Raw genomic sequence first — 113,105 nt, forward strand, 5'->3', positions numbered from 1 at the left:
CCGGGTGCACACCGAGATCGGCCACAACTGCCGCGGTGCCAAGATCAACGGCCGCATCGTGCCGCTGAACTACCAGCTGCAGACCGGCGAGCAGGTGGAAATCATCACCGGCAAGCAGGGCTCGCCCAGCCGCGACTGGCTCAATCCCAACCTCGGCTACGTCAACACCTCGCGGGCCCGGGCCAAGATCGTCCACTGGTTCAAGTTCCAGGCGCGTGACCAGAACGTTGCCGCCGGCAAGGCCATGGTCGAGCGCGAGTTGTCGCGCCTGGCGCTGCCGCCGGTGGACTTCAATACGCTGGCCGAGAAGGTCAACTACAAGGGTGCCGAGGACATGCTGGCGGCCCTGGGCGCCGGTGACCTGCGCCTGGCCCATGTGATGCACGCCGCCCAGCAGCTGGTGGAGCCGGACAAGGGCGTCGATACCCTCGATCTCCTGCCGCGCAAGCCGACCAACAAGCCGGGCAAGCGTGGCGATGTGCAGATCCAGGGCGTGGGCAACCTGCTCACCCAGATCGCCGGTTGCTGCCAGCCGGTGCCGGGCGATGCCATCGTCGGCTACATCACCCTGGGGCGCGGCGTGACCATCCACCGGCAGGACTGCGCCAACGCCCTGCAGCTGGCCAGTCGCGAGCCGGAGCGGACCATCCAGGTGAGCTGGGGCCCGGTGCCGGTGCAGACCTATCCGGTCGATATCGTCATCAAGGCCTTCGACCGCTCCGGTCTGTTGCGCGATGTGTCGCAGATCCTGCTCAACGAGCGGATCAACGTGCTGGCGGTGAACACCCGCTCCAATCGCGAGGAAAACACCGCCAACATGCTGCTGACCATCGAGATCCCCGGCCTGGACGCCCTCGGTCGTCTGCTCGGACGGATCTCCCAGCTGCCCAACATCATCGAAGCCCGGCGCAATCGCGCCGCCTGAGCCGGTGACGATGCCCCCACGAGGCGCCTCCTGGCGCCTCGTTCTTTTTCCAGTGACAGGATTCACCCAATGTACAAGCTCGACGACCTGCTGCACCTCATGGCCCGGTTGCGCGACCCCCAACACGGCTGCCCCTGGGACCTGCGCCAGGATTACGCCAGCATCGTGCCCCACACCCTGGAAGAGGCCTACGAGGTCGCCGACGCCATCGCCCGGCGGGATTTTCCGCAGCTGCGCGACGAGCTGGGCGATCTGCTGTTCCAGGTCGTCTACTACAGCCAGCTGGGGCGCGAGGATGGCCATTTCGACTTTGCCCAGGTGGTGGATGGCATCACCCGCAAGCTGGTGCGACGCCATCCCCATGTCTTTCCCGATGGCGACCTGCATGGCCCGCTGGACCTGCCGCGGCTGGACGAGCCGACCATCAAGCGCCGCTGGGAAGAGATCAAGGCCGAGGAGCGAGCGGAAAAGGCGGCGGCGCCCGAGCAGCTGTCGCTGCTGGACGACGTGCCAGCCGCGCTGCCGGCCCTGAGTCGCGCGGCCAAGCTGCAGAAGCGTGCGGCCAATGTCGGCTTCGACTGGGCGGATGCCACGCCGGTGGTGGCCAAGATCCAGGAGGAACTGGACGAGGTGCGCGAGGCCATGGCCAACGGCCAGGCGGCCCAGGTGGCGGAAGAGATCGGCGATCTACTGTTCGTGATGGTCAACCTGGCGCGGCACCTGCAGGTCGACGCCGAAGATGCCCTGCGCCAGGCCAACGCCAAGTTCGAGCGGCGCTTCCGCTTCATCGAAGAGGCGCTGAAAGCCCAGGACCGCTCGCCCCAGGAGGCCAGTCTGGAGGAGATGGATGCCCTGTGGGATGCCGCCAAGGTGGAAGAGAAGGGCGCCGTTGGGCATTCGTTGCGGCGGGGGTAGGGTAGGTTTTTGCGGGTTTTATCGCGGCCATGCCGGTGCGCCGTAGCGACCGGCCTGACTGGACTATCGCAGCCATGGGCCGCTCCTATAAAAGCATCACTCCCTGTAGGAGCGGCCCATGGCCGCGATAAGAGAATTGAGCTGGATATCTACGGCATCCGCTCCCAACCGTACGACAGATCCGGTTGGTCGGCCAAATGCGCCGGGCACTTGCCCTTGAGGTGCCAGGCGAAGGCGATGATCTCGGCCAGGGTGCGATAGAGCGCCTCGGGGATTTCCGCGCCCAGCTCCAGGCGCGCCAGGATGCGCACCAGGTCGGCGTTCTCATAGATGGGCACCTCGTGCTCCCGGGCGGTGGCCAGGATGAGTTCCGCCAGTTCGGCGTCGCCCTTGGCGGAGAGGATGGGGGCGCTGCTGCCGTCATAGGACAGTGCGATGGCCTGGCGGGCGGCGGTCGTGCTCATGCGGTGTCGTCGATCCAGCGTTGTTCGAGGGAGGTGCGCGGATGGCGTGCGGGACGGCCCTGGCGGCTGCTGAGGTCGCCGACCACGAAGCCGGCGGCCAGCAGGCGCTCGCGCAGATGGGGCAATTCGGTATCGATCAGGGTGGCGGTGGCGCCTTTTTCCGCCCAGAACTCGCTCGACAGCCGGCCACTGGCCAGTTGCGCGCGTACCTGCAGCGGGCCGAGCGGCGCCAGATCGAAGGCCAGTTCCACCTTCCACAGGCTGTCGCGGGCTTCACCGCGGCTGTCCGGCGGCGGTCGTTCCTCCTGGAAGCGCACCTGCACCGCGCCAAGGCGCTCGCCATCGCGCCAGGGGATCTCGGTCTGCCAGGTGGAGAGGTAATAGCCGTCGGGCAAGACCTGGGTCTGCGCCAGGCTGGCGAGCTGGTGGGTCTGCAGCCGGGCGATAACGCCAGTGGCCAGTTGCAGCAATTCGTCGAGTTCGGCGTTGGCGGCACTGAGGCCGCGACCGTCGCGCTCACCCAGGGGAAAGTCCAGGGCGGTGGGCTGGCGACTGGCGGTGGCGGCGTCGCCCAGCGCCCGGCGCAAGGCATCGGGCAGATTCTGCTGGGCGGTTTGGATCGCGACCTGGGGATTGCGCAGGGTCTCGCCCGGTACGCTGGCCAGCAGCCGATCCACCAGGCGCAGCAGGTTGGCCTTGAAGTCTTCCTGGAGCTCGGGACCGCCGCGATCCAGCAGTTGCTGCTCCAGTTGCAGACCGCTGCGCGCCAGGGCGCGCGCCCAGCCCTGCGGGGTGGTCAGGGCCTCGGTGTGTTCCAGATTGGCCAGCAGGGACTTGAGTGCCGCACCCACCGACGGTGGCAGGTCCGCCTCGGGGACGTCCTCCAGCCATTGCAGCAGAGCATTCATCGACAGTTGGCGCTGTCCCTGGCCCTGCAGCTGGCGGTCGATGTCGAGCTGGTCGAGGCGCTGCGCCATGGGCAGCACCGTGACCTCCTGGCTGTCCTTGATCACCACGGTCAGCAGGCTGCCCACCGGCACCGGGCGGGGCGATTCCAGCTTGAGCTGGCGACCTTCGAGGCTGGAGCTCAGGGCCTTGGCGATCACCTCGTAGGTAGGCGCCGCGCCGGGTGGCTGTTGCAGCAGGCTGCTCAGCACCCGCAATTGCAGGGTGGTGCCCACCGGCAACTGGCGCAGATCCAGTTGCTGCAGCGGCGGCGGTGGCGCGTCGCCTTCCAGGCTCTGCAGCAGTACGGCCAGCTGGGTGGAGCCGAGGGTGCTCACCAGCAGCTGGCTGCCCACCGGCAGGTTGTTGGTCGGACTCTGGGTGGTGAGCAGGACGCTGCCGCCCTCGGCCAGCTGCAGTTGCAGCAGGAACTGGAAGCTCTGGCCGGCCGGACGGGTGGCCAGCACCTCGGCGGTGGCCGTGCTGCCGGGCGGAATCAGGTCGTCGAGGGATTGCAGGGCCTGCAGGATCTGCGCCCCCGCGTCCGACGCCTGCGCCGCCGCGGCCCGCACGGGCAGGGCGGGCGAGACGCCAGCGCTGGGTTGGATCGCGGAGATGGAGGTCATCGGGCAGGTCCGGTGGAATCGCCTGTGTATAATGGCGCGCCTTCAAGGGCGTGTGCCGGGTTAACGGCCAGCGCCCGACCGACTTTAGTGCCGTGAGAACCCCTGTCTTGAATCAGCCCCTGCTCGACGCCGTCGCGCTCCGTTGCGAACGGGGCGGTCGCCTGCTGTTCGACGACCTGAGTCTGAGCGTGGCGGCGGGCGAATCGCTGCAGATCGGGGGCGTCAACGGCAGTGGCAAGACCAGCCTGCTGCGCATCCTGGCGGGACTGCTGCCGGCGGATGCCGGTACGGTACGCCGGCCCGCCGCCGCCGAACTGCTCTGGCTGGGGCATGCGCCCGGCATCGCCGAGGGGCTGACCGCGGCGGAAAATCTCCATAGCCTGGCCAATCTGTGGCGCCCGACGACGCGGCAGGCCTGCCGGACCGCCCTGGCGGCCGAGGGGCTGGCCGACTGGACGGACGAGCCCTGCCGGCAGCTCTCGGCCGGTCAGCGTCGCCGCGTCGCCCTGGCCCGTCTCCAGCTGCCCGCGCCGCCGCGGCTCTGGTTGCTGGACGAACCTTTCACCGCCCTCGACGCCAGCACCTGCGCGCGGCTGGAAGCGCGCCTGCAGGCGCATTGCGCCGCGGGTGGCGCCCTGGTGCTGACCAGTCACCGCGAGCTGGAAGCCGCCCCGGCCGCCCATCGCCTGCTCTGGCTGGACGCTGGTCGATGAGCGGCGCCTGGCTGGCCATCCTCGGGCGCGAAGGGCGCCTGGCCTGGCGCCGACCGGCGCTGTGGCTCACGCCCCTGGCTTTCCATGCCCTGGTGGTGACCCTGTTTCCCCTGGCCCTGGGGCCCGATAGCCAGCAGCTGGCCGCCCTGGCGCCGGGCTTGTTGTGGATCGCGCTGTTGCTGGCCCTACTGCTCGGTCAGGAAGCTCTGTTTCGCAGCGAGTGGCAGGACGGCTCCCTGGAACTCTGGCTGCTGGCGCCCCAGCCCTTGCCGCTGCTGGTCCTGCTCAAGCTGCTGGTGCACTGGTGCTTCGCCGGCCTCGGCCTGGTGGCCCTGACGCCGGTACTGGCGCTGATGCTGGGGCTGCCCGCCGCGGCCCTGCCGGCGACCCTGGCGGCCCTGACCCTGGGCAGTCTGGCCCTGACCCTGATCGGCGCCATCGGCGCGGCCCTCACCGTGGGCCTGGCCCGTGGCGGGCTGCTGCTGGCCCTGCTCAATCTGCCGCTGCAGATCCCGGTGCTGATTCTTGGCGCCAGCACCCTGGACGCGGCGCGGCTGGGCCTGCCGGTAGCGGGGCTGCTGCTCTGGCTGGGCTGCCTGACCCTGCTGGCCCTGACCCTGGCCCCCCTGGCGATCGCCGCCGGCCTGCGCATCGGCGCGGCCCAATGACGAGGACGACATGAACTGGACCTGGCTGCATCGCCTGGGCTCTCCCGCCATCTTCTATCGCCTGGCCGGCCGGCTGCAGGGGCCCTGCCTGGCGCTGGCCGGACTGCTGCTGGCCGTGGGTCTGGTGTGGGGCCTCTTTCTGGCGCCGCCGGACTATCAGCAGGGCGACAGCTTTCGCATCATCTATGTGCATGTGCCGGCGGCCTTTCTGGCGCAATCCTGCTATCTGCTGCTGGCGGTCGCCGGGGCCATCGGCCTGGTCTGGCGCCTCAAGCTGGCCGATGTGGCCCTGCGCGCGGCCGCGCCGATCGGCGCCTGGATGACCGTGATCGCCCTGGCCACGGGGTCACTGTGGGGCATTCCCACCTGGGGCACCTGGTGGATCTGGGACGCCCGGCTCACCTCGATGCTGGTGCTGCTGTTTCTCTATCTGGGCGTGATCGCCCTGGGGCAGGCCATCGACCATCGCGAGAGCGCCGCCCGGGCCTGCGCCATCCTGGCGCTGGTGGGCTCGGTCAATCTGCCGATCATCAAGTATTCGGTGGAGTGGTGGAGCACCCTGCACCAGCCGGCCACCTTCAGCCTGGTGGAGCGTCCCCCGATGCCGGCGGCCATGTGGCTGCCGCTGCTGGTGATGGTGCTGGCGTTCTACCTGTTCTTTGCCGGCGTGCTGCTGCAGCGCATGCGTCTGGAAGTGCTCAGGCGCGAATGGCGCAGTCGCTGGGTACGCCTGGAACTGGGCGAGGAGGGCGCGTGAGCGGCGTGGACTGGGCGCAAGCCCTTGGCATGGGGCGTCATGGCCTCTATGTCTGGCCGGCCTTCGGCCTGACCCTGATCGTCCTCGGCGGCCTGCTGCTGCACGGCTGGCAGGCGCGTCGCCGGCTGCAGCGGGAGTTGCGCCAGCGCTGGCGACGGGAGCGGCGGCCATGAATCCAGTTCGTCGTCGTCGGCTGCTGTGGATCCTGCTGCTGTTGCTGGGCGTGGGCGGCGCAGCGGCGCTGGCCCTCAGCGCCCTGCAGCAGAACATCAACCTCTTCTATACCCCGAGCCAGATCGCCCGAGGCGAGGCGCCGCGCGATACCCGCATCCGCGCCGGCGGCATGGTGGAGAAGGGCAGCCTGGTGCGCGCCGCGGACTCCCTGGCGGTGAGTTTCGTCATCACCGATTTCCAGCGGGAGGTGTGGGTGAGCTATGCCGGCATCCTGCCGGATCTGTTCCGCGAGGGGCAGGGCGTGGTGGCCCTGGGTCGACTCGACGACCAGGGGCGCCTGGTGGCCGATCAGATCCTCGCCAAGCACGACGAGAAGTACATGCCCCCCGAAGTGAGCCAGGCGCTGCGCCAGGCCGGACGGCCGCTCGACGGCGCGAGGCCGGCGCCATGATCCCGGAACTCGGACAACTCTGCCTGCTGCTGGGGCTGGCCATGGCTCTGGTGCAGGGCACCCTGCCGCTGCTGGGCGCCTGGCGCGGTCAGGCCGACTGGATGCGTCTGGCGCGCCCGGCCGCCTTCGGTCAGTGGCTGTTCCTGGCGCTGGCCTTTGCCGCCCTGACCTGGGCCTTTCTGCAGGACGACTTCTCGGTGGCCTATGTGGCGGCCAACTCCAACAGTCGCCTGCCCTGGTACTACAAGGTCAGCGCCACCTGGGGCGCCCACGAGGGCTCCCTGCTGCTCTGGGCGCTGATCCTGGCGGGCTGGAGTCTGGCGGTGGCGTGCTGTTCGCGGGCCTTGCCCCAGGCGTTACTGGCGCGGGTGCTGGGCATCCTCGGGCTGGTGGCCACGGGATTCCTGGCCTTTCTGGTCGCCACCTCCAATCCCTTCGCCCGCCTGCTGCCGCAATTTCCGCGGGAGGGCAACGACCTCAATCCGCTGCTGCAGGACCCCGGGCTGATCCTGCATCCGCCCATGCTCTACATGGGCTACGTCGGCTTTTCGGTGGCCTTCGCCTTCGCCCTGGGGGCGCTGCTGGAAGGCCGGCTGGACGCTGCCTGGGCGCGCTGGGCCCGGCCCTGGACCCTGCTCGCCTGGGCCTTTCTCGGCTGCGGCATCGTGCTCGGCTCCTGGTGGGCCTACTACGAACTGGGCTGGGGTGGCTGGTGGTTCTGGGATCCGGTGGAAAACGCATCCTTCATGCCCTGGCTGGTGGGCACGGCGCTCCTGCACTCCCTGGCGGTGACCGAGAAACGCGGCCTGTTCAAGGGCTGGACGGTGCTGCTGGCCATCGCCGCCTTTTCCCTCAGCCTGCTGGGGACCTTTCTGGTGCGCTCGGGGGTGCTGACCTCGGTGCATGCCTTCGCCAGCGATCCCACCCGCGGGGTCTTCATCCTGGCCTTTCTGCTGCTGGTGGTCGGCGGCTCCCTGGCGCTGTTCGCCTGGCGTGCGCCGGCGCTCAGCGGCTCGGTGTCCTTTGGCCTGGCGTCGCGCGAGGCGCTGCTGCTGATCAACAACCTGATCCTGGTGACCGCCGCCGCCACGGTCTTGCTCGGCACCCTCTATCCGCTGGTGATCGACAGCCTGACCGGCGCCAAGCTGTCGGTGGGCCCGCCGTATTTCGACCTGCTGTTCGTGCCGCTGATGGCGCTGCTGATGCTGGCCCTGGGCGTCGGGGTGCTGGTGCGCTGGAAAAGCAGCCCGGGTCGCTGGCTGGCGCGCCTGCTGGCACCCATCCTGCTGGGCTGCGCGGCCTTGGCCGGTCTGCTTGGCTGGTGGCTGGATCAGCCCAGGGCGGCGATCCTGGCGGTGCTCGCGTTGGCGGCCTGGATCCTGTTGACCGCGCTGCGCGACGCGCTGGGCAAGGTGGCGGCGCTGGGCTGGCGCCGCGGCCTGCGCAGTCAGCCCCGCAGCTACTGGGGCATGCACCTGGCCCACCTGGGGCTGGCGGTGCTGGCCCTGGGCGTGGTGCTGGCCAGCCAGCTGGATGTGCAGCGCGATCTGCGCCTGGCGCCGGGCGAGCACGTCGAACTCCAGGGCTATCGCTTCGGCTTCGCCGGTACCCAGCACTACGAAGGGCCCAACTTCACCGCCGAGCGCGCCCTGCTGCAGGTCGAGCGCGAGGGCCGGGTGGTCGCCCTGCTGACCCCGGAAAAACGCCGCTATCTGGCCAGTGGCGCGGTGATGACCGAAGCCGCCATCGACGCCGGCCTGACCCGCGATCTCTATGTGGCCCTCGGCGAGCCGCTGGGGCAGGGCGCCTGGGCCGTGCGCCTGCAGATCAAGCCCTTCGTCCGGCTGATCTGGCTTGGTGGCCTGCTCACCGCCCTGGGCGGCCTGCTGGCCCTGGCCGATCCGCGCTATCGCCGCCGCCGGTCGTCTTCCCCTGCCTCTGCCGCGGAGTCCCGCTGATGCGCCGTCGCCTGTTGCTCTGCCTGCCACTGCTGGCCTTTCTGGTGCTGGCCGGCTTTCTCTTTCGCGGGCTCTATCGCGATCCCCAGGCCCTGCCGTCGGCGCTGGTCGGCCAACCCTTTCCGGCGTTTTCGCTGCCAGGCGTGCAGGACGACCGCCTGTTCACCCGGCAGGACCTGCTCGGCCGCCCGGCGCTGGTCAATGTCTGGGGCACCTGGTGCGTGGCCTGCCGGGACGAGCACCCGCTGCTCACTCGACTCAAGGCCGAGGGCGTGGTGATCCACGGCATCAACTACAAGGATGACAACGCCAGCGCCCGCCGCTGGCTGGCGGAGTTCCACGATCCCTACCAGCTCGATATTCGCGACGACGAAGGCCGGCTGGGGCTGGACCTGGGCGTCTATGGCGCGCCGGAGACCTTTCTCGTCGATGCCCGGGGCGTGGTGCGCTATCGCCATGTCGGGGTGATCGATCAGCGCGTCTGGGACGCAGACCTCGGGCCGCGCTATCGCGCCCTGGTAGCGACGCCATGAGGGCCGGCTGGCTGCTGCTGTTGCTGCTCTGGTCGATCCTGAGCCAGGCGGCCATCGACCCCTATGGCTTTCGCGACGACGCTGAGCGTGCGCGCTTCCAGGCGCTGACCCGCGAACTGCGCTGCCCCAAGTGCCAGAACCAGGACCTGGCCGATTCCAATGCGCCCATCGCCGGCGATCTGCGCCGCGAGATCCAGCGCCTGATGGCGGCCGGGCAGAGCGATGCCGAGATCATCGCCCACCTGGAGCAGCGCTACGGTGAATTCATCCGCTATCGACCGCCTTTCGAGGGGCGCACCCTGCTGCTGTGGCTGCTGCCGGGCCTGGGCCTGCTGGGCGGTGCCGGCCTGCTGCTGGTCCTGACGCGGCGGCGCCGGCCGGAGCAGGCCTTGAGCGAGGCCGAACGCCAGCGCCTGGCCGCGCTGCAGGCGGAGGAGGAGCCATGATGCCGACCTTCTGGGGATTGGCGGGGCTGCTGCTGATCCTGGCGCTGCTGATCCTGCTGGTACCGCTCCTACGCGGCGGACCCGCCACGGCGGACCAGCGCGCGGTGCTCAATCGCACCCTCTATCAGGAGCGCCTGGCCGAAGCCCGGGCGCGGGCGGCCCGGGGCGAGCTGGACGACCAGGCCCTGGCGCTGGCCGAAGCCGAGGCCGGCCGCAGCCTGCTCGCCGACAGTCCTGCCGAGGAGGCTTCGCCCCAGCGCCGCGGCCGTCGCCTGGGGGTCGCGGTCGCCCTGGGCGGCCCGGCCCTGGCCCTGGGGCTCTACCTGCTGCTGGGCGGCTGGCCGGCCTGGCAACTGAGTCAGCGTCTCGCCGCGCCGCCGGCCTCGCCCCAGGCGCTGCTGGCCGATCTGGAGGCAGCGACGCGACTGCAACCCCAGGCGGCCGACAACTGGTACCTGTTGGCACGCGCCTATGCCGGCCTGGGTCGCTACCGGGATGCCGTGGCCGCCTTCGAACAGGTCATTCCTCGTGATGGCCGGCGCGCGGAGGTCCTTGGGCAACTGGCCCAGGCCCGCTTCTTCGCCGCCGGGCGCCAGCTGGATGCCGAGACCCGGGCGCTGGCCGACGAAGCCCTGGCCGCCAATCCCGGGGAGCCCACCACCCTGGGGCTGCTGGGCATGGCTGCCTACGAACGGGGGGGCTACGCCGAGGCGGCAGGCTACTGGCAGCGGCTGGTCGCCGTGCTGCCAGCGGGCGATCCCCTGCGCGCCACCCTTGCCCAGGGAATCGCCCGGGCGGAGACGGCGGCGCGGGCGGCCGGTCAGGCGCTGGCCACGCCGGGGCTCGAGGTGGAGGTCCGCCTGGCGCCCGCGGTGGCGCAGCGGGTACGGCCCGAGGACAGCGTCTTCGTGCTGGCTCTGGCGCTGGATCAGCCCGGTCCACCGCTGGCGGTACGGCGATTGCGGGTTGCCGATCTGCCCCGGCGGGTACGCCTGGATGACCGCGACGCCATGCTGCCCCAGCGCAAGCTGTCCGACCACCGGCGGGTAAGACCCGTGGTGGTGATCGCCCGGGGCGGCGATCCGCTCAAGGGCGACTGGCGGCATGAGGGACAGCCACTGGAGCTCCCTTCTAGTGCGTTCAGCCTATTGCGCGTGGAGGTCGGTGATGCCATTGCGCCATGATCGGCCAGGATTCCAACACGCAGGGCAGGGAAGGCATGTACACCTATGAAGACGCCGTCGCGGCGACCCGCGAACTCTGTCGCCAGATCGAGAACGTGCCTGTCCGGCGGCGGGCGGTCCGCGAGGACTTCTACAGGAGCTTTGGCGACGCCGACAACGATGGCCTGAGCTATGGCGATTCGGAGCTGGCCTTTCTCGACTGGGAAATCCAGGCCGGTGTCCTGGATCCCGTGACCGGCAGCGCCTGGTGGCGCAACGTCAATCTGCACTTCATCTATCTGTCCGAGCTGGCCGGTTGCCTGGCGCAGCATGGCCTGGCCGGTGACCAGGCGCCCTATCCGACGCGCTGCTGGCTGACCTTCATCGCCGATCCCACCCCGCGTCACTGGTACCGGGCGCACAACGCCTCCATCCTCGCCGGCTTCGCCCTGCATCAGGAAGAGGCTCGCGCGGAGAACACGGTAGGCCAGCTGTTCCTCAACATCACCCTCTATCGTCTGATGTTCGCCCAGGCGCTGGTGGAGGAGGCGACGCTGTTCGCCGAGCTGGGGGCACTGCTGGCCGATCCGCGCGGCTTCTCGGTCAAGCTGCTGGTCAGCCTCGCCGAGTTCTATCCCCCGCACTATCCCCTCACCGAGGCGGATCGCGAGGTGATCGAAGGACACGGGCTGGGTATCGAGGAACTGGGCGTGCGCCTCATGGACGGCTGGATCCGCTTCGAATTACACAAGCTCTACAGCGAGGCCGCCGTCTGGAACCAGGCGCCCGAGTTGCTGGCTTATCTGGACGGCGCCGAGCCGTGCTATCCCCCAGCCGTGGACCACCGCGCCGAGCGCGCAGCGGCCCAGACGGTGGCGCTACTGGAAGGCGTCCTCGCCGGGCAGGACCTCGTCATGGCCGAGCAGGGCGCGAGCGGTCTGCAGGCCGGATAGGGTCGCCGACTCCACGCAGCCCATGTTGAAGCCGTTGTCGATCCAGTCGCCGGTCAGGTAGAGGTTGCGGCAGACGCTGCCGTCGGTGGTCAGCCGATGGCGGCTGCTGCCGGCCACGCTCTGCACATAGCGCTCGCTGGGATCGACGTTGGCGCGCCAATATTGATAGTCGAAGCGCGCCTGGCCCTGGACCTCGGCAGGTGCCAGCAGGAAGTCCCAGCGATAGCCCGCCGGGGTCACGGCTTCCGGCCAATAGGCACCCAAGTTGCCGTTCATGAGGTCGAGGAAGGCTTGCTTCACCTTGGCGGCTTCCTGCTGCGGGTAGTCATCCTTTTTGCCGATGGGCGGAGCGGCCGCGGCGGCGAGCACCCCGCAGAAATAGCTGATGTCCGCCGGCGGCGTGCCGCTCGACCAGTCCTCCCGCTCCACCAGGTAGCTGACATCGGCCCAGGAGTCCATCGCCTGGGCGGCGAAGCCCAGCAACTCGGGGGCCTGGCCGCCCTCGGGCGAGCCGCTCCAGCCCAGTTGCCAGGCGTCGCGGTTCTGCCAGAGTTGCACGGCCTGGGTGGCGACCGTAGCCACCTGCCGGGTCATGCGCGCGAATGCCGGGTCCAGGGCGCACAGGCTGGGGGCCAGGTCGGCCAGGCCGGCCACGGAGATCCCCAGCACCACCTCGTCGAAGTCGCGGTCGACCTGCAGTTCCAGCCGCTCGACGCCCTGCCAGCCGCTCCAGTTGGATTCCAGGTTGATCTGGCCCTTCTGCAGGTCCCGGGCGATCTGGTCGTCGATTTGCTCGTACAGCGGGGCCGAGGGCCAGCAGAGCAGGCCCTTGACGTCCACCAGCGGCTGGTAGGCGGCGCCCTTGAGCCTGACCTGGCGCTGGATCTGGAGGCGCGTCACCCGCGGCCCCTGGCCGTCGTCGGCGGCTTCGATGGCGGTCACCTGGTGGAAGAAGCGGAAGTCCACCCCGCGGCGCGCGAGCACCTCGTAGTAGGGCGCGAAGACCACGTCGCCCATGCCGGCCTGCATGCGCCAGATAAAGGAGCCCTTGGCCGTGGTCAGGGCCAGCAGGGCGGCGCGCAACACGGTGCCGGCCTCGACGTCGGGCTGGGCGAGATCGCCGTCGCGATAGGCGAAGATGCCGCCGTGCAGGGACTTGAGCACCGCGCCGTCCAGGGTCGCGGCGCTGGCGCCATGACGGCTCAGCCAGGCCTGGAAGGTTTCTGCGTTGAGCGCCGCGAAGCCTTTGGCATAGACCTCGTCGGCGAGCATGCCGATCAGCACGGTCAGGCCGAAGTCCATCAGCAGCCACAGCCGGTGGGCCTTGACGTGGGTCTGACTGCGGTCGTGCAGGATGTCGCCGAGCAGGCCGCGGAGCTTGCGCAGCAGCGCCAGCAGCACGGGATGGTCGACGCCGTCGGACAGCGCCGTGCGGGCCTGCTGCAGCTGGCGCTCCGCCTCGTTCAGGAGTCGCTCTTGCAGCTCCTCGCGGCAATGTGCGCGCAGCCGGGCGAACAGGCCACCTGGCGCAGCGGCGGTCGGGGTCTCGTCCACCTCGCCCAGCCGCAGCAGCCACTCCAGCAGATCGCCGAGGGCGGCCATGAAGGGCTTGGGATTCCAGCCCTCGCCGGGCTTGCCGGGCAACGCCAGGGTGTCGATGGGCCAGGTGGTCCACTGCGCCTGGAAGTCGTCGGCGAAGGCGGTGTGGGAATGTGGGAAGAAGGCCTCGTCGAGGGTCGCCAGCGGCGCGCCAGCGGGCCGGTCCAGTTCCTCGTAGCACTGCCTCAGGTTATGGAAGGCATTGTAGTAGAAGCCGAACCAGACATGGATGCCGTGTTCCTCGATGCGCTGGTGGTCGGCGGCATTGCGTCCGCTGGCCCCCTTGCCGCCGAGACGCCAGCCCTGCTGGTACAGGGTGATCTGGTAACGCTCCTGCCAGTTGGGCTCACTAGTAAGACGAAAGGCGGTGGTGACGGCGGACACGCCGCCGCCCAAGATGGCGATCTTGCGGACAGAAGGTACAGCGTCCATGCCTATTGCTCCGAAGTGTGCAAATTGTTGCACCAGTGGACGAATGCCAGATGATGGCTAGGGTAATATCACTTTATCGAAAAGTTCCCTTGAGACTTTAGCAAGGCAACGGAAATAGTTGAGGCGCTGGCCCGGCGTAGACCGGTCGGCCGAGGATCGAGGCGAACGCGGTGTTGAGGATTCCAGGCTACAGCTGCAAGACGCGGGTGAGCGAAAGCCGCCATGCCCTGATCTACCGCGGCACGCGCCTGGTCGATGGCCAGCCGGTGATCCTCAAGCAGCTGGCCGCCGACTATCCCACGCCCCAGGCCCAGGCCGGGCTGCGCCATGAATTCGAGCTGACCCGCCGCGCCAGTGCCAGCGGGGCGGTGAGCGCCGCCCTGGAACTGCTGGAATACCAGGGTCGCCAGGTGCTGGTGCTCGAAGACATCGGCGGTAGCGACCTGGCCGAGTTGCTCGCCGCCGGGCCGCTGGCGCTGGACGACTTCTTCGACTGGGCACTGGCCATCGTCCGCGCCCTGGCGCGGCTGCACCGGCTGCGCATCGCCCACAACGACCTCAATCCACGCAACATCGTCTGCAACTGCACCACCGGCAGCCTGCGACTGACCGATCTGGGCATCGCCACGGCCTTTGGCGCCGTCCAGGGCAGCGACAGCCGCCTGGAGGGCTCGCTGACCTATCTCGCCCCGGAACAGAGCGGACGGACCGGGCGGCACCAGGACTATCGCAGCGACTTCTATGCGCTGGGCGTGACCTTCTACGAGATGCTCGCGGGCGAGCCGCCGTTCCGCGCCCAGGATCCGCTGGAGCTGGTGCATGCGCACCTGGCGATGCGCGCACCCTCGCTGGTCGAGCGGGTGCCGACGGTACCACCGATGCTGGCGGCGCTGGTGGACAAGCTCATGGCCAAGGCCGCCGAAGAGCGCTACCAGGGCTGCTTCGGCATCCTGCGCGACCTGCAGCGCTGCCAGGCGGCCCATCAGGCCGGTGAGCGGACGCCCTTCGCCCTCGGCGAGCAGGATCCGCCCGCGCGACTGGTGCCGGTGCGTACCCTGCAGGGGCGCGGCGCGCCGCTGCGCTTGCTGGAAGAGGCACTGGCCCGGGCGACCCTGGGTCGGAGCGAAGCCGTCTTTGTCAGCGGCCAGTCCGGGGTGGGTAAATCAGCGCTGGTGCAGGCCTTCGTCCGCCGCCAGGGCGATCGGGTGCTGCTCGCCCACGGCAAGTTCGAGACCCTTGGCAATGGCGTGCCCTATGGCGCGCTGCGCCAGGCCGTGCGCGAGCTGGTGGAGATCGGCCAGACCCTGGACGAGGCCTTTGCCGACCGCCTGGTCGAGGCCCTCGGCGGTAACGCCGGGGTGCTGACCGAAGTCTCGCCCGAGCTGGCCAGCTGGCTCGGGCCCCAGGCGCCGGTGGCCGAGTTGCCGCCGCTGCAGGCCGAGCAACGTTTCGACGAAGCCGTGATCGCGCTGCTGCTGGCCTTTGCCGCGGACTCCCGGCCGCTGCTGCTGTGGCTGGACGATCTGCAGTGGGCCGACAGCCCGTCGCTGCGGCTGATCGAGCGCCTGCTGGCCCGCGGCGATCAGGGGCCGCTGCTGCTGGTGGCGACCCATCGTGAAGAGCAGCTGGCAGGCAGTGCCCTGGAACGGTTGCTGGGTGCGGCGCTGATCCGCAATGTGTCGCTGGGACCGCTGTCGCGGGTGGAAATCGAGCGACTGATCGCCGAGCTGCTGCCGGCACCGGCGGAAGACCAGGCGGCCCTGGCCAGCCTCTGCCTGGACAAGACCCTTGGCAATCCCTTCTTCATCGAGCAGTTGCTGCGCAGCCTGCAGCAGGAAGGCCTGCTGGAATTCGACGGCGAGACCGGCCAGTGGCACTGGGAACTGGCCCGGCTCCAGGCGCTGGACGTCTACGACAACGTCGTCGACTTCATGGTGGGCAAGCTCAAGGACCTGCCGGCCGCCACCTCGCAGCTGCTGCAATGGGCAGCCTGCCTGGGCACCCATTTCTCCAGCGACCGCCTGGCCGCGCTGATGGCGGAATCGCCCGCGGACATCCGCCGGCGCTGCCAGTCGCTGGTGCAGGAAGGCCTGCTCACCGAGCCCGAGGGTGGCCAGGCGGGTGAGCAGACGCCCACCCACTACAGCTTCCTGCACGATCAGGTGCGCCATGCCGCCCATTCGCTGCTGGCGCCCGCCGAGCGCGAACGGGTCCATCTGCGCGCCGGGCAGCTGTATCTGGCCGAAGGCAGCGCCACGCGACTGGACGCGGTCAGTCACCTCAACCTGGCCGTCGCCCTGATCGAGACGCCCGCCGAGCGGCTGCAGCTGCTGGAGCTCAATCTGGACGCCGCCCGCAAGGCGCGCCAGGCCAATGCCTATCCGGCCGCCCAGGATTTCCTGCGCACGGCCGTCGCGCTGATTGACGCCGCCGCCTGGGAGAGCCGCCACGCGCTGCTGTTCCAGCTGCATCGGGAATGGGCCGAGGTCGCGCACCTCTGTGGCGATGCCAACGAGGCCCTGCGCATCTGCGAACTGCTGTTGCCGCGCGCGCGCAGCACCTTCGAGGAAGCCGGGGTGCGAGCCCTGCAGATCGATCTCTACAGCGGCCTCGGGCGCTTCACCGAAGCCCTGACCGTGGCCAAGGCCGGTATCCAGGCACTGGACGAGCCCTGGCCGGAGGCACCGGACGCCATCAATCAGGCCATTGGCGCCGACAGCGCCGAGGTCGAGGCCTGGCTGGCCACGCGCAACCCGGCGGCGCTGCTCGACCTGCCGCGCATGGAAGACCCGCGCGCCCAGTTGCTGATCCGCCTGCTGGGCCTGCTCTGGGGGCCGGCGATCAACGTCGACCTGCCAATGAGCCTGCTGGCGGTCATGCGCATCGTCAAGCTGTCGATCCAGTACGGCAACGGCGATCTCTCGCCCTTCGGCTATGCCAACTACGGCTCGCTGCTGTCGGCCTTCCACGGTCGCTACGAGCTGGGTTATCAGGTCGGGCGGCTGGCCGTCGACCTGGTCGACCGCACCGGCAATCTGCCGCTCAAGTGCAAGGTCTACACCATGTTCGCGGTGACCAACAGCCCCTGGTCGAGCCCCATAGCGGACAACGTCGCCCTGCTGCGCGAGGCCCTGGCGGCCGGTCAGCGCACCGGTGAGATCATCTTCACCGCCTACAGCGCCTTCCACATCCTCAAGCACCTGCAGCACGCCGGCGCGCCGCTGGACGACATCCTCGGCGAGACGGCGGAGATCGAGCGGATCCTGCTGGGGATCGGCGATCCCAACACCCTGGAGATCTTCACCATCCTGCGCCAGTCGCTGCGCCTGCTGCAGGGCCTCACCCCAAGTCAGGAGACCTGGGACGAGGAGGGCCAGGACGAAGCGGCGCTGGTGCGGCAGATGCAGGACAGCGGGCATGTCCTCTGCCTGAACTACTACGACTTCAACAAGATGCAGGCGGCGCTGCTGTTCCGCCGACTGCCCCAGGCCCGGCAGCACGCCGAAGCCATGGAGGCCTCGCTGGCGGCCAGCTTCGGCTGGTTCAGCATCGCCGAGCACGCCTTCTATCAGGCGCTGATCCTGCTCGCCGAGGGCGAACTGGCAGGCGAGACCCTGGCCAAGATCGAGACCGCCCAGGAGCGGTTGAGTGGTTGGGCGGCGCACTGCCCGGAAAACTTCGCCCACAAGCGCGACCTGGTGGCCGCTGAACGGGCGCGCCGCGAGGGCCGCGCCGACGCCGCCATGGACCTCTATGAGCAGGCCCTGGAATCCGCGCGGCTGCATGGCTTCCGCCAGGGTGCGGCGCTGGCCGAGGAACTCTATGGGCGTTTCTGGCTGGAACAGCAGCGTCCGCGCATCGCCCGGGCCTACCTGCAGGACGCCCAGCGCAGCTATCTGCACTGGGGCGCCGCAGCCAAGGCCCAGGCGCTGGAAAACGAATTTCCCCACTGGTTGCGCGTGGCCGAGGCCACTGCCCTGACGGTGCAGCGCACCCAGGCCCAGTCCACCAGCGACATCATGCGCCTGGACTGGCTGTCGGTGCTCAAGTCGCTGCAGACCATCTCCAACGAACTGGCGCTGGATCAGCTGCTGGCGCGGATGATGCGTATCATCCTGGAGGAGGGCGGCGCTCAGCATGGCTTGCTGCTGTTGCCCGAGGGCGGGCGCTGGCTGGTGCAGGCCTCGGTCTGCAGTGGCGCCGCCGAGCCCAAGGTGCTGCAGGGACTGCCGCTGGCGCTGAACGAGCAGGATGCCGGCGAGGGTCTGGTGCCCCTGACCCTGGTGTCCCATGTGATCCGCCATCGCGAGCCGGTGATTCTCGACGACGCCGCCCGTGCCGGTCGGTTCGTCCGCGACGCCTACATGCGCGCGCGCCGTCCGCGGTCGGTCTGCTGCCTGCCGGTGCTGCGCCAGAATCGCCTGATCGGCATCCTCTATCTGGAAAACAACCTGCTGGCCCAGGCCTTCACCCCGGGGCGGTTGCAGGTGCTGAGCATCCTGGCCACCCAGGCGGCGATCTCCCTGGAACACGCGCAGATCTACGAGACCCTGGAGCAGCGCGTCGGCGAGCGCACCCTCGAACTGGACCAGGCGCGCATTCGCGCCGAAGAGGCGGCCGCGGCCAAGTCGCTGTTCCTGGCGACCATGAGCCACGAGATCCGCACCCCGCTCAATGCGGTGATCGGCCTCAGCCGCCTGACCCTGGGTACCCGGCTGTCCGGCGAACAGCGCGGCCATGTCGGCAAGATCCTCGATTCCGGCGAGACCCTGCTGAGCGTGATCAACGACGTGCTCGACTATTCGCGCAACGAAGCCGGCGGTACCCAGCTGGAACAACTGGGCTTCAACCTGGCCAAGGTGCTCGAACGCACCCTCAATCTCTGCGCCCTCAAGGCCCATGAGAAGGGTGTCGAACTGGTGCTGGATTGCGGTCCGGATATTCCCCTGGCGCTGGAAGGCGATCCGCTGCGCCTGCAGCAGGTGCTGGTCAATCTGCTGAGCAATGCGGTCAAGTTCACCGAGCGGGGCCATGTGCTGATCCGGGTCGGCGCCGTCTGCGACGCCGGTCATGCCCATTTCAGCCTGGCGGTGGAAGACACCGGCATCGGCCTGACCGAGGCCCAGCAGGCACAACTCTTCCAGCCCTTCACCCAGGCGGACGGCTCCATCAGCCGCCGCTATGGCGGGACTGGCCTGGGCCTGGCGATCTCCCGCCAGCTCACCGAACTCATGGGCGGCACCCTCGACGTCCACAGCGAAGCCGGGCGCGGCTCCTGCTTTACCCTGCGGCTGACCCTGCCGGTGGTGGGCGAGCCCGAACGGCTGCCCAGCCAGACCCCGCGCCAGGTCCTGCTGGTGGACGACCACGGTCTGGCCCGGCGCACCCTGGGGCAACGGCTACGCGAACTGGGCATGCAGGTGGTGGAAGCCGAATCCACCGAGCAGGCCCTGGCGGCCATGGCCACGTCGGTCTTCGAATTGGCCATCGTCGACTGGCGCCTGGGCGGCGAAGACGGCCTGGCCCTGGCGCGCCAGCTGCGCGCCCGGCAGCCGGAGTTGGCAGTGACCCTGCTGGCCTCGCCCTACGAGGCGGAAGAGGTGCGCAGCCTGGGCGAGGATCTGCCGGGTCTGGAGCTTCTCGACAAACCGGTTACCGGTCCCGCCGTGCAGCGACTGCTGTCCGGACTGGGCCTGGCGCCGGTCGCCGCGCCGACGGTGGGCCAGAGCGTGGTGGATCTGCAGGGCATCCGCCTGCTGCTGGTGGACGACAACGCCATCAACCGCCAGGTGGTCATCGGCTTCCTGCAGGGCAGCGGCATCCTGATCGACGTGGCCGAAGACGGCCAGGCCGCGCTGGACCAGCTGGAACAGCAGCGCTACGACCTGGTGCTGATGGACGTCCATATGCCACGCCTGGACGGCCTGTCGGCCACCCGCGAATTGCGTACCCGACCGGCGCTGGCCGGGTTGCCGGTCATCGCCATGACCGCCAACGGCCTGCCGGGCGATCGCGAGCGCTGCCTGGATGCCGGCATGAACGATCATCTGGTCAAGCCGCTCGATCCCGCCGAACTGTTCCGCATCATCGCCGCCTGGGCCAATCTCGAGCAGCTGCAACGGGCCGAGCGCAAGGCGGTGGAAGAGGTCGTGGAGGTCAAGGAGATCGGCGTGCTGGCGCGGGCGCGTGCCAGTGCGGTGCTCGAACCCGAGTCGGCGCTGCGCCTGCTGCGCGGCAGCGCCGAACTCTATGAACAGCTGATCCGCGATTTCCGCGTGCAACAGGCCGAATTGCCGGGGCGGATCTCCGCCTGGCGTGCGGCGGACGATGTCACCGCGCTGTTCGAGTGCGCCCACGGCCTGCAGGCCACCGCCGCCTATGTCGGCGCCATCGACCTGCAGGAAGCGGCGCAACGCCTGACCAACAGGATCCGCCTGGCCCAGCCCATCGGCGAGGACGTGCGCCGCCTGCACGCCGAGGCTGAGCGCTGCCTGGCGTCTCTCGACGAGATCCTGGTCGAGGTGGCCGGTGGCGAGGAGGGCACGGTCGAGGAGCTGGAGGCCCTGCTCGAACGCCTGATCGCCCTGCTGCAAACGTCGGATTTCGCTGCCGAGGAGGTCCTCGACACCCTGCTGCGCGCCTGCGTGAGCACGCCCCACAGCGCCGACGTGGTACGCATTCGCGAATGGGTGAACGAGGTGGAGTTCGAGCATGCCGCCGATGCCACCGCGGATCTGCTGCGACGGGTGCGGCAGGCCGGACAGCGGTCGAGCTAGGTGCCCATGGAGGGGCGCCGTCCGGACCTGCCGTTGATCCTCATCGTCGACGATCAGAAGAGCAATCTGCGCGTCCTCGGCGACCTGCTGCGCGACGAGGCGCGCATCATGCTGGCCAAGAGCGGGGTGCAGGCCCTGACCAAGGCCGCCCGCGAGCACCCCGACCTGATCCTGCTGGACGTGGTGATGCCCGGCATCGACGGCCTGCAACTGATCCAGCTGTTCAAGCGCCGCGCCGAGACCAGTGCAATCCCGGTGATCTTCATCACCGCGGCCAATGACCTGCACCGCGAGGTGGAGTGTTTCGAACTGGGCGCCAGCGACTTCATCCAGAAGCCCTTCAATCCTCTGGCCGTGCTGGCGCGGGTGCGGCTGCACCTGCAACTGGCCCGCCAGCGGCGGCTGCTCGAAGAGCTGGCGCACATGGATCCGCTGACCGCAGTGGGCAATCGCCGCCGCTTCGACGAGCAGCTGGCGATCGAGTGGCAGCTGGCGGTCAGCCGGCGGGGCTCGCTGGCCATCGCCATGCTCGATATCGACTATTTCAAGCAGTACAACGATACCCATGGCCATGGCGCCGGGGATCAGGCGCTGGCACGGGTCGCCCAGGTGCTGGAGCAGCGCATCCGCGAGCGGGACTGCCTGGCGCGTTATGGTGGGGAGGAGTTCGTGCTGCTGCTACCGGGCGCTTCGCGCACGGCCGCCGAAGCGGTGCTGGAACGCTGTAGGCAGGGCATCGCCGAATTGCGCATCGCTCATCCGCTGGCCGAGGACCGGCTCTGGCTGACCATGAGCATGGGCCTGGCCTGCTGCAATCCGACCCCCGAGCAGACCCCGGAGGGCCTGCTCAAGGCCGCCGACAACCTGCTCTACCAGGCCAAGGCCGAAGGGCGTAATCGCCTGGTCAGTCGCAGCTTCTAGGTCGCAGCCGCCGCGTCCCTAGGCCGGGAGGTCCTTGCCGCTGCCCTTGACCAGGTGCACCCGGTTGCGGCCTTCGGCCTTGGCCTGGTACAGCGCCTGGTCGGTGCGCTCGATGAAGGCTTCGTGGTCGTCACCGCTCTGCGGCTGGATGCTGCCGACGCCGATGGAGATGGTGACGAAGCCCAGGTCGCTGCCGGAGTGGGCCACCTGCAACCGCTCGACACCGGCCCGGCAGGCCTCGGCGACCTTGAGCGCGCCCTCGGCGTCGGTCTCCGGCAGCACCATGGCGAATTCCTCGCCCCCGTAGCGGGCCACCAGGTCGGCCGGTCGCTTGAGTTGCTCGGTGAGCACCGCCGCCACCTTCTTCAGGCAGAGATCGCCGCTGAGGTGGCCATAGGTGTCGTTGTAGCGCTTGAAGTGGTCGACGTCGCACAGCAGCAGGGCCAGCGGCTGGCGATTGCGCCGGGCGCGCAGCCATTCGCCTTCGTAGGTCTGGTCGAAATGGCGGCGGTTGTTGATGCCGGTGAGGCTGTCGATGGCCACCAGCTTCTGCAGCTGGATATTGGCCTCGGCGAGCTGGCGCTGGCTTTCGCGCAGGAAGCGAAAGGCCTCGTCGCGCTGGGCGCGCAGCACATGGGCCTCGGAGTGGTAGCGCACCCGCGCCAGCAGTTCCAGCTTGTCGGGCAACTTGACCAGATAGTCGTTGGCGCCGGTGGCGAAGCTCTGCGCCTTGACCTGGGGGTCCTCCTTGGAGGAGAGCACCACGATGGGCACGTCGCGCAGCGCTGGTTCGGCACGGAAACGCTTGACCGTTTCCAGGCCGTCGATCTCCGGCATGATCAGGTCCTGCAGGACCACCGTGGGCTTGAGTTGCAGGGCCATGCTGACCGCCTGGTGGGCGTCCAGGCAGTAATGCAGCTCGATGTCGGGCTGATCGGCGATCATCCGCCGCAGGGCTTCGATGATAATCAGCTGATCGTCCACCAGCAGCAGGCGCACCTTGGGTGCGGTCAGGCTGTCCAGGGTATTACCCTCGTGCGTGGCCATTACTGCGAGTCCTTGTGCGGGCGGGGTCAAACGTCCCGCGTCTCTTCTTGGCCAGTCCCTGCCACTGCGTCGTCCAGCGCTCCTGTTGGCGACCTGTCATATGCTGTTCCGCGAGCCGTTGCCGAAGCGTCGTTGCAGCCAGGCACCGATCTGCGTGGGGCTGAGTACGCGCTCCGCGGCGCCCATTCTAACCGCAGCCGCGGGCATGCCGTATACGGCACAACTGGCCTCATCCTGGGCCAGGGTCGGACAACCGCTCTGGCGCAGGGCATAGAGGCCGCTGGCGCCATCACGGCCCATGCCGGTCAGCAGGATCCCCAGGGCCTTGGCGGCCCGCAGCGGGTGGCTGGCGAGGTTGTCGAAGAACACATCCACCGAGGGACGATAGGGGTAATCCACCGGTTCGGCGGTGTAGGCGAAGCGACCGCGCTCGTCCAGCAGCAGATGGTCGTCACCCAGGGCGACGGACACCTGACCGGGGGCGGGCAGGGCGCCGGGCAGGGCGGCGGTGACCGGCCAGGCGATCTGGGTGCCGAGCCAACCGATGAAGCTGGGGGCGAAGCGCCGATCGATGTGCTGTACCAGCACCACGCTGGCCTGGGGCGTGGGCGCCCAGGCCTCGAACAGACTGACCAGGGCTGCAGGGCCACCGGTGGAGGCGCCGATGGCCACCAGGGTGTCCGGCGTCGCCTGAGCACGATCGGCGGGAGCGGCAGCGCTGACCGGTTGCGGGCGGGCGGCGCGTTCCGGCAGGCGCACCAGGGGTTCGATACGGGCGATCTTGCGCAGCAGGGCGCCGCCGTCGGCGCCGCCGCTCAGGGCCGGGGTAGCGGTCACGTCGAGGGCGCCGGCGCCCATGGCGCGAAACACGCCTTCGCAGTCGTCGGGGGTGGCGGTGACCATGAGGATGGCGCAGGGCGACTGGGCCATGATCCGGCGGGTGGCCTCGATGCCGTCCAGACGGGGCATCTGCAGATCCATGAGGATCAGATCCGGGCGGTCCTCGGCGCAGCGCGCCACCGCTTCCTCGCCATCGTGGGCGATCCAGGCGACCGTATGGCGACCGTCGCCCGTCAGCAGGCGGCGCAGGGCTTCGGTGGCCAGCAGCAGATCGTTGACGATGGCGATTCTCATGGCGCTCCGATGAGGTCCTGCACGGCGGTGATCAGGGCATCGTCGTGGAAGCTGCCCTTGGTCAGGTAGTAGTCGGCACCGGCCTGCATGCCCTTGAGCCGGTCTTCCGGGCGATCCTTGTAGGACACGATCATCACCGGCAGCGCATGCAGACGCGGATCGCGGCGCACCAGTTCCACCAGTTCGATACCGTTCATGCGGGGCATGTCGATGTCCGACAGCAGCATGTCGAATTCGCCGGCGCGGACGGCGTTCCAGCCATCCATGCCATCCACCGCGACCTCCACCTGGTAGCCCTGGCCTTCCAGCAGCTTGCGCTCCATCTCGCGCACCGTGAGGGAGTCGTCCACCACCAGAATACGCTTGACCCGCCGGCTGTCCAGGACGGCGCCGCTCTGCACCTGGCGCAGGCGGCCTTCGCCGAGCAGGCGCTCGATGCCGGTGAGCAGATCGGCGACGTCCAGCAGGAGCACCGGACTGCCGTCGTCGAGCAGCGCCCCGGCGGTGACCGAGCGCAACTTGCCAAAGATCTCGTCCAGCGGCTTGAGCGCCAGGCCCTGCTCGCCCCGCAGGCGATCCACCACCAGCCCGTAGCGCCGGTCGCCGCTGCCGATCACCAGCACGGCGAGATCGCCGCTGGGTGGCGCGCCGTCCAGCTCCAGCAGCTGATGGGCGGCGACCAGGCCCAGGCGATCTTCGCCGAGCAGGAAGAAGGCCTTGCCCTCCAGCGAGTGCACCGCGGCCGGATCCAGGCGCAGCACCCGTTCGATCCGGTTGACCGGCAGGGCATAGGCCTCGCCGGCGATGTCGACGATGAGGGCGCGGACGATGGAGCGGCTGACCGGAACCAGCAGGTGGGTGCTGAAGCCCAGCCCCGGGCGGGTTTCCAGGCGGACCTCGCCATCCAGGGCGCGAATGGCGTCAGCCACCACGTCCAGGCCCACGCCGCGCCCGGACAGCTCGGTCACCGTCTCCTTGAGACTGAAGCCGGGCAGCAGCAGGAATTCCAGTAACTCCGCCGGGCTCAGCTCGGCGGCCACTGGCGGCGGACTGAGGCGGCGGGCGATCACCGCGGCGCGGATGCGCTCCAAGTCCAGGCCACGACCGTCGTCATGCAGACTGACCTGCAGGCGGCCGGCGACATGCCGCGCCTCGAGGCGAATCTGGCCGCACTCGGGCTTGCCCAGAGCGCGGCGTTCGGCCGGGGTTTCCAGGCCGTGGTCAACGGCGTTGCGCAGGAGGTGATTGAGCGGGCTTTCCAGCCGCGCCAGCACCTCGCGATCGATCAGGGTGTCGGCGCCGTCCACCTGCAGCACGGCGTCCTTGTCCAGCCCCCGGGCCAGGTCGCGCACCAGTCGCGGAAAGCCCTGGACGGCATCGCGCAGCGGGCGCATGCGCACCCCCAGCACCTCGTCCAGCAGTCCCTGGCAGACCCCAAGCAGGCGCCGCTCATAGGCTTCCAGAGCCTGCAGCTGCTGCTGATAGCGATCGAGCAGGCCTTCCTGGCGCTGACGCAACTCGCTGCTGACCGCCTGGGCCTGGCCGAACAGTCCCTGCAATTCGGCGCGATAGCCCTGGAAGCCCTGGACCAGGCCATGCAGGCCGAGGCCCATGACCCGCGCCTCGCTGGTGAGGGCGAGAATCTGGTTGAAGCGACCACTGTCCACCCGCAGCGGATCCCGACTGCGCTCGGCGTCAGGTGCCGGTTCGTCCTGGACCGCCGGGGCAGGCATCGGCTCCTGGGGGGCGGCCACGACAGGCGGGGGCGCTTCGCTGTCAGTGGCGCTGAGCGCCTGCGCCAGTGCCCGCTGGGCATCACGCTGCTCGCGCTGCCAGCGCTGGCTGGCGGCTTCGTCCAGGCGACTGACCTCGCCGAGGACGTCGACGCAGCGAAACAGCTGGTCGATATCCGCCGGTCCGAGCGTGCGGCGCCCGGCCTGGACGGCGACCAGGCAGTCCTCCATGGCATGGGCCAACTCCACCAGGCCGTCGAGATCGACGATGCGCGCCGCACCCTTGATGGAATGGGCCGCGCGCATCATCGGCTCGATCACCCCCGTGTCTGAGGGATCGCGCTCCAGACGCAGCAGGCCGGCATCCAGCGGCTGCAGATGACTCTGCACTTCGCTGGCGAAGAGATCATAGAGGGACATCTCGCGCACATCGCGCGGTGGCTGGCTCATCGCAGCGCCTCCTCCAGGGCCCGCTCCAGCCGTGGCAGATCGAGCAGGCCGACCTGGTACTCGCCTTCGCGATAGACACCGCCCAGATAGCTGAGCAAGTCGCCGCCCAGGGTCGCGGGAGGCGGCTGCACCTCGCCGGGGGCATAGCGCTGCAGCCCCAGCACCTCGTCCACCTGCACGGCCCAGTCGCGGCGGCCGACATGCAACAGCAGCAGGCGCGGAAAGCCGCGAGTCTGGTCGCCCGGTGCCACCGCCAGCAGCAGCTCCAGGGCAATGCAGGGCTGCAGCTGGCCGCGTACCGGGACGATGCCGCGCAGCAGCGGCGAACGCCGGTGAGGAACGCGGTGCACGGCGGTGGGTTCGGTGGCGGTCACCAGGCAACTGCCCGGCAGCCCCAGCCATTCGGCGCCCAGACGAAAGACCAGGGCGCTGGCCGAGCGCGCCTGGCGGTCGTCCAGGGGTTCGGCATAGTGCTCGGCCCAGGCGGCGCGCTCCAGAGCGCTGAGTTCACGATTCAGGCTCATGCGTCGTCACCGGCGCGGGTCTGGATGCGCGCGGCGCGCTCGCGCAGGCGTCCGGCTTCGTCGAGGCGGCCGGCTCTTTCGCAGATCAGCGCCAGGCGACAGAGGGCGGGATAGTGCCCCGGCTCCAGATAGAGGGCCTGGCGCAGCGCCCGCTCGGCTTCGGCGGCGCGGTCGTCGGGCAGGATCAGCGCCAGCAGGAAGTGGGCACCGGCCTGGCTGCGATCCGCCTCGAGCAGGTTGCGCAGCAGCGCCTCGGCTTCGGCGCCACGCCCGGCGTCGGCCAGGCGCTGAGCTTCCTCGAGCGGCTGAGCGCTGTTGGCGACCGGTGTTATCGGAGTAGGTGCGGGTGTGCTTCTGGCGCGCAGGCGGGCGGGCAGCGGCGGCGCCGGGGGCGGCGGTCGCACCGCGGCCTTGCGCCGTGGCGACGCCGGCTGCGGGTGCGGACGCGCGGGTTCGGCGCCCGCGGCCTGGCGTTTGACCAGTGCCGAGGCGTGGGCCACGCCCAGGCTGGCGAAGCCATGCCGCATGGCGCTGACCATTTCCGAACTGCCGACGCAGAGCAGGCCGTCGTCGTGCATCAGGGCGGCCAGGTGGCTGAGAGCACGGCCCTGGGTCTGGTCGTCGAAATAGATCAGCAGATTGCGGCAGAGCACCACGTCGAAGGGCGCGCCGTCGCGCAGGCTGCCCAGCTGCAGGATGTTGCCCTGGCGAAAGCGCACCTGGTTGCGCACCCGTTCGGCCAGGCGCTGGCGATCGCCCTCGGCGTCGAAATAGCGATCGCGAAAGCCGAGGTCGCGGGCGCGAAAGGAATTGCGCCCATAGAGGCCGCGGCGGGCGCGCTCCAGGGACGGCTCGTTGATGTCCACCGCGGTGACCTGGAAGGCCTGTGCGGGCAGGCCGGTATCGAACAGCGCCATGGCCAGGGTATAGGGCTCTTCGCCGGTGGAGCAGGGCAGACTGAGCAGCCGCACCGGCGCGCCGCTGCGGGCGTGGCGCTCCTGGGCGAAGCGGGCGGCGTGGGCGATCGCCTGCGGATCGCGAAAGAACCAGGTCTCGGGGATGACCAGCAGGTCCAGCAGATCGGCGAATTCGCCTTCGTCGTCAAGGATGCGCGCCATATAGGCCTCCGCATCGCCCTCCTGGCGCTCGCGCAGGCGCTGGCGAATGGCGCGGCCGAGCATGTCGTCGGCGATGGCCAGGCCAGTGCGCGCCCGCACCAGGGGCGCCAGCCGGGGATCGAGCTTCACGCGGCCTCCTGGAACAGCAAGGCGGCCAGGGTCGGCGAGAGCAAGCGATCCGGTTCCAGCCACAGCCAGAGGCCCTCGGGCGTCTCCAGCACCTCGCCGAGCCAGGGGTAGTCGGGCAGGCGGACGCCGGCCGGTCGTGGCGCGCGGGCGGTGACCCGGCGCACGCCGGCGACGCCTTCCACCACCAGGCCGAGCGGACGGCTACCGCCCTCGGGCAGGGTGAAGTCCACCAGCAGGATGCGGGTGTCCTGGCGCGCCCGGGCCGCCGGGCCGCCGCTCATGGCGGTGACGTCGACCACCGGGATCGCCGCGCCGTGCAGATTCATCAGGCCGGCGACGCCCGCGGGCGCCGCAGGAAAGCGGGTGAGCTGCAGCAGGGGCAGCACCTGGCGGATCGCCGTCGTCGGCAGGGCCGCCGCGGCCTCGGCCAGCTGGAAGACCAGGATCTGCATGCTCAACGGGTGACCGAGAAGGTGGCGACGCTGCTCTGCAGGTCCTGGGCTGCCTGCTGCAGGTACTGGACCGCCTCGCTGGTGGCCTTGAGCGCCTCGGTGGTCTGCTGGGTGCTGTCGTTGAGCTGGGTGATGGTCTCGGCGATCTGGCCGGCGCCCACGGCCTGAGACTGCATGCCCTCCAGGACGATATCGAAGCGCGCCGGCAGCTTCTGCACGTCCTCGATCACCTCGGCCAACTGATCGCTGACGCTGGCCACCTCCTGCACGCTGCGGCGGATTTCCTCGGAAAACTTGTCCATGCCCATGACGCTGGCGGAGACCGCGGAATTCATGTCCTTGAGCATCTGCTCGATGTCGTCGGTGGCGGCGGTGGTCTGGTCGGACAGCCGGCGGATCTCGGTGGCCACCACCGAAAAACCCCGCCCGGCCTCGCCGGCCTTTTCCGCCTCGATGGCGGCGTTGAGCGACAGCAGGTTGGTCTGATCGGCGACCTTGGTGATGGTGGTCAGCACCTTGTTGATGTGGCTGGACTTCTCCGACAGGGCGGCGAGCTTGGCGTTGATGGAATCGGTGGCGGCCACCATGCGCTGCATGGTGCCGTCCATGCTCGCCAGGCTGCTGCGCGCCTGCTCCGCGCCCTGGGTGGTCTCGTCCGTTACCTGCACGGCTTCTTCCATGGTGCGCACCAGGGCATTGGCGTTGGCGGCGATCTCCCGCGTGGTGCTCAGCACTTCCACGCTGGTCTGCGCCTGCTCGATGCTGGTGGCCTCCTGCTGGCGGGAGGAGGCGGCGATCTCGGTGGTGGAAGAGGTCACCTGGATACCGGCGCGCTGCACCTTGGCGATCATGCCGCGCAGGTCCTCGATCATCTTGCTCAGGCCGCGAGCCAGCTGGCCGATGGCGTCGTCGCCGGTGACGCTGGTGCGCCCGGTGAGGTCGCCCGCGGCAGCCCGGTTGACCACCCCGAGCAGGTCGTCCACATCGGCGCGCAGGCGGTGCATCAGCGCCTGTTCGCGGGCGTGGTCGTCCTGGATCTGCTGCGCCATCTGATTGAAGGCCAGGCCCACCTGGGCGAGTTCGTCACGGCCTAGCACCTGCACCCGAGCGCCGCTGTCACCGGCGGAGATGCGCGCCACGGTGTCGGTCAGGCGCCGAATCGAGCGCAACAGGTGATGGGACAGCAACCAGGCGATGAGGGCGGCCAGCAGGACGCAGAAGGCGCCGCCGGCCACCAGGGTCCAGGTCAGCTGGTCACGCACTTCCTCGGTATGGCCCGCCCGTTGCGCGGACAGCCGGCGCTCTTCGTCGCCTATGCCCTGGATCTGCTGGCGCAGGTTGGTGACCTGGGTGGACAGGGCGGTGACCAGCGGTTCGTTGGCCAGTTGAGCCGGACTGAGGTTGCCCGTCTCGCGCAGGCGCAGGAGGGGCTCGAAGGTGTTCTGCCGCCAGTTGTCGAGATCGGCGCTCAGGCGCGCGAAGCGCTGCTGCTGGCTGGCGTTGTCCTGGGTCAGTTGCTGGGGCACACGGACGGCCGCGGTCAGGGACGTCAGCGCCTGGCGCGCGGTATCGGCATCGGCGCTAGCGCCTGAGTACCAGAAGGTGCGCAATCTGGCGCGGGTTTCCAGCAGGTTGTTGTCCAGCGCCGTAACCGACAGCAGCACCTCGGCGGTGTGCCTGTCCCAGCGGTTGGCGTCGACCAGGCTCTGCAAGGCGGCATAGGTCAGCCAGAGCAGCAGGACCACCAGGGCGATGATGGCGGCGAAGCCGGCGAAGAGTTTGTTCTGGATGCGAATGTTGTTGAGCATGGGCACCGGCGCAGACGGACAGAAGCAGGGAGAGCGAGCCCTGGGGACCACTCGGGTTGTCCGATAAAAGTAGCACGGTCATGCATTTGTGTGAGTTGGAACTCACTGGAGGAGCAGGATAGGCGGCGGGCGGCGGGGCAGGAGGGTAAGCGAGAAGCAAAGGTAGCAGCCGGCCCGGAGTCTCTGATCCGAGGCGGCTGCCATGGGGGCAGAATGCCTCAGGTCGCCGCGGCGTCGTTCGCGGCCTCGGGACGGCGGGTGCCATGGCTGTTCTGGCCACCCTTGCGCCCGGCTTCGGACGCCCGGGCCGGGTTGTTGGCGAAGTTGCCGCCGCTCGCCCGTCCGCCCTTGCGACCCGCCTCGGCGGCGCGCTCGCGATTGTTGGCGAAGTTACCTGGATTGCTACTTTTGTTGGCCATAAGAACTTCTCCCACTTTCAATTATTGAACAGTTGAATGCGTGCCCCCAAAGGCTAAGCGATTCGGATATTGAGAGTAGGGGTTCATAAAGCGAGTTCGAGCGGGCTGATGGAGGGATATATTGTTATACGAGGTGCAACTTCGATACAGACTTAAACTTGAACTTTGTCCTGCTAGAGCCGTTTCCGGAAAAGTTGTACAGGAGCTGTAAAAGAATTCGGCCAAGGTCGGAATAACTTTCCGGTTGGAACCCCTGTCTGGCGCTGAAAATTCTTGAAACATCTTGCTGCAGGGAGCGTTTTCGCTGGGGTTTGATGCGCTCAGGCATTCAGACGCCTTTATCGAAGTCGCGTTCTGGAGTCGCCTGAAAATTATCATCTTCGTCGCGCGTACCTGCTTGTTCGATGTTACAGAGTAGCGCTCTTTCGATTCCGGTGGAAGAATGCGGACGGCTTGGCTAGAGCCTCTCGTTGCTGAATGGTCCGGAAAGGCATCTGGATATAACGACGTGCCCGGTAAAGAGTTTCTCCGGTAAGGTTTAACGCGATATCAACTTTGGCAGCGGCCTGATGCGACAGGGGTAGCACAGCAGTAACCTTGCGCTTTTCTCTCTTATGTGAGAAAAATTCCCTGAATCGGGAGGTGGTCATGCTGGATCAACAACTGGCGGTAAGGCTCAAGGCGCTGCGCCTGGAGCGTGAATGGTCCCTGGAGCAATTGGCGTCCTTGAGTGGGGTCAGTCGCGCGACGCTGTCTCGCCTGGAGAACGCCGAGGTCAGCCCGACCACGGCGGTGCTCGGACAACTCTGTTCAGCCTACGGCCTGACCCTGACGCGCCTGCTGCACAGCGTGGAAAGCCGCTATCCGGCCCAGGTCCAGCGCCAGGCGCAGCAGATCTGGAGCGATCCCGCGCAGGCGTTCACCCGCCGTTCGGTGTCGCCGCCGGCCCAGGCCCTGGCGGGTGAGGTCATCGAAAGCGCGCTTGGGCCGGGCGTGGACATCCGCTACGAGGCATCGCCCCGCCCAGGCCTCGAACACCATCTGCTGCTGCTCGAAGGCGAGTTGCAGCTGTGGATCGAAGACCAGTCCTACCGCCTGGGCGTCGGCGATTGCCTGCGCTATCGCCTCTGGGGCAGCAGCCGCTTCCTCAGTGGTCCGGCGGGCGCCCGTTATCTCCTGTTCATGATCTGAGGTGTGTCCATGAGTGCGTCCCTGCGTATCGAGCAGCTCGAGGCTGCCGCCTTCACCCGTCACCTGGATGACTTTCAACGCCTGCTGGCCGCCTGTGTCGAGCAGGGCGCCAGCATCGGCTTCATCCTGCCGCTCGCCGACAGCGTGAATCGGCGTTTCTGGACCGAAGCCGTGGCGCCGGGCCTGGCCCGGGGCACCCGGCTGCTGTTTGCCGCGCTGCAGGACGACCGGGTGGTCGGCAGCGTGCAGCTGGTGCTGGATACCCCGGCCAACCAGCCGCACCGCGCGGACGTGGTCAAGTTGCTGGTGCATCCGGACTACCGGCGCCAGGGACTGGCGCGCCGGCTGATGCAGGCGGTGGAAGCGGCCGCGCGGGCCGAAGGACGGGAATTGCTGACCCTGGACACCCGCAGCGACGACCATGCCGAGCCGCTCTATCTGTCCCTTGGCTATCAGGTGGTCGGCAGGATTCCCGGCTATTCCCTGGATGCCCGCCAACCGGAACGCCGCGACAGCACCACCCTGATGTACAAGACGCTGAACGCCGTGCCCGTTAAGCTGGGCGCCTTCAGTTAAGAACGCCTATCCGCCATGCCGCCTCGCTCCGCTCCCGAACTCTGGCAACTCCTGCGCGCCCAGGCCGAGGCCGGGCGTCGCGATGCCCCGGCCCTGGCCGCGGGGCTGACGCGCGCGCTGCTGCAGCCGGTGGATCTGACAGCAGCCCTGGTCCGGCGCTGCGCCGAGGCCCTGGCGGAGGATCCAGGGCAGGCCGAGGCCCTCGCCGAGCGCTTCGCCGCCCTGCATGCCGAGTGGCCAGAATTGACCGCGGCGGCCTGCGCGGACCTGGAAGCGGTGCTGGCGCGGGATCCGGCCTATGCCAGCCTGCTGGAGATCTTCCTGTTCTCCAAGGGCTTCCTGGCGCTGCAGACCCAGCGCCTGAGCCATGCCCTCTGGTGCAACGACGAGCGGTTGCTGGCCCTGCACCTGCAGGCGCGTTGCAATCGGCTGCTGGCCATCGACATCCACCCTGCCGCCCGGCTGGGGCGCGGCATCATGCTCGACCACGGCACCGGTATCGTCATCGGCGAAACCGCGGTGGTGGAAGACGACGTCTCCATCCTGCAGCAGGTGACCCTGGGCGGCACCGGCAAGGAGCAGGGCGATCGGCATCCCAAGGTGCGTCGCGGGGTGATGATCGGTGCCGGGGTCAAGATCCTCGGCAATCTGGAGATCGGCGAAGGCGCCAAGATCGGCGCCAACAGCGTGGTCCTGCACCCGGTGGCGCCCCACACCACGGTGGTGGGCATTCCCGCCCGTCCGGTGGGGCGTCCGCGCGACGCTCATCCGGCCGAGAGCATGGATCAGTCCTTCGACGGCTGAGCGAGAAAGACCTCGGCCTTGGGATAGCGCTCGCTGTTCAGCGCACTCGTCTGCAGGCCCTCGGCCTGCGCCAGGCTGCGCACCAGCTCGCGATTGAAGGCGCTGTTGCCCGGATCCGCCAGGTACTCGGGCAGCGCCAGCCAGCGGGCGTCTTCGATCTCCGCCGGATCCTGGATGGCGATCTCGGCACTCAGCGGATCGAGGCGGCAGACCACATAGAGATTGGACTTGCCGAAACGGTAGGGATGGGTGGTCACCAGGCCGACCACGCTGCGAAAGGCACTGCGGATGCCGGTTTCCTCCCAGACTTCGCGGACCACCGCCGGCGCCAGGTCTTCGCCCAGTTCGACATGGCCGCCCGGCAGCTTGTAACCCTGGCTGCCGCGCTCGCGGATCGCCAGCAATTCGCCGCGGTCGTTGAGTACCAGGCCGCCCACACCCAGGCTGTGGGTCGGCACGAAGGGCGCGAAGGCCGTGGGTGTGCCGCGCCAGACCAGGGTCAGCTCCTGCTCCAGGCAGTTGTGAAAGACGAAGCCGGCACCGGTGGCGACCCCCACCAGATCGCCGAGGGCCAGGGGCAGGGTCAGCCAGATCAGGTTGCGTCCCTCGCGCCGAGCGCTGGTGAGCAACTCTGCTAGCGCCGGGGCAAAGGCCTCGCGGTCGGTGGGCAGCGAGGCGGCATCGATGATCAGGCCGTTGAAGGCGTCTTGGCGGTACTGCACGGGGTTTACTCCGCAGGGCGTGACGGGATGGGCGTGGAGGGTACGATACCGGCTTCGCTGGGCAGCAGCAGACTGGCGCGCGGATTGGCGATCTCGATGCCGCGCTCGCGGAAGCGTTCGAGGATGCGGCGATTGAGTTCGCGCTGCACGCCCCAGCGGCCCTTGTCGAGGCATCTCATCTGGCCGGCGATGGTCACCATGGAGCCGTCGACGGCGTCCACGCCCCAGATCTCCAGATCGGCGAGGATCAGCTCCTTGAAGGCATCGTCGGCGCGCATGCCGGCGCCGATGTCCTTGAGTTCGGCGATGACGCGCTCGATGTCTTCCTCGTAGCCCACGCTGATGCGCAGGGCCGCGTTGCCCAGACCGCGGTTGATGTTGTTGACCGCCGACACCGAGCTGAAGGGCACGATGTGCAGGGAGCCGTCGCCGGCGCGCAGGCGCACGGTGCGGATCGACAGGTATTCCACGGTGCCCGAGACCCCGGCCACGGTGACCCAGTCGCCCACCTGCATGGCGTTTTCCAGCAGCAGGAAGATGCCGGTGATGAAATCCTGCACCAGCTTCTGCGAGCCGAAGCCCAGCGCCACCCCGATGATGCTGGCGCTGGCCAGCAGCGGCGTGGTGTTGATGCCCAGCTCGCTCAGGGCGGTGAGGCCGACGATCAGCGCGACCAGGATGAACAGGCCGGTGCGCAGCATGGGCAGCAGGGTGCGCAGCCGGGCGGCGCGCACCGTATCGCCGCGTTCGCTCCAGCTGCTCAGTCGCCGGTTCACCGCGGCGTTGGCGCCTTCCCAGATCGCCACGGCGATGATGGCGGCGATGAGGATGGTGAGGAAGGCGGACAGCAGGTTGCGACCGATGCTGCCCTCGCCGAACCAGTCCAGCACGCTCCAGCCCCAGGACTGGAACAGCGCCAGGGCGGTGATCAGGGTGACGATCACCCCCACCAGCCAGCGCGCCAGCGGATAGTAGCGCTGCAGGTGCAGATCGCTGCCGCTGGCGCCTTCGCTCGCCGCCGGCTGGAACAGCCGACCCAGCAGGCCGAGCAGGAACACCGCCGCCAGCCGCCCGAGGATGACGATGCCGGCGGACAGCGCGACGAAGTTCATCAGCCGCGGCAGACCGTTCTCGATGTCCAGCGCCCACATGGTCCAGCCGCCCATGACGAACACCGCGGCGAACACCGCCCAGACCTGGCCCAGCCAGGCGCGCAGCACGGCCAGGGCACCACTGCCGTCCTGGCGCCCGGCGATGCGCGCGGCCACCGGCCGGCGCACGTGGAAGATCAGCCCCACCACCAGCAGGTGGGCCAGCAGCGAGACCAGCTTGACGATGGCCTCGCGGCCTTCTTCGTTGGCGCCGAGGATGTCCGCGGCCTGGGCCAGCGCCAGGCCGAAGGTGATCAGGGCGACGAAGGCGTGCAGCCAGCGCAGCAGGGTGCAGGCGAGGGGCGCCTTGACCTTGAGCAAACGGATGCCGTGGGCGGCGGGGTCGATCAGGAGGCGAATGACGATCAGCGCCAGGCGGGTGGTGAGGTAGGCGCCGAGGAAGCCGCCGACCAGCTCGCGCAGGTTGGCATCCGAGCCCACCAGATAGTGGATGAGCAGCGCCGCCATGGCCCAGAAGGCCAGCAGCGGCAGCACTTCCAGCACCAGCAGCCCGAGCGCGAAGGGCAGATGCCGCAGGGTGGTCCAGTGCTCTTCGCCGCTGCGTCGAGCGGGGCTGGCGGGAGCGGGGTCGGCCGGGATGGAGCTGGGCGCGGGCTCATCCGGCACCGGTGCGGCGCTATCGGACGGGGCGATGGGCACCTCTTCGAGCTGATCCACGCCGTCGCGCTGGGTCATGACCAGGGCCACCGCGGGTTCGGCCGGGCGGGTAGCGGCCTCTTCGGCCGCGGGTGCCGCGGCCGCAGGCGGTGACGGCTGGGCCGCCTGCTGCTGGGCTTGGCGGCGGGCGCGGCTGTCGGCGTGATCGGCCTGGCGCTGCAGCCGTTGCCGAGGGCGCTGGAGTGCGCGACGGATCAGCCACTCGACGAGCAGGCCGGCGGCGAAGAGGGTGGCCAGGGTCAGCAGGGCCTGCAACAGGGCCCGGCGACCCGCTTCGGAGGTGAAGCTGGCGCGCGACCAGTCCGGCAGGCTGCGTACCGCCCGCTGTACCTGATTCAGTTCGCTGCCCAGGTTGTCGGCCCAGCGCCCGACGCGACTGAGCGTCTGGGCGATCAGGCCATTGGCTTCCAGGGGCACCAGCGTCTTTTCTTCGCCTGTAGCCGGGGTGGCGGCCGTGGCCGGCGCAGCGGCGGTTGTTGTGCTCGCCGGCGCCGGGTTGGTCGCGGCCGCGCTGGCCGGCTGACTGGCAATGGCCTGCAGGGTTAGGATCAGCTCCTGGCGCCGCTGCGGATCCTGCAGCAGGGCCGCGACCTGGCGCGCCTGCTGGGGATCGAGGCCGGTCGCGGCCTGGGCGGGGGTTTCGGCGGCGCGCAGCGGCAGCGCCAGGCACAGCAGTAGCAGGGCAAACAGGAAATTGGGCATGGGGCGAGCACAGTCCTGGTGAAGGATCAGGCAGTTAGGACCCACGATCGGCGCCTATGCTCCCTTCAGCCGGCCACGCCCTGCCGCTGCAGGCGCCGCCAGTCGCCGGGGGTCTGGTCGGTCCAGCGCTTGAAGGCGCGCTGGAAGGCGGCGGGGGAGGCGAAACCGAGCAGGTAGGCGATCTCGCCGAAACTGGCCTCGGTGTCACGGATATAGGCCAGGGCCAGGTCGCGGCGGGTCAGGTTGAGCAGAGCGCGGTACTGGGTGCCTTCCTCGGCCAGCTTGCGCCTGAGCGTCCAGGAGGGCAGGCGCAGCCGGCTGGCGATCTGTTCCAGTGTCGGCTCGCCATGCCGCAACAGCGGCCCCATGACCTCGACCACCCGCTCGGTGAGTCCGCGGGTGCGGGTCAGCCGGCCGTGCTCGGCGTCGCTCAGTGCCAGCAACTGGCGCCAGGTGGCGGGGCAGTGTTCGGGACCGGGCCGGCTCAGGGTCGCGGCATCGAGCAACAGGGCATTCTCCGCGGCGCCGAATTCCACCGGGCAACCAAAGGCGGTCGCGTAGGGCGCGAGGTCCGCCGGGGCAGGGTATTCGATGAGCACGCGGCGCGGTTGCAGCGCCTGGCCGGCCACCGTGCCCAGCAATGCCAGCCAGGCGCTCAGCACCGCGTCCACCACGAAGCGGTTGTAGGCGTTGTAGGGGCTGATGCTATAGAAGTGCAGCCAGGCGTCGCGACCCTGGGCGGCATAGCGCGACCGACCCCGGTAGTTGCGGCCATAGAGCGGCTCCAGACTGAGCAGCGTCTCGGCGGCGTGGCGCACGTCCGGCGCCTGGCCCACGGTTACGCCGGCGAGACCGAGAAAGGCCGGGCGCATCGCCCGACCCATGGCCAGGCCCAGTGCCGGATCGCCGGTCAGCTCCAGGGCGGCGTGGCCCAGGCGCATGTAATGGGGAATCGACAGCCGTCCGCCGGGTTCGGCCAGCCGCGCCGCGCTCAGGCCGAAGCGCGCCAGCAGGCCGGCGGCATCGGCGCCCCGCTGGTCGACGGCCGCCGCCAGCGCCAGCACGAAGCCGGTGGAGAGATCGCCCAGGCGCAGCGCCGGCGCGCTCATAGCCGCAGGTTGATCAGCTTGCTGCCGGCCCGGGCAGGATCGGTGGCGGCTTCGGCGTCTGGGGTGAAGGCCCGGCTGCCGCCGCCGGCCTGCCATTCCCAGAGCCGTCCGCGCAACTGCACCTCCAGCGCGGCGCGAATGCCGGCGGCGCGCAGACGCTGCACATCGAAGGGCGCCGGTGCCGGGGTGGCGCCCGAGGCGAGGGCGGGGATCGCCAGCAGTTCCACCCGGGGATCGTCGAGCACCCTGGCGCGGCCGGTGTCGCTGCCCTGGATGACGCCCAGACGGCCCAGCGGCGTCTCCAATCGCAGCAGGGGTGGACTGAGATCGTCGCCGCGTTCCCGGGCTGTCAGGGGCCGCACCAGCGGCTGGCCGAGCACCTTGCCATCGGGTCCGAAGACCAGGGTGACATTGCGCAGCGGTCCCGTGCCCACCTGCAATTCGCCGTCGACCAGGGTCGGACCGGGCAGCACGATGGAGCCAGCCACCAGGGTGACACCGTACTGGCGGGCGAGTCCGCCGAAGAGTTGCTGATAGGCGCTGGCCATGTCCCAGGCCTTCATGCGCAACAGGCTGTCGGCCAGGCGCCGGTCACCCTCGGCCTGGAACCAGGCGCGGGCCACGCGCAGCGGATTGCCCAGCAGCAGCCACTGGATGGCGTCTTCGCTGCGGGCGGCGGCATAGACCTCGGGTTTCTCGCCCATCAGCGCCAGCGGAGTGCCCAGGTGTTCGGGCAGCACCACGATGGTCTGGGCGCCGATCAGACCCAGGCGCCGCGCATTGGCCAGATAGGCATCGAGCTTGAGGCGCAGTCGCTCGGGATTGCCGTAGTCCAGGGCGATCAGCTCGGGCTCGATCCCCAGCAGGTTGCCGGTGGTGGCGGCCGCCGGCGTGGTGGTCAGGTCCACCGCCAGGCTGCTGCGCAGATCCGACAGGTAATGGAAGGCTGGCCGCTGGGCCACCCAGCCCGCCAGTACGGCGAACAGGGCGATCAGCACCAGGAACACGAGCTTGCGCATCGGCACTCCAGAGCGGTCCGGCCTCCTGGGCCGGGCGGGATAAAGGTGCTCAGGGTAGGAGACCAGACCGCCGCTGCCAAGGGGCGGCTGTGCATTTGGGTAAAGAGGTTGTCATTTCCGGTGATTGAGACGGGGGCGCGCTCCTCCTATCGTGGCGCCAGGCTTTCCCAGAAAGGCCAACCACCGGAGACCGCCATGATCGAGCTTGCCGCCCGTAATACCACCCCTATGGATAACTATCCGCATCTGCTCGAACCTCTGCCCGTGGGGTCGATCACGTTGCGCAATCGCGTGGTGATGGGGTCCATGCACACGGGGCTGGAAGAGCGGCCCGGCGGTTTCGCGCGGATGGCGGCCTTTTTCGCCGAGCGGGCGCGGGGCGGGGTGGGGCTGATCGTCACCGGCGGCATCGCGCCGAACGAAGAGGGTGCCGTGGCCAAGGGCGCGGCCAAGCTGACCACCCCCGAGGAAGCCGAGCATCATCGGCCGGTAACGGACGCGGTGCACGCCGCCGGCGGCCGTATCTGCCTGCAGATCCTGCACGCCGGGCGCTATGCCTATAACCCCCAGCTGGTGGCGCCCTCGGCGCTGCAGGCACCGATCAATCCCTTCACCCCGCGCGAACTGGACGAGGCCGAGGTGGAGGGGCAGATCGCCGCCTTCATCCGCTGCGCCACCCTGGCGCAACAGGCCGGTTACGACGGCGTCGAGGTGATGGGTTCCGAAGGCTACTTCATCAACCAGTTCATCGCCGCGCGGACGAATCACCGCACGGATCGCTGGGGCGGCGACTTCGCCCAGCGCTGCCGCTTGCCGCTGGCCATCGTCGAAGGCATCCGCGCGGCGACCGGTCCGGATTTCCTGATTATCTTCCGTCTCTCGCTGCTGGACCTGGTGGAGCAGGGCAGCACCCCCGAGGAATGCCTGCAGCTGGCGCTCTGGCTGGAAGCCGCCGGGGTCAGCCTGGTCAACACCGGCATCGGCTGGCACGAGGCGCGCATCCCCACCATCGCCACCCTGGTGCCACGCGGCGCCTTTGCCGCCGTCACCGCCCAGCTCAAGGGCCGGGTGCGGGTGCCGCTGATCGCCACCAACCGCATCAACACCCCCGAGGTGGCCGAGGCCATCCTCGCTGCTGGCCAGGCCGACCTGGTGTCCATGGCCCGCCCGCTGCTGGCCGATCCGGATTTCGTCGCCAAGGCCGCCGCCGGCCGCGCCGACGAGATCAACACCTGCATCGCCTGCAACCAGGCCTGCCTGGACCATACCTTCGCCGGCAAGCTGACCAGCTGCCTGGTCAATCCGCGCGCCTGCCACGAGACCGAGTTGCGGATCCTGCCTGTCGCCGAGGTCCGCACCTTCGCCGTGGTCGGCGCCGGACCGGCGGGCCTGGCCGCCGCCTGCACCCTGGCCGAGCGCGGCCATAAGGTAGTGCTGTTCGAAGCCAGCGAGCGCATCGGTGGCCAGTTCAATGTCGCCCGGCGCATTCCGGGCAAGGAAGAATTCGGCGAGACCCTGAGGTATTTCCAGCGGCGCCTGGAGCGACTGGGGGTGGATGTCCGCCTCAACCATCGTGTCAGCGCCGGCGAGTTGCAGGCCGAGGGCTTCGCCGCGGTGATCCTGGCCACCGGGGTGACGCCGCGGGTGCCGCCCATTCCGGGAGTCGACCATCCCAAGGTGCTGGATTATCTGGACGTCCTGCTGGAGCGCAAGCCGGTAGGCCGACGGGTCGCCCTGATCGGCGCCGGTGGCATCGGCTTCGACGTGGCGGATTTCCTCACCCATGGCCACCAGGAGGTGGAGCCCATCACCGCCTTCTACCGAGAGTGGGGCATAGACCCCAGCTTCAGCAGCCGTGGCGGCCTGGCCCCGGCCGCGCCGCCGGCGGTGCCGCGCGAGGTCTGGCTACTGCAGCGCAAGCCGGGCAAGCCCGGCAAGGGCCTGGGCAAGACCACCGGCTGGATCCACCGCGCGCGCCTGCAGCAGCGCGGCGTCAAGGCCATTGGCGGGGTGGAATACCTGGGCATCGACGATGCCGGTCTGCACCTGCGCCTGCCCGATGGCGGCGAGCAGGTGCTGGACGTCGACAACGTCGTGCTCTGCGCCGGCCAGGAGTCCCTGCGCGAGCTGGAAGACGAACTGCTCGGCGCCGGCATGGCGGTGCATCGGGTCGGGGGCGCGGATGTCGCCGCCGAACTCGATGCCAAGCGCGCCATCGATCAGGCCACTCGCCTTGCCGCCGAGCTGTAACTCTTCGTTGCAATCAGGGATGATTTCTGTGATCCACTCCGCATAACATCGGTTCCGGACCGACCCTCGTCCCAATGTCTGGCCTCTCTTCCATCCCGCCGACCAGGATTGGCTAAGCTGCCGTCCTGATGCGTCGGGTGGGGGCCCGGCGCGTTGGAGCAGTCGGGCGGCGACGCGGATCAAGCGCGTCGCCGCCAGAGGTCGGCGCGCGGATGCAGGTCCGGTCGCCAATTGGCGAGATGCCGGCCTCGGTATTCATGTGGGATCGACAGAGCACGCGGCGAGAGATGGCAGAGACGTTGAACGAAGAGGCGGTACTGACCCCGGTGGTGCTGGGGTTCGGCGACCAGGGTGTGAATCGCGCCTTGCTGTTTCCCGATTTCCAGGCGCTCTGGCAGGGCGACCAGACGCTGCTCGACTGCGCCGGACGGCGCCATCGCTTCGTCTATCTGCTGCTGGACGACCACCGCCGGGTCAAGGCCGCGGTGTTTTTCCTGCTGGCCTTCGATGCCCAGGGCAGTCCGCTGCCGGAGTGGGACCTGCCGCTTACGGAGCTGGCCGAGCGCGGCGATGTCGGTCCCGACCTGGGCGCCGGGCCGATCCGCCTGGCCAGTCGCAGCCACTGCCCGATTTCCTGGCACCAGGGCGATCTCTGGGATCCGCGCAGCGAGGCCGAGCATGACGACTGGCAGGCGATCCGCGACTGCCTGGGTCTGGTCGCGCCGCGCGATGGCGAGGTGGAACTGGCCGGGGAATACCACCCCAGTGCCGCCGACGGCATCGATGTCGAGGCCCGTCTCGAACGGGTCCGCCGTATCCTCGCCCAGGAACACCAAGAGGCGCTGGACAAGCTGATCGCCGGCCAGCGCACCCGTCTGCTGACCCTGACCCGCCAGCACCAGGAAGACCTGGCCCGCCTGCAGCGCGATGCCGACGAGGCGCGCGCCGCCAAGGCCGAGCTGGAGGTGCGCTACGCCGCCCTGGCCCAGCACCTGGAGCAACAGCACGACCTGGCCCGCCAGGAGCGCGAGGAACTCAACGAACAGATGCGCACCCTGGAGCGCAATGCCCTCTACAAGATCGAGGCGCTGCGCATCCAGTCCGAAGCCGAAAGCGAAGCCCGGGTGGCCGCCGCGGTGGGCGAGCTGAAGAATCAGCTGACCATCCGCGAGGTGGAACTCAAGTACCGCGACGAGCTGGACGGCCAGTTGCAGGAAGACATCCGCCAGCTGCGCGAGCGCTGCGCCCAGCTGATCGGCGACAGCAACGAAGGCCAGCTGGAGCGCCTGGCGCGCCAGGGCATCCTGTTCGTCACCTTCCAGCCGGGGGCGGGTCATCTGATCCTCAGCCGCCAGGACGTGCCGCGGTTCAGCGCCGATCCCCTGGGCTATGTCGCCGAGCACTGCAAGGTCAGCCGCGAGCAATACCAGCGCTGGCTGGAGCATCACCAGCAGCCGGTGTGCCAGGCCGAGGTGGAGGGCGAGCGCTGCGGGCGGCCGGTGGTGCGGGTCGAGCATCCCGCCCAGTTCGATCCGCTGCGCTCGACGCTGTGCGCCGAGCACCGCGGCGATGACAGCGATGGCGACGTCGCCAATCTCTGAATCCCCGGCGGATGACATCTCTCCCACCCGCCGCGCTGCAGGAGGTGCAGCTCGCTGCCCTGGCGCCGCGCGACCTGCGCCTGGCGGTGCTGCGCCTGGATCAGCGCCCGGCCGCGCATAACGGCAACAAGGGCTACAAGCTGCGGCCCTGGCGCGAACGCCTGGCCCGGGGCGAGGGCCGTGGGCTCATCAGTCTCGGCGGTGCCCACTCCAATCATCTGCATGCGCTGGCCGCCCTGGGTCGGGAAGACGGCTTCGCCACTGTCGGCCTGCTGCGCGGCGAGCCCTGCCTGACGCCCACCGTCCAGGATCTGCAGGCCCAGGGCATGACCCTGCACTGGCTCGGCTATGGCGGCTATCGCCGTCGCCATGACGCCGACTTCTGGCAGCCCTGGCAGGCGCGCTATCCCGGGTTGCTGCCCATTCCCGAGGGGGGCTGCGACGAGCAGGCCGCCGCGGCCTGCGCGGCCATCGTCACGGAGTTGCGCCAGGGCCTCGCCGCCCTGGACTGGCCCGATTGCCAGCAAGTCTGGCTGGCCGCCGGCACCGGCACCACCCTGGCCGGGGTGATCCGCGCCGCCGATCCCGCCTGGCAGGTGGTGGGCGGCCTGGCGGTGCCATCCGGGCACGGCGTCGAAGCCAACCTCGACCGGTTACTCGCTCAGCACATGGCCCCGAACTGGCGCCTGCTGGACGCCAGCCGCGGTGGCTTCGGCCGCCTCGATGCCGAAGTGGCCCGGGCCATGGCGGAGTTCGAGGCGCAGACCGGGATTGCCCTAGAGCCGCTCTATACCGGCAAGCTCTGGCTGGCCCTGCGCCAGGCAATCGAGGGCGGCGCGCTGGCCCCGGGCAGTCGCCTGGTGCTGATCCACAGCGGGGGCCTCCAGGGCCGCCGCGCGCTGGAGCCTCAGCTGGCGAAGTGGGTCGGCGGCTGAAGCGGCCAACCCCCAGGCACCAGGAACAGCCGGGCATCCTCGTCGCCGCGTGCATCGCGCCGCACCAGCAATTGCGGCCAGATCGGCTCGCCGTCCGGCAGCGGCAGGCAGGGCGTGTCGGCCACTGCGGGTGCCAGCCAGTGGCCCTTGGGCAGCACCTCCCAGGGGCCCTCCGGCAGTTGCCCGCGCGCGCACCACAGCTGGGGTTGTCGGGATGGCAGGGCGTCCGCCGGCCAGGGCAGGGGGCGATCGAGCGGCTGGAACAGATAGCCGCCCAGCCACAGCGCCGCCCGCGGCGGGGCGATGTCCAGCGCCGCCAGGCTGGCCCGGGCCAGGGGCGTGGCCGACAGCGGCAACTGGCGCTGGCGCAGATGGGCGAGCTTGCGCGCCAGCTGGTCTTCGCCGCCGGGGCCCAGCCAGCGGGGCGCGTCCGCCGGGCCTTCGCCCAGGTAGAACTTCACCGCCAGTTCCAGGTGATGGACCCCCTCGGCGTCTTCCACCAGCAGGTCCAGTTCACCCAGGGTACGGTCACCGTCGCGCAGGGGCAGGTTGGCCGCGCGCAACCTCAGCCCCGGCGCGCGCTCCAGGGCGAATTGCCAGAGTCTTTCGTACTGGCGCCCCAGGCGGCGGTCGCTGCCCTGGGCGAGCCAGGTCGCCAGGGCCGCGGGGGCCGCGTCCTGTTGCCGCAGCCAGTCGGCCAGACGTTCGGGGTGGGTCGCCCAGTCGCTGGCGGCCAGCGGATGACGGGTGTCGGCGGCCTCCAGCAAGGGCGGCGCGACCAGAGTCCAGGCGAGATCGCGCACCTGGGGCTGGCTCAGGCGGCGGGGCAGGGCGTGCAGCTCGGCGAAGGGCGTCATGGTGCCAGCATAGGCCAAGCCGGGCCGCTGCGGATCACCGGCGGCGACCCGTGGTCGGATGAGGGCGGTTTGCCGCTGCCACGGGCTTTCGCCCATACTTTCCGCACTTTCCAGCCAACGGGGCCGCCGGCGCGTCATGGACTCCTTTCGTAACATCGGCATCATCGGTCGACTCGGCAGCACCCAGGTGCTGGACACCATCCGCCGGCTCAAGACCTTTCTGCTGCAACGCGGGCGCAACGTCATCCTGGAAAACACCATCGCCGAAGTCCTGCCTGGCCACGGCCTGCAGACGGTGTCGCGCAAGCTCATGGGCGAGATCTGCGACCTGGTGATCGTGGTCGGTGGCGACGGCAGCCTGCTCGGCGCCGCCCGCGCCCTGGTGCGCCCGCGGGTTCCGGTGCTGGGGATCAACCGCGGCAAGCTGGGTTTTCTCACCGACATCCGCCCCGACGAGCTGGAGACCAAGGTCGCCGAGGTGCTCGACGGCCAGTACCTGATGGAGACGCGCTTCCTGCTGGATGCCTTCGTCGAACGCGGCGGCGAGATGATCGGCCAGGGCGATGCCCTCAACGACGTGGTGCTGCACCCGGGCAAATCCACCCGGATGATCGAATTCGAGTTGTACATCGACGGCCAGTTCGTCTGCAGCCAGCGCGCCGACGGCCTGATCGTCGCCACCCCCACCGGTTCCACCGCCTACTCGCTGTCGGCGGGCGGTCCCATCATGCATCCCAAGCTGGATGCCATTGTGGTGGTGCCCATGTATCCCCACACCCTGTCCAGCCGGCCCATCGTGGTCTCCGGCGACAGCACCCTGTCGATCCTGGTGTCGCCGAACATGACGATCTATCCGCAGGTCTCATGTGATGGCCAGAATCATTTCACCTGCGCACCCGGCGATACCGTGACCATTCAGAAGAAGCCCCACAAGCTCAGGCTGATCCACCCGCTGGATCACAACTACTACGAGATCTGCCGGACCAAGCTCGGCTGGGGCAGTCGCCTGGGAGACGATTGATGCCCTGCGGCTACGATCTGATCGGCGACATCCACGGCTGCGCCCATACCCTGGACCTGCTGCTGGAGCGCCTCGACTATCAACAGGTGGACGGCGTCTGGCAGCATCCCGAACGCCAGGCGATCTTTCTCGGTGACCTGGTCGATCGCGGCCCGCGCATCCGCGGCGCCCTGCGTCGGGTGCGCGCCATGGTCGAGGGTGGCCATGCCCACTGCATCCTCGGCAATCACGAACTCAATGCCCTGGCCTGGCACACCCCGGCGCTCCCCGGCACCGGCCAGACCTGGGTGCGCGAACACACCCCCCGTCATCGCCAGCTGATCCAGGAGACCCTGGCCGCCTTCGCCGATCATCCCGGCGAGTGGCAGGACCACCTGGACTGGCTCTACACCCTGCCGCTGTGCAAGGACTTCGGTCACTTCCGCATCGTGCATGCCTGCTGGGATCAGCGGCTGATCGACGAACTCCTCCACCACTATCCGGACGCCTGCATCGACGAGGACTTCGTCCGCCAGTCCATCGTCGGTGGCAGCCTCGCCAGCCGGGTCGCCTCGCGCCTGCTCAACGGCGTCTCGCTGCCCTTGCCCCACGGCCTGCGCCTCACCGGCAGCGACGGCTATGTGCGGGCGCGCTTTCGCACCAAGTTCTGGGAAAGCGATCCCCAGACCTATGGCGACGTGGTCTTCCAGCCGGATGCGCTGCCGGCGGAAATCGCCTGCGAACCCCTGAGCGACGAGGAAAAGGCCGGGCTGCTCTGCTACGGCGAGGACGAGCCGATGCTGTTCGTCGGTCACTACTGGCGTGACGGCCATCCCGAACCGCTGCGGCCCAACCTGGCCTGCCTGGACTACAGCGCGGTCAAGTACGGCAAGCTGGTGGCCTACCGCCTCGACGACGAACGCCAGATCGATCCGGCCAAGTTCGTCTGGATCGACGTCCAGCGCGAGGAGGGGCGATGAACCAGCCGCAACCCGTGCTGCGCGTGCCCCTGGGCCGTGACCTGCTTGGCTTCACCCGCCTGCTGCGGCGCCTGCAGATCCGCCACCGGGTGGTGGAAGAGGGCGACAGCCAGGTGCTCTGGGTGCTGGATCCGGCGCGGGTCGAAGAGACCCGCAGCCTCTATGAGCGCTATCCCGACGGCGATCCGCGCGGCGAGGTCCAGGCCGCCCGCGGACCCCGCGGCTTCGGCCTGCTGGCGCAACTCAAGGCCAGTCCGGTCAGCGCCGTCTTTCTCGCCATCACCCTGCTGCTGGGCCTGGCCACCGAACTGGGCGACAACCTGGCGCTGATCCACTACCTGACGCTGCAGGAATTCCGCCTGATCGACGCCGAGCACATCGCCTTCCTCGATCTCGACGCCAGCCTGGCCCGTGGCGAATGGTGGCGGCTGGTCACTCCGATCTTCCTGCACTTCGGTCTGCTGCACCTGGCGATGAACGCCCTCTGGTACTGGGAGCTGGGTCGGCGCATCGAATTCCGCCAGGGCGGCCTGATGCTGCTGCTCCTGACCCTGGTGTTCGCCGCCGGCTCCAACCTGGTGCAGTACGCCTGGACCGGCCCGACCCTGTTCGGCGGCCTGTCCGGGGTGCTCTATGGCCTGCTCGGCCACTGCTGGCTGTTCCAGTGGCTGGCGCCCAATCCGGCCTATCGCATGCCGCGCGGCGTGGTGGCCATGATGCTGATCTGGCTGGTGATCTGCCTGACCGGCGTCTTCGACCTGCTCGGCTTCGGCTCCATCGCCAATGGCGCCCATGTCGGCGGCCTGGTGCTGGGTTGCCTTACCGGCCTGCTGGGCGGTGGCCTGGCACGCCTGCGGCAGCGCTAGCTAGCGCCGCCGCTTGAGCTCGGGCGAGAGGCTCAAGGCATTGCGATAGCGCCAGCGCCGCTGGCTGCGGCGGCGCAACCAGAGCCCAACCAGCAACAGCAGCGCACCGCCGCCCAGAAAGCCCTGGGCGGTCTCGCGGGCCATCGTCAGATAGGGCGCCAACTGCGGCAGCTGCAGCAGTGCGGCACCGCCTGCCAGCAGCGCGGCCAAACCCGTCAGCACCGAGAGGGTGCCGAGGCCGGCGGCGAGGGAGGTTAGAAAGGGCCGCCGCAGGCGCAGCGGCGGCGGATCGAAACGGTCTTGCTCGGGCAACTGCATGCTCATACCCCAGGCGCTGTAAGGCCGCCGAGGTTATACGCCTCGGCGGTCCTTGGCGAGCCTGAGAGGCGCGGGCTAGCGCAGCAGCTGTCGGGCCCCCTGCTTGAGCATGTCCCAGCGATTCGGATCACCACTGGCGATGGCGCCGAGGAAGGCCCGCGCCTGCTCGAAGCTGATGTGCGGCGGCAACGGCGGCACACTGGGGTCGGTGACGAACTCCAGCACCACTGGGCGATCCGCTTCGAAGGCCTGCTGCCAGGCATCGGCCACCTCGTCCGGACGATGGATGCGCAGGCCCTTGAAGCCGAGCAATTCGCCATAACGGGCATAGGGGAAGTCCAGAACGTCCTGGGCTGGGGCGAACTTGGGATCACCGGCCAGGGCGCGTTGCTCCCAGGTCACCTGGTTGAGATCGCCGTTGTTGAGCACCATGACGATAAAGGTCGGGTTACTGAATCTTTTCCAGTACTGCTGCAGGGTGACCAGTTCGGCATTGCCGTTCATCTGCATGGCGCCGTCGCCCACCAGGGCGATCACCGGACGATCCGGATGGGCGAACTTGGCCGCGATCGCATAGGGAATGCCACAGCCCATGGTCGCCAGCTTGCCCGACAGCGACCCCAGCATCTGCCCGCTCATGCGGATGTCGCGGGCATACCAGTTGGTGTGGGAGCCGCTGTCGCCGCAGAGGATGGCGTCACGCGGCAGTTGCTGGGACAGCTCATGGAACACCCGCTGCGGATTGATCGGATCGGCGGGCGCCAGGGCGCGCTGCTCGATGGAATGCCAGGAGTCGGCCACGCTCTTCTCGATGCGCGCGCGCCATTTGTCGTGGGGCTTGCTCTGCAGCAGCGGCAGCAGGCGCCTCAGGGTCTCGGCGGCATCGCCCAGCAGCGGCTGCTCGATGGGATACCTCATGCTGATGTTGCGCGCATGCAGGTCGATCTGCACCGCCCGCGCCTGGCCTTCCTTGGGCAGGAATTCGGTATAGGGAAAGGTCGAGCCGACGATCAGCAGGGTGTCGCATTCCTTCATCAGCAGATCGCTGGCCTCGGTGCCGAGCAGGCCGATGGAGCCGGTGACATAGGGCAGTTCGTCGGAGACCACACCCTTGCCCAGCAGCGCCTTGGCGACCCCGGCGCTGAGCTTCTCGGCCACCGCCATCACCTCGCTGCGCGCCTGCAGGGCACCGGCGCCCACCAGCAGGGCCACCTTCTTGCCGGCATTGAGGATGTCGGCGGCGGCCTGCAGGTCGTCTTCCTGGGCATAGGGCCGTGGCGGGATGGCACCGGCCCCGGAAAGGACATTGGCGTGCTGGTGCGGCGGGCTTTCCACCGCCGGCAACTGCTGGATGTCGTTGGGAATGATCACCGTGGCCACCTGGCGCTCGGCGATGGCCACGCGAAAGGCGCGGTCGATGACATGGCGCAGTTGCGCCGGATGCACCACCGTCTCCACGTAGGCGGAAACGTCCTTGAACAGGGTGTGCAGGTCGACTTCCTGCTGGTAGTCGCTGCCGAGCGACGAGGCGGCCTGCTGGCCGACCAGGGCGACCACCGGCATATGGTCCATCTTGGCATCGTACAGGCCGTTGAGCAGGTGGATGGCCCCGGGCCCGGAAGTGGCCAGGCAGACGCCCACCTCGCCGGTGAACTTGGCATGGGCGCAGGCCATGAAGGCGGCCATCTCCTCGTGGCGCACCCGCACATAGTCGAACTGCTCGGCCACCCGCCCCAGGGCACCCATGATGCCGTTGATGCCATCGCCGGGATAACCGAAGACGCGCTCGACGTTCCACTGCCCGAGGCGCTCCCAGAGATGGTCGGCTACGGTCTTGCTCATGACGTTCTCCTAACTGGACCTTTAGGCTTTGTCCGAAAAGTGCCTGCGCTCGGCCATGCTGCGTTAAAAAACCGTTCGGAATGCTCATTTACCACTCGTAAACTCCGCTTCCTCACGGATTTTTGCCTTGCCTGACCTTCGCTCGGCGACTTTTCAAACAAGCCTAGGTTAGGAAGAAGGGGTCCGGCGTTAAGTTCCTGCAGCCGGACCGGGCGCGGGTTAGAATGCGCGGCTGATCATCCGGAGCCTTTCATGAGCGAATCCCGCCTGCGCACCTTGCGCGACCACATCCGCTGGGCCGTCAGCCGCTTCCATGCCGAAGAGCTGTTCTTCGGCCATGGCCACGACAACGCCTGGGACGAGGCCCGCGCCCTGGTGCTGGGCGCCGTGCACCTGCCCTGGGACACCGCCGACCGCTACCTGGACTGCGCCCTGGAAGACGACGAGCGCTACGAACTCGGGGTGCTCTTGCACAGGCGCATCCAGGAGCGCGTGCCGACCGCCTATCTGCTCGGCGAAGCCTGGTTCTGCGGTCTGCCGTTCACCGTCGACGAGCGGGTGCTGGTGCCGCGTTCGCCCATCGGCGAGCTGATCGAAGCGCAATTCGCCCCCTGGCTGCCGGCCACGCCAGCGCGCATCCTCGATCTCTGCACCGGCTCGGGCTGCATCGGCATCGCCTGCGCCTATGCCTTCCCCGAGGCCGAGGTGGCCCTGGGCGATCTGTCCTACGACGCCCTGGAAGTGGCCTGGCATAACATCGAGCGCCACGGCCTGGAGGAGCGCGTCTATACCGTGCAGGGCGACGGCTTCGCCGGCCTGCCGGGGCAGCGCTTCGACCTGATCGTCAGCAATCCGCCCTACGTGGATGCCGAGGACTTCGCCGACATGCCGGCCGAGTACCAGCACGAACCGGCCCTGGGCCTGGCCTGTGGTGACGACGGCCTGGATCTGGTGCGACGGATGCTGGCCGAAGCGGCCGATCACCTCACCGAGCAGGGCATCCTGGTCGTGGAGGTGGGCAACAGCCAGGTCCACGTCGAGGCGCTCTATCCGGAAGTCGATTTCACCTGGCTCGAATTCGAGCGCGGCGGCCATGGCGTCTTCCTGCTCGCCGCCGCCCAGTGCCGCGAGCACCAGGCGCTGTTCCGCAGCCGTCTGGTCCCCTGATCACCTGCGGTCGCCGGTGGCGGCCGCCTTTCTTTACCGAGGTCTACCCGTGTTTACCGAACTCGCTCTGCACGAGCGCCTGCTCAAGGCCCTCGACACCCTGGGCTTCAAGACGCCCACCCCGGTCCAGGCCGCTGCCGTGGGTCCGGCCCTGGAGGGCCATGACCTGCGCGTCACCGCCCGTACCGGCAGCGGCAAGACCGCGGCCTTCCTGCTGCCGCTGCTGGATCGACTGCTCAAGGATCCCAAGCCGCGTTCCGGTGCCCGCGCCCTGATCCTGCTGCCGACCCGCGAGCTGGCCCAGCAGACCGCCAAGGAAATCGAACGCTTCGGCCAGTTCACCTTTCTCAAGGCCGGCCTGGTGATCGGCGGCGAGGACTTCCGCGTCCAGGCCGCCGGCCTGCGCAAGAATCCCGAGATCCTGGTGGCCACCCCCGGTCGCCTGCTGGAGCAGCGCAACGCCGGCAACGTGGATCTCAGGGACATCGAGATGCTGGTGCTGGACGAAGCCGACCGCATGCTCGACATGGGCTTCTCCGAGGACGTGCTGCAGATCGCCGCCAGCTGCGAGCGCGAAGGCCGCCAGACCCTGCTGTTCTCCGCCACCAGCGGGGGCAACAGCCTGCGTCAGGTGGTCGAGCAGGTCCTGCGCGAGCCGCAGAATCTCATGCTGGACCGCACCGGCGAACTCAACGAAGCCGTGGTGCAGCAGGTGATCCTGGCCGACGAGCCGCCGCACAAGGAGCGCCTGCTGCAGTGGCTGCTGGCCAACGAGACCTATCGCAAGGCCATCGTCTTCACCAACACCAAGGTGCAGGCCGATCGCCTGACCGGTCGCCTGGTGGCCGAGGGCCTCAAGGTCTTCGTGCTGCACGGCGACAAGGACACCAAGGACCGCAAGCTGGCCGTGGAGCGGCTGCAGAGCGGCGCGGTCAAGGTGCTGATCGCCACCGACGTGGCCGCCCGCGGCCTGGACGTGGACGGCCTGGACCTGGTGATCAACTACGACCTGCCGCGCAGTGGCGACGAATACGTCCACCGCATCGGCCGCACCGGGCGCGCCGGCGAGGCCGGTCTGGCGATTTCCTTCGTCACCCATGGCGACTGGAATCTGATGTCCAGCATCGAGCGCTATCTCAAGCTGAGATTCGAGCGTCGTCACCTGCCGGGTCTCAAGGCCAGCTACAGCGGTCCGAAAAAGCTCAAGGCTTCGGGCAAGGCGGCGGGCGTGAAGAAGAAAAAGACCGAGGGCAAGAAGGACGGCAAGGCCAAGGGCAAGGCCAAACCCAAGTCCGAACGCCGTCCCGGCGCCCTGGTGCCGAGCTCGGCCGACGGCTTCGCGCCGCCGCGCAAGCGCACCCAGGAGTGATCTCGCGGCGGGCCTGAGGCGCCAACCCGCGGCTAGGCCGCGGGGCAGGGCGCCTCAGTGCTTGGCGGCGTTGTCGAACAGCTGGAAGACCGGCGCACGCCGCGTAGGGCGTCGTTGCAGATCCGGTTGCTGGATCAGCAACCAGGCCTGCAATTCCGGTTCGGGCATGGGCTTGCCGATCCAGAAGCCCTGGCCTTCGTCGCAGCCCATGGCCAGCAGGCTGGCCAGGGCCTCGGCGGTCTCGATACCCTCGGCGGTGATGCGAAAGCCCAGTTGATGGGACAGTTCGATCAGCGAGCTGACGATCAGCCGGTCCTTGGTGCGGTGGGTCAGCTCGCGGACGAAGCTGCGGTCGATCTTGATGGTGTCGGCCGGCAACTCGCGCAGGTGCGAGAGGTTGTTGTAGCCGGTCCCGAAGTCGTCGATGGCGATGCCGATGCCCAGCTCGCGCAGGGCGGCCAGCTGCCGATGGATCAGCGCCACGTCACCCAGCAGCGCATTTTCGGTGACCTCCAGCTCCAGGCGCCGGGGGTCGACCGGATAGCGCTGCAGCAGGTCGGTGGTATGCTCGGTGAAGTCCGGATCGTTCAGGTCATGGGCGGAGATGTTGATCGCCACCCCCAGGCCCCGGCCCTCGCGTTGCCAGGCATAAGCCTGGCTGATGGCCTGCTGCATGACCCAGCGACTCAGCGCGGTGATCAGCGCGGTCTTTTCCGCCAGCGGAATGAATTCCGCCGGACTGACCGGGCCCAGGTGCGGATGCTGCCAGCGCAACAGCGCCTCGACGCTGTGGCAGCGACCGGTGGCCAGATCGATGCGCGGCTGATAGACCAGGCTCAACTGGTCCTCGGCGCGCAGTGCCTGGGGCAGGGCGCTGAGCAGGGCGAAGGCGCGGCGGTAGGCGGCGTCATGCTGCGGATCGAAATACCGGCAGCCGCGCATTTCGGCGCGGGCATCGTCGGCTGTGGCGATCAGGGCACGCAGCCAGTCGGTGGGATGGTCGTCGGTCAGGGACATCACCCCCAGGCCCAGCCGGGTCTGGATGGGAATGCCATTGTAGTCGAGCACCCCGGTCAATTCCTGCTGCAGGCGCTCGAGCAGCGCCCGCTGCGCGGCCTCGTCGGCGTCGTGCAGCAGAAAGCCGAAGCGGGCCGGTCCGAGGCGATACAGCGGTTGTTCAGCCGGTAGCAGGCGGCGCAGGTGCTGCTTGATGGCCCGTTGCAGGCCATCGAAATGCGCCTGGCCCATGGCCTTGATGAAGTCGTTGAGATAGCTCTGGGCGAACAGATCGGCCGCCACCGCCACCACCGAGGTACCGGCCCGGGCCAGGGCTTCGGCATCCTCGCTGAAGCGCTGACCATTGGGCAGCTGCGTGACCGGATCCCAGAAGGCTTCGGTGCGCAGCAATTCGATGTGCTGGCTGGCCAGGGCCGCCAGTTGCTGCAGCGCCACCAGCCGATCCTGGGGCAGGGCGGCGCGGGGAGCGGCATCGAACAGGCAGAGACTGCCGAGCATCAGCCCTTCGGCGGTGCGCAGCGGCGCGCCCAGGTAATAGCGGATGTTCGGTGCACCCCTCACCACCTGGAGGTCGACGAAGCGGGCATCGTTGCGGGCGTCTTCCACCTGCAGCGGCAAATTGGTTTCCTGCAGGTGCTGGCAGAACGACTGGCCGCGCGGCACGGTGAAAGGCGCGCAGCCTACGGTGGCTCGACAATGGACCTGCTGGCCGTCAAGAAAGCAGATCATTGCATAGGGGACATCGAACAACCGGGCGCAGAGATCGGTGAGATCCTGGAAGGCACGGTCGGCAGGGCGGTCGATCAGGGCAAGATCGCGCAGCAGTGCAAGACGCTGGCGTTCGTTGGCCGCAGTGAGTGGAGCGGGCTCCATAGCAACGTCTCGGTGCGCTGTAGTAGCAGATTGCTACTTAGAGCGTGATGGGGTCGAGAGTTCCCTCACTACCCGCCTCACAGTCTACCGGTTGTCATTTATCTGTCGAAAGGATCAGGCCGCGAAGTAGAAAACGGCGAACAGCCCCTCGGGGTCGGTCCACACCCGCACCTGTCTGAAACCGGCGTCTTCGGCCAATGCACGAAAGCTCGCCAGGCTGTACTTGTAGGAATTCTCGGTATGCAGCCGCTCGCCTTCGCGGAAGGTGAAGCGGCGGCCTTCGAGACGTACCGTCTGGTCGCGGGTACTGACCAGGTGCATCTCGATGCGCGCCTGTTCTTCGTTGAAGAAGGCCAGGTGGCGGAAGCGCTGCGGATCCAGATCGGTGTCCAGCTCGCGGCGGATGCGTTCGAGCAGGTTGAGATTGAAGTCGGCGGTCACTCCCGCGGCATCGTTGTAGGCCGCATCCAGCCGCGCCCTGTCCTTGATCAGGTCCACGCCGATCAGCAGGCCACCGGTCGTCGGCAGCATCCGGTGCAGATTGCGCAGGAAAACGCCGGCTTCTTCCGGGGTGAAGTTGCCGATGCTCGAACCGGGAAAGAAGGCGATGGGGCGCAGGCCGTCGAGACTGTCGGGCAGGGTCATGGGGCGGCTGAAGTCGGCGCAGGCGGCGCTGACGTCCAGCCAGGGATAGTCGGCCGCCAGACGCTGGGTGCTGCTGAGCAGGAATTCCCGGGAGATGTCGATGCCCAGGTAGCCGGCCGGGTGCATGGCTTCCAGCAGCAGGCGCACCTTGCGACTGGCGCCGCTGCCCAGTTCGACCAGGGCGGCGTCGCGCCCCGCCAGGCGGGCGATCTCACCGGCCGCCGCGGCCAGGATGCCCTCTTCGGTGCGGGTGGGGTAGTACTCGGGCTGCCGGGTGATGGCCTCGAACAGCTCCGAACCGCGCTGATCGTAAAAGTACTTGGGCGACAGCGCCTTGGGGGTCTGGGCGAAGCCCTGGAGCACATCGTCCCGCAGCGAGCTGTCGGCGACGGTCACCGGTTGCTGATCGAAGAAGCGCACGGCTAGGGCCATGGGTCAGACCTCTCTGGCCAGGCGCAGGCCGGAGAACTGCCAGCGCATGGTGGGATAGAAGAAGTTGCGGTAGGTGGCACGCACATGGTCCTGGGGCGTGGCGCAGCAGCCCCCGCGCAGGACCATCTGGCCGGACATGAACTTGCCGTTGTATTCGCCCAGGCTGCCCGGCAGTGGCTTGAAGCCGGGGTATGGGCGGAAGGCGCTGCCGGTCCACTCCCAGACGTCGCCGAACAGCTGGCGCATGCCCTGGTCCGCATTGGCGACCGGTTGCAGGTGATCCTGGTCGACGAAGTTGCCCTGGATCGGCTGGCGCGCCGCCACGGTTTCCCATTCCGCCTCGGTGGGCAGCCGGGCACCGGCCCAGCTGGCGTAGGCATCGGCTTCATAGAAGCTCAGGTGGCAGACTGGTGCGGTTGGATCCACCGGGGTCAGGCCGCCCAGGGTGAAGTGGTGCCAGACGCCATCGAGCTTCTGCCAGTACAGCGGCGCCTGCCAGCCAAGGGTGCGGATGGCCGCGGCGCCGTCGGACAGCCAGAGATCGCTGCGGCCGTAGCCGTTGTCTTCGATGAAGGCCAGGTATTCGCCATTGGTGATCAGCCGATCGGCCAGCTGGAAGTCGTCCACGAATTGCCGATGCACCGGCGTCTCGCAATCAAAGGCGAAGCCGTCGCCGCCATGGCCGACATGCCGGACGCCGCCCGGATGGGCTTCCCAGCCCAGGGGCGCGACCGCGGCCTTGGGGCCCTTGGCCAGGTCGGCGCGATAGACCGGATGCAGGGGGTTCTGCGCCAGGATGTGCTTGATGTCCATGAGCAGCAATTCCTGGTGCTGCTGCTCGTGGTGCAGACCGAGTTCCAGGCGCCGGGCGATCTCGGCGGCATGTTCGGCGGGCGGCGCGCTGAGCAACTCGGCCATGGCCGTGTCCACCGCCGCGCGAAAGCGATAGACGTCGTCCACGCCCGGCCGCGACAGGTGCCCGCGGGCCGCCCGCGGAAAGGGCTTGCCGTGGGTCTCGTAATAGGAGTTGAACAGGTAGTCGTAGGCCGGATTGGGCGTCTGGTAGCCCTTGAGGAAGGGCTTGAGGATGAAGGCCTCGAAGAACCAGGTGACGTGGGCCAGGTGCCATTTCGGCGGACTGACGTCGGCCATGCTCTGGATGACGTAATCCTCGACGGTGAGCGGGGCGCAGAGCGCCTCGCTGGCCCTGCGCACACGCTGGAAGCGCTCGAGCAGGGTGGTGGCGGTGTCACTCGCTGCGGGCAGCTCGCGGGCGAGAGGATTCATGGCGTTCTCCCTGGTCGGCCTTTTGGTTGTCAGGAAACCGACCGGGCGGCATAAGTTTAGTTCGCCCGGTTATGACGAGCGGTCTCGCTTGCCCCTGTCTACCACCAGGTTTCCAGCTGCACGCCGAAGTTGTTGCCGTGACGGGCATCGCCGAAGGCGCCGCTGTCGGACAGCGCCGTACCGGCCACGGCAGCATCCTGGGCACCGCGGTTCCAGCTGGCGTAGGTCCAGTAGAGGCGGATCTCCGGCCGGTCCATCAGCCCCATGCCGCCCAGCGTCAGGGTCGGCGCCACGGTGACCTTGTTCAGCTTGCGGGTGGCGCCGCTGTCGGGATGGATCTGGTCGTGGCCGAACTCCACCTGCAATTTGAACAGACGGGTGAAGGCATAGCTGGGCCGCACGCCGAAGGAGTACCAGGTCTGGCCGCCATCGCCGGGGGCGCGGTCGCGCTGATAGAGCGCCAGCAACTGGCCGCCGAAGCGCGGGGTAAGCTGCCAGCGCGGCGATTCGAGCACGCGCAGGCTCTCGTAATCCCTATCGGCGGTCAGGCTGCCGGTGGCGCCCAGGCCGGTGCCTGGCCCGCGACCGTATTGAACGGTGAAGACGTTGACCCCGCCAAAGAATTGCGCCTGTTTGTGCTCGGCGGTGGCCGACCAGCCGCTGTGGGCGTTCTGTACCTGACCGGCGCGCTGGATGTAGGACAGCCCCAGTTCGATCTCGCCACCGGGATTGGTCTTGATGCCGCCCAGGTTCAGGTCGTGGCGGTTGGCCTTGTCCGGCTGGTCGATGTTGTCTTCGCGACTGAAGGCGTAGCTCAGCCGCAGGCCGCTGTCGCCCAGGCCATAGTCCTCCACACCGAAACCGGTGCCGCTCGGATTCCAATAGTAGAAGTCGTTGATATGGATGTCGTGACGCTTGTAGTAGCGACGCCCGGCCCAGAGACCACCGCCATTGAGCGCCGGCAGGCTGAGACTGGTCCAGATCTGCGGCAGGCGCACGTTGCCGTTGTCGCCGCTGAAGGTGGGGGTCTGGTCATAGACGTTGTAGAGGCTGGCCATGCCGTGCACCTTGAGTTCGGTGCCATCGACGCCCTTGTACAGGGTCTGGTGCAATTCGAGTTCCCAGTAGGTCTCGCATTCGTTACCCAGGCGGTACTTGGCGGGTGCGCCGGGCAGCTGGAAGCAGCTCTGCTTGCCGCCTTCGGCGGAGCCGCCGACACCCACTCTCCCGTAGCCGCTGAATTCCAGCGCCGTGGCGGTCAGCGGCAGGCTGCCGGCAAGGAAGGCAAGACAGCAGGTGGTGCCGGCCTGGCGGAGAACTCTGGTCATCCCGAAAATCCCTGTGTGGTTGGCGGACGCCGATCGGACCTGGGCCCGGCTCGACAAGTTGCGCGAATTTCCCAGCCGATCAAGGACTTGCCTTGGTTCGAAGGCACGGATCAAGACCGCCGAAAGCGGCAGCCTAAAGAGAATGGTTGACGACCACGGCTCCTGCTGGCGACGCTTGGGTTTTGCCTCAGGGAAAGTATTACAAAATGAAACCGACGCTGCTGATGGCCCCGCAATTGCCCCAGGGACTGGTGACCCAGCTCGAAGCCCACTACCGGGTCCTGGGGCCCTTTCCTTCGACCGATCCCGCGGCGCTGCCCGCGGGGGCCGAGGAGGCCGTGGCGCTGCTGACCATCGGCGGCCTGCCGACCCGCGCCGCGCTGCTGGATACCCTGCCGGCGCTGCGGCTGGTGGCCTGCTACGGCACCGGCTACGAAGGCGTGGAACTGGACGCCTGCCGCGCGCGCGGTATCGCCGTGACCACGGCGGGTGATGCCAATGCCACCGCCGTAGCCGAATTCGCCTTTGGCCTGGTCCTGGCCAGCGCGCGCCGCCTGCTGCAGGGCGATGCCTTCGTCCGCAGCGGCCGCTGGCAGGGCAACGCCGTCGAGCGCATGCCCCAGGTCCCGGGCCTGGCCGGGCGGCGTCTTGGCATCTATGGCCTGGGCGAGATCGGTCGGCGCATCGCCCGGCGTGGCGCAGCCTTCGACATGGAGATTGGCTACTTCAATCGCTCAAGGCGGGAGGGGCTGGACTATGCCTATCACGGCAGCCTGCTGGAGCTGGCGCGCTGGAGCGACGTGCTGGTGGTGGCGGTCCGCGCCAGCGCCGAGACCGTAGGCGCGGTGGATGCCGAGGTCCTGGCCGCGCTCGGCGCCGAGGGCCATCTGGTCAATATCTCTCGCGGCAGCGTGGTCGACGAGGATGCCCTGGCCGACGCCCTGGAGCAGGGGGTGATCGCCGGCGCCGGGCTGGATGTCTTCGCCCGCGAACCCGAGGTGCCCGAGCGCCTGCGCCAGCAGCCCAACCTGGTGCTCAGTCCCCATGTCGCGGCCAATGCGGCCTCGGCCCAGCAGGCCCAGCAAGAGGTGATGCTGGCGAATATCCAGGCCATGCTGCAGGGGGGCGAATTGCGCAATCGCATCGCCTGAGCCGCCGGTCGGCTTGGGTTGTGGCCCCGGATGGCCCCTCCCATATTGGGCGCATGACCTCGAATTCGCCTGCCGCCGTCCTGGCGGACTTTCACGACGCGCCGCGCAGCTGGTTCACGACGCGCTTTCCCGCCCCGACCGAGGCGCAGCTGCAGGCCTGGCCGGCCATTCGCGCCGGTGAATCGGTGCTGGTGGCGGCGCCCACCGGGTCGGGCAAGACGCTGACCGCCTTCTTCGCCGTACTCGATGGCCTGGTGCAGGAAGCGTTGCAGGAGGGTGGCCTGCCCGAGGCCTGCCTCTGGCTCTACGTGTCGCCGCTCAAGGCCCTGTCCAACGACATCCGCCTCAATCTCGAAGAACCCCTGGCCGGCATCGGCGCGGCGCTGGAGGCGCGGGGGTTGCCGCCGCTGGCCTTGCGCACGGCGGTACGCACCGGCGATACCCCGCAGAAGGAGCGGGCCGCCATGCGCCGGCGACCACCGCACCTGCTGGTCACCACCCCCGAATCCCTCTATGTGCTGCTGGGTTCGGATTCCGGGCGACGGATGCTGGCCAGCGTGCGCGGCGTCATCGTCGACGAGATCCATGCCATCGCCGATGGCAAGCGCGGTAGCCACCTGACCCTTAGTCTGGCGCGTCTGGAGGCCCTCACGGGCCATCCGCTGCAGCGCATCGGCCTGTCCGCCACCCAGAAACCGCTGGCCGCCGTGGCCGCCTTTCTGGTCGGCCGCGACGCCCAGGGGCAGCCCAGGCCCTGCACCGTCATCGACATCGGCCACCAGCGCGCCCGCGACCTGGCGCTGGAGGTGCCGCCCATTCCCCTGGAGGCGCTGCTGTCCACCCAGGCCTGGGAGCTGATCTACGACCGCCTGGCCGAACTGGCCGAGGCGCACCGCACCACTCTGGTGTTCGTCAACACCCGCCGGCTGGCCGAGCGCATGGCGCGCCAGCTCTCGGATCGCCTCGGCAATGCCCAGGTCGCCGCCCACCACGGCAGCCTGGCCAGGGAGCAGCGACTGGACGCCGAGCAGCGCCTCAAGCGTGGCGAGTTGCGGTTGCTGCTGGCGACCGCGTCCCTGGAGCTGGGCATCGACATCGGCGAGGTCGACCTGGTCTGCCAGATCGGCTCGCCGGGCTCCATCGCCGCCTTCCTGCAACGGGTCGGTCGCGCCAATCACCAGGTCGGCGGGCTACCCAAGGGACGGCTGTTTCCCACTTCGCGCGACGACCTGGTGGAATGCGTTGCGCTGCTCGACTGCGTGCGCCGCGGTGAGCTGGATACCCTGCACATCCCCGTGGCGCCGCTCGACGTCCTGGCCCAGCAACTGGTGGCCGAGGTCGCCTGCCAGGAGTGGTCGGAAGCGGGGCTGCTGGTCGTGCTGCGCCAGGCCGAACCCTATGCCGCGCTGAGCGAGGCCGACTACCGGGCCGTGGTGGAGATGCTCAGTCAGGGCTATACGGATCGCCGCGGTCCGCGCGCCGCCTATGTCCATCGGGACGCGGTCAACGGACTCCTGCGCGGCCGCCGCGGCGGCAAGGCGACCGCCGTGATGAGCGGCGGCACCATCCCGGAAAGCGGCGATTTCAGCGTGCTGCTGGAACCCCAGGGCCATACCGTCGGCAGCGTCAACGAGGATTTCGCCTTTGAAAGCCTGGTGGGCGACGTCTTCCAGCTGGGCAACACCGCCTACCGCATCGTCAAGATCGAAGGTAGCAAGGTGCGGGTGGAGGATGCCAAGGGCCAGCCGCCCAACATTCCCTTCTGGCACGGCGAGGCGCCGGGGCGCAGCGATGAGCTGTCGGCGGGTCTGGCGCGGCTGCGCGCGGACCTCGAACCCCTGCTGCCCGGCGCCGACGAGCCGCCGGAACCGGCCATCGCCCGCATTGGCGCGGCCTATGCGCTGGCCGAGGGCGCAGCGCGCCAGCTGGTGGACTATATCGGTCGGGCCCGCCAGGCGCTGGGCGCCTTGCCGACCCAGCAGACCCTGGTGATGGAAAGATTCTTCGACCAGGCCGGCGGCATGCAGCTGATCATCCATGCGCCCTTCGGCAGCCGCGTCAACCGTGCCTGGGGCCTGGCCCTGCGCAAGAGATTCTGTCGCACTTTCAATGTCGAGCTGCAGGCGGCGGCGACCGAGAACGCCCTGATCCTCTCGCTGGCCACCAGCCACAGCTTCGTGCTCGACGAGGTCTGGCGCTATCTGCATCCGGCTACCGCCGAGACCGTGCTGATCCAGGCGCTGCTCGACGCCCCGCTGTTCGCCGTGCGCTGGCGCTGGAACGCCACCACGGCCCTGGCGCTGCCGCGCTTCAGCGCCGGGCGCAAGGTGGCGACCCAGGTGCAGCGCATGCGCAGCGAAGACCTCCTGGCCACGGTCTTTCCCGATCAGGTGGCCTGCCTGGAAAATCTCGCCGGCGAGCGCCAGGTGCCGGAGCACCCGCTGGTCCGCCAGACCCTCGATGATTGCCTGCACGAATCCCTCGACAGCCGCGGTTGGCTGGCCCTGCTGGGACGCATCACGGCGGGCCAACTGACCCTGCTGACCCGCGACCTGCCCGGACCTTCGCCGCTGGCCGCCGAGGTGCTCACGGCCAAGCCCTATGCCTATCTGGACGACGCGCCCGTCGAGGAGCGGCGGACCCTGGCGGTGCAGAATCGCCGCTTCGGCGGTGCCGATCCCGACGAACTGGGCGCCCTGGATCCGGCGGCCATCGCCCTGGTGCGGGAGGAAGCCTGGCCGCGGCTGGAAAGCGCCGATGACCTGCACGAAGCCCTGCTGGGCGTCGGCTTCCTCACCGAGGCCGAAGTCGCACCGCGGCAGACCCAGGCGCGCCAGCTGGTCGAGGCCGGGCGGGCAGGGCGGCTGCGGCTGCCGGCCGCGACCCTGTGGATCGCGGCCGAGCGACTGCCATTGTTCCAGGCGCTGTTTCCCGACGTCGCCACCGAGCCGGCGCTCGAGGCGCCGCCGGGTTTCGCAGCGCCCGCGGATGCCGAGGCGGCCTTGGTGGAGCTGCTGCGCGCGCGCCTCACCGCCCTGGGTCCGGTAGACCAGGATGGACTGGCCGCCAGTCTAGGGTTGCCGTCGGCCCAGCTCACACCGGCGCTTTTGGCCCTGCAGGGTGAAGGCTATGTCCTGCAGGGACGCTTCACCGCAGCGGACAGCGCCGGGGAATGGTGCGAGCGCCACCTGCTGGCGCGGATCCATCGCTATACCCTGGGGCGGCTGCGCAAGGCCATCGAGCCGGTGGCCCTGGCCGACTACCTGAGATTCCTGCTGGAGCACCAGCATCTGACCGGTCCGGCGATCCTGAGAGGCAATGAGGGCCTGGAGCAGGTGATCGGCCTGCTGGAAGGCTTCGAGGTCGCCGCCGCCGGCTGGGAAGGCGAGATCCTGCCCAGTCGCCTGCCGAGCTATCAGTTCACCTACCTCGATGACCTCTGCCGCGCCGGTCGCGTGGTCTGGTTGCGCCTGCCCCAGGCGGGGCGCGGAGGCGGCGGACCGGTCAAGGGTTCGCCCATCGTCCTGCTGCCGCGCCGCCACCTGGCCGACTGGAACAGCCTGACCGAGCCCGCCGGCAGCGAAGTGCTGTCACCCAAGGCGCAACGGGTGCTGGAGGTGCTGACCCACCGCGGCGCCTCCTTTTTCGATGAATTGCTCGGCGAGGCGCGCCTGCTGCGCAGCGAGCTGGAGACGGCCCTGGGCGAGCTGGTAGGGGCCGGTGCGGTCAACGCCGACAGCTTCGCCGGCCTACGCGCCCTGCTGCAGCCGGCGGCCAAGCGTGGCAGTGGTCGCAGCGGTTCGCGCCGCGGGCGCATGGCGCTCTATGGCGGGATGGAGGATGCCGGTCGCTGGGTCGCCTTGCGGCCCGCCGAGGCGCCGGACGAGGCGCGGCTGCCGGATGCGCTGCTGGAGCGGCTGGTCGGGCTGCTACTGCGTCGCTATGGCGTGCTCTGCTGGCAGCTGCTGGAGCGCGAAAGCGCCGTCCTGCCGCCCTGGCGCGATCTCCTGCGTGCCTGCCATCGCCTGGAAGCCCGCGGCGAAATCCGCGGCGGGCGCTTCATCGCCGGTCTGTCCGGAGAGCAATTTGCCGATCCGGCGGCCATCGCACCCCTGCGTGAGTGGCGCCAGCGTCCGGCGGAAGATCTCTGGGTGTGCGTCTCGGCGCTGGATCCGCTCAATCTGGTCGGTACCCTGCTGCCCGGGGTCAAGGTGCCTGCCGTGGCCGGCAATCGCCTGCTCTATCGCGACGGAGTGCCGATCGCCACGCGGGTGGGAACCAGGGTCAACTGGCTGGTGGAGCTGGACGCAGGAGAACAGGTGCGGGCGCGGCAGGCGCTGCAGCAACTGGGACGGGAACGGCCCCAGGTCGGCATCGGGCGCAGCCTGCTGCGGCAGTAAGGACTAGAAGAAGGGGTGCGACGCCTTGAGCATGAGGGCGCTGTCGCAATAGGTGTTGTGGCCCGAATACACCGAGCAGTCGGCGCCTCTCAGGCTGGTGCCGCTGTAGGTCAGGTTGAACAGGGTATTCACCCACTTGCGACTCAGATTCACCGACCAGTCGTTGAAGCTGCGCACCATGCCGCCGCTGTCGAGGGTCGTGGGTACGTCCAGCACATAGTTGGTGTACTTGAGGGAGACACCGGTCTTGATCAGCGGCAGGGTCCCCAGGTCGGCATAGACCGAGGCATTGTGGCGCCCCGGGTCATTGGCGAAGGCGGCGCCCAGGCGCTTGCCATAGACGGTCATCCCGGAATACAGCTCGCGACTGGGATCGACGTTCTGGATCAGGTTGCTGTAGTTGATCACGCCCAGTTCGTAGCCATAACCTGGGGCGAAGCGGTGCTTGTAGCCGGCGTAGGTGTCCATCTCCAGCAGCGGCGCTTCCGCGGACGAGGCGTTGTTGGTCGTCCACTGGCCGAAGTACAGCCCGCTGTCGTGGGTGAGATCGAAGCCACCGCCCATGCCGGCGGAGTTCGGTGCGACCAGTCCCTGCGCCATGCTGCGTGACGGCGCCGTGCCCATCTTCAGATCGAAATCCCCTACCTCGCGCTGCATGCCCCAGCTGGCCGCCAGCACCGGACTGGCCAGCAGCCCTAAAACGAGGAAGAGAGGTAAGGATCTGGTCATGGGAGCACTCCTGCCGTGCCGGTCACGCTAACTTGAGAAAGGATGTGATGGGGATAACAACAAGCAGGGAGAACATCGAGGTGCGAACACCCTGATGACATCGTTGTTATTGGATGAGAAACCGCGGCTAACCCGTTATCGTCCCTCGATGATAACCAACGAAGAGGGCATTTTTTCGCCATTCGTCAGTTTGCAGATGGAGAATTGAACTCGTCGTTAGGCTCCAGACCGTCGAATTTGATATGGGTTCCGATAACAATCGGTAACCGACTGCTCTGCGAGCGAGCATCCACGCGGCCGCTGCCGTCCAGGTAAAAGACACACTTTTTGACAAAGCGCAGCCCTGTTGCGACGAACAACCGCACGCCAGTGGATTGAATCGACAGGGAAAGGCTCAATATTGTGGAGGAGGGCAGCACGCGCTGCCCGCCATGGCTGTCCCTGACTGAGCGCTGGCTCGAGGAGTTTTCATGAACGACCGTATACAAGCTCTGATGCTGGACCTGCTCGCCCGACTCGGTCTGGTCAAGGCCATCCCGATTCCCAGTCGCGAGCGCGAGCAACTGGCTGCCCAGCGTCGTCGTCAGCAGCAGCGCCGCTGAACGCGCTGATGCGAATCCGAGCGGCGGGCGCCGCCGGGTTCGCGTAGGGTCCCCGGCCGGGGACCCGGGCTTACTTCAGATTGCCGCTGAGAAACTGGCGCAGGCGTTCGCTCCGCGGACTGACCAGCACTTCGCTCGGCGGACCTTCTTCCTCCACCACCCCCTGGTGCAGGAACAGCACCTGGGAAGACACCTCGCGGGCGAAGGCCATCTCGTGGGTCACCATGAGCATGGTACGACCTTCTTCCGCCAGGGCGCGGATCACCTTGAGCACCTCGCCGACCAGCTCCGGGTCCAGGGCCGAGGTGGGCTCGTCGAACAGCATGATCTCCGGTTCCATCGCCAGCGCACGGGCGATGGCGACCCGTTGCTGCTGACCGCCGGACAGGAAGGCGGGGTACTGTTCGGCAACCCGGGCGGGCAGGCCGACCTTGTCCAGGTACTTGCGTGCGCGGTCTTCGGCTTCCGCCTTGCTCACGCCCAGGGCCTTGCGCGGCGCCAGGGTGATGTTGTCCAGCACGCTCAGGTGACTCCAGAGATTGAAGTGCTGGAAGACCATGGCCAGGCGGGTGCGCAGATTCTGCAGCTGGGCCGCATCGGCCACCCGGACGGCGCCGCGATCATCGGCCATGCGAACGGTCTCGCCGTCCAGGGTCATGGTCACGGCGTTGGGCTGCTCGAGGAAGTTGATGCAGCGCAGAAAGGTGCTCTTGCCCGAGCCACTGGCGCCGATCAGGCTGACCACATCGCCGGTCTTGGCCTTGAGCGACACGCCCTTGAGCACTTCATGGTCGCCGTAACGCTTGTGCAGGCCTTCGACGGTCAGTTTGTACATGGATAGGGATTCCACAGCAGAAAAGGGGTAGGGATCACGGCGAGAGCAGGTAGCCGCTGCGATAGGCCTCGGTGCCCGCCACATGGGCGATCACCATGCCGGCGGTGGCCATGCGGCGATTGGAGCGCGCATAGAGGATGCCGGCGACCGCGCTGCGCACCTCTTCGGCGCGATCGCTGATCGGATCTATGACGTGCGCCAGCACCTGGCCGACCGCGATGCGCTCGCCCACCTGGGCTATGAGCACCAGCACACCGCCCTGGGTGGTCGCCACCGGCTCCACGGCCGCCAGCGGCGTGGCCGGTTGCAGCAGCGGTGGCAGCGGGGCAGCGGTGCCACTCAGGAAGCCCTGGTGGCGCAGGTAGTTGACGATGGCCTCGGCATCCGCCGCGGCGAGATCATCACGCACGTCCAGTTGGCCACGCAGCTCCAGGGTCACCGACAGGCTGCCCAGGGGCAGGCGCTCGCCAAAGCGCTGGTTGAGATTCCACCAGAGCAGGGTGAAGCATTCATCGAAGGACTGGCCGCCCGAATCGGTGGCGAGCAGGCTGGCTTCGGAACCGAAGTAGCGCGCCAGCGGTTCGACCTGGGGCCAGGCTTCCGGAGTGGTGTAGAGGTGGGCCACGGCGTCGAAATCGCAGTGCAGGTCGAGCACCACCTCGGCGTCGCAGGCCAGGCGCTGCAGGGTCAGGCGCTGACTGTCGAGCTGGGTGGTGGCGGATTCCGCGGCCAGGGCCGTGCGGAAGGCCTCGCGCACCAGAGCCTGGTTGGCGGCCACGTCATCGCCGAGGCGCTCGGCGATGACGGCCTCCACCTGGGCGGTCATGTCGCGGAAGCGGCGATTGAAGTTCTGCCCCGTCTCCAGCTCGTAGCGACCGAGGTGGACGTCGGCGACCTGCTGGTCCTGACCGATGGGGTTGGCTACCGGCACCAGCACCACTTCCGCCAGCAGTTCACCGGCGGCTTCCAGCGCCTTGAGGCGCTGCTTGAGGTGCCAGGCGGTGAGCATGCCGGGCAGTTCATCGGCATGCAGCGAGGCCTGGATATAGACCTTGCGACCGCTGTCGGCGGGGCCGAAGTGGAAGCTGTGGATGCAGCGCTCGGTGCCCGGGACCGGGGCGACCAGCGGATGGGTGAGATGGCGCATGACAACTCCGGGGCCACGCCGGGCGCGGCCGCTTGGGTCAGTGGGTCGGGCCTAGGAAGGCCAGCCAGCGGCGCTCCGCCAGGCGGAACAGGCCGATCAGGATGAAGGACACCGCCAGGTACAGCAACGCGGCCAGGCCGAAGGCCTGGAAGGTCAGGAAGGTGGCGGTGTTGGCATCGCGGGCGATCTTGAGCAGGTCCGGCACCGTGGCGGTAAAGGCCAGGGTGGTGGAGTGCAGCATCATGATGACCTCGTTGCTGTAGAACGGCAGCGAACGGCGCAGCGCCGAGGGCAGGATCACGTGCACATAGAGGCGCCAGCCGTCCAGGCCATAGGCCTTGGCCGCCTCGACCTCGCCATGGGGCGTGTTGCGGATGGCCCCGGCGAAGATCTCGGTGGTGTAGGCGCAGGTATTCAGGGCGAAGGCCAGGATGGTGCAGTTCAGGCCGTCGCGGAAGAAGCTGCCCAGCATCGGCTGGTCGCGCACGAAGCCCAGGCTGTAGATGCCGGTGTAGCAGATCAGCAGCTGCAGATAGAGCGGGGTGCCGCGAAAGACGTAGGTGTAGAAGCCGATCGGCCAGCGCAGCCAGCGGCGCTCCGAGACCCGGGCCACCGACAGCGGCACCGAGACGATGAAGCCGATCACCACCGAGGCCACCAGCAGCCAGAGGGTCATGGCCAGGCCGGTGATGTGGTAGCCGTCGGTCCACAGCAGCGGTTTCCAATATTGCTGCAGGAGTTCGATCATCGCTTGGCCTCCCGCACGCCGACGTGGTAGCGCCGTTCCAGCGCCCCGAGGATGGCGTTGGTCACGGCGGTGATGAGCAGATAGATGACGCCGGCGACGATCAGGAAGTAGAACAGCTTGAAGGTGCCCTTGCCGGCCTCCTGGGAGGCGCGGACCAGATCGGCCAGGCCGATGATGGAGACCAGCGCGGTGGCCTTGAGCAGCACCTGCCAGTTGTTGCCGATGCCGGGCAGGGCGAATCTCATCATCTGCGGAAAGGTGATCAGGGTGAAGGTCTGCCAGCGGGTCAGGCCGTAGGCCAGGGCCGCTTCGCCCTGGCCGCGCGGCACCGCGAGGATGGCGCCGCGAAAGGTCTCGGTGAAGTAGGCGCCATAGATGAAGCCGAGGGTGGCGATACCGGCGGCCATGGGATCGATGTCGATGTAGTCCCAGCCCATGTAGTCGGTGAGGGCGCCCAGCCAGTTCTGCAGGCTGTAGAAGATCAGCAGCATCAGCACCAGATCGGGCACGCCCCGGATCAGGGTAGTGTAGCTCTGGGCGATGAAGCGCAGGGGTGCGAGGCGCGACAGCTTGGCCGAGGCGCCGAGCAGGCCGAGGATGACCGCCACGATCAGCGCGAAGCCGGCGAGCTTGAGGGTCGTCAGGGTGCCTTCCAGGATCAGCGGGCCGTAGCCATGCAGGCTGAGCGTGCCCAGTCCGATGGACTGCAAGAAGGAGTCGAAGGAATTCTGCTGCATGCGTCTTGGGAGAATCGCCTGGTGAGGCCGCGGGCGCCACGAGCGCCAACGGTCATACGTAAAACGCCCCCGGTGGCACCGGGGGCGTCTGCCGAACCGACCTTACTTGGGATCGTAGAGGTTCAGGTCGCCGAAGTACTTCTTCTGGATCTTGTCGTAGGTGCCGTCGGCGTGGATGGCCGCGATGCCCTTGTTGACGAAGGTTTTGAACTCGTCGTTGCCCTTGCGGATACCGATGGCGGTATCGGCCGGCAGCAGCTCGTCGTGGATGGCGGTGTTGGTGTAGCCCTTGCCCTGGGGCGACTTCATGAAGCCACCTTCGGCCTGCAGCATGTCCTGCATGGCGACGTCGATACGACCGGACACCAGGTCGGCATAGACCTGATCCTGGTTCTGGTAGCTCTGGACGTTCACGCCGTTGGGCGCCAGCTTCTGCTTGGCGAACGTTTCCTGGATGGTGCCCTGCTGCACGCCGACGGTCTTGCCCTTCAGGCTTTCCGCGGTGGCCTGCAGGTTGGCGCCTTCCTTGGTGACCATGGAGGAGGGACCCGACCACAGCAGGTCGGAGAAGTCGATCTGCTCGGCACGCGCCGGGGTCTTGGTCAGCGAGGACAGGATGCCGTCGAACTTGCGCGCGCGCAGGCCGGGGATCAGGCCGTCGAAGTCACTCACCACCCACTTGCACTTCACTTCCAGCTTCTCGCAGATGGCGTTGCCCAGCTCGATGTCGAAGCCGACGAAGCTGCCATCGGCGGCCTGGGATTCGAAGGGCGGATAGGTGGTATCCACACCGAAGCGGATCTCTTTCCATTCCTTGGCCATCGCCGAACCGGCGGCCAGACACAGGGCGAGCGCAGAGAGAGTCAGCCAGCTTTTTTTCATGTCGGATCCTAGTGCGAATGTGGATGAAATCATGGCGCCAGTACGACGCCCGTGCCCTCGCGGGAGCAATAAGCTTACCAGTCGGCGAAGATCGTCCCAAATCTGTACGCGGTTGCCGCGTTGGTTACATCCTGTAGCAGCCGACCCAGCCAAGCGGCGCGCATTATGCACCGGAAAGGCGCGGCTTTCCTGCCCGTGGCGGACGAACGCACTGCTTTGGGTCTAAAAAGACACGCGTGCGCCAAAGGTGGGCAAAAAGGTAGCAGAAGACCCAATTCGATAAGACATCGTATCTGCTCAGTAGCAATAGCGGCGTGCGGCTGTGTGCAAAGGAAACGGGAGCGAGGCGAGATGACCGGTCGGGAAAAGGCGATGACCTCTGGCGTGCTCTACCAAGTTGGGTTCGACGACCGGCCCGGCCACGGAGACTGCGGCTTTCTGCCGCGACCGCTGGGGACAGGCCGGCACAGCTACCACAAGGCATTGGGCTAGCCGGTGGCGCGAGGCCTGGGCAGGCTACTGGCGCTGATCGCCCTGGCCGCACTCTATGGGGCGCTGCATGATCAGGTCAGCTATGGCCTGGGACCGGATTACTTCACCTGCCTGAAATTTCCGCAATTCGGCCTGCTCGACACGGCGCTGGCGCCTCATTGGCGAGCGGCCAGGGTCGGCCTGCAGGCCGGCGCGGTGGCCGGACTGCCGCTGGGCCTGGCGCTGCTCTGGCTGGCCCGCGGGCGGCCTGCCGGTGACCGCTATCTCTGGCGCGGCAGCGCGGCCGTGCTGCTCGGAGCACTGGGCTGCGCCCTGCTGGGCCTGGGCCTGGGTTGGCTCGCCCTGGAGCTGGGCAGCGTCCTGCGGGTGCCGGCCTGCGTGCAGGATCGTCGTGGTTTCCTGCTGGCGGCCTGGATGCACGATGGCAGTTACCTGGGCGCCTTGCTGGGGTTGCTGGTGTTTGCCTGGCGCAACCGACGTCGCCGCTGAAGGCGGGCGAGTCCCTGTTCGACGCCGGCCTCCAGCGCCAGAAAGAGCAGGGCGACCGCGCCGCCGAGCAGGGTGCTGCCGATCCGTTCGCGGGCGATGCTGGCCTCGGGCGCGCCGGCCAGGCCGACCATCAGTACCGTGGTGCCGGTGATGAACAGCGTCTGCAGCGAATAGCGCCCGTCCTGCAATAGATAGGCGCCCGCCGCGCACAGCAGGCAGGCGCCGGCCAGGACGACGGGGGTGTCATCGAGCCAGACCACCGCGCCCGCCAGCAGGCAACCGGCCAGGGTGCCGCCCAACCGGCCGAGGCCGCGCCGCCAGGTGTCGCCCAGGCGCGGCTTGAGGACCAGCAGCGCGGTCATGGGCGCCCAGTAGCCGTGACCGTACTCCAGCAGGCCGGTCAGGGTCTGGCAGAGAGCGACCACGGCGGCGGCATAGAAGCCGTACCGGCCGAGGCGAAACCTGTCCGCGAACAGCACCACGACCTCGTGGAGGTGAGCCTTCAGGGAGCCGGTGCGCAGCCGCCACTGGGAGCGGTAGAGCGCCTTTTGCACCAGGGCGAAGAGCACCAGTTGCAGCAGCCCACCACCCAGCACCAGACCGCCCCGCAACAGCGCCTGCTGCAGGTCACCGGGAAAGCCGCCGGCCACCAGCAGGGCCACCGTCCATTGCTGGGTGATCCACCAGGGGCCGTTGCCAACGGCGAACAGCCAGGCGCAGCAGGCGGCCCAGAGGGCACCGGCCAGAACCAGCGCTGGCAGCTGGTGGCCCAACAGGGAGCCGACCACGGCGGAAAAGGCCATCCCCAGCGCCGCCACCAGCATCGGTGCCAGGGGTTCGGCGGCAAAGCTCTTGTAGGCGCCGAAGCCGACGGTATAGGCGCCGCCCAGGGCCACCACGCAGGGCAGCCAGGCAGCCATCCAGCCGCCGGCGAGCAGGATGATCGCCAGCGCCGGCAGGCAGGCTAGCGCCAGGGCCCAGCGCGGTTCCCGCGGGGCCCCTATGGCGCCATCGGCGACCGGCGGCGCGGTCTGACCGGCCATGGGCTAGGCCAGCAGATTCTGCAGGATGTCGAGGGTGTCGGCTTCGGCCACCGGCTTGTCGTGACGCCAGCGCAGCATGCGCGGAAAGCGCACCGCGACGCCGCTCTTGTGGCGCTTGGACAGGGCGATGCCCTCGAAGCCCAGTTCGAACACCAGGGTCGGCTCGACGCTGCGCACCGGGCCGAACTTCTCCACCGTGGTGCGCCGGACGATGGCGTCCACCTTGCGCATCTCTTCGTCCGTGAGGCCGGAGTAGGCCTTGGCGAAGGGCACCAGGGTGCGTTCGCTGCTCTCCGGCGGACCGTCCCAGACGGCGAAGGTGTAGTCGGAATAGAGACTGGCACGTCGCCCGTGGCCGCGCTGGGCATAGATGAGCACTGCATCCACCGAGAAGGGATCGACCTTCCACTTCCACCAGGTGCCCATGTCCTTGGTGCGACCGACGCCATAGAGCGAATCCTGGGCCTTGAGCATCATGCCTTCGACGCCCAGGGTGCGGGAGGCCTCGCGCTGGCGGGCGAGGTCCTGCCAGTCGCGCCCGTGCAACAGTGGCGAGGGTCTCAGCAACGGGCTGGCGCAACGGCCCACCACTTGCTCCAGCTCGGCGCGGCGCTGGCGTTGCGGCTGGCTGCGCAGGTCGTGGCCCTGCCATTCCAGCAGGTCGTAGGCGAGCAGGATGACCGGCACGTCTTCGAGGATCTTCTTGCCCAGCGTCTTGCGGCCGATGCGTTGCTGCAGCAGGGCGAAGGGTTGCACGCCGAAGGGGATGGGCGCGGCCGGATCGCGGCCGTCCTGCTGCTCGCTCACCTCTTCGCTGCTGAGCAGGGTGTCGGGCGCGGCGTCTTCCTTCCAGACCACGATCTCGCCGTCGATCACGGTGCCATCGGGCAGCGCTTCCGCGAGGGGATGCAATTCGGGAAAACGATCGGTGACCAGGTCTTCGCCCCGCGACCAGATCCACAGCCGACCGTCGCGCTTGACCAGCTGGGCGCGGATGCCATCCCACTTCCATTCCACCTGCCAGTCCTCGGCCCGCCCCAGTTGCGCCTCGAACTGCTCCACCGGCAGTTGCAGGGCGTGGGCGAGAAAGAAGGGATAGGGCTGGCCGCCGCGCTGGGCGTGCTCGTCTGGACTTTCCGGGGCGACCAGGCGGGCATAGCCCTCGGCGGTGGGACGGTGGGAGAGATCGGTATAGCCCACCAGGCGCTGGGCGACGCGCTTGGGATCCAGATCCGCCAAGGTGGCAAGGGCGCGGGTCACCAACAGCTTGGAGACACCGACGCGGAATTCGCCGGTGATCAGCTTGATGCAGACCATCAGGCTCTGGCGATCCAGCTGGCCCCAGAGCGGCGGCAGGCGCTCGGCCAGCTCTTCCGGTGGCAGGCCGCGCAGGGGCAGCAGGTACTCCTCCAGCCAGAAGGCCAGGCCCTCGGCATTGGCGGCATCGGCGGTGGGAATCAGCAGGGCCATGGTCTCCGCCAGGTCACCCACCGCCTGGTAGCTCTCCTCGAACAGCCACTCGGGCAGGCCGGAGAGGGCCATGGTCAATTCGCGCAGCTGCCGGGTCGGCACCAGCCGACGAGGGCGGCCGCCGGCGAGGAAATACACCGCCCAGGCGGCATCCGCGGCCGGGGCGCTGCCGAAGTAGTCCACCAGGGCCGCGAGCTTGGCGTTGCTGGAGGTGGTGGCGTCGAGACGCCCGTAGAGTTCGGCGAAGGCCTTCATGCCTGGGCCTCCGCGGCGACGGGGGTGTCATCCTCCTCACCGTATTCGGTGGTGAAGCCCTGGGCGTCCAGCCCCTGGTCGCGCAGGTAGCGCACCAGGGTGGCGACCGAGCCATGGGTGACCATCACCCGCTCGGCGCCGGTCTGCTCGATGGCCCACAGCAGGCCCGGCCAGTCGGCGTGGTCGGAGAGCACGAAGCCGCGATCCACGCCGCGTCGGCGGCGGGTGCCGCGCAGCATCATCCAGCCGCTGGCGAAGGCGTCGCTGTGTTCGCCGAAGCGGCGGATCCAGGTACTGCCCCCGGCCGAGGGCGGGGCGATGATCAGCGCCTGGCGCAACGTGGGATCGCTCTTCTTGAAGTCGCCGGCGTAGTGGGTCTCGGGAATGCGGATGCCGGCCTCGCGATAGACCCGGTTGAGGGGCTCCACCGCGCCATGGGCCAGGATGGGGCCGATCTCCGGATCGAGGCCGTGCAGCAGGCGTTGCGCCTTGCCGAAGGCATAGCTGTAGAGGACGCTGGCCAGCCCCTGGGCCTGGTTGGCGCGCCACCATTGGTTGACCTCGGCGAAGATCTCGGCCTGAGGTCGCCAGCGATAGATCGGCAGGCCAAAGGTGGATTCGGTGATGAAGGTATGGCAGCGCACCGGCTCGAAAGGGGTGCAGGTGCCATCGGGTTCGACCTTGTAGTCGCCCGAGGCGACCCAGACCTCGCCGCGGTATTCCAGGCGTACCTGGGCCGACCCCAGCACATGGCCGGCCGGATGGAAGCTCAGCCTGACCCCGTGGTGGTCGATGACCTCGCCGTATTCCAGGGTCTGGAGGTTGATGTCGGCACCGAGCCTGGCGCGCAGGATGCCGGCACTGGCCGAGGTGGCGAGATAGTGACCGTTGCCTACCCGGGCATGGTCGCCGTGGCCATGGGTGATGACCGAACGTTCCACCGGATGCCAGGGATCGATGTAGAAGTCGCCGGGCGGGCAGTAGAGGCCGTCCGGGCGAGCGATGACGAGGTCCATGGGCGCCGCTCTGCTGGGGGATTACCCATAGGAACGGCGGCTGGGCTCCGGAGTTCGCCGCTCAGGCCTGGGCGGCGAAGCTCAGGGCCTGTTGCAGGGCGGCCTGGCCGACCACCTCGCCGATCACCAGGATCGCCGGGCTGCGCAGCTGGAAGAGGGCGGCGTCCACCTGCAGATCCTGCAGGGTCGAGCGGCACTCGCGCTGGCTGGGCAGGGAGGCGTTCTCGATCATGGCCACCGGGGTGGTCAAGGCCAGACCGCCGTCCAGCAGGCCCTGCTGGATCTCGGCCAGGCGCGCCACGCCCATGTAGACCACCAGGGTGGTGCCGGTGGCGGCCAGGGCCGGCCAATTGGGCGCGCTGTCGTCCTGGGTGTGGGCGGTGACCAGGGTCACGCCCCGGGCCACGCCTCTCAGGGTCAGGGAGATGCCGCAGGCGGTGGCGCCAGCCAGGCCGGCGGTGATGCCGTTGACGATCTCGCTGCTGACGCCACGGGCGGCCAGCCATTCGGCTTCCTCGCCGGCGCGACCGAAGATGCAGGGATCGCCGCCCTTGAGCCGGGCCACGCAACGGCCCTGGCGGGCATAGCGCAGCATCAGTCGATGGATGAAGGCCTGGGGCGTGGAGCGGCAACCGCCGCGCTTGCCGACGCGGATCACCCGGGCGTTCGGGCAGTGTTCGAGCACCGCCGGATTGACCAGGTCATCGATCATCACCACCTCGGCCTCGCCCAGGGCGCGCACGGCCTTGAGGGTCAGCAATTCGGGATCGCCGGGGCCGGCACCGATCAACCAGACTTTCCCGCTCATGTAGTGACCTCTCGTATCCAGGGTGGCGACTGTAACGCAAAAAAAAGGCGTCCCGCTGCAAGCAGCTGGGACGCCTTTGTCCGGAGGGTCTTTCCTCGCCGTTGAAGAAAGACCTATGTTGTCTGAGGATTTGCAGACTTCGTGCCAGTTGCCCCTGCGAGACAAACCCTGGGTTTGCGCGCGCGGGAGACCGTAAAATCGCCCCGTTTCGAGGCGTGTTGCCTTGAAACGGTGCGAATGGTCAGGCTACGGCACCGGGGTGGCTGTGCTTCTCGTAGAGGAAGCTCAGCACCGCGTGGCGATAGCCGTTGTAGCGGGGATCGTCGACCAGGGTGATGCGATCGCGCGGCCGCGGCAGGTCGATGGTGAGGATCTCGCCGATGGTGGCCGCCGGGCCGTTGGTCATCATGACGATGCGATCCGAGAGCAGCACCGCCTCGTCCACGTCGTGGGTGATCATCATCACGGTGTTGCGCAATTCGCTCTGGATGCGCATCACCTCATCCTGCAGATGCGCCCGGGTGAGGGCGTCCAGGGCGCCGAAGGGCTCGTCCAGCAAGAGCACCTTGGGCTCCATGGCCAGGGCGCGGGCGATACCGACCCGCTGCTTCATGCCACCGGAAATCTCGCTGGGCCTTTTGTGCAGGGCATGGCTCATGTTGACCATTTCCAGGTTGTGCAGCGTCCAGGCATGGCGCTCGGCCTTGCTCTTGGCGCCCCGGAACACCTTGTCCACCGCCAGGGCGACGTTCTCGTAGACCGTCAGCCAGGGCAGCAGCGAGTGGTTCTGGAACACCAGGCTGCGCTCTGGACCAGGACCGCGGACCTCGCGGTTCTCCAGCAGGATGGAGCCGGAAGTGGGTTCGATCAGGCCGGCGACGATGTTGAGCACCGTCGACTTGCCGCAGCCGGAGTGGCCGATGATGGAGATGTACTCGCCGCGTTCGATCTTGAGATTGACGTCGCGCAGCACCGTGGAGGTCAGGCCGTTGCGGGTGAAGCTCTTGTCGACGTGCTCGATGCTCAGGTAGGGCTGGGCCATGGTGGGAGTCCTCTAGTTCGCGGTGCCGCGGGTGACCAGCCGGCCGATGAGGGCCACCAGCCGGTCGAGCAGGAAGCCGATGACGCCGACGTAGACCAGCGCCAGGATGATGTCGCTGATGCGCGAGGCGTTCCAGGCATCCCAGATGAAGAAGCCGATGCCCACGCCACCGATCAGCATCTCGGCGGCGATGATGGCCAGCCACGACAGGCCCACGCCGATGCGCAGGCCGGAGAAGATGTAGGGCGCGGCGGCCGGCAGCATGATCTTCTGGAAGTATTCCCAGCCATTCAGGCGCAGGACGCGCGCCACGTTGCGGTAGTCCTCGGGGATGTTGCGGATGCCTACCGAGGTATTGATGATGATCGGCCAGATGGCGGTGATGAAGATGACGAACAGCGCCGAGGGGTGGCTGTCCTTGAAGCCGGCCAGGGACAGCGGCAGCCAGGCCAGCGGTGGCACGGTGCGCAGGACCTGGAACAGTGGATCGAGGCCGCGCATGGCCCAGGCCGACTGGCCCACCAGCACGCCCAGGGCGATACCCACCACGGCGGCCATCAGGTAGCCGTAGGCGACGCGTTCGAGGCTGGCCAGCAGTTGCCAGGCCATGCCCACGTCATTGCCGCCGTTGTCGTAGAAGGGCTGGGTGATCAGCTCCCAGGTGTCGTTGACCACCTGGCTCGGCGGCGGCAGGGCCGCGCCGGGGCGACTGCACAGCAGTTGCCAGACGATCAGCAGCAGGGCGCCCACCACCAGCGGTGGCAGGCCATTGCGCAGCACCTGCTGGCCGAAGCGACGCAGACGGGTTTGCGGACGAAAGGTCGCGAGGGCCTTGGGCGGCCGGGTGTGGGCGTTCATCGGCGGCACTCCTTGAGGGATGGTGGACGTCAGGCCTTGAGCGTCAGGCTGGCGAGATAGGCCTTGGGATCGGCGGGGTCGAACACCTTGCCGTCGAAGAAGCTTTCCTTGCCGCGCGAGTTGCCGGCGGGGATGTCGCCGGCCGGGACGCCGATGGCCGCCGCCGCTTCGCGCCAGAGATCGGCGCGGTTGACCTTGGCGATCAGGCCCTGGGCATCCAGGTCGCCGGGTAGATAGCCCCAGCGCTGGTTCTCGGTGATGAACCAGAGGTCGTGGCTCTGGTAGGGGAAGGAGGCATGCTCGTTCCAGAACTTCATCAGGTGCGGACTGTTCTGCACCACCCGGCCGGTACCGTAGTCGAAGGTGCCCTGCAGGCGGCCGACCACGTCCTCGGCGGGCGCGCCGATCCAGCGCCGCTTGGCGCAGATCTCGGCGACCTTCGGCTTGTTCGCCGCCACGTCGCAGTATTGCTGGGCCTCCAGTACCGCCTTGAGCAGCGCCACGGTGGCCTTGGGATTGGCCTGGACATAGTCGCCGCGCAGGGCCAGGGCCTTCTCGGGGTGATTGGCCCAGAGCTCGCCGGTGGTCAGGGCGCTGTAGCCGATGTTCTGCTTGATCAGCTGGGCGTTCCAGGGCTCGCCGACGCAGAAGGTGTCCATGTTGCCGACCTTCATGTTGGCGACCATCTGCGCCGGGGGCACCACCAGGGTGGTGATGTCCTTGTTCGGGTCGATACCATTGGCCGCCAGCCAGTAGCGAATCCACAGATCATGGGTGCCGCCTGGGAAGGTCATGGCGGCCGAGGTCTTCTTGCCAGCGGCCTGGCGCGCGGCCAGGGCGGTCTTGAAGCCGCTGGCGTCTAGGCCGACCTTTTGCTCCTTGTAGTCGTTTGACAGGGAGATGCCCTGGCCGTCGACGTTCAGCCGTGCCAGCAGGGCCATGGGCAGCGGCTGGCCGTTGGGGGTGATCTTGCCGGAGGCCAGGTGATAGACCATGGGGGTGAGGATGTGGGCGCCGTCGATGCCATTGGCCGCCGAGCCCAGCACCAGGTTGTCGCGGGTGGTGCCCCAGGAGGATTGCTTGAGCACCTCCACCTCGGTCATGCCGTGCTTGGCGAACAGCCCCAGTTCGTCGGCGACGAACAGCGGCGCGGCATCGGTGAGGGCGATGAAGCCCAGTTTGGCCTTGGTCGTCTCCACGGCATCGCTGCCGGAGGCCCAGGCGGCGGACCTCAGCCCGGGTGGCAGCAGCGTGAGCGCGGCGCCAGCGCCTAGTACGCCGAGCGACTGCTTGAGGAAACTGCGGCGGGGGAGTCCGCGACCGGCCTGGTCATCGTTACGCGAGCTGTCGTCCATCGTCCTTCCTTATTTCGCGGGCACAAAAAAGGCATCCACTCTCGGCAGGCTTGGGCTGCGAGCGTGGACACCTTCGTCCGGGGATTGCTGTGGGAGCGCGAGGCGCTCGCCAGGGCTTCTGCAGGGACTGTGCCAAGCCCGGAATCCCGGGCGATCCAGGCCTTTGCGGGTCTTGGGCGCACAGTCAGGGGGCGTTTCTCTGCCAGGGTGCGCCCTGGCAGCGCATGGAGGCTGCCGAACGGGCCCGGGCAGTACGATGGCCAATACTGATCGATGAATAGTGCCGACCTAGGGCTCCTGGCCGAGTAGCTGCCGGACCAGCTCGGGCAGCGGCCGGCCGCTGCGCATCGCCAGCCGCTGCAGATGCTGGTGGGCGTCCGCCTCCGGCAGTTGCAGTTGCTGCATGAGCTGCTGCTTGGCGCGCTCCAGCAGCTTGCGCTCGACCAGGGAGCGGCGGGTTTCCTGCAGCTCCGCCTCCACCTCATGCAGGCGTCGGGTCTGCTCGTGCAGCAATTCGAGGATGCCGGGCTGACCTTCGCCTGGCCGGGCTTCACCCAGCGGATTGGCGGTCAGGCTGAACAGCAGCGGCGTGCTCGGCTCGCGGTCGAGCTCGGCCAGGCGGCGGGACAGCTTGCGATGGCTGTCCAGGTCCGCCTGGGCCTGGGCGATGCTCTTCGCACAGCGCGCGCGGAGTTCCAGGACCAGGTGCTGGGCGACCCCCTGCATGGCGTCCAGGCGGCGGGTATTGAGTTCGAACCAGAGTTCGGCCAGCGCCGGCTCCACCTGGGCACTCGCCGAGGTGCGCTGGGCGACGCCGCGCAGCCGTTCGATCTGCGGCCGCGAGGCGCACTCCTGCACCCCGTGCCAGAGGATCAGGGCCTGGGGATCGGCATGATCGAGGAAACCGGCGAAGCAACGGGCCTGGCCACTGTCCAGGTCGTCGAGACGGGCCAGCAGCACGGCATCGAAATGACCCTGGGCGAAGCCGACCACGCCGGTCGCCCGGGCCTGGCCCGCCAGTTCCTTGCCCTGCATGAAGTTGAACAGCGCCACCAGGGCCCGGCTGAGACCCGGGTCGCTCGCCGTGTCGGCCGCCTCGAAGATGACCGCCAGCAAGCCGCCGATCAGGTGCGAGAAGGCCGCCGTGGCCTCTTCCATCCCCAGGCGCCGGTCGAGCACGCCGCGCCTCAGGCCCGGCAGGCCATCGAGCAGGTGTAGGACACAGGCGATGCGATTGAGCAGGCGCGGGCGATCCTGGGCCAGGCTGGCGTCGAGGGTGTCCAGGCCTTCGCGCAGACGCGTCTCGCTGCAGCGCGTCGTGGCCGAATGCCGTTCCAGGGCGCTGCGATAGCGATCGCTGCCCGTCCCCAGCAGGATATTGCTGAAGCCGCGCTCGCGCTGCAGGTCATGTACCAGCGCGCTGGCGCCCTCCACCAGTTCGCAGGTCAGGGCAAGACCCTCCAGTTGCTGCAGTTCGCAACGGCGGGCCGCTAGCATGAAACGCAGGGCAGGGGGCATCTGGCGATCGGACATGGGGCGAGACTCGAGCAGGAGGCTGGCCACTGGCCTGCAAAAGCTGCTCCAGACCGGGACGCCTCAGTGGCGATAGAGCCACAACAGCCCGAGCACCAGGTTGGCCAGAAGCGACAGGGTCGCGACCACCTGCCAGGTGCGCAGCGGATCGCGGTGCAGCAGCGGCAGGGCGCGGACCGCCGGTTGCCGCTCGCCCTGCTCCAGCAGCAGCAGGGCTTCTTCCGCGGTTTCGAAGCGCTCGGCGGGGTCGACCGCCACGGCCCGCTGCAGCCAGTCGTCGAGCCAGGCCGGTACATCCGGACGCCGGCGCAGGGCGCTGGCCGGCGTGCCGAAGCGTGGGCGCTGGAAGGGCTCCACCTCGCCATAGGGATAAGCACCGGTCAGCAGCTGATAGAGGGTCACCCCGGCCGCATAGAGATCCTGGGCGGGACTCGGCTCGGCGCCTTCGAAGGATTCCGGCGCCCGGTAGCTGGGGGTGCCCGGACTGTCCTGCAGATCCTGGGACAGTTGCGGACAGTAGGCCAGGCCGAAGTCCAGCAGGCGCAGTTCACCATCCTGGCCGCGGTGCAGATTGTCCGGCTTGATGTCGCGGTGAAGGATGTTGCGTCTGTGCAACTGGCCGAGCGCACGCAACAGGCGCGAGGCGACGTCCAGCCAGTCGGCCAGGGCCAGGGGCCCGTCGCTGGTCAGCTGTTGCGCCAGGGTGCGCCCCGGATATTCGCGCTGCACGAAATAGAGGTGGGCGCGCCGTGGCAGCGGATGCACCTCGACGAAGGCGCGGCCGGCGACGCGCCGCAGGAACCACTCCTCCATGAGCAGGGCATGACCGGCCAGGGTGTCGAATTGCAGCGCCGCGGGGAGGGTCTTGAGCAGCCAGGGGCGGCCACCCTCGTCGGTGACCCGGTAGAGCAGCGATTGCCGCGACTCGGCCAGGCGCTCCACCACCGTCCAGCCTTCGAAGGCTTGGCCGGGCTTCAGGGCAGGCAGCGGCGGCCAGGTGTCGGCATTGGCCAGGGTATCGGCCAGGGAGATGTCCGGCAGGCGATCGACCCGCACCAGCAGGGCGCTGGCATTGTCCTGGCCGCCGGCATGCAGGGCGCCAGCCACCAGCGCCTGGGCGGTCGCGTCCAGATCGCTGACGCCGTCGACGAGGATGCGCCTCATGCTGTCTTCGCCCAGCGCGGCCCAGACCCCATCGCTCACCAGCAGCAGGGTTTCGCCGGCTTCCAGTTCGCCTTCGCGAAAATCCACCACCAGGTGGTTTTCCAGCCCCAGGGCGCGGGTCAGCACATGCTGCATGCCGGCCTGCTGCCAGACGTGGTCGACGGTGAGACAGGTCAGCCGTTCGCCGTGCCAGCGATAGGCGCGGCAGTCGCCGACATGGGCCAGGGTGTAGCGCCGGCCGCGGATCACCAGGGCGGTGAGGGTGGTCAGCAGTGGCTGGCCATTGCCCGCGGCCTGCAGCCAGCGATTCTGCGCCAGCAGCAGTCGTTCCAGCGCCTGGGCCACCGGCCAGGTTTCCGGAGTGGAGTAGTAGTCCTGGGCCAGGGCCTGAAGGGTGGCGCGCGCCGCCAGGCCACCGTCCGGACAACCGCTGACGCCATCGGCGAGGGCGAACAGGTGCCCCTTGGTCGCCGCCAGCGCCGCGCTGGGCTGGACACTGCGCAAGGCGTCCTGGTTTTCCTTGCGCGGACCGGTCGCAGTGGCTTCGGCGAAGGCGAGTTCTAGGGGCATGGACGGGGCGCCAGGGGAGAGAGAAGGCGAGCGATGCAAAAGCGATACCCGCTCGACCGACGCCCCCGGTCTGTCACCAGATTTCCACGCGCTGCTCGTCCGGCCGGACCATGGCATCGCCTGCCTTGCAGCTGAAGGCCTGGGCGAAGGCCGGCATGTTGGACGGCGCGCCGATGGCACGGAATCTCATGGGCGCATGGGGATCGGTGTTGAGGAACAGGCGCGCCTGCTCTTCACGGATCGAGCCCCGCCAGACCCGCGCCCAGTTGAGGAAGAAGCGCTGGTCCTGGGTATAGCCGTCGATCTTCCGGGCAGCCTCTTCCGGCTTCTTCGCCAGGGCCAGTTGCAGGGCGTCATAGGCGGCATTGATGCCGCCGAGGTCGCCGATATTCTCGCCCAGGGTGAGCTTGCCGTTGACGTGCAGCTCCGGATGGTCCGGCAGCGGCCGATAACCGTCGAATTGCTGCACCAGCTTGCCGGTGCGGGCCTCGAAGGCCTTGCGGTCGGCCGGGGTCCACCAGTCGACCTGGTTGCCGGCACCGTCGAACTTGCTGCCCTGGTCGTCGAAGCCATGGCTGGCCTCGTGGCCGATCACCGCGCCGATGCCGCCGTAGTTGATGGCGTCGTCGCCGTCCGGATAGAAGAAGGGCGGCTGCAGGATGGCCGCGGGGAAGTTGATGGTGTTGTCGGTGGGGCTGTAGTAGGCGTTGACCGTCTGCGGATACATGCCCCATTCCTTGCGGTCGGTGGGCTTGCCGATCTTGTCCAGGTCATGCCGGTAGTTGAAGCGCGAGGCGGCTTCCAGGTTGGCATAGAATCCCCGGGGCTGGAGGGTCAGGCCGCTCCAGTCACGCCAGCGCTCCGGATAGCCGATCTTGGGCAGGAAGCTGTCCCACTTGGCCAGCGCCTTCTGCTTGGTCTCGGGGCTCATCCAGTCGAGCTGCTCGATGCGCGCCTTGAGCGCCAGCATCACGTTGTCCACCAGTTCCTGGGCGCGGGCCTTGGCCTGGGGCGAGAAATGCTCCTGCACATAGAGCTGGCCGAGACCTTCGCCCATGGCGCCGTTGACCGCGCGCAGCACCCGCTTCCAGCGCTCGCTCTGCTGCTGCTGGCCGCTCAGGGTCTTCTGGTTGAAGTCGAAGCTCTCCTGCTGGAAGGGCCGGGACAGCAGCGGCGCGGCGTCGTCGATCACATGGGCACGCAGATAGGCCTGCCACTGCTCGACGGGGGTCTCCGCCAGCATCCGGTCGAATTCGGCGAAGAAGCCCGGCTGGGACAGCGAAAAGCCCTGCTGGCCGGTGACGCCCTGGCTGGCGAAGAAGGCCTGCCAGTCGAAGTGCGGCGTCACCTGGTTGGCCTCGGCGAAGCTCAGGTAGTGATACTGGTTTTCCGGATTGCGCAGCTCCACCGGCTTGACCGAGGCGCGCGCCAGGCGACTCTCGAAGGCCAGCACCAGTTCGGCCTGGGCGGCGGCCCTGGCCTTGGGTACGCCGGTCAGGACCAGCAGCCGGGCGATGTGGCCCAGATAGGCCTGGCGCAGCTTGGCGTAGTCGGCTTCGGTGTAGTAGTCGGGTGTCGGCAGGCCCAGGCCGCCCTGGTAGGCATAGGCGATCTGCTGCTTGGCATTCTGGTAGTCGGCGCCGGAGCCGAAGGAGAACACCTGCATGTCGCCGCGGGCGAAGCTCTGTTGCAGGTACTTCACGACATCGGCCGTGGTGCGCAATCCGTCGATGGCCGCCAGTTGTGCCTGGATCGGCCGATAGCCGGCGCGCTCGATGGCGGCCTCGTCCATGCCCGTGCGATACAGCCAGCCGATCTTCTGTTCCACCGAGCCCGCTGCCGCCCGATCGGCCGTGCGGGCCGCCCGCTGCAGGATGGCGTGCTGGTCGTTGAGCGATTTCTCCCCCAGGGCCATGAAGGAACCCCAGCGCGACTTGTCCGGCGGGATCGGATTGGCGGCGACCCACTTCTGGTTGACGAAGGTGTCGAGGTCGCTGCAGGCGGTGGCGGGGTCACCCAGTTCGGTGACGTCGAAGACAGGGGCGGCGAAGGCCTGGCCGCCGAGCAGCAGGCCGATGGCGAGGGTGAGAGGTTTCAACGCAGGCATGGGAGAAAGGGGTCTCCAGGAAAGGACAGGAAAAGCAGGGTAGGGCGCCGAGGGTAGCGGTCGGGGCGCGACCCTGCCAAGGGCGGGTCTCTTGCGGACCCCAGAAACGACGATCCCCGCCGAAGCGGGGATCGTGGGCGACGTCCTGGATCAGAACACCGTCAGCTGCGCCAGTTGCAGCAGCGGCTGCGGATAGACGCCGAGGACGAAGGTCGCGATGGAAATGGCGATCAGCATCACGCCACCGGCGCGCTGACCCCAGTTCATCGGCGCATCGTGGCGCTGCAGGCCCTGCTCGGTCAGGTACAGGGTGACCATCACGCGCAGGTAATAGAACAGGCCGATGGCGCTGCCCAGCACGATGGCCGCGGTCTGCCACCACATGCCCGCTTCCACGCCCACGGTGATGACGTAGAACTTGCCGATGAAACCGGCGGTGAGCGGGATGCCGGCCAGGGACAGCATCATCACAGTCAGCGCCGCGGTCAGGTATGGACGGCGCCAGAACAGGCCGCGGTACTCGAACAGGGCATCGGCGTCACGCTGGCCGTTGCTCGGGCTGGACATCAGGGTGATCACGCCGAACGCGCCCAGGCTGGTGAAGACATAGGTCACCAGGTAGACCGCCACGGCTTCCATCGACAGGCCTTCGCCCGAGGCCACTGCCACCAGCAGGTAGCCGAAGTGGGAGATGGAGGAGTAACCCAGCAGACGCTTGAGGTTGCTCTGCATCAGCGCCAGCAGGTTGCCCACCAGCATGGAGGCGATGGCGATGAAGGCGATGGCATCGTGCAGCCAGCCGTCTTCGGTGGCCATGGGCATGGTCTGGAACACCCGTACCAGCACGGCGAACACGGCGACCTTGCTGGCGGTGGCCAGGAAGGCGCCGACCGGCGCCGGGGCGCCCTCGTAGACGTCCGGGGTCCAGAGGTGGAAGGGCACCAGGGACAGCTTGAAGCCGAGACCGACGATCAGCATGCCCAGGCCGATTTCCATCAGCAGGCCGGTGCTGGCCGGGGCGTCCATCTGCATGCCGATGTCGGCGAAGTTGAGGCTGCCGGACTGGGCATAGAGCAGGGCCATGCCGAACAGCAGGATGGCCGAACCGGCGGCGGACAGCACCAGGTACTTCATGCCGGCTTCCAGGGAGCGGCGATTGAAGTAGCTGTAGGCCACCAGGCCGTAGACCGGTACCGACAGCAGTTCCAGGCCGATGAACAGACCGGCGACGTTCTGCGCCGCCACCAGCACCAGACCGCCGGTGGCGGAGATCAGCAGCAGCAGGTACAGCTCTTCGCGGTTGCCCGGATAGCCTTCCATGTAGGCATGCGACAGGGTCATGCAGGCCAGGGTGGCGATCAGGATCAGCGCCATGTAGAAGCAGGTGAAGCCGTCGATGCGCAGCAGCGGGGTGACGTCGATGGCGCCGACGCCCAGGGCCGGGATGCAGGACAGCAGGGCCAGGTTGAGACCGATCACGCCCAGGGTCGGGATGATGGTGTGATCCCGCCGCCAGGCGATGCCCAGCATCACCACCACGGCGGTGAAGCCGGTGATGATGATCGGCAGGAGGGCGATGAAGTGTTCGTAGGTAAAGGTCATGGCGCTCTTACCGGGCGGAAACGAGAGAGGAGAAGGCTTCGCCGAGCCACTGCTGGACACCGGCCATGCTCGCGGCCGAGGTATCCAGCACCGGCTGCGGATAGACGCCGAGCAGCACCAGCAGCACGCCAAGCAACAGCAGCATCGACAGTTCCCGTGCGTTCAGACCCGGCAGGGCGCCTTCGGCCTTGGCCGGACCGAAGTAGGCGCGGTGGATCATGATCAGCGAGTAGACCGAGGCGAACACCAGGCCGAAGGTGGCGATGACGGTGATCATCGGCACCACCGGGAAGGCGCCCAGCAGGATCAGGAATTCGCCGACGAAGTTGCCGGTACCCGGCAGACCCAGCGAAGCCGAGGCGAAGAACAGACTCAGGGCGGGCAGGTAGGGCACCCGCGCCCAGAGCCCGCCCATCTGGCGCATGTCACGGGTGTGCATGCGCTCATAGAGCTGGCCGCAGAGGATGAACAGGCCGGCGGCGGAGAGGCCGTGGGCGATCATCTGGACCACCACGCCCTGCAGCGCCTGGGGGCTGCCGGAGTAGATGCCGATCAGCACGAAGCCCATGTGCGAGACGCTGGAGTAGGCCACCAGGCGCTTGATGTCGGTCTGGGCGAACGACAGGATGGCGCCGTAGAAGATGCCGATGATGCCCAGCCACATGGCGATCGGCGCGAATTCCGCCGAGGCGTTGGGGAACAGCGGAATGGCGAAGCGCAGCAGGCCGTAGGCGGCGGTCTTGAGCAGGATGCCGGCGAGGTCGACGGAACCGGCGGTCGGCGCCTGGGCGTGGGCATCCGGGAGCCAGGAGTGCACCGGCACCACCGGCAGCTTCACCGCGAAGGCGATGAAGAAGCCCAGCATCAGCAGGTATTCCAGCTTGGGATCCAGTTGCAGCTGCAGCAGGTCTTCGTAGTCGAAGGTCAGGACGCCGGTCGCACCGTAGTTCACCAGCACCAGGGCGATGATCGCCACCAGCATGATCAGACCGCTGGCCTGGGTGAAGATGAAGAACTTGGTGGCGGCGGTGATGCGGCTCTTCTTGCCGTCCGCGGAGCTATGGCCCCACAGCGCGATCAGGAAGTACATCGGCACCAGCATCATTTCCCAGAAGAAGAAGAACAGGAACAGGTCCAGCGCCAGGAACACCCCCACCACGCCGCCGATGATCCACAGCAGGTTGAGGTGGAAGAAGCCGACGTGGCGCTGCACTTCGCGCCAGGAGCAGGTCACCGCCAGCACACCGAGCAGGCCGGTGAGCAGGATCATCAGCAGCGACAGGCCGTCGAGACCGAAGTGCAGGCTGATGCCGAAGCGCGGAATCCAGTTCATCTGGAATTCCGCGGTCCAGGCGGTTTCGGCGCCAGGGGCCGGAGCCAGGCTGTAGTCGCCGTGGGCCCACAGCCACAGGCCGAGCACCAGCTCCAGCAGCATGGTGAACAGAGCGATCCAGCGGGGCACCAGTGGGCCGGTCTTTTCCGTGAGGAAGCAGAGCAGGCCGCCGATGAAGGGGATCAGGATTAGCCAGGGCAGAAGCATGACGTGTACTTATCCTTAGTCAGGGGGTCAGGCCAGCAGCAGCGCGCCGAGCAGCAGCACGGCGCCTCCCACGATGGAAGCCGCGTACCAGCGCAGACGGCCGTTCTCGGTGATGCTCAGCGCCAGGTTGCCACCGCGCGCCAGCATCGGGATCAGGCCGATGGCCTGGTCGATGGGATCGCGGCGCAGCAGGCGGGCCAGCAGCAGGTACGGCTTGACGAAGATCAGGTCGTACAGCCAGTCGAAGCCCCAGGCGTGATACCACCAGGTCCCGAAGAAGCGACCCGGTGCGCTCTTGGCCAGGCCGTTCACGAAGGAACGCTTGCCGAGGAAGAGCAGGGCGGCCAGCAGGATACCGGCGATGGCGATGGCCCCCGAGGTGATCTCCAGCGAGTGCTTGGCTTCGCCACCGGCATGGCCGATGGACTCCGGCAGCACGCCGGCCAGCGGCGGCACGATCATCGCGCCGACGAAGGTCGAGAGCACCAGCAGCACCGCCAGCGGCAGGTTGTGGGCGATGCCGTGGCCGGCATGGGCCTCGGTGTGCGCCTGGCCATGGAAGGTGATGAAGATCAGGCGGAAGGTGTAGATCGAGGTCAGGAAGGCACCGGCCAGGCCTGCATAGAGCAGGTAGGTGTGACCGCTGGCCATGGCTTCCCAGAGGATCTCGTCCTTGGAGTAGAAGCCGGCGGTGACCAGCGGCAGCGCCGCCAGGGCCGAACCACCCACCACGAAGCTGGCGTAGGCCAGGGGAATCTTCTTCCACAGGCCGCCCATCTTGAAGATGTTCTGCTCGTGGTGGCAGGCGAGGATCACCGAACCCGAGGCGAGGAACAGCAGCGCCTTGAAGAAGGCGTGGATCATCAGGTGGAAGATCGCCGGTTGCCAGGCGCCGACACCCAGGGCCAGGAACATGTAGCCGATCTGGCTCATGGTCGAATAGGCCAGGATGCGCTTGATGTCGGTCTGCACCAGGGCGGCGAAGCCAGCCAGCACCAGGGTCACGGCACCGACGATGCCGACCAGGTGCAGGATCTCCGGGGCCAGCAGGAACAGGCCGTGGGTCCGGGCGATCAGGTAGACGCCCGCGGTCACCATGGTCGCCGCGTGGATCAGGGCGGAGACCGGGGTGGGACCGGCCATGGCGTCCGCCAGCCAGGTCTGCAGCGGCAGCTGGGCCGACTTGCCGACGGCGCCGCCGAGCAGTGCCAGGGTGGCCAGCACGATCAGCGGATCGCCGCTGGCGAAGACGTCGGGCGCCTTCTGCAGCAGCTCCTGGATGTCCAGGGTGCCCAGGGTCATGAACAGGATGAACAGACCGAAGGCCATGAAGACGTCACCGACACGGGTGACGATGAAGGCCTTCAGCGCCGCGTTGCCGTTGGCGCGCTCGCTGTAGTAGAAGCCGATCAGCAGATAGCTGCACAGGCCCACGCCTTCCCAACCGAAGTACAGCAGCAGCAGGTTGTCACCGAGAACCAGCAGCAACATGCTGAAGATGAACAGGTTGGTGTAGGCGAAGAAGCGCGAGTAGCCCTCTTCACCGCGCATGTACCAGGAGGCGAACAGGTGGATCAGGAAGCCGACGCCGGTAACCACGCCGAGCATGGTCAGCGACAGGCCGTCCAGGTAGAGCGCCATGTTGGGCGCGAAGCCCTCCACGTTCATCCACTGCCAGAGGACGAGGGTCAGGTGACCGTCGGCGGGCGGCGCGACGTGGAAGTTCCAGCCGACCCAGGCGGCGACCAGCGCCGCCAGGCCCACCGAACCCACGCCGATCAGCGCGGAGAGATTCTCCGACAGCCGACCGCGGGAAAAGGCCAGCAGGAAGTAGCCGACCAGGGGAAAGGCGAAGGTGAGGGGTAGCAGGTTCATCCGTGCATCTCGCTGGCGGCATCGACGTCGAGGGTGTGGAAGCGGCGATAGAGCTGCAGCAGGATCGCCAGGCCGATACTGGCCTCGGCGGCGGCCAGGCTCAGCACCAGGATGAACATCACCTGGCCGTCGGGGGCGCCCCAACGGCTACCCGCGACCACGAAGGCCAGGGCGGCGGCGTTCATCATGATTTCCAGACTCATGAGCACGAAGAGGATGTTGCGGCGGACCATCAGGCCCACCAGGCCAAGGGCGAACAGGGCGCCGGCGAGGGCCAGGCCGTGTTCCAGAGGTATGGCGTTCATTGGCTGTTCTCCAGTCCTTGGCGACTCACTCGCCGATCCCGTCTTTGACGTCGCTGCGACCCAGGTGATAGGCCGCGACCAGGGCACCCAGCAACAGCATGGAAGCCAGTTCGACCGCCAGCAGATAGGGTCCGAACAGGCTGATGCCCACGGCCTTGGCTTCCACCGAGGTGTGGCCAATGGCGGCGCCGCCCGGGGTGCGCGACAGCACCACCAGCAGTTCCACCAGCAGCGCACCGGCGAGGATCGACGGACCGATCCAGACCTTGGGGGTCAGCCACTTGCGCTCCTGCTCGGCGACGACTGGCCCGAGGTTGAGCATCATCACCACGAAGACGAACAGCACCATGATGGCGCCGGCGTAGACGATGATCTCCAGGGCCCCGGCGAAAGGTGCGCCCAGGGCGAAGAACACCATGGACACGGCCAGTAGCGAGATGATCAGGTACAGCAGCGCATGCACCGGATTGGTGTTGGTGATCACCCGGAAGGTGGCTAGGACGGCCACCCCAGCGGAGAAATAGAAGGCGAATTCCACGACAGCTCCTTAGGGCAGCAGGCTCTTCACGTTGATCGGCTCTGCCTCGCTCTGCGCGGCACCCTTGGGCTTGCCCGCGATGGCCATGCCGGCCACGCGGTAGAAGTTGTATTCCGGATACTTGCCCGGACCCGAGATCAGCAGGTCCTGCTTCTCGTACACCAGCTCTTGGCGCTTGAACTCGGACATCTCGAAATCCGGGGTCAGCTGGATGGCGGTGGTGGGGCAGGCCTCCTCGCACATGCCGCAGAAGATGCAGCGCGAGAAGTTGATGCGGAAGAACTCGGGGTACCAGCGACCGTCTTCGGCTTCGGTCTTCTGCAGCGAGATGCAGCCGACCGGGCAGGCCACGGCGCACAGGTTGCACGCCACGCAGCGCTCCTGGCCGTCGGGGTCACGGGTGAGCACGATGCGGCCGCGGTAGCGCGGCGGCAGGTACACGGGTTCCTCGGGGTATTGCAGGGTGTCGCGCTTGCGGAAGGCGTGGCCGAAGACCATCACCACGCTGCGCAACTGGGTGTAGGTGCCATGCAGGACGTGCAGGATTTCCTTGATCATGACGGATACCTCACTGGCCGATGGCCGGCGTGGCGCTATAGAGCACCACCGCGCCGGTCACCAGCAGGTTGATCAGGGTCAGGGGCAGGCAGAACTTCCAGCTGAAGGCCATTACCTGGTCGTAGCGCGGACGCGGAATGGACGCGCGCAACAGGATGAAGATCATGATGAAGAAGGCGGTCTTCAGGGCGAACCAGACAAAGGACAGCCAGGGCAGGGTATCCAGGAAGGGACCGTGCCAGCCGCCAAAGAACAGGGTCACCAGCAGCGCCGAGATCAGCACGATGCCGATGTACTCACCGACGAAGAACATGCCCCACTTCATGCCCGCGTATTCAATGTGGTAACCGTCGGCGAGCTCCTGCTCGGCTTCCGGCTGATCGAAGGGGTGACGGTGGGTGACGGCGATGCCGGCGATGAAGAAGGTGCAGAAGCCGAAGAACTGGGGAATGATGAACCACCAGCCCTGGTGCTGCGCCTCGACGATGTCCCTCATGTTGAAGGAGCCGGTCACCGCGACGATGCCCATTACCGACAGACCCATGAACACCTCGTAGGAGAGGGTCTGGGCCGAGGCGCGCATGGCGCCCAGCAGCGAGAACTTATTGTTGCTCGCCCAGCCGGCGAAGAGCACCGCATAGACGTTGACGCCGGCCATGGCAAAGAAGAACAACAGGCCGATGTTCAGGTCCGCCACGCCCCAGGTGGGGGTGATCGGGATGACCGAGAAGGCCACCAGCAGCGAGCCCATGGCGATCACCGGTGCCAGGGCGAAGATCATCTTGTCGGCGAACGGGGGCGTCCAGTCCTCCTTGAAGAACATCTTCAGCATGTCGGCGCCCAGCTGGAAGGCGCCGAAGGGACCGACCCGGTTGGGACCGTGGCGGTCCTGCCAGAGACCCAGCAGGCGCCGTTCGACGAAGCTCAGCAGCGCCCCGCAGATGACCACCGCCAGCAGGATGACGATGGCCTTGAGGACGCCGATCACCACGGCGATGAGGGTGGGGGTGAGCCAGGTCATGCCGCGGCCTCCTGCAGTCCTTCCACGGTGAGGCCGGCGAAGTCCACCGGAATCCCTTCGAAGCCGGCGGGCAGACCGACCAGGCCGGCGGACAGCTCGGGCTTGATCTGCAGCGGCAGGCGCAATTCCTGACCGGCGACCTGCAGGCGCAGCAGGGCACCTTCGTTGACGCCCAGGCGGTCGGCATCGGCCTTGGCCAGCGCCACGTAGGCGGCCGGGATGCGCTCACGCACCGGCTCGGCGCGCGAAGAGGTCTCTTCGCTGCCGAACAGGTGGTACAGCGGCACGGCCTGGAAGCCGGACGCGGTACCGCGCACGGCAGCGGCCGGGACGGCGAACCAGTTCAGGCGATCGCCCTGGGTCTCGATCAGGCGCACGCCCGGATCGCCGGCGCGCAGATGACCACCGACCTCGTCCTGGAACTTGTTCCAGGCCTGGGGCGAGTTCCAGCCCGGGGACCAGGCGAAGGGGATCTGCTGACGCGGCTCGGCGCTGCCGGCATAGCCTTCCATGGAGAAGGCGAAGGCGGTGTCGGCGTCCTGGGGCGCGCGCGGCTCGTGCACGCTGAGGTTGGCGCGCATGGAGGTGCGGCCGCTGTAGCGGTGCGGTTCGCGGGCGAGCTTGAGGCCCTTCACCCGGAAGCTGGCGTTGGGCGCGGCGTCGCGGATGCCGTCCAGTTGCGGCGCGGCAGTGGCCACGGCGTCGGTGACATGATCCAGCTGGGTCCAGTCCACCGGACGGTTGTCCAGGGTGTTGCGCAGGGCGTGCAGCCAGCGCCAGCCTTCGCGGACCAGGCTGGAGGGATCGTAGTAGCTCGGCTCATAGACCTGGAAGAAGCGCTGGGCGCGACCTTCCTGGCTGACCAGGGTACCGTCGCCTTCGGCGAAGCTCGCCGCCGGCAGCACCAGATCGGCGCGCTGGGCGGTGGCGGTGCGCTGGTGATCCAGCACCACCAGCACCTGGGCGCGGGCCAGGGCCTGATCCACCTGCTGGGCAGGGGCGCGGCGATAGAGGTCGTTCTCCAGCACCACCAGGGCATCGGCCTGGCCGTTTTCCAGGGCCGCGAAGGCGTCTTCGACGGACTCGCCGCCATAGAGCGCCAGACCCAGGCTGTTGGCTTCGGGCACCACCAGACTCAGGGAGCCGGCCTTGCCCTTGGCGGCCAGAGCCTTGGCCAGGTTGGCGGCGGCTTCGATCAGCGCCGGTTCACCCAGGGAGGTACCGGATACCACCAGTGGACGTTCGGCCGCCAGCAGGGTCTCGGCCAGCAGACGCGCCTGCTCGGCGACTTCGTCGCTCAGGCCGTCGACGGCCGGGGCGCTGGCGTCGATGGCATGGGCCACGGCATGGCCGAAACGGGCCAGTTCCAGCGGCGAGCCATGCAGACGGGCGTCGGCGACGTCGTCCAGGCGGGTGGCGGCGACGCTGGCGATGAACAGCGGATTGCGCTCGCTCTGGCCGATATTCTGCACGGCCGCGTTGAGCCAGGGCTGGATCTTCTGCGCCGCGGCCATGGCCTCGGGCTTGCCCTTGACGGACTGCCGCAGGGACAGCGCCAGGCGGGCCGCGGTCTGGGTCAGGTCCTCGCCGAGGACGAAGACGGCGTCATGCTTTTCCATGGCGCGCAGGGTCGGGACGGGCAGGGGGCTGTCCTTGAGCACCTGCAGCACCAGGCGCACATTGGCCAGGTCACGGGCGCTCATGCCGCTGTAGAAGTTCTCGGCGCCGACCAGTTCGCGCAGGGCGTGGTTGCTTTCCAGGCTGGCACGCGGCGAGCCGATGCCGATCACCTTCTTGCCGCGCAGCAGCAGGGCGGCGCGATCCAGGGCGGCGTCGATCCCGGTTTCCAGGCTGCCATCTTTCAGCAGGGCCTGGCGCGGACGATCCTTGCGATTGACATAGCCATAGCCGAAGCGGCCACGGTCGCAGAGGAAATACTGGTTCACCGAACCGTTGAAGCGGTTCTCGATGCGGCGCAGTTCGCCATAGCGCTCGCCGGGGCTGATGTTGCAGCCCGACGAGCAGCCATGGCAGATGCTCGGGGCGAACTGCATGTCCCACTTGCGGTTGTAGCGCTCGGAGTGGGTCTTGTCGGTGAACACCCCGGTGGGGCAGACCTCGGTCAGGTTGCCGGAGAATTCGCTCTCCAGGGCACCGTCCTCGACGCGGCCGAAATAGACGTTGTCGTGGGCGCCATAGACGCCCAGGTCGGTACCGCCGGCGTAATCCTTGTAGTAGCGCACGCAGCGATAGCAGGCGATGCAGCGGTTCATCTCGTGAGCGACGAACGGGCCGAGGTCCTGGTTCTGGTGGGTACGCTTGGTGAAGCGATAGCGGCGCTTGTTGTGGCCGGTCATCACCGTCATGTCCTGCAGGTGGCAGTGGCCGCCTTCTTCGCAGACCGGACAGTCGTGGGGATGGTTGGTCATCAGCCATTCGATGACCGAGCTGCGGAATTCCTTGGCTTCGGCGTCTTCGATGGAGATGTAGGTCTTGTCGCTGGACGGGGTCATGCAGGACATGACCAGGCGTCCGCGGGTGTCGTTCTCGTCGGCGAACTGCTTCACCGCGCACTGGCGGCAGGCGCCGACGCTGCCCAGCGCCGGGTGCCAGCAGAAATAGGGGATGTCGAGCCCCAGGGACAGGCAGGCTTCGAGGAGGTTGTCCGCCCCGTCGACCTCGTACGTCTTGCCGTCTACGTGGATAGTGGCCATAGGGTTTTCTTCTCACCCGCGCAGGGCGGGTCTGGCTAATGGGAAAACGTTCGCGCCGCCCTGGCGATCGCCAGAGGCAGCGCCGGCCGGAACGGGTCCGGCCAGAAAGCGATGGAAGCGGCCCCCGCGGGGGCCGATCCTCAGGTCACGCTCGCCGAAGCAGTCGGTCGCGGCTCGCTGGGCGCCTTGCGCACACCGGCCTCGAACTCTTCGCGGAAATACTTGATGGCACTACCCAGGGGCTCGACGGCACCCGGTGCGTGGGCACAGAAGGTCTTGCCCGGGCCGAGGAAGTTGACCAGCTGCAGCAGGGTGTCCAGATCGCCCTGCTGCCCCTCGCCCTTTTCCAGGCTGCGCAGGAGCTTGACGCTCCAGGGGAGGCCGTCGCGGCAGGGGGTGCACCAGCCGCAGGATTCCCGGGCGAAGAATTCTTCCATGTTGCGCAGCAGCGAGACCATGTTGACGCTGTCGTCCACGGCCAGGGCCAGACCGGTACCCATGCGGGTGCCGACCTTGCCGATGCCGCCGGCGTACATCTGCGCCGAGAGGTGCTCGGGCAGCAGGAAGCCGGTACCGGCGCCACCGGGCTGCCAGCACTTGAGCTTGAAGCCGTCGCGCATGCCGCCGGCGTAGTCCTCGAACAGCTCCTGGGCGGTGATGCCGAAGGGCAATTCCCAGACGCCAGGGTTCTTCACCTTGCCGGAGAAGCCCATGAGCTTGGTGCCCATGTCTTCGCTGCCTTCGCGGGCCAGGCTCTTGTACCAGTCGACGCCGCCCGCGACGATGCCCGGCACGTTGCACAGGGTCTCGACGTTGTTGACGCAGGTCGGCTTGCCCCAGACGCCGACGGCGGCGGGGAAGGGTGGCTTGGAGCGCGGGTTGGCGCGGCGGCCTTCCAGGGAGTTGATCAGCGCGGTCTCTTCGCCACAGATGTAGCGACCGGCACCGGTGTGGACGAACAGCTCGAAGTCGAAGCCGCTACCGAGGATGTTCTTGCCCAGCAGGCCGGCGGCCTTGGCTTCTTCCACCGCGCGCCGCAGGTTGGCGGCGGCGTCGACGTATTCGCCGCGCAGGAAGATGTAGCCGCGATAGGCCTTGAGCGCCCGGGCACTGATCAGCATGCCTTCCACCAGCAGGTGCGGCAGCTGCTCCATGAGCAGGCGGTCCTTCCAGGTGTTGGGCTCCATCTCGTCCGCGTTGCACAGCAGGTAGCGGATATCGAGGGATTCGTCCTTGGGCATCAGGCCCCACTTCACGCCGGTGGGGAAACCCGCGCCGCCGCGGCCCTTGAGGCCGGAGTCCTTGACTTCCTGGACGATGGCATCGGGGGCCAGCTCGGTCAGCGCCTTGCGCGCCGCGGCATAGCCGTCCTTCGCCTGGTATTCCTCCAGCCAGACCGGAGCGCCGTCTTCACGCAGGCGCCAGGTCAGGGGGTGGGTCTCGGGGGTACGGGCAATGCTGTTGGCAGGCCCGAAGGAGGTCAGTCTCATGCGTATCCCTCCAGCAGTTTGGCCACGCCCGCGGGTTGGACATCGCCATGGGTGTCGTCGTCGATCATCAGCGCCGGGGCCTTGTCGCAATTGCCCAGGCAGCAGACCGGCAGCAGGGTGAAGCGGCTGTCGGCGGTGGTCTGGCCCAGGCCGATGCCCAGCTGGCGCTGGATCTCGCCGACCACGGATTCGTGGCCGCCGATGTAGCAGGTCATGCTGTCGCACACCCGGATGATGTGGCGGCCGACCGGTACGCGAAAGATCTGGCTGTAGAAGGTGGCCACGCCCTCGACGTCGCTGGCGGGAATGCCCAGCACTTCGCCGATGGCGTAGATGGCGCCGTCCGGCACCCAGCCACGTTCCTTCTGGACGATCTTCAGGGCCTCGATGGACGCCGCGCGCGGGTCCTCGTAGTGGTGCATCTCGTGCTCGATGGCCGAGCGCTCGGTTTCGCTCAGGACGAAACGGTCGGTTTGGATCAGGGTTTCGGTGCTCATGCTCAGCGGTCCACGTCGGCCATGACGAAGTCGATACTGCCCAGGTAGGCAATCAGGTCGGACACCATGCTGCCGCGGATGACGGCCGGGATCTGCTGCAGGTGCGGGAAGCTCGGCGTCCGGATGCGGGTGCGGTAGCTCATGGTGCTGCCATCGCTCGTCAGGTAATAGCTGTTGGCGCCCTTGGTCGCCTCGATCATCTGGAAGGCTTCGCCGGCCGGCATCACCGGACCCCAGGACACTTGCAGGAAGTGGGTGATCAGGGTCTCGATGTGCTGCAGGGTGCGCTCCTTGGGCGGCGGCGTGGTCAGCGGGTGATCCGCCTTGTACGGGCCTTCGGGCATGTGCTGCAGGCACTGCTCGATGATGCGCAGGCTCTGGCGCATCTCCTCGACGCGCAGCATGCCGCGGTCGTAGCAGTCGCCGTTGTGGGCGATGGGCACTTCGAATTCGAAGTTCTCGTAACCGGAGTAGGGGCGGGCCTTGCGCAGGTCGAAGTCCAGACCGGTCGCGCGCAGGTTGGGACCGGTGACGCCCCACTCGAGGGCTTCCTTGGTGTTGTAGACGGCGACGTTCTTGGTCCGGCCGATGAGGATGCTGTTCTTCATCGCGGCCTTTTCGTACTCGTCCAGACGCTTGGGCATCCAATCGAGGAATTCGCGGACCAGCTTGTCCCAGCCACGTGGCAGGTCATGGGCGACGCCGCCGATGCGGAACCAGGCGGGGTGCATGCGGAAGCCGGTGATGGCTTCGATCACCTTGTAGGCGCGCTGACGGTCGGTGAAGGTAAAGAACACCGGGGTCATGGCACCGACGTCCTGGATATAGGTACCCAGGTACAGCAGGTGACTGTTGATGCGGAAGAACTCGGCCATCATCACGCGGATGAAGTCGACCCGCGACGGCACCTTGATGCCGGCGAGCTTTTCCACCGAGAGGACGTAGGGCAGGTTGTTCATCACCCCACCCAGGTAGTCGATCCGGTCGGTGTAGGGGATGTAGCTGTGCCAGGACTGGCGCTCGGCCATCTTCTCGGCGCCGCGGTGGTGGTAGCCGATCTCCGGCACGCAGTCGACGATCTCTTCGCCGTCCAGCTGCAGGATGATGCGGAAGGCACCGTGGGCGGAGGGGTGGTTCGGACCCAGGTTGAGGAACATGAAGTCGGAATTCTCCGCATGCTCCTTCATGCCCCATTCCTCGGGCTTGAATCTCAGGGTTTCCTGTTCGAGGTCCTGCTTGGCGGCATTCAGCGCATAGGGATCGAACTCGGTCGCGCGCGCCGGATAGTCCTTGCGCAGCGGATGACCCTGCCAGTTGTCGGCCATCAGCATGCGCTTGGGCAGCGGGTGTCCGTCGAAGTGGATGCCGTACATGTCCAGCACTTCCCGCTCGTACCAGTTGGCATTGGGGAAGATGCCGGTGGCGGTGGGCAGGCGCAGGTCGTTGGCGGAGAGGGCCACCTTGAGCATTACATCGCTATTACGGTCGATGGACAGCAGGTGGTAGAAAACGGTGAAGTCCGCGTTGGGCAGGCCGCGGCGGTGGGTCCGCAGCCGCTCGTCCACGCCATGCAGGTCATAGAGCATGACGTAGGGGCGGGGCAGATTGCGCAGGAAGCGCAGTACTTCGATGATTCGTTCGCGTGCCACCCAGATCACCGGCATGCCGGTACGGGTGTCTTGCAGGGTCAGGGCGTCGGCGCCGAATTGGCCCTGGAGTTCGCCAACCACCGACGCTTCGCCGGCAGAGGCGAGCGCAGAGGCGGACAGAGCGGTGTCTGCGGTCATGATGTTCCGTCGCTAATCGATCGTCGTCAGCGTGCAGGTCCCGAAGGGGACTTACACTTCGTCTGGGCTGCGCAGGTTGGTGACCTGGATGCGGCGCTCGCGGTTCTGCTCGCGCTGCGAAGGCATCTCGGCGCGGTAGATACCCTGGTCGCCCACCACCCAGGAAAGGGGGCGGCGTTCTTCACCGATGGAGTCCTGCAGGAGCATCAGGCCCTGGAGGAAGGCTTCGGGGCGAGGCGGGCAGCCGGGCACGTAGACGTCGACGGGCAGGAACTTGTCCACGCCCTGAACGACCGAGTAGATGTCGTACATACCGCCGGAGTTGGCGCAGGCGCCCATGGAGATCACCCACTTGGGTTCCAGCATCTGTTCGTACAGGCGCTGGATGACCGGGGCCATCTTCATGAAGGGGGTGCCGGCGATGACCATGAAGTCGGCCTGACGCGGCGAGGCCCGGATGACTTCGGCGCCGAAGCGGGCGATGTCGTGGGGCGCCGTGAAGGCGGTGGTCATTTCCACATAGCAGCAGGACAGGCCGAAGTTGTACGGCCACAGGGAATTCTTGCGTCCCCAATTGACCGCGCCCCGCAGGACATCTTCGAGCTTGCCCATGAAGATGCTGCGGTTGACCTGACTTTCGACGGGGTCGGCCACGGTTTCCCGCTGGCCGGCCGGATAGCGGTCTACTGCCGCATCGGGATCGATCCGGGTGAGATTGTATTGCATTGCCAAAGCCTCATTGTTTCGACTTCGCCTGCCGCTCGCGACGGCTCGCAGGCGCCCAATCGAGCGCTCCGATTCGCCACAGGTAGACAAGACCCGCCAACAGAATTGCTATGAAAATGGAGGCTTCCACGAAGCCGGCCCATCCCGATTCACGGATGGACACCGACCAGGCGAAGAGAAAGAGGGCTTCGACGTCGAAGATCACGAAGAGCATCGCGACCAGGTAGAACTTGGCAGAGAGACGAAGACGGGCACCCCCGGTGGGGACGATGCCGGACTCGAAGGGGTCGTTCTTGCTGCGGCCCACGGCTTTGCTGCCGAGCAGGCTCGAGACTCCGAGCATGAAGGCAATCAGACCAACCACGCCCAGGAGAAATACCGCGAAGCTCCAGTTGTGGGTCAGTAGGCTGATCGACTCAGACATGCTTTGAATCCTTAATTATTGGGTATCAGGCGCTATCAGTGCGACACGGTGTCGCAAGACAGACAGATTTTATGCTCTATCGATTCATTCTGTAAATTTATTGGTCCAAAAAGATTCTATTGGACTGCTTTGAATCAAACTAAACAGAACTTCCGGTTTATTTGAGAATGAATATAAGAATTATTCTCAAATAACTTCCTTCTGTTCCTGTGTCCTAGATTGCCAGCCGCGGCAGGAGTTCTGCCGTTCGCCGGTTTGCTAGTCGATGAGATCGGCGCGGATGCTCAGCTGACGGTCGTCACGGCCTTCGGTGGAGTAGTGGCGGACAAGGCCGCTCTGGTCGCCCTCGATCTGCTGCCGGAAGCCGCCCAGGTCCAGCCACTGGCCCAGAGGGCCGCTGATGCGGGTGGCGGCGCTCTGGGTCTGCACCGTGCCCGGACGCATGGCGGCGGCCCGGTCATCGACGCTGCTGATGTCCAGGTGCACCAGATTGCCGCTCAGGCGGGCGGTGACCTGAAAGCCCCGTTCGAGGCGGCGGTAATCGGTCTGGGCGTAGCTCTGACCATAGGGCGAGGTCTGGTAGGTGGTCACCGGGACGTCTTCACCGAAGCGGATGAAGGCGGGGTAGCCCTCGGTGACCTGGACGCGCTGGGCGCCATCCTCCTTCTGGTCGGTGCTGTCTTCGATGATGCGTACCTGGGGCGCACGCACGTCGCCGTTTACCGAATAACGCTGACTGGCGCCCGAGCTGCCGGCGCGGGTGGCCAGGGTGATGAGCAGGCGCCGCGGTTGGGTGTCCAGCTGGGCGAGCAGACTCTTGAGTTCGGCCAGCTTGGCCGGCTCGGCATTGACGATCAGCTGATTGCCGTAGACGTTGACCTTGCCTTCGCTGCCAAGGACGGCTTGCAAGGTAGGCAGCAGATCGTCGGCGGTGCGGTATTGCAGGGGTATGACCTCGGTACGAGGCGCCGCCCAGGCGGTGGTCGTCAGCAGCAACAGGAACGCCAGCAGACCTTTCACAGCACCATCCTCCGCAATTCCTGATCCGGCTGGCTGCTGGCCCAGAGGCGATCGAAGACCTGCTGCTGAACCTTGACGGCGGCGCGGTCGCCGTAGCGGACGAAGCCGGTGGGCGCACTGCCCGTGCGGCGCAGCAGGGCCTGGTCGTCGACGATGAGGCAGCTGCCTTCCGGGTGCTGATCGGCCGGTGGCCGCCGGATCAACAGATTGCTGGTCAGGCGTTGCGCCAGGGCGATGAGTCGGTGCCCCTGGCGCATGGCGAGGGCGCTGTCGTTGATGAGGATGCGGACCTGATGCCGCGGATGGCCCAGCAGCAGACGCTTGATCGCCGCCTCGACGGCGAGATTGTCGTAGAGCGGTGCTTCCAGGTCGGGCGTCTGGATGCTCAGCTGGCGGCTGGCTTGGCCGATGAGGCGGACACCGTGCTCACGCAGGGCGTCCAGGCCTTCGAGGCGCAGGGCGAGGTCCTGGCCGAGCTGGGGTTCGGGCAATCCGTCCAGGGTCAGATCGGTAAAGGACTCGTCCACGGCGGCTCCCCATCACTCGTCGTCGTCTTCTCCGGCGAAGATCAGGCTGCCCTGCTGGAGCAGTTCGCGGATCAGGCGCATGGCATCGTCGTCCTGCAGCCAGGGCGCGAGATTGGCCTCGTGCAGGACGTCCGCCGAGCATAGCAGGTCGAGCAGCGGTTGCAGCCGCATGGGCAGCAGGCGGCTCTGGCCGCTGGCGAAGACCATCACCTCGTCTTCCAGGCGACTCCAGGCGATGCGGCCGCTGGGGTTGCGCATCAGCAGGGCGCCTTCGTCGAGTTCCTTGCGCAGCTGCTTGGCGCTGAGGTTTTCTCCGGCGACACGCTCCGGGTAGCGCGGCTCGGTCATGTGCTGGCCGAACCAGGCCAGCAGCAGGCGATCGTCGCTCAGGTGACGCTCCATCAGGCCGCGCAGCCGCTCGATGGCCTCGGGCGGAATCTCCGCCGGATGTTCGCTGGCCGGGGCGCAGCCGGCGTCGCTGTAGCGCTCGTCCTCGGGGATGAACTGGTTGAGGAAGTCGGTGAAGTGGGTGAGCACCTCGCCGGCACTGGGGGCGCGGAAGCCGATGGAGTAGGTCATGCACTCGTCTTCGGCGATGCCGTCGTGGGCCAGGCCCGGCGGCAGATAGAGCATGTCGCCCGGTTCCAGCACCCATTCGTCGGTCTGCTGGAAGTCGGCGAGGATCTTCAGCTCCAGGCCGTCGATCAGCGGGCTGTCGGCGGTGCACGGCTGACCGATGCGCCAGCGACGGCGGCCATGGCCCTGCAGCAGGAAGACATCATAGTGATCGTAGTGGGGGCCGACACCGCCACCGGGGGCGGCGTAGCTGATCATGACGTCGTCGACGCGCCAGCTGGGCAGGAAGCGGAAGGCCTCCAGCACCTCGGCCACCTCGGGGACGAACTGGTCGACCGATTGCACCAGCAGGGTCCAGTCGCGCTCGGGCAGGCCGGCGAAGGTGTCTTCCGGCAGCGGGCCGCGGCGCAGCTCCCAGGTGCGGTCCTGGCCGATGATCAGGCGGGATTCGATTTCCTCTTCCAGCGACAGGCCGGCCAGCTCGTCCGGTTCCAGGGGGCTCTGGAAATCCGGGATGGCCTGGCGGATCAGCAGGGGTTTCTGCTGCCAGTAGTCGCGGAGGAATTCACGGGCGGTCAGGCCGCCGAGCAGTTGCAGGGGTTGATCCGGGTTCATGCACACCTCGCGCAATGAAAAACGCCCGGCGAGGCCGGGCGTGAAAAAGAAGGCAGCCTCAGACCCGACGGGCCTGCTCGGCCGCATTACCGATATAGCCGGCCGGGGTCAGCTGGCGCAGTTCGGCCTTGGCGGCTTCAGGGATTTCCAGGCCGTCGATGAAGTCCTGCAGGGCGCTGGCGCTGATGCCCTTGCCGCGGGTCAGCTCCTTGAGCTTCTCGTAGGGGTTGGCCACGCCATAGCGGCGCATCACGGTCTGCACCGGCTCGGCCAGGACTTCCCAACAGGCATCCAGGTCTTCGGCGATGCGCGCGGCGTTGAGTTCCAGCTTGCCGATGCCCTTGAGGGTGGCTTCGTAGGCGATCACGCCGTGGGCCAGGCCGGTGCCCAGGTTGCGCAGCACGGTGGAGTCGGTCAGGTCGCGCTGCCAGCGGGAGATCGGCAGCTTGCTGGCCAGGTGCTGGAGGATGGCGTTGGCGATGCCCAGGTTGCCTTCGGAGTTCTCGAAGTCGATGGGGTTGACCTTGTGCGGCATGGTCGAAGAGCCGATCTCGCCGGCCACGGTCTTCTGCTTGAAGTAGCCGAGGGAGATGTAGCCCCAGACGTCCCGGTCGAAGTCGATCAGGATGGTGTTGAAGCGGGCGATGGCGTCGAACAGCTCGGCGATGTAGTCGTGCGGCTCGATCTGGGTGGTGTAGGGATTCAGGGTCAGGCCGAGGTCGTCTTCGATGAAGGTGCGCGCATTGGCCTCCCAATCGACGTCCGGGTAGGCGGACAGGTGGGCGTTGTAGTTGCCCACCGCGCCGTTGATCTTGCCCAGCGGGCGGATGGCGGCGATCTGCTCGATCTGGCGCTCCAGGCGATAGACCACGTTGGCCAGTTCCTTGCCCAGGCTGGTGGGGGAGGCGGGCTGGCCGTGGGTGCGCGAGAGCATGGGCACGTCGGCGAAGCGATGGGCCAGCACGCGGATCTCGCCGGCGATCTGGCGCATCAGCGGCAGCAGCACCTGGTCACGGCCTTCGCGCAGCATCAGCGCGTGGGACAGGTTGTTGATGTCCTCGGAGGTGCAGGCGAAGTGGATGAATTCACTCACCGCGGCCAGTTCCGGCAGGCCGGCGACCTCTTCCTTGAGCAGGTACTCGATGGCCTTGACGTCGTGGTTGGTGGTGCGCTCGATGTCCTTGACCCGCTGCGCCTGCTCGACGCTGAACTCGGTGGCCAGCTTGTCCAGCAGGGCATTGGCCTCGGCGGAGAAGGGCGCGACCTCGGGAATGCCCGCGTGGGCGGCCAGGCGCTGCAGCCAGCGGACCTCGACCTGGGCGCGGAAACGGATCAGGCCGAATTCGCTGAAGATGGGGCGCAGGGCGGCGGTCTTGCCGGCGTAACGGCCGTCGATGGGCGATACGGCGGTGAGCGAGGAGAGCTGCATGGGCATTCTCTTGGTAGCGGGGGAGAAAGGGGCGGAATTCTACACGCAAAGACCGGGGCTTTAGTACCGCCGCCGGCCGGTCCGGGATCAGCCGTTGCGCAGGGGATAGAGGTTGTCGAGCAGCTTGCGGCGATTGAGCACCAGTTGCCAGCGGTGACCGCCGAGCTGGCGCCACAGGCGGGCCGAGCGAATGCCGGCCAGCAGCAGGGCACGCACTCGCGAGGCGGTGGCGGATTGCTGCAGGTAGCGCATCTCGCCGTGCACCTGGATGCGCTGCTTGAAGGTGCTCAGGGTGTCCTCGTAGAGACCCCCGCAGGCAGCGATGACGTTCTCGTGAGCGACCCCGAAGTGCTCGACCTGGGACTGGATCTGGGTGAGGCGCCGGCCGATGAGATCGAGCAGGTCGCCGCGCTTCTCCAGCTTGCGTTCCAGGGCGGTCATCGCCAGGGCGTAGCGCAGCGGCTCGCGCTGCAGGCTGTTGGGGTTGCGCTCCAGGGTGCTGGAAAGCGCGCCGAGGCCCTCGCGCAGAGGCGCGACCTGGCCGCCGTAGACCTCCAGGGTGCTGCCCGGATCGCGCACCAGCAGGCTGCCGAGCAGACAGGCGAGGGGTTCTTCCGCGACCTGGCCGGTGCGTGCCAGCTGGTCGACCAGCACGGCGGCCTGGAAGACGCCGCCCAGGGCGATGAGTTGTTCCTGGGTGCGATTCATGCGGCGGGCGCCTCGGCGCAGGCGGGTTGATAATGTTCGATCACGCCGCCGCCCAGGCAGACGTCGCCGTCGTAGAAGACCACCGACTGACCGGGGGTCACGGCGCGCTGGGGTTCGTCGAAGACTACCCGGTAGCCGGCGCCCTGGCGCTCGATCTGGCAGGGCTGGTCCTGCTGGCGATAGCGGACCTTGGCGGTGAGGCGGCGCGGTTGGGCGAGCTCCAGCTCATTGACCCAGAACATCTCGCTGACGGTCAGGGCCTCGGCGAACAGCCAGGGATGGGCGTTGCCCTGGCCGACGATCAGCACGTTGCGGGTCAGGTCCTTGCTCAGCACGTACCAGGGATCGTCACCGGCGTCCTTCATGCCGCCGATGCCCAGGCCCTGGCGCTGGCCGATGGTGTGGTACATGAGACCGTGGTGGCGGCCGATGACCTCGCCGGTGGTGGTCTCGATGTCGCCCGGCTGGGCCGGCAGGTACTGCTTGAGGAAGTCGCTGAAGCGACGCTCGCCGATGAAGCAGATGCCGGTCGAATCCTTCTTGCGCGCGGTGGCCAGGCCATGCAGCTCGGCGATGGCGCGGACCTCGGGCTTTTCCAGTTCGCCCACCGGGAAGAGGGTGCGCGCCAGCTGCTCGCCGCCCACGGCGTGGAGGAAATAGCTCTGGTCCTTGTTGGCGTCCAGCCCCTTGAGCAGCAGGGTCCGGCCGTCGACGTCGCGACGGCGCACATAGTGGCCGGTGGCGATCAGGTCGGCGCCCAGGGCCAGGGCATAGTCGAGGAAGGCCTTGAACTTGATCTCGCGGTTGCAGAGGATGTCCGGATTCGGCGTCCGGCCTGCCTTGTATTCGGCGAGGAAGTGCTCGAAGACGTGATCCCAGTACTCGGCGGCGAAGTTGGCCGTGTGCAGCTTGATGCCGATGCGGTCGCAGACCGCCTGGGCATCGGCGAGGTCTTCCTTGGCCGTGCAGTACTCGGTGCCGTCATCCTCGTCCCAGTTCTTCATGAACAGGCCCTCGACCTGATAGCCCTGCTCCTTGAGCAAGAGGGCCGAGACCGAGGAATCCACTCCGCCGGACATGCCGACGATGACGCGGGTGCCGTTCACTTCAAAAACCTCTCATATCTACGATCATCGACAGGGGATAGCGGTGCCCGTCCAGGTACTTCTCGATGGCGTCCAGGACTAGGGGGCTGCGCAGCCGGGCCTGCTCGGCGCGGATCTCGTCGAGGGTCAGCCACACCGCGCGGGTGATGTCGGCGTCCAGGGCGCGCTCCGGCTGGTGGGCCAGGGGGCGGGCATGGAAGGCCGTGCGATAGTAGGTGACGCCATTGGCCGGGGCGACATAGAGGCCGATGCCGATCACGCCCAGGATCTCCACCTGCCAGGCGGTTTCTTCCAGGGTTTCGCGCCGCGCCGCCTCGATCAGGCTCTCGCCCGGCTCCAGGTGCCCGGCCGGCTGGTTGAGCACCAGGCGACCCTGCTTCTCTTCTTCCACCAGCAGGAAGCGACCGGCGTCTTCCACCACGGTGGCCACGGTGACGTGGGCGTGCCAATCCATCTCGGACTCCACTATCGGTAATCGCGCAGTATACGCCTTAAGCTTTGCGTGCCCCAAATGCAACGAACCCCGGCCGGGGCCGGGGTTCGCTGTGATCAGCCATTCAGGCTGCGGGCGCAGCCCTCAGGTTCAGCCCTTCAGCTGTTCCAGGGCGGCATTGAGCGTGGCGCTCGGACGCATGGCCTGGCGGGTCTTGGCCTGGTCGGGGTGGTAGTAGCCACCGATGTCCACGGCCTGGCCCTGGACGCCATTCAGCTCGGCGACCACCTTGGCTTCGTCGGCGGTCAGCGACTTGGCTACGGGCTCGAACTGGGCCTTGAGCTGGGCATCTTCGCTCTGCTCGGCCAGGGCCTGGATCCAGTACAACGCCAGGTAGAAGTGGCTGCCGCGGTTGTCCAGTTCACCGGCCTTGCGCGACGGCGACTTGTTGCTGTCGAGGAACTTGCCGTTGGCCTGGTCCAGGGTCTTGGCCAGGATCTTGGCCTTGGCGTTGCCGGTGGTCTCGCCCAGGTGGTTCAGGGATTCGGCCAGGGCCAGGAACTCGCCCAGGGAATCCCAGCGCAGGTGGTTTTCCTGCACGAACTGCTGGACGTGCTTGGGCGCGGAGCCGCCGGCACCGGTCTCGAACAGGCCGCCGCCGTTCATCAGCGGGACGATGGACAGCATCTTGGCGCTGGTGCCCAGTTCCATGATGGGGAAGAGGTCGGTCAGGTAGTCGCGCAGGACGTTACCGGTCACCGAGATGGTGTCCTCGCCTTTGCGGATGCGCTCCAGGGACACGCGGGTGGCTTCCTCGGGCGCCAGGACACGGATGTCCAGACCGTTGGTGTCGTGGTCCTTGAGGTAGCGCTCGACCTTGGCGATGACCTGGGCGTCGTGGGCGCGATTCTGGTCCAGCCAGAAGATGGCCGGGGTGCTGCTGGCACGAGCGCGGTTGACGGCCAGTTTGACCCAGTCCTGGATCGGCGCGTCCTTGGTCTGGCACATGCGCCAGATGTCACCGGCCTCGACCGGGTGCTCGAAGACCACCTTGCCCTGGTCGTCGGTCACGCGCACGGTGCCGTCGGTGGGGATCTGGAAGGTCTTGTCGTGGGAGCCGTATTCCTCGGCCTTCTGCGCCATCAGGCCTACGTTGGGCACGCTGCCCATGGTGCTGGGATTGAAGGCGCCGTGCTGCTTGCAGTCCTCGATCACCACCTGGTAGACGCCGGCATAGCAGCGGTCGGGGATGATGGCCTTGGTGTCCTGCAGGTTGCCTTCGGCATTCCACATCTTGCCGGAGTCACGGATCATGGCCGGCATGGAGGCGTCGACGATGACGTCGCTCGGCACGTGCAGGTTGGTGATGCCCTTGTCGGAGTTGACCATGGCCAGCGCCGGACGCTGGGCGTACTGGGCGTCGAAATCGGCCTTGATGGCGGCCTGGGTGGCTTCCGGCAGGCTGGACAGGCGGGCGTAGAGGTCGCCGATGCCGTTGTTGCGATCGAAGCCGGCTTCTTTCAGGGCGGCTTCGTGCTTGGCCAGGACGTCCTTGTAGAACTCGCCGACGATGATGCCGAACATGATGGGGTCGGAGACCTTCATCATGGTGGCCTTCAGGTGCACGGAGAACAGCACGCCCTGGGCCTTGGCGTCTTCGATCTGGGCGGCGATGAAGCTCTGCAGGGCCTTGCGGCTCATGGTCGAGGCGTCGACGATCTCGCCGGCCTTGACCGCGGTCTTCTCTTTCAGGACCTTGCTGCTGCCGTCCTTGCCGATCAGTTCGATCTTCAGGCTGCCGGCGTTCTCGATGGTGGCCGAGCGCTCGCTGCCATAGAAGTCATGGGCGTCCATGTGGGCGACGTGGGACTTGGAGTCGGCGCTCCAGGCACCCATGCGATGGGGGTGCTTGCGGGCGTAGTTCTTGACCGACAGCGGCGCGCGGCGGTCGGAGTTGCCTTCGCGCAGGACCGGGTTCACGGCGCTGCCCTTGACCTTGTCGTAACGCGCCTTGACGTCCTTTTCCTTGTCGTCCTTGGGCTCGTCCGGATAGTCCGGCAGGGCGTAGCCCTGACCCTGCAGTTCCTTGATCGCCGCCTTGAGCTGCGGGACCGAGGCGCTGATGTTGGGCAGCTTGATGATGTTGGCTTCGGGAGTGGTGGCCAGTTCGCCGAGTTCGGCGAGGTGGTCGGAGATGCGCTGCTCTTCCTTCAGGTACTCGGGGAAGAGGGCGATGATGCGGCCGGCAAGGGAGATGTCACGGGTTTCGAGGGCGACGCCGGAGGAGGCGGTGATGGCCTCGACGATGGGTAGCAGCGAATAGGTCGCCAGGGCGGGCGCTTCGTCGGTCAGGGTGTAGATGATCTTCGACGTGGTGGACATGTCTTGCTTTAACTCCTCTTTATCACAGCTGTGGCGCGAAGCCGGGCGAGCGAGGATCGACCCTTGAGTCGATAGACGCCCCAAGAAGGCGTTATCGGGCCGCGCGACAGGCGCGGCGGCGATGGACGTGCGATGCGACAAAGCGTCGCTGCGGAAATTGCGGGATCGGCCGATACAGCCAGCGGAACCGGCAGGGCCTGCAGCGACCCGTCAGTCGGCGGAGTATATCAGCGCGGCGCCTGGCGTGCATTCGTACTGCCGCGGCCTGGCTGTGGGCAGATGTTGCGGCTGTGACGGGTCTGGTAGAAGCGCACAGCCGCATCGAGCAACCAGGTCAAGAGGCTTGACCATTCGACGGCTGGCGCTGCACGGCAGTTGCTTAAGGGACTAAACTATTGCCCCTCTTAATCTGATGAGGTCGTTATGAAAACCAAGGACAATGCGTCCAAGAGTCGTTCCTGGGCTATCGTCGGGCTGGAAACGCTCGTGATCGTCGCCCTGTCGCTGTACGTCGCCTTCGGCGCCGGGCTGTTCATCAAGCACCACTGCTGGGACACCCTGACCCCGCAGCAGCAAGACCAGATCCTCGAGCAGATGAGCCGCAGTGCTCAGGAAAATACCCTGCTCACCTGATTCGCCTTCGCTCGAATCCCTTCTTTTCAAACAATAAGAATCCTTCTTTTTTCTCCCGCGCACTCCCTGGGTGTCGAGGTGGCCTCGTCACGTCCGCTTTTCTAGCAGACCAGGTGTTTGGCTGGACTCACGGGGGCGGTGGGGGTTGCCTTGGGCAGCACGCTGGGCGAGGAGGTCGCCACGGGTCTGGCGCGACGTGCCAGGCGCAGCATGGCCCAGAGTATGGCCAGCGCCAGGGCCAGCCAGCCCAGAATCAGAAGAAGGATGTAGGTCGCAGGAGTCATTGACGTTCACCGTACGGCTGTCTCGGAAAGGTGTCTCTGCTGGGACACATTTCACTAGACTCGTCAATAGCTATCCTGTTCAGGCTTTCCCGACGAGGGGTCCGACCGGGCGCCGCCGATGCGGCGCCTGGTCGGCGCGGATCACAGGAACAGGTGCGCCAGCCAGAACAGGCCGGCGGAGAGGGCCATGGAGGCCGGCAGCGTCAGGACCCAGGCCATCAGGATGTTGCGCACCGTGCTGCCCTGCAGGCCGCTGCGATTGGCGACCATGGTGCCGGCCACGCCCGAGGACAGCACGTGGGTGGTGGAGACGGGCAGGGCGAAGACGTTGGCCATGCCGATGGCGGCCACGGCCGTCACCTGGGCGCTGACGCCCTGGGCATAGGTCATGCCCTGGCGCCCGATCTTCTCGCCGACGGTCAGCACCACCCGGCGCCAGCCGACCATGGTGCCGATGCCCAGGGCCAGGGCGACCGCGATGATGACCCAGAAGGGCGCGTATTCGGTGGTGCTGGTGAGATCCTTGCGCAGACGACTGAGGTCGTCGCGATCGCGCGCGGTCAACACCGGCAGCTTGCTCACCTTCTTGGCGGTGTCGTCCAGGCACAGCAGGTAGCGGCGCACCTGCTGGCGATGGTCGTCGCTCATGGCGCGGTAGTCGGTGATGCCTTCCAGATCGGCCAGCAGTGCCTGCAGGGTCGGCACGGTCATGTGCGGGGCGCAGCGGAATTCCTGGGGCAGGTCGCGATTGCCGGGCACTTCGGCGAGGAAGTCCTTGAGGTTGTCGCCCTGGCGCTCGTAAAACTGACCCAGGTGGATGGCGGCGTCGCGGGTGCGCTCGATCTGGTAGGTGGTGCTGTCCAGGTCCAGTACGAACTTGGCCGGAACGATGCCGATCAGCACCAGCATGATCAGGCCGATGCCTTTCTGGCCGTCGTTGGAGCCGTGCACGAAGCTCATGCCCATGGCCGAGAGGACCAGCATCAGACGATTCCAGAACGGCGGGTGCTTCTTGGCGTCCACTTCGCGGCGCTGTTCCGGGGTCTTGTGCATCTTCGACAGCGGCCGCCAGCGCTTGAGGGCGAGCAGCAGCAGGCCGGCGACGGCGAAGCCGGCCAGCGGCGAGAAGATCAGCGACAGGCCGATGTCAATCGCCTTCTGCCAGTTCACCCCTTCGCTCATCGGGATGCCGGTGAGCAGGGCGTTGGTCACGCCGACGCCGAGAATGGAGCCGATCAGGGTGTGGGAACTGGAGGCGGGGATGCCGAAGTACCAGGTGCCCAGGTTCCAGGTGATGGCCGCGGCGAGCAGGGAAAACACCATGGCCAGACCGTGGCCGGTGTTGACGTTGATCAGCAGCTCCACCGGCAGCAGGTGGACGATGGCGTAGGCGACGCCGACGCCGCCGAGCAGCACACCGAGGAAATTGAAGATGCCGGAGAAGAACACCGCGAGGTGCGGCGGCATGGCCTTGGTGTAGATCACCGTGGCGACGGCGTTGGCGGTGTCGTGGAAGCCGTTGATGAATTCAAAGGCCAGCACAAAGGCCAGGGCCAAGACGAGGCTGATGGCGACCCAGGCGTGGAGTCCGCTGAAAAGTTCGAACATGGGGATACGTCGACAGTTGGCAGGCGCGAATTATGGCAGAAAAATGACTGCCGCCATCGCCACCTTGAATGGGAGGGGCGAATTAGTCGCCGCGGTAGATGCAGCCGCAGGTGCAGGTCTCATGGACGCGGACCTGGCTGAGCTCGGGCAGCTGGGGCTTGAGTTGTTGCCAGATCCAGCGGGCGAGCACCTCGCTGGTGGGGTTCTCGAGGCCCGGGATGTCGTTCAGATAGTGATGGTCGAGACGCTCGTACAGGGGTTTGAAGACGGCCTTGATGTCGGCGAAATCCCGGACCCAGCCGGTATGGGGATCGACCGCGCCTTCGATGTGCAGGCCTACCTTGAAGGAATGCCCATGGAGACGGCCGCACTTGTGACCTGCCGGAACATTGGGCAGGAAGTGCGCGGCTTCGAAAATGAATTCTTTGAAAATTTCCACGATAACCACTCGCGTTGGGCCACGGGGTGTGGCGGCTGCGGGGCGGCAGTCTATCAGCTCGACAGCGCCTTGCCGAACCTCCCGCTGCCCGGCAGCGGCCAGCGGCTAGCCCGGCATCGACCAGGGTTCCAGCAGATGGCCGTCGTGTGCCAGTTCCAGGCGGGTCCGTTCGATCAGCGCGGCGAGGTGGCCGGCATGGCTGTACTGGCTGCGGGCGACGTGGGCGACCGAGGCCAGGACCTGGCTGCCGTCCGTCACCGCGAAGGAAAAGCTGGCGTCGCTGGGGTCTTCACGGACCTCGCCGTGCAGCGGCAGAAAGGCCTTTTCGACGATGTGGACGGCGCGGGCGAGATCTATGGTCATGGACGGATTCCTCTGCAGATCGCCTTCTATAGAGGACCGGGTGGCGGAGAAATTCTGATTTGCCAACGCCTGCGGGCTTAGGCAGTCTCCCGGTCTTTGTCTGGACGTTTCCCCATGCGCAACAGCAATCCTCGTACCTTCTGGGCTCTGGTCGGCCTGGCCGCGGTCTTCGGTCTCGCCGGCCTGATCGGCAATCGGGTGGGCTGGGAGCGACTGGAGATCGGCTATCGGACGGTGCCGTCGCCCAGTGGCCTGGACATCGGCGTGGCGGGGCAGGTCATCACCGGTATGCCGTCGCTGTGCATAGCCCTGGCGCTGGTCACCATAGTGACGGCGCTGATCATCCGCGGTGGGCGTCGCTTTCGTTCGCGGCTGCCCCTGCCGGTGACGGCGGCCATTCTCTGGGTGCTGCTGGCGGGTCTGCTGGTGCTCTTCTATCCCAGTACCCTGGCGTTCCAGTGGGAGAACCATCGCAGCGCGGCGGACATCGACTTCTATGTGCTGCAGGAGCGCCAGGGTCCGTTCCAGGGCACGGTGCAGAAAAGCCAGCGCCTGACCTACTACCGCGACTGCGGTGCCACCGGGCAGACAGCCTGCCCGGTGTTCGAGTGCGTGGTGGAAAGACGCAGCTGGCTGGGTGGTCTGCAGAAGATCGAAGGCTTCTACCCAGGGCTGGACCAGGAGCGTCAGTTGGAGCTGCTGCGCACCCGCTGCCTGCCCGGCACGCCGTGACCGACGAAACCGCCGGTCTGGTGGCGCCATAGGCGTGCATAGAGACCGTTGTAGGCGATCAGCTCGTCGTGGGAACCCATCTCGACGATCTGGCCGCGCTCCATGACCACCAGGCGGTCCATGCGCGAGATGGTCGACAGCCGGTGGGCGATGGCGATCACCGTCTTGCCTTCCATCAGGGTCTCCAGACTCTCCTGAATGGCCGCTTCCACCTCGGAGTCGAGGGCGGAGGTGGCTTCGTCGAGCAGCAGGATGGGCGCGTCCTTGAGCAGGGTGCGGGCGATGGCGATGCGCTGACGCTGGCCGCCGGAGAGCTTGACGCCGCGCTCACCCACCTGAGCGTCCAGGCCGGTACGGCCATGGGCATCGGTGATGCGGGCGATGAAGTCGTCGGCCTTGGCCTTGCGCAGGGCCGCGTGCAGCTCCTCGTCGGTGGCCTCGGGGCGGCCGTAGAGCAGGTTCTCGCGAATCGAACGGTGCAGTAGCGAGGTGTCCTGGGTGACCACGCCGATCTGGCATCTCAGGCTTTCCTGGGTGACGTGGGCGATGTCCTGGCCATCGACCAGGATGCGACCGCGTTCCAGGTCATAGAGGCGCAGCAGGACGTTGATCAGGGTGGACTTGCCGGCGCCCGAGGGGCCGACCAGGCCGATCTTCTCGCCCGGGGCCACGTCGAGTGTCAGGCCTTCGATGATGCCGGCGCCCTTGCCGTAGTGGAAATGGATGTCCTCGAACAGCACGGCGCCACGGCTCACCTGCAGGGGCTTGGCGTCCGGGGCATCGCCGACCTGGCGCGGCTTGGCGATGGTGCTCATGCCGTCCTGCACCATGCCGATATTCTCGAAGATGCCGTTGACCACCCACATGATCCAGCCGGACATGCTGTTGATGCGGATCACCAGGCCGGTGGCCAGGGCGATGGCACCCACGGAGATGACGCCCTGGTGCCAGAGCCAGAGGGCGAGGCCGGTGGTGCCGGCGATGAGGAAGCCACTGAGGATGGCGATGGTCACGCCCATGGCGGTGATCAGGCGCGCGGCGCTCTCGGCCTTTTCGGTCTGCTCTTCCATGGCCTGGCGGGCGTATTGCTCCTCCTGGGCGGAGTGGGAGAACAGCTTGAGGGTGGAGATGTTGGTGTAGCCGTCGACGATGCGTCCGGAGAGCTGCGAGCGGGCTTCGGAGGCGATGGCCGAGCGCTCCTTGGTCTGGGGCACGAAATACCAGAGGGCGATGACGTAGCCGATGATCCAGAGGACCAGGGGCACCATCAGCCAGACGTCGGCCTGGGCGAACAGGATCAGCGAGGTGACGGCAAAGATCAGCACGTGCCAGATGGCGTCCACCGCCTGCACCGCCGAATCGCGCAGGGAGACACCGGTCTGCATGATGCGGTTGGAGATGCGCCCGGCGAAGTCGCTGTGGAAGAAACCCAGGCTCTGCTTGAGCACATAGCGATGGTTCTGCCAGCGGATCAGGGTGGTGAGGCTGGGGGTGATGGTCTGGTGCACCAGCAGGTCATGCAGGCTGATGAACAGCGGCCGGATGACCAGGGTGACCACCGCCATCCAGATCAGGGTGCCGCCGTGCTCCTGGAAGAACACCGTGCTGTTGGGCGCGCTGCCGGCCAGGTCGACGATCTGGCCGATGAAGTTGAACAGGGCGACCTCGATCAGGGCGCCGATCAGACCGACCGCCAACAGCAGGGCGAAGGCCGGCCAGGCTTGCTTGAGGAAGTGCAGATAGAAGGCGCCGACGCCAGTGGGCGGCATTTCATCGGGGGCTTCCCGAAATGCATCGATGAGGCGTTCGAAGCGGCGAAAGATCATGCGGGGTCCTTGTGAGGAGGAGACGGCGTCTCGCACTGGGGCCTCGCCTGGTTGACCGGACGACCGCCAGCGGATCGTCCGGCAGGACGGGTCGGCTACAGCCGTTTGGCAGCGAGAATCATGACCGGTTCACGGGGAATGTCGCGCAGCATGCCCTGGCGGGTGGTCTGGACCCCGGCGATCTGGTCGACGACTTCCATGCCACGCACGACCTTGCCGAACACCGCATAGCCGAAGTCGCGCGAGCCGTGGTCGAGGAAGGCATTGTTCTCGACGTTGATGAAGAATTGACTGGTGGCGGAATTGACGTCCGAGGTCCGCGCCATGGCCAGGGTGCCACGCAGATTCTTCAGGCCGTTGTCGGCTTCGTTCTTGATCGGCGCCTTGGTGCGCTTTTCCTGCATGTCGCGGGTGTAGCCGCCACCCTGGATCATGAAGCCCGGGATGACCCGGTGGAACAGGGTGCCCTTGTAGAAGCCGCTGTCGACGTAGCCGAGGAAGTTCTCGGTGCTGACCGGTGCCTTGGCCGCGTCCAGCTCGACCTCGATGTCACCCTTGTTGGTGCTGATGAGCACGTGCGGATTGTCCGCGGCCCAGGTGGAGGAGGCGACGAACAGCGCGCAGGCGGCAAGCAGGGCTTTGAACATGATGGATCCTTGAGTGGCAGAGACGACTGGCGAACGATAGCAACCCGGCCGGCACCCCGCCACGGTCAGCGTGGCAGGGCATGCTTGCGCAGCAGGTTCATGAGGATCTGCGAGGCCGGGCCCAGCTCGTGCTGGCGGGTCTTGTAGAGCTGGAAGGGATGGAAGCGCTGGGCGCCCTGTTCCAGGGGCAGCGGCTTGAGCAGACCGGCCTCGAGATCGGTCTGAATGGCGTCCCGGGGCAGCCAGGCGAAGCCCAGGCCATCCCGCAGGAAGGTCGCCGCGGTGCTGATGCTGCCCACCGTCCAGCGCTGCTCG

The 113,105-nt window shown here is 67.6% G+C and carries 96 protein-coding genes and 1 pseudogene (2 of these 97 only partly in view); 31 read left to right on the forward strand and 66 right to left on the reverse strand.

Annotation, left to right across the window (positions count from 1 at the left end):
- Together relA and mazG are read left to right on the forward strand one after the other, a co-directional pair.
- Positions 1-925: the end of a GTP diphosphokinase gene (relA, locus tag ACZ5R1_RS08610; RefSeq protein WP_007158965.1), read on the forward strand. 1,316 nt of this gene lie to the left of the window's left edge; 925 of the gene's 2,241 nt are visible here — the last part of the coding sequence; its start codon lies off the left edge, out of view; its stop codon occupies positions 923-925.
- A 69-nt stretch (positions 926-994) separates the two neighbouring features.
- Complete coding sequence (mazG, locus tag ACZ5R1_RS08615; RefSeq protein WP_464713027.1) at positions 995-1,840, forward strand: nucleoside triphosphate pyrophosphohydrolase; 846 nt, start codon at positions 995-997, stop codon at positions 1,838-1,840.
- 149 nt (positions 1,841-1,989) lie between these two features.
- On the opposite strand, the gene ACZ5R1_RS08620 is transcribed toward mazG, so the two are convergent.
- Together ACZ5R1_RS08620 and fliK are read right to left on the reverse strand one after the other, a co-directional pair.
- Complete coding sequence (locus tag ACZ5R1_RS08620; protein WP_007158963.1) at positions 1,990-2,304, reverse strand: EscU/YscU/HrcU family type III secretion system export apparatus switch protein; 315 nt, start codon at positions 2,302-2,304, stop codon at positions 1,990-1,992.
- Positions 2,301-3,875, reverse strand: a complete 1,575-nt coding sequence (fliK, locus tag ACZ5R1_RS08625; protein WP_108581091.1) for a flagellar hook-length control protein FliK — start codon at positions 3,873-3,875, stop codon at positions 2,301-2,303. The genes ACZ5R1_RS08620 and fliK overlap by 4 nt, the downstream gene beginning before the upstream one ends.
- Positions 3,876-3,982: 107 nt before the next feature.
- Here fliK and ccmA point away from each other — a divergent pair, with 107 nt between their 5' ends.
- The 10 genes from ccmA to ACZ5R1_RS08675 are packed head-to-tail and all read left to right on the forward strand — an operon-like array spanning position 3,983 to position 11,691.
- A complete protein-coding gene (ccmA, locus tag ACZ5R1_RS08630; RefSeq protein WP_464713028.1) occupies positions 3,983-4,588 on the forward strand; it encodes a cytochrome c biogenesis heme-transporting ATPase CcmA in 606 nt (201 codons plus the stop codon).
- Complete coding sequence (gene ccmB / locus ACZ5R1_RS08635) at positions 4,585-5,256, forward strand: heme exporter protein CcmB (protein WP_027599850.1); 672 nt, start codon at positions 4,585-4,587, stop codon at positions 5,254-5,256. Before ccmA ends, ccmB begins: the two co-directional genes overlap by 4 nt.
- Positions 5,257-5,266: 10 nt before the next feature.
- Positions 5,267-6,013, forward strand: a complete 747-nt coding sequence (locus ACZ5R1_RS08640) for a heme ABC transporter permease (protein ID WP_044340745.1) — start codon at positions 5,267-5,269, stop codon at positions 6,011-6,013.
- Positions 6,010-6,186, forward strand: a complete 177-nt coding sequence (ccmD, locus tag ACZ5R1_RS08645; protein ID WP_074583134.1) for a heme exporter protein CcmD — start codon at positions 6,010-6,012, stop codon at positions 6,184-6,186. The genes ACZ5R1_RS08640 and ccmD overlap by 4 nt, the downstream gene beginning before the upstream one ends.
- Positions 6,183-6,638, forward strand: coding sequence for a cytochrome c maturation protein CcmE (gene ccmE, locus ACZ5R1_RS08650; protein WP_464713029.1), 456 nt, complete (start codon positions 6,183-6,185; stop codon positions 6,636-6,638). Before ccmD ends, ccmE begins: the two co-directional genes overlap by 4 nt.
- On the forward strand, positions 6,635-8,596 hold the full coding sequence (locus ACZ5R1_RS08655) for a heme lyase CcmF/NrfE family subunit (protein WP_464713030.1): 1,962 nt from the start codon (positions 6,635-6,637) through the stop codon (positions 8,594-8,596). The genes ccmE and ACZ5R1_RS08655 overlap by 4 nt, the downstream gene beginning before the upstream one ends.
- A complete protein-coding gene (locus tag ACZ5R1_RS08660; protein ID WP_027601892.1) occupies positions 8,596-9,129 on the forward strand; it encodes a DsbE family thiol:disulfide interchange protein in 534 nt (177 codons plus the stop codon). The genes ACZ5R1_RS08655 and ACZ5R1_RS08660 overlap by 1 nt, the downstream gene beginning before the upstream one ends.
- Positions 9,126-9,575, forward strand: a complete 450-nt coding sequence (locus ACZ5R1_RS08665; RefSeq protein WP_027601893.1) for a cytochrome c-type biogenesis protein — start codon at positions 9,126-9,128, stop codon at positions 9,573-9,575. The genes ACZ5R1_RS08660 and ACZ5R1_RS08665 overlap by 4 nt, the downstream gene beginning before the upstream one ends.
- Positions 9,572-10,759 carry a c-type cytochrome biogenesis protein CcmI gene (gene ccmI, locus ACZ5R1_RS08670; protein WP_231501005.1) on the forward strand — a complete coding sequence of 396 codons (1,188 nt, stop codon included), beginning with the start codon at positions 9,572-9,574 and terminating at the stop codon, positions 10,757-10,759. The genes ACZ5R1_RS08665 and ccmI overlap by 4 nt, the downstream gene beginning before the upstream one ends.
- A 35-nt stretch (positions 10,760-10,794) precedes the next feature.
- Positions 10,795-11,691 (forward strand): hypothetical protein, encoded by an 897-nt coding sequence (locus ACZ5R1_RS08675; protein ID WP_464713031.1) that lies wholly within the window; start codon positions 10,795-10,797, stop codon positions 11,689-11,691.
- Here the strand turns inward: ACZ5R1_RS08675 and ACZ5R1_RS08680 are convergent.
- Positions 11,617-13,722 carry an NAD(P)-binding protein gene (locus ACZ5R1_RS08680; RefSeq protein ID WP_464713032.1) on the reverse strand — a complete coding sequence of 702 codons (2,106 nt, stop codon included), beginning with the start codon at positions 13,720-13,722 and terminating at the stop codon, positions 11,617-11,619. The genes ACZ5R1_RS08675 and ACZ5R1_RS08680 overlap by 75 nt on opposite strands.
- Before the next feature lie 170 nt (positions 13,723-13,892).
- On the opposite strand from ACZ5R1_RS08680, the gene ACZ5R1_RS08685 reads away from it, so the two are divergent.
- Positions 13,893-20,498 carry a response regulator gene (locus ACZ5R1_RS08685; RefSeq protein WP_464713033.1) on the forward strand — a complete coding sequence of 2,202 codons (6,606 nt, stop codon included), beginning with the start codon at positions 13,893-13,895 and terminating at the stop codon, positions 20,496-20,498.
- Positions 20,499-20,504: 6 nt separating this feature from the next.
- Entirely contained in the window at positions 20,505-21,419 is a 915-nt protein-coding gene (locus tag ACZ5R1_RS08690) for a diguanylate cyclase domain-containing protein (protein WP_027599841.1), read from the forward strand.
- Between the two features lie 18 nt (positions 21,420-21,437).
- Here ACZ5R1_RS08690 and ACZ5R1_RS08695 read toward each other — a convergent pair whose 3' ends face one another.
- The 8 genes and pseudogenes from ACZ5R1_RS08695 to ACZ5R1_RS08730 all read right to left on the reverse strand — a co-directional run.
- Entirely contained in the window at positions 21,438-22,466 is a 1,029-nt protein-coding gene (locus tag ACZ5R1_RS08695) for a GGDEF domain-containing response regulator (protein WP_027599840.1), read from the reverse strand.
- Between the two features lie 96 nt (positions 22,467-22,562).
- Positions 22,563-23,600, reverse strand: coding sequence for a chemotaxis-specific protein-glutamate methyltransferase CheB (gene cheB, locus ACZ5R1_RS08700; RefSeq protein WP_027599839.1), 1,038 nt, complete (start codon positions 23,598-23,600; stop codon positions 22,563-22,565).
- The gene (locus ACZ5R1_RS08705; protein ID WP_288504478.1) at positions 23,597-25,783 is read right to left on the reverse strand and encodes a hybrid sensor histidine kinase/response regulator; all 2,187 of its coding nucleotides are present in this window, start codon (positions 25,781-25,783) and stop codon (positions 23,597-23,599) included. Before ACZ5R1_RS08705 ends, cheB begins: the two co-directional genes overlap by 4 nt.
- The gene (locus tag ACZ5R1_RS08710) at positions 25,780-26,307 is read right to left on the reverse strand and encodes a chemotaxis protein CheW (RefSeq protein ID WP_027599837.1); all 528 of its coding nucleotides are present in this window, start codon (positions 26,305-26,307) and stop codon (positions 25,780-25,782) included. Before ACZ5R1_RS08710 ends, ACZ5R1_RS08705 begins: the two co-directional genes overlap by 4 nt.
- Entirely contained in the window at positions 26,304-27,554 is a 1,251-nt protein-coding gene (locus ACZ5R1_RS08715) for a CheR family methyltransferase (protein WP_464713034.1), read from the reverse strand. Before ACZ5R1_RS08715 ends, ACZ5R1_RS08710 begins: the two co-directional genes overlap by 4 nt.
- A complete protein-coding gene (locus ACZ5R1_RS08720) occupies positions 27,551-28,006 on the reverse strand; it encodes a chemotaxis protein CheW (RefSeq protein WP_144959899.1) in 456 nt (151 codons plus the stop codon). Before ACZ5R1_RS08720 ends, ACZ5R1_RS08715 begins: the two co-directional genes overlap by 4 nt.
- 2 nt (positions 28,007-28,008) lie before the next feature.
- Positions 28,009-29,814, reverse strand: coding sequence for a methyl-accepting chemotaxis protein (locus ACZ5R1_RS08725; RefSeq protein WP_464713035.1), 1,806 nt, complete (start codon positions 29,812-29,814; stop codon positions 28,009-28,011).
- A gap of 218 nt (positions 29,815-30,032) precedes the next feature.
- Positions 30,033-30,209 (reverse strand): annotated as a pseudogene (locus ACZ5R1_RS08730) (con-10 family general stress protein); the annotation flags it as partial.
- A gap of 672 nt (positions 30,210-30,881) precedes the next feature.
- On the opposite strand from ACZ5R1_RS08730, the gene ACZ5R1_RS08735 reads away from it, so the two are divergent.
- Genes ACZ5R1_RS08735 through cysE form a run of 3 tightly spaced genes read left to right on the forward strand, consistent with a single transcriptional unit; the run spans position 30,882 to position 32,804 of the window.
- Complete coding sequence (locus ACZ5R1_RS08735) at positions 30,882-31,424, forward strand: helix-turn-helix domain-containing protein (protein ID WP_027599832.1); 543 nt, start codon at positions 30,882-30,884, stop codon at positions 31,422-31,424.
- Between the two features lie 9 nt (positions 31,425-31,433).
- Positions 31,434-32,000: a GNAT family N-acetyltransferase gene (locus tag ACZ5R1_RS08740; RefSeq protein WP_037006989.1), complete on the forward strand. Its 567-nt coding sequence runs from the start codon at positions 31,434-31,436 to the stop codon at positions 31,998-32,000.
- A gap of 15 nt (positions 32,001-32,015) precedes the next feature.
- Positions 32,016-32,804, forward strand: coding sequence for a serine O-acetyltransferase (gene cysE / locus ACZ5R1_RS08745; protein ID WP_464713036.1), 789 nt, complete (start codon positions 32,016-32,018; stop codon positions 32,802-32,804).
- On the opposite strand, the gene ACZ5R1_RS08750 is transcribed toward cysE, so the two are convergent.
- The 4 genes from ACZ5R1_RS08750 to ACZ5R1_RS08765 form a co-directional block, all read right to left on the reverse strand.
- On the reverse strand, positions 32,786-33,526 hold the full coding sequence (locus ACZ5R1_RS08750; RefSeq protein ID WP_464713037.1) for an NUDIX hydrolase: 741 nt from the start codon (positions 33,524-33,526) through the stop codon (positions 32,786-32,788). The genes cysE and ACZ5R1_RS08750 overlap by 19 nt on opposite strands.
- A gap of 5 nt (positions 33,527-33,531) precedes the next feature.
- The gene (locus ACZ5R1_RS08755) at positions 33,532-36,057 is read right to left on the reverse strand and encodes a mechanosensitive ion channel family protein (RefSeq protein WP_288405722.1); all 2,526 of its coding nucleotides are present in this window, start codon (positions 36,055-36,057) and stop codon (positions 33,532-33,534) included.
- 65 nt (positions 36,058-36,122) lie between these two features.
- Positions 36,123-37,166 carry an AraC family transcriptional regulator gene (locus ACZ5R1_RS08760; protein ID WP_464713038.1) on the reverse strand — a complete coding sequence of 348 codons (1,044 nt, stop codon included), beginning with the start codon at positions 37,164-37,166 and terminating at the stop codon, positions 36,123-36,125.
- Positions 37,163-38,185 (reverse strand): carbon-nitrogen hydrolase family protein, encoded by a 1,023-nt coding sequence (locus ACZ5R1_RS08765; protein ID WP_464713039.1) that lies wholly within the window; start codon positions 38,183-38,185, stop codon positions 37,163-37,165. Before ACZ5R1_RS08765 ends, ACZ5R1_RS08760 begins: the two co-directional genes overlap by 4 nt.
- A gap of 228 nt (positions 38,186-38,413) precedes the next feature.
- On the opposite strand from ACZ5R1_RS08765, the gene ACZ5R1_RS08770 reads away from it, so the two are divergent.
- From ACZ5R1_RS08770 to ACZ5R1_RS08780, 3 genes are all read left to right on the forward strand, one after another.
- A complete protein-coding gene (locus tag ACZ5R1_RS08770) occupies positions 38,414-40,435 on the forward strand; it encodes an oxidoreductase (protein ID WP_464713273.1) in 2,022 nt (673 codons plus the stop codon).
- Between the two features lie 287 nt (positions 40,436-40,722).
- Positions 40,723-42,036, forward strand: a complete 1,314-nt coding sequence (locus ACZ5R1_RS08775) for a chromosome partitioning protein ParA (RefSeq protein WP_171991242.1) — start codon at positions 40,723-40,725, stop codon at positions 42,034-42,036.
- Positions 42,037-42,047: 11 nt separating this feature from the next.
- On the forward strand, positions 42,048-42,971 hold the full coding sequence (locus ACZ5R1_RS08780) for a 1-aminocyclopropane-1-carboxylate deaminase/D-cysteine desulfhydrase (RefSeq protein ID WP_288492651.1): 924 nt from the start codon (positions 42,048-42,050) through the stop codon (positions 42,969-42,971).
- Here ACZ5R1_RS08780 and ACZ5R1_RS08785 read toward each other — a convergent pair.
- A complete protein-coding gene (locus ACZ5R1_RS08785) occupies positions 42,944-43,924 on the reverse strand; it encodes a DUF1853 family protein (RefSeq protein ID WP_267398264.1) in 981 nt (326 codons plus the stop codon). The genes ACZ5R1_RS08780 and ACZ5R1_RS08785 overlap by 28 nt on opposite strands.
- A 40-nt stretch (positions 43,925-43,964) precedes the next feature.
- Between ACZ5R1_RS08785 and ACZ5R1_RS08790 the strand changes: the two genes are divergently transcribed.
- The 3 genes from ACZ5R1_RS08790 to ACZ5R1_RS08800 are packed head-to-tail and all read left to right on the forward strand — an operon-like array spanning position 43,965 to position 46,674.
- Positions 43,965-44,849 carry an NAD(+) kinase gene (locus tag ACZ5R1_RS08790; RefSeq protein ID WP_007158929.1) on the forward strand — a complete coding sequence of 295 codons (885 nt, stop codon included), beginning with the start codon at positions 43,965-43,967 and terminating at the stop codon, positions 44,847-44,849.
- The gene (locus ACZ5R1_RS08795; protein ID WP_027601911.1) at positions 44,849-45,808 is read left to right on the forward strand and encodes a metallophosphoesterase; all 960 of its coding nucleotides are present in this window, start codon (positions 44,849-44,851) and stop codon (positions 45,806-45,808) included. Before ACZ5R1_RS08790 ends, ACZ5R1_RS08795 begins: the two co-directional genes overlap by 1 nt.
- Positions 45,805-46,674: a rhomboid family intramembrane serine protease gene (locus ACZ5R1_RS08800; protein WP_464713040.1), complete on the forward strand. Its 870-nt coding sequence runs from the start codon at positions 45,805-45,807 to the stop codon at positions 46,672-46,674. The genes ACZ5R1_RS08795 and ACZ5R1_RS08800 overlap by 4 nt, the downstream gene beginning before the upstream one ends.
- On the opposite strand, the gene ACZ5R1_RS08805 is transcribed toward ACZ5R1_RS08800, so the two are convergent.
- Complete coding sequence (locus ACZ5R1_RS08805; protein ID WP_244898813.1) at positions 46,675-46,992, reverse strand: hypothetical protein; 318 nt, start codon at positions 46,990-46,992, stop codon at positions 46,675-46,677.
- 75 nt (positions 46,993-47,067) lie between these two features.
- The gene (locus ACZ5R1_RS08810) at positions 47,068-48,834 is read right to left on the reverse strand and encodes a thiamine pyrophosphate-requiring protein (RefSeq protein WP_150338928.1); all 1,767 of its coding nucleotides are present in this window, start codon (positions 48,832-48,834) and stop codon (positions 47,068-47,070) included.
- 252 nt (positions 48,835-49,086) lie between these two features.
- Here ACZ5R1_RS08810 and prmB point away from each other — a divergent pair, with 252 nt between their 5' ends.
- Positions 49,087-50,001 carry a 50S ribosomal protein L3 N(5)-glutamine methyltransferase gene (gene prmB, locus ACZ5R1_RS08815; RefSeq protein ID WP_464713041.1) on the forward strand — a complete coding sequence of 305 codons (915 nt, stop codon included), beginning with the start codon at positions 49,087-49,089 and terminating at the stop codon, positions 49,999-50,001.
- 49 nt (positions 50,002-50,050) lie between these two features.
- Positions 50,051-51,370, forward strand: a complete 1,320-nt coding sequence (locus ACZ5R1_RS08820) for a DEAD/DEAH box helicase (RefSeq protein WP_464713042.1) — start codon at positions 50,051-50,053, stop codon at positions 51,368-51,370.
- 54 nt (positions 51,371-51,424) lie between these two features.
- On the opposite strand, the gene ACZ5R1_RS08825 is transcribed toward ACZ5R1_RS08820, so the two are convergent.
- From ACZ5R1_RS08825 to ACZ5R1_RS08840, 4 genes are all read right to left on the reverse strand, one after another.
- Positions 51,425-53,260 carry a putative bifunctional diguanylate cyclase/phosphodiesterase gene (locus ACZ5R1_RS08825; RefSeq protein ID WP_464713043.1) on the reverse strand — a complete coding sequence of 612 codons (1,836 nt, stop codon included), beginning with the start codon at positions 53,258-53,260 and terminating at the stop codon, positions 51,425-51,427.
- A gap of 114 nt (positions 53,261-53,374) precedes the next feature.
- Positions 53,375-54,337, reverse strand: coding sequence for an L-histidine N(alpha)-methyltransferase (gene egtD / locus ACZ5R1_RS08830; protein WP_074583102.1), 963 nt, complete (start codon positions 54,335-54,337; stop codon positions 53,375-53,377).
- A 3-nt stretch (positions 54,338-54,340) separates the two neighbouring features.
- Positions 54,341-55,624: an ergothioneine biosynthesis protein EgtB gene (gene egtB, locus ACZ5R1_RS08835; RefSeq protein WP_042133447.1), complete on the reverse strand. Its 1,284-nt coding sequence runs from the start codon at positions 55,622-55,624 to the stop codon at positions 54,341-54,343.
- A gap of 98 nt (positions 55,625-55,722) precedes the next feature.
- Positions 55,723-56,952 carry a carbohydrate porin gene (locus ACZ5R1_RS08840; RefSeq protein WP_464713044.1) on the reverse strand — a complete coding sequence of 410 codons (1,230 nt, stop codon included), beginning with the start codon at positions 56,950-56,952 and terminating at the stop codon, positions 55,723-55,725.
- A 206-nt stretch (positions 56,953-57,158) separates the two neighbouring features.
- On the opposite strand from ACZ5R1_RS08840, the gene ACZ5R1_RS08845 reads away from it, so the two are divergent.
- Positions 57,159-58,103, forward strand: coding sequence for a 2-hydroxyacid dehydrogenase (locus tag ACZ5R1_RS08845; RefSeq protein ID WP_464713045.1), 945 nt, complete (start codon positions 57,159-57,161; stop codon positions 58,101-58,103).
- A 53-nt stretch (positions 58,104-58,156) separates the two neighbouring features.
- Positions 58,157-62,503, forward strand: a complete 4,347-nt coding sequence (locus ACZ5R1_RS08850; protein ID WP_464713046.1) for a DEAD/DEAH box helicase — start codon at positions 58,157-58,159, stop codon at positions 62,501-62,503.
- A 3-nt stretch (positions 62,504-62,506) separates the two neighbouring features.
- On the opposite strand, the gene ACZ5R1_RS08855 is transcribed toward ACZ5R1_RS08850, so the two are convergent.
- On the reverse strand, positions 62,507-63,232 hold the full coding sequence (locus tag ACZ5R1_RS08855; protein WP_144944550.1) for a TorF family putative porin: 726 nt from the start codon (positions 63,230-63,232) through the stop codon (positions 62,507-62,509).
- 470 nt (positions 63,233-63,702) lie between these two features.
- Between ACZ5R1_RS08855 and ACZ5R1_RS08860 the strand changes: the two genes are divergently transcribed.
- Complete coding sequence (locus ACZ5R1_RS08860) at positions 63,703-63,834, forward strand: hypothetical protein (RefSeq protein WP_007158915.1); 132 nt, start codon at positions 63,703-63,705, stop codon at positions 63,832-63,834.
- A gap of 70 nt (positions 63,835-63,904) precedes the next feature.
- Here the strand turns inward: ACZ5R1_RS08860 and ACZ5R1_RS08865 are convergent, their stop codons facing one another.
- The 5 genes from ACZ5R1_RS08865 to ACZ5R1_RS08885 form a co-directional block, all read right to left on the reverse strand.
- Entirely contained in the window at positions 63,905-64,669 is a 765-nt protein-coding gene (locus tag ACZ5R1_RS08865; protein ID WP_007158914.1) for an ABC transporter ATP-binding protein, read from the reverse strand.
- Positions 64,670-64,703: 34 nt separating this feature from the next.
- On the reverse strand, positions 64,704-65,816 hold the full coding sequence (locus ACZ5R1_RS08870) for a succinylglutamate desuccinylase/aspartoacylase family protein (RefSeq protein WP_464713047.1): 1,113 nt from the start codon (positions 65,814-65,816) through the stop codon (positions 64,704-64,706).
- 37 nt (positions 65,817-65,853) lie between these two features.
- A complete protein-coding gene (locus tag ACZ5R1_RS08875; protein ID WP_007158912.1) occupies positions 65,854-66,564 on the reverse strand; it encodes an ABC transporter permease in 711 nt (236 codons plus the stop codon).
- Positions 66,561-67,301: an ABC transporter permease gene (locus tag ACZ5R1_RS08880; RefSeq protein ID WP_007158911.1), complete on the reverse strand. Its 741-nt coding sequence runs from the start codon at positions 67,299-67,301 to the stop codon at positions 66,561-66,563. Before ACZ5R1_RS08880 ends, ACZ5R1_RS08875 begins: the two co-directional genes overlap by 4 nt.
- A gap of 102 nt (positions 67,302-67,403) precedes the next feature.
- Positions 67,404-68,183, reverse strand: coding sequence for a transporter substrate-binding domain-containing protein (locus tag ACZ5R1_RS08885; protein ID WP_007158910.1), 780 nt, complete (start codon positions 68,181-68,183; stop codon positions 67,404-67,406).
- Between the two features lie 495 nt (positions 68,184-68,678).
- Between ACZ5R1_RS08885 and ACZ5R1_RS08890 the strand changes: the two genes are divergently transcribed.
- A complete protein-coding gene (locus ACZ5R1_RS08890; protein WP_074583089.1) occupies positions 68,679-69,164 on the forward strand; it encodes a hypothetical protein in 486 nt (161 codons plus the stop codon).
- Here the strand turns inward: ACZ5R1_RS08890 and ACZ5R1_RS08895 are convergent.
- From ACZ5R1_RS08895 to ACZ5R1_RS09045, 31 genes are all read right to left on the reverse strand, one after another.
- Positions 69,104-70,207 carry an FUSC family protein gene (locus tag ACZ5R1_RS08895; protein ID WP_464713048.1) on the reverse strand — a complete coding sequence of 368 codons (1,104 nt, stop codon included), beginning with the start codon at positions 70,205-70,207 and terminating at the stop codon, positions 69,104-69,106. The genes ACZ5R1_RS08890 and ACZ5R1_RS08895 overlap by 61 nt on opposite strands.
- A gap of 3 nt (positions 70,208-70,210) precedes the next feature.
- The gene (locus tag ACZ5R1_RS08900; RefSeq protein ID WP_464713049.1) at positions 70,211-71,932 is read right to left on the reverse strand and encodes an ATP-dependent DNA ligase; all 1,722 of its coding nucleotides are present in this window, start codon (positions 71,930-71,932) and stop codon (positions 70,211-70,213) included.
- Entirely contained in the window at positions 71,929-72,948 is a 1,020-nt protein-coding gene (locus tag ACZ5R1_RS08905) for a ligase-associated DNA damage response exonuclease (protein WP_044340719.1), read from the reverse strand. Before ACZ5R1_RS08905 ends, ACZ5R1_RS08900 begins: the two co-directional genes overlap by 4 nt.
- A gap of 61 nt (positions 72,949-73,009) precedes the next feature.
- Entirely contained in the window at positions 73,010-73,756 is a 747-nt protein-coding gene (gene cobA, locus ACZ5R1_RS08910; protein ID WP_007158904.1) for a uroporphyrinogen-III C-methyltransferase, read from the reverse strand.
- A gap of 241 nt (positions 73,757-73,997) precedes the next feature.
- The gene (locus tag ACZ5R1_RS08915) at positions 73,998-74,798 is read right to left on the reverse strand and encodes an ABC transporter ATP-binding protein (RefSeq protein ID WP_017642296.1); all 801 of its coding nucleotides are present in this window, start codon (positions 74,796-74,798) and stop codon (positions 73,998-74,000) included.
- 12 nt (positions 74,799-74,810) lie between these two features.
- Positions 74,811-75,656, reverse strand: a complete 846-nt coding sequence (gene ntrB, locus ACZ5R1_RS08920; protein WP_017642297.1) for a nitrate ABC transporter permease — start codon at positions 75,654-75,656, stop codon at positions 74,811-74,813.
- Between the two features lie 29 nt (positions 75,657-75,685).
- Positions 75,686-77,011, reverse strand: coding sequence for a CmpA/NrtA family ABC transporter substrate-binding protein (locus tag ACZ5R1_RS08925; protein ID WP_027599805.1), 1,326 nt, complete (start codon positions 77,009-77,011; stop codon positions 75,686-75,688).
- Between the two features lie 288 nt (positions 77,012-77,299).
- On the reverse strand, positions 77,300-78,544 hold the full coding sequence (locus ACZ5R1_RS08930; protein WP_115945384.1) for a nitrate regulatory protein: 1,245 nt from the start codon (positions 78,542-78,544) through the stop codon (positions 77,300-77,302).
- A gap of 63 nt (positions 78,545-78,607) precedes the next feature.
- Positions 78,608-80,278, reverse strand: a complete 1,671-nt coding sequence (locus ACZ5R1_RS08935) for a bifunctional protein-serine/threonine kinase/phosphatase (RefSeq protein WP_042133473.1) — start codon at positions 80,276-80,278, stop codon at positions 78,608-78,610.
- A 73-nt stretch (positions 80,279-80,351) separates the two neighbouring features.
- Positions 80,352-82,385 carry a M13 family metallopeptidase gene (locus ACZ5R1_RS08940; RefSeq protein ID WP_464713050.1) on the reverse strand — a complete coding sequence of 678 codons (2,034 nt, stop codon included), beginning with the start codon at positions 82,383-82,385 and terminating at the stop codon, positions 80,352-80,354.
- A 150-nt stretch (positions 82,386-82,535) separates the two neighbouring features.
- Positions 82,536-83,987, reverse strand: a complete 1,452-nt coding sequence (nuoN, locus tag ACZ5R1_RS08945; RefSeq protein WP_027599801.1) for an NADH-quinone oxidoreductase subunit NuoN — start codon at positions 83,985-83,987, stop codon at positions 82,536-82,538.
- Between the two features lie 7 nt (positions 83,988-83,994).
- The gene (gene nuoM / locus ACZ5R1_RS08950; protein WP_007158896.1) at positions 83,995-85,527 is read right to left on the reverse strand and encodes an NADH-quinone oxidoreductase subunit M; all 1,533 of its coding nucleotides are present in this window, start codon (positions 85,525-85,527) and stop codon (positions 83,995-83,997) included.
- Between the two features lie 27 nt (positions 85,528-85,554).
- Positions 85,555-87,402 carry an NADH-quinone oxidoreductase subunit L gene (gene nuoL, locus ACZ5R1_RS08955; RefSeq protein WP_027599800.1) on the reverse strand — a complete coding sequence of 616 codons (1,848 nt, stop codon included), beginning with the start codon at positions 87,400-87,402 and terminating at the stop codon, positions 85,555-85,557.
- Positions 87,399-87,707 (reverse strand): NADH-quinone oxidoreductase subunit NuoK, encoded by a 309-nt coding sequence (gene nuoK, locus ACZ5R1_RS08960; RefSeq protein WP_007158894.1) that lies wholly within the window; start codon positions 87,705-87,707, stop codon positions 87,399-87,401. Before nuoK ends, nuoL begins: the two co-directional genes overlap by 4 nt.
- A gap of 25 nt (positions 87,708-87,732) precedes the next feature.
- Positions 87,733-88,245 (reverse strand): NADH-quinone oxidoreductase subunit J, encoded by a 513-nt coding sequence (nuoJ, locus tag ACZ5R1_RS08965; RefSeq protein ID WP_027599799.1) that lies wholly within the window; start codon positions 88,243-88,245, stop codon positions 87,733-87,735.
- Between the two features lie 9 nt (positions 88,246-88,254).
- Positions 88,255-88,803 (reverse strand): NADH-quinone oxidoreductase subunit NuoI, encoded by a 549-nt coding sequence (nuoI, locus tag ACZ5R1_RS08970; RefSeq protein ID WP_007158892.1) that lies wholly within the window; start codon positions 88,801-88,803, stop codon positions 88,255-88,257.
- Positions 88,804-88,813: 10 nt separating this feature from the next.
- On the reverse strand, positions 88,814-89,824 hold the full coding sequence (gene nuoH, locus ACZ5R1_RS08975; protein ID WP_007158891.1) for an NADH-quinone oxidoreductase subunit NuoH: 1,011 nt from the start codon (positions 89,822-89,824) through the stop codon (positions 88,814-88,816).
- Positions 89,821-92,538, reverse strand: coding sequence for an NADH-quinone oxidoreductase subunit NuoG (gene nuoG, locus ACZ5R1_RS08980; protein ID WP_027601934.1), 2,718 nt, complete (start codon positions 92,536-92,538; stop codon positions 89,821-89,823). The genes nuoH and nuoG overlap by 4 nt, the downstream gene beginning before the upstream one ends.
- 140 nt (positions 92,539-92,678) lie before the next feature.
- A complete protein-coding gene (gene nuoF / locus ACZ5R1_RS08985) occupies positions 92,679-94,028 on the reverse strand; it encodes an NADH-quinone oxidoreductase subunit NuoF (protein WP_017642309.1) in 1,350 nt (449 codons plus the stop codon).
- A complete protein-coding gene (nuoE, locus tag ACZ5R1_RS08990) occupies positions 94,025-94,525 on the reverse strand; it encodes an NADH-quinone oxidoreductase subunit NuoE (protein WP_007158888.1) in 501 nt (166 codons plus the stop codon). The genes nuoF and nuoE overlap by 4 nt, the downstream gene beginning before the upstream one ends.
- A gap of 2 nt (positions 94,526-94,527) precedes the next feature.
- Entirely contained in the window at positions 94,528-96,312 is a 1,785-nt protein-coding gene (nuoC, locus tag ACZ5R1_RS08995) for an NADH-quinone oxidoreductase subunit C/D (RefSeq protein WP_464713051.1), read from the reverse strand.
- Between the two features lie 51 nt (positions 96,313-96,363).
- Positions 96,364-97,038 carry a NuoB/complex I 20 kDa subunit family protein gene (locus ACZ5R1_RS09000; protein ID WP_007158886.1) on the reverse strand — a complete coding sequence of 225 codons (675 nt, stop codon included), beginning with the start codon at positions 97,036-97,038 and terminating at the stop codon, positions 96,364-96,366.
- A 10-nt stretch (positions 97,039-97,048) separates the two neighbouring features.
- Positions 97,049-97,462: an NADH-quinone oxidoreductase subunit A gene (locus tag ACZ5R1_RS09005; protein ID WP_007158885.1), complete on the reverse strand. Its 414-nt coding sequence runs from the start codon at positions 97,460-97,462 to the stop codon at positions 97,049-97,051.
- Positions 97,463-97,720: 258 nt separating this feature from the next.
- On the reverse strand, positions 97,721-98,482 hold the full coding sequence (locus tag ACZ5R1_RS09010; RefSeq protein WP_464713052.1) for a secretin N-terminal domain-containing protein: 762 nt from the start codon (positions 98,480-98,482) through the stop codon (positions 97,721-97,723).
- On the reverse strand, positions 98,479-99,009 hold the full coding sequence (locus tag ACZ5R1_RS09015) for a DUF7931 domain-containing protein (protein ID WP_027599796.1): 531 nt from the start codon (positions 99,007-99,009) through the stop codon (positions 98,479-98,481). Before ACZ5R1_RS09015 ends, ACZ5R1_RS09010 begins: the two co-directional genes overlap by 4 nt.
- Positions 99,010-99,021: 12 nt before the next feature.
- A complete protein-coding gene (locus tag ACZ5R1_RS09020; RefSeq protein ID WP_044342796.1) occupies positions 99,022-100,200 on the reverse strand; it encodes a ribosomal protein uL16 3-hydroxylase in 1,179 nt (392 codons plus the stop codon).
- Between the two features lie 58 nt (positions 100,201-100,258).
- Positions 100,259-101,629: an adenylosuccinate lyase gene (gene purB, locus ACZ5R1_RS09025; RefSeq protein WP_007158881.1), complete on the reverse strand. Its 1,371-nt coding sequence runs from the start codon at positions 101,627-101,629 to the stop codon at positions 100,259-100,261.
- 87 nt (positions 101,630-101,716) lie between these two features.
- Positions 101,717-102,337 carry a high frequency lysogenization protein HflD gene (gene hflD, locus ACZ5R1_RS09030; RefSeq protein WP_007158880.1) on the reverse strand — a complete coding sequence of 207 codons (621 nt, stop codon included), beginning with the start codon at positions 102,335-102,337 and terminating at the stop codon, positions 101,717-101,719.
- On the reverse strand, positions 102,334-103,416 hold the full coding sequence (gene mnmA / locus ACZ5R1_RS09035; protein WP_464713274.1) for a tRNA 2-thiouridine(34) synthase MnmA: 1,083 nt from the start codon (positions 103,414-103,416) through the stop codon (positions 102,334-102,336). Before mnmA ends, hflD begins: the two co-directional genes overlap by 4 nt.
- Before the next feature lie 28 nt (positions 103,417-103,444).
- Complete coding sequence (locus tag ACZ5R1_RS09040; protein ID WP_007158878.1) at positions 103,445-103,897, reverse strand: NUDIX hydrolase; 453 nt, start codon at positions 103,895-103,897, stop codon at positions 103,445-103,447.
- 129 nt (positions 103,898-104,026) lie between these two features.
- Positions 104,027-106,258: an NADP-dependent isocitrate dehydrogenase gene (locus tag ACZ5R1_RS09045; RefSeq protein WP_042133497.1), complete on the reverse strand. Its 2,232-nt coding sequence runs from the start codon at positions 106,256-106,258 to the stop codon at positions 104,027-104,029.
- A gap of 423 nt (positions 106,259-106,681) precedes the next feature.
- On the opposite strand from ACZ5R1_RS09045, the gene ACZ5R1_RS09050 reads away from it, so the two are divergent.
- Positions 106,682-106,891: a hypothetical protein gene (locus tag ACZ5R1_RS09050; protein ID WP_007158876.1), complete on the forward strand. Its 210-nt coding sequence runs from the start codon at positions 106,682-106,684 to the stop codon at positions 106,889-106,891.
- A gap of 101 nt (positions 106,892-106,992) precedes the next feature.
- Here ACZ5R1_RS09050 and ACZ5R1_RS09055 read toward each other — a convergent pair whose 3' ends face one another.
- The 4 genes from ACZ5R1_RS09055 to ACZ5R1_RS09070 form a co-directional block, all read right to left on the reverse strand.
- Positions 106,993-107,175 carry a hypothetical protein gene (locus tag ACZ5R1_RS09055; RefSeq protein WP_042133499.1) on the reverse strand — a complete coding sequence of 61 codons (183 nt, stop codon included), beginning with the start codon at positions 107,173-107,175 and terminating at the stop codon, positions 106,993-106,995.
- A gap of 141 nt (positions 107,176-107,316) precedes the next feature.
- Positions 107,317-108,783: an inorganic phosphate transporter gene (locus ACZ5R1_RS09060; protein WP_007158874.1), complete on the reverse strand. Its 1,467-nt coding sequence runs from the start codon at positions 108,781-108,783 to the stop codon at positions 107,317-107,319.
- A gap of 82 nt (positions 108,784-108,865) precedes the next feature.
- Complete coding sequence (queD, locus tag ACZ5R1_RS09065) at positions 108,866-109,222, reverse strand: 6-carboxytetrahydropterin synthase QueD (protein ID WP_074583066.1); 357 nt, start codon at positions 109,220-109,222, stop codon at positions 108,866-108,868.
- A 105-nt stretch (positions 109,223-109,327) separates the two neighbouring features.
- Complete coding sequence (locus ACZ5R1_RS09070) at positions 109,328-109,585, reverse strand: hypothetical protein (RefSeq protein WP_007158872.1); 258 nt, start codon at positions 109,583-109,585, stop codon at positions 109,328-109,330.
- 114 nt (positions 109,586-109,699) lie between these two features.
- Between ACZ5R1_RS09070 and ACZ5R1_RS09075 the strand changes: the two genes are divergently transcribed.
- Positions 109,700-110,317, forward strand: coding sequence for a hypothetical protein (locus ACZ5R1_RS09075; RefSeq protein ID WP_464713053.1), 618 nt, complete (start codon positions 109,700-109,702; stop codon positions 110,315-110,317).
- On the opposite strand, the gene ACZ5R1_RS09080 is transcribed toward ACZ5R1_RS09075, so the two are convergent.
- From ACZ5R1_RS09080 to ACZ5R1_RS09090, 3 genes are all read right to left on the reverse strand, one after another.
- Positions 110,272-112,143 (reverse strand): ABC transporter ATP-binding protein, encoded by a 1,872-nt coding sequence (locus ACZ5R1_RS09080; RefSeq protein ID WP_464713054.1) that lies wholly within the window; start codon positions 112,141-112,143, stop codon positions 110,272-110,274. The two genes, ACZ5R1_RS09075 and ACZ5R1_RS09080, sit on opposite strands and share 46 nt — an antisense overlap.
- 95 nt (positions 112,144-112,238) lie before the next feature.
- Positions 112,239-112,793: a peptidylprolyl isomerase gene (locus ACZ5R1_RS09085; RefSeq protein ID WP_027599788.1), complete on the reverse strand. Its 555-nt coding sequence runs from the start codon at positions 112,791-112,793 to the stop codon at positions 112,239-112,241.
- A 62-nt stretch (positions 112,794-112,855) separates the two neighbouring features.
- On the reverse strand, positions 112,856-113,105 hold the final stretch of the coding sequence (locus ACZ5R1_RS09090) for a LysR family transcriptional regulator (protein ID WP_007158868.1). The gene runs 641 nt beyond the window's last position; only the last 250 of its 891 coding nucleotides appear in the window; its start codon lies beyond the right edge, outside the window; it ends in the stop codon at positions 112,856-112,858.

The organism is Pseudomonas sp. Pso3 (genome assembly GCF_055393275.1).

What these genes read in the sequence shown, in the direction of transcription:
- mazG (WP_464713027.1), top strand. Translation starts at nt 995, where the DNA reads ATGTACAAGCTCGACGACCTGCTGCACCTCATGGCCCGGTTGCGCGAC.
- ACZ5R1_RS08620 (WP_007158963.1), bottom strand. Translation starts at nt 2,304, where the DNA reads ATGAGCACGACCGCCGCCCGCCAGGCCATCGCACTGTCCTATGACGGC.
- fliK (WP_108581091.1), bottom strand. Translation starts at nt 3,875, where the DNA reads ATGACCTCCATCTCCGCGATCCAACCCAGCGCTGGCGTCTCGCCCGCC.
- ccmB (WP_027599850.1), top strand. Translation starts at nt 4,585, where the DNA reads ATGAGCGGCGCCTGGCTGGCCATCCTCGGGCGCGAAGGGCGCCTGGCC.
- ACZ5R1_RS08640 (WP_044340745.1), top strand. Translation starts at nt 5,267, where the DNA reads ATGAACTGGACCTGGCTGCATCGCCTGGGCTCTCCCGCCATCTTCTAT.
- ccmE (WP_464713029.1), top strand. Translation starts at nt 6,183, where the DNA reads ATGAATCCAGTTCGTCGTCGTCGGCTGCTGTGGATCCTGCTGCTGTTG.
- ACZ5R1_RS08655 (WP_464713030.1), top strand. Translation starts at nt 6,635, where the DNA reads ATGATCCCGGAACTCGGACAACTCTGCCTGCTGCTGGGGCTGGCCATG.
- ACZ5R1_RS08660 (WP_027601892.1), top strand. Translation starts at nt 8,596, where the DNA reads ATGCGCCGTCGCCTGTTGCTCTGCCTGCCACTGCTGGCCTTTCTGGTG.
- ACZ5R1_RS08665 (WP_027601893.1), top strand. Translation starts at nt 9,126, where the DNA reads ATGAGGGCCGGCTGGCTGCTGCTGTTGCTGCTCTGGTCGATCCTGAGC.
- ccmI (WP_231501005.1), top strand. Translation starts at nt 9,572, where the DNA reads ATGATGCCGACCTTCTGGGGATTGGCGGGGCTGCTGCTGATCCTGGCG.
- ACZ5R1_RS08675 (WP_464713031.1), top strand. Translation starts at nt 10,795, where the DNA reads ATGTACACCTATGAAGACGCCGTCGCGGCGACCCGCGAACTCTGTCGC.
- ACZ5R1_RS08680 (WP_464713032.1), bottom strand. Translation starts at nt 13,722, where the DNA reads ATGGACGCTGTACCTTCTGTCCGCAAGATCGCCATCTTGGGCGGCGGC.
- ACZ5R1_RS08690 (WP_027599841.1), top strand. Translation starts at nt 20,505, where the DNA reads ATGGAGGGGCGCCGTCCGGACCTGCCGTTGATCCTCATCGTCGACGAT.
- ACZ5R1_RS08695 (WP_027599840.1), bottom strand. Translation starts at nt 22,466, where the DNA reads ATGGCCACGCACGAGGGTAATACCCTGGACAGCCTGACCGCACCCAAG.
- cheB (WP_027599839.1), bottom strand. Translation starts at nt 23,600, where the DNA reads ATGAGAATCGCCATCGTCAACGATCTGCTGCTGGCCACCGAAGCCCTG.
- ACZ5R1_RS08705 (WP_288504478.1), bottom strand. Translation starts at nt 25,783, where the DNA reads ATGAGCCAGCCACCGCGCGATGTGCGCGAGATGTCCCTCTATGATCTC.
- ACZ5R1_RS08710 (WP_027599837.1), bottom strand. Translation starts at nt 26,307, where the DNA reads ATGAGCCTGAATCGTGAACTCAGCGCTCTGGAGCGCGCCGCCTGGGCC.
- ACZ5R1_RS08720 (WP_144959899.1), bottom strand. Translation starts at nt 28,006, where the DNA reads ATGCAGATCCTGGTCTTCCAGCTGGCCGAGGCCGCGGCGGCCCTGCCG.
- ACZ5R1_RS08725 (WP_464713035.1), bottom strand. Translation starts at nt 29,814, where the DNA reads ATGCTCAACAACATTCGCATCCAGAACAAACTCTTCGCCGGCTTCGCC.
- ACZ5R1_RS08735 (WP_027599832.1), top strand. Translation starts at nt 30,882, where the DNA reads ATGCTGGATCAACAACTGGCGGTAAGGCTCAAGGCGCTGCGCCTGGAG.
- ACZ5R1_RS08740 (WP_037006989.1), top strand. Translation starts at nt 31,434, where the DNA reads ATGAGTGCGTCCCTGCGTATCGAGCAGCTCGAGGCTGCCGCCTTCACC.
- cysE (WP_464713036.1), top strand. Translation starts at nt 32,016, where the DNA reads ATGCCGCCTCGCTCCGCTCCCGAACTCTGGCAACTCCTGCGCGCCCAG.
- ACZ5R1_RS08755 (WP_288405722.1), bottom strand. Translation starts at nt 36,057, where the DNA reads ATGCCCAATTTCCTGTTTGCCCTGCTACTGCTGTGCCTGGCGCTGCCG.
- ACZ5R1_RS08760 (WP_464713038.1), bottom strand. Translation starts at nt 37,166, where the DNA reads ATGAGCGCGCCGGCGCTGCGCCTGGGCGATCTCTCCACCGGCTTCGTG.
- ACZ5R1_RS08765 (WP_464713039.1), bottom strand. Translation starts at nt 38,185, where the DNA reads ATGCGCAAGCTCGTGTTCCTGGTGCTGATCGCCCTGTTCGCCGTACTG.
- ACZ5R1_RS08770 (WP_464713273.1), top strand. Translation starts at nt 38,414, where the DNA reads ATGGATAACTATCCGCATCTGCTCGAACCTCTGCCCGTGGGGTCGATC.
- ACZ5R1_RS08775 (WP_171991242.1), top strand. Translation starts at nt 40,723, where the DNA reads ATGGCAGAGACGTTGAACGAAGAGGCGGTACTGACCCCGGTGGTGCTG.
- ACZ5R1_RS08780 (WP_288492651.1), top strand. Translation starts at nt 42,048, where the DNA reads ATGACATCTCTCCCACCCGCCGCGCTGCAGGAGGTGCAGCTCGCTGCC.
- ACZ5R1_RS08785 (WP_267398264.1), bottom strand. Translation starts at nt 43,924, where the DNA reads ATGGGCGAAAGCCCGTGGCAGCGGCAAACCGCCCTCATCCGACCACGG.
- ACZ5R1_RS08790 (WP_007158929.1), top strand. Translation starts at nt 43,965, where the DNA reads ATGGACTCCTTTCGTAACATCGGCATCATCGGTCGACTCGGCAGCACC.
- ACZ5R1_RS08795 (WP_027601911.1), top strand. Translation starts at nt 44,849, where the DNA reads ATGCCCTGCGGCTACGATCTGATCGGCGACATCCACGGCTGCGCCCAT.
- ACZ5R1_RS08800 (WP_464713040.1), top strand. Translation starts at nt 45,805, where the DNA reads ATGAACCAGCCGCAACCCGTGCTGCGCGTGCCCCTGGGCCGTGACCTG.
- ACZ5R1_RS08805 (WP_244898813.1), bottom strand. Translation starts at nt 46,992, where the DNA reads ATGCAGTTGCCCGAGCAAGACCGTTTCGATCCGCCGCCGCTGCGCCTG.
- ACZ5R1_RS08810 (WP_150338928.1), bottom strand. Translation starts at nt 48,834, where the DNA reads ATGAGCAAGACCGTAGCCGACCATCTCTGGGAGCGCCTCGGGCAGTGG.
- prmB (WP_464713041.1), top strand. Translation starts at nt 49,087, where the DNA reads ATGAGCGAATCCCGCCTGCGCACCTTGCGCGACCACATCCGCTGGGCC.
- ACZ5R1_RS08825 (WP_464713043.1), bottom strand. Translation starts at nt 53,260, where the DNA reads ATGGAGCCCGCTCCACTCACTGCGGCCAACGAACGCCAGCGTCTTGCA.
- egtD (WP_074583102.1), bottom strand. Translation starts at nt 54,337, where the DNA reads ATGGCCCTAGCCGTGCGCTTCTTCGATCAGCAACCGGTGACCGTCGCC.
- egtB (WP_042133447.1), bottom strand. Translation starts at nt 55,624, where the DNA reads ATGAATCCTCTCGCCCGCGAGCTGCCCGCAGCGAGTGACACCGCCACC.
- ACZ5R1_RS08840 (WP_464713044.1), bottom strand. Translation starts at nt 56,952, where the DNA reads ATGACCAGAGTTCTCCGCCAGGCCGGCACCACCTGCTGTCTTGCCTTC.
- ACZ5R1_RS08845 (WP_464713045.1), top strand. Translation starts at nt 57,159, where the DNA reads ATGAAACCGACGCTGCTGATGGCCCCGCAATTGCCCCAGGGACTGGTG.
- ACZ5R1_RS08850 (WP_464713046.1), top strand. Translation starts at nt 58,157, where the DNA reads ATGACCTCGAATTCGCCTGCCGCCGTCCTGGCGGACTTTCACGACGCG.
- ACZ5R1_RS08855 (WP_144944550.1), bottom strand. Translation starts at nt 63,232, where the DNA reads ATGACCAGATCCTTACCTCTCTTCCTCGTTTTAGGGCTGCTGGCCAGT.
- ACZ5R1_RS08860 (WP_007158915.1), top strand. Translation starts at nt 63,703, where the DNA reads ATGAACGACCGTATACAAGCTCTGATGCTGGACCTGCTCGCCCGACTC.
- ACZ5R1_RS08865 (WP_007158914.1), bottom strand. Translation starts at nt 64,669, where the DNA reads ATGTACAAACTGACCGTCGAAGGCCTGCACAAGCGTTACGGCGACCAT.
- ACZ5R1_RS08870 (WP_464713047.1), bottom strand. Translation starts at nt 65,816, where the DNA reads ATGCGCCATCTCACCCATCCGCTGGTCGCCCCGGTCCCGGGCACCGAG.
- ACZ5R1_RS08875 (WP_007158912.1), bottom strand. Translation starts at nt 66,564, where the DNA reads ATGATCGAACTCCTGCAGCAATATTGGAAACCGCTGCTGTGGACCGAC.
- ACZ5R1_RS08880 (WP_007158911.1), bottom strand. Translation starts at nt 67,301, where the DNA reads ATGCAGCAGAATTCCTTCGACTCCTTCTTGCAGTCCATCGGACTGGGC.
- ACZ5R1_RS08885 (WP_007158910.1), bottom strand. Translation starts at nt 68,183, where the DNA reads ATGAAAAAAAGCTGGCTGACTCTCTCTGCGCTCGCCCTGTGTCTGGCC.
- ACZ5R1_RS08895 (WP_464713048.1), bottom strand. Translation starts at nt 70,207, where the DNA reads ATGGCCGGTCAGACCGCGCCGCCGGTCGCCGATGGCGCCATAGGGGCC.
- ACZ5R1_RS08900 (WP_464713049.1), bottom strand. Translation starts at nt 71,932, where the DNA reads ATGAAGGCCTTCGCCGAACTCTACGGGCGTCTCGACGCCACCACCTCC.
- ACZ5R1_RS08905 (WP_044340719.1), bottom strand. Translation starts at nt 72,948, where the DNA reads ATGGACCTCGTCATCGCTCGCCCGGACGGCCTCTACTGCCCGCCCGGC.
- cobA (WP_007158904.1), bottom strand. Translation starts at nt 73,756, where the DNA reads ATGAGCGGGAAAGTCTGGTTGATCGGTGCCGGCCCCGGCGATCCCGAA.
- ACZ5R1_RS08915 (WP_017642296.1), bottom strand. Translation starts at nt 74,798, where the DNA reads ATGGCCCAGCCCTACCTGAGCATCGAGCACGTCGACAAGAGCTTCACC.
- ntrB (WP_017642297.1), bottom strand. Translation starts at nt 75,656, where the DNA reads ATGAACGCCCACACCCGGCCGCCCAAGGCCCTCGCGACCTTTCGTCCG.
- ACZ5R1_RS08925 (WP_027599805.1), bottom strand. Translation starts at nt 77,011, where the DNA reads ATGGACGACAGCTCGCGTAACGATGACCAGGCCGGTCGCGGACTCCCC.
- ACZ5R1_RS08930 (WP_115945384.1), bottom strand. Translation starts at nt 78,544, where the DNA reads ATGTCCGATCGCCAGATGCCCCCTGCCCTGCGTTTCATGCTAGCGGCC.
- ACZ5R1_RS08935 (WP_042133473.1), bottom strand. Translation starts at nt 80,278, where the DNA reads ATGCCCCTAGAACTCGCCTTCGCCGAAGCCACTGCGACCGGTCCGCGC.
- ACZ5R1_RS08940 (WP_464713050.1), bottom strand. Translation starts at nt 82,385, where the DNA reads ATGCCTGCGTTGAAACCTCTCACCCTCGCCATCGGCCTGCTGCTCGGC.
- nuoN (WP_027599801.1), bottom strand. Translation starts at nt 83,987, where the DNA reads ATGACCTTTACCTACGAACACTTCATCGCCCTCCTGCCGATCATCATC.
- nuoM (WP_007158896.1), bottom strand. Translation starts at nt 85,527, where the DNA reads ATGCTTCTGCCCTGGCTAATCCTGATCCCCTTCATCGGCGGCCTGCTC.
- nuoL (WP_027599800.1), bottom strand. Translation starts at nt 87,402, where the DNA reads ATGAACCTGCTACCCCTCACCTTCGCCTTTCCCCTGGTCGGCTACTTC.
- nuoK (WP_007158894.1), bottom strand. Translation starts at nt 87,707, where the DNA reads ATGAACGCCATACCTCTGGAACACGGCCTGGCCCTCGCCGGCGCCCTG.
- nuoI (WP_007158892.1), bottom strand. Translation starts at nt 88,803, where the DNA reads ATGATCAAGGAAATCCTGCACGTCCTGCATGGCACCTACACCCAGTTG.
- nuoH (WP_007158891.1), bottom strand. Translation starts at nt 89,824, where the DNA reads ATGACCTGGCTCACCCCCACCCTCATCGCCGTGGTGATCGGCGTCCTC.
- nuoG (WP_027601934.1), bottom strand. Translation starts at nt 92,538, where the DNA reads ATGGCCACTATCCACGTAGACGGCAAGACGTACGAGGTCGACGGGGCG.
- nuoF (WP_017642309.1), bottom strand. Translation starts at nt 94,028, where the DNA reads ATGAGACTGACCTCCTTCGGGCCTGCCAACAGCATTGCCCGTACCCCC.
- nuoE (WP_007158888.1), bottom strand. Translation starts at nt 94,525, where the DNA reads ATGAGCACCGAAACCCTGATCCAAACCGACCGTTTCGTCCTGAGCGAA.
- nuoC (WP_464713051.1), bottom strand. Translation starts at nt 96,312, where the DNA reads ATGACCGCAGACACCGCTCTGTCCGCCTCTGCGCTCGCCTCTGCCGGC.
- ACZ5R1_RS09000 (WP_007158886.1), bottom strand. Translation starts at nt 97,038, where the DNA reads ATGCAATACAATCTCACCCGGATCGATCCCGATGCGGCAGTAGACCGC.
- ACZ5R1_RS09005 (WP_007158885.1), bottom strand. Translation starts at nt 97,462, where the DNA reads ATGTCTGAGTCGATCAGCCTACTGACCCACAACTGGAGCTTCGCGGTA.
- ACZ5R1_RS09020 (WP_044342796.1), bottom strand. Translation starts at nt 100,200, where the DNA reads ATGAACCCGGATCAACCCCTGCAACTGCTCGGCGGCCTGACCGCCCGT.
- purB (WP_007158881.1), bottom strand. Translation starts at nt 101,629, where the DNA reads ATGCAGCTCTCCTCGCTCACCGCCGTATCGCCCATCGACGGCCGTTAC.
- hflD (WP_007158880.1), bottom strand. Translation starts at nt 102,337, where the DNA reads ATGAATCGCACCCAGGAACAACTCATCGCCCTGGGCGGCGTCTTCCAG.
- mnmA (WP_464713274.1), bottom strand. Translation starts at nt 103,416, where the DNA reads ATGTCCGGCGGAGTGGATTCCTCGGTCTCGGCCCTCTTGCTCAAGGAG.
- ACZ5R1_RS09040 (WP_007158878.1), bottom strand. Translation starts at nt 103,897, where the DNA reads ATGGATTGGCACGCCCACGTCACCGTGGCCACCGTGGTGGAAGACGCC.
- ACZ5R1_RS09045 (WP_042133497.1), bottom strand. Translation starts at nt 106,258, where the DNA reads ATGTCCACCACGTCGAAGATCATCTACACCCTGACCGACGAAGCGCCC.
- ACZ5R1_RS09050 (WP_007158876.1), top strand. Translation starts at nt 106,682, where the DNA reads ATGAAAACCAAGGACAATGCGTCCAAGAGTCGTTCCTGGGCTATCGTC.
- ACZ5R1_RS09055 (WP_042133499.1), bottom strand. Translation starts at nt 107,175, where the DNA reads ATGACTCCTGCGACCTACATCCTTCTTCTGATTCTGGGCTGGCTGGCC.
- ACZ5R1_RS09060 (WP_007158874.1), bottom strand. Translation starts at nt 108,783, where the DNA reads ATGTTCGAACTTTTCAGCGGACTCCACGCCTGGGTCGCCATCAGCCTC.
- ACZ5R1_RS09070 (WP_007158872.1), bottom strand. Translation starts at nt 109,585, where the DNA reads ATGACCATAGATCTCGCCCGCGCCGTCCACATCGTCGAAAAGGCCTTT.
- ACZ5R1_RS09075 (WP_464713053.1), top strand. Translation starts at nt 109,700, where the DNA reads ATGCGCAACAGCAATCCTCGTACCTTCTGGGCTCTGGTCGGCCTGGCC.
- ACZ5R1_RS09080 (WP_464713054.1), bottom strand. Translation starts at nt 112,143, where the DNA reads ATGATCTTTCGCCGCTTCGAACGCCTCATCGATGCATTTCGGGAAGCC.